This window comes from Thaumasiovibrio subtropicus (assembly GCF_019703835.1).
Classification (GTDB): domain Bacteria; phylum Pseudomonadota; class Gammaproteobacteria; order Enterobacterales; family Vibrionaceae; genus Thaumasiovibrio; species Thaumasiovibrio subtropicus.
Genome location: NZ_AP023055.1, coordinates 1,786,912 through 1,900,671, shown reverse-complemented (window position 1 = coordinate 1,900,671; position 113,760 = coordinate 1,786,912). Strand labels below are relative to the sequence as shown.

Below are 113,760 nucleotides of genomic sequence, written 5' to 3'. Positions count from 1 at the left end.
ATGAATAGGGAACAAACCATCGATCATTTGTTTGGTATTGCTGAGCAAACTAAACAGGTGCAAGCGGACCGCATTGAAATTGTGTTAGAAGAGAGAAATGACGTTCTCTTTCCACCTATGTCTAAGGCATTGATGGAAACACGCTCAGGTCTAACGCGTCGAAAACTGGATGAAGCCATTGGCCGAATGGAGGCCGAGGGGCATCAATTTACAAAAAACAACGCCAATCATTATTCGATTACGCTTGAAGAAGCCCATCAACTGATGTCTGCAGCTAAAATTCCTGCTTTCCATGAGAAAGCGGATCACAAGCGCAAACCTTGGGTTGTGAATGTACAAAACCAGAAAGGTGGTACGGGCAAGTCAATGACTGCCGTTCACATGGCGGCTTGTTTGGCGTTGAATTTGGAAAAGCGATACCGTATTTGTTTGATTGACCTTGACCCACAAGGCTCATTGCGTCTTTTCCTGAACCCTCAAATTTCATTTGCAGAGCAAGAAACGATTTATTCAGCTGTCGATGTGATGCTAGACAACGTGCCGGAAGGCACGGTGGTCGACAAAGACTTCTTGATGGATCAGGTAATCTTACCAACACAATATCCGAACCTAAAAACCATCGCCTCTTTCCCTGAAGACGCCATGTTTAATGCAGATGCGTGGCAGGACTTAGCGAATAACCAATCATTGGATATTGTGCAGTTGTTGAAAGAGAAGGTGATTGAACCCATCGAAGATGAGTTCGATATCATTATGATTGATACCGGTCCACATATCGATCCTCTCGTTTGGAATGCGATGTATGCTTCGAATGCGCTCATTATTCCTTGTGCAGCAAAGCGTTTGGACTGGGCATCGACCGTGAATTTCTTCCAACATCTACCGGCCGTCTATGAGATGTTTAATGACGATTGGCCTGGTTTGAAGTTCATTCGACTGATGCCAACCATGTTTGAAGACGACAACAAAAAGCAGATGTCGGTGTTAACTGAGATGAACTACCTACTTGGCGAACTGGTGATGATGGCGACGATTCCGCGTAGTCGGGCATTTGAAACCTGTGCCGATACCTACAGTACGGTGTTTGATCTCACGACTCAAGAATTTGAAGGTGGTAAGAAAACACTGATCAACGCACAGGAAGCGATTCAGCGCGCTGGATTAGAGCTGGAGCGAATACTTCATGGTCACTGGCAACTAATTAATGAGGGTGAATAATGGCAATCAAAACGTCTGATCTCAATGCCCGATTGTTTGGAAAGGCTAACAAGCGACGCGCGACTAGCCCTCAAGAAGCCCAAACAGCTGCGAAAGAAAAAGCCGCTGTCATTGAGCTAGCGGTTGCGGGTGAAGCCACTGTCTCATTCGAACTAGTCACGGTTGCGGCAGATGAGGTTGCGAGCAAAACGCGCGTCTTTGAAGAAAATGCCCGTGAACAAGCGTTTCTAACCGAGCACGCACTGGCGGATATTTTGATCACCTTGCAAGAGCGTGGTCAGCAGTTTCCTGCTGTCGGACGCTGGTGTGAAGATGGGACCATAGAAGTCTTGGATGGTAGCCGTCGTCGCATGGCATGTATTCATTCAAGTAAGCCATTCTTGGTTTATGTTGCGCATGGTATTACCACTAAGCATGCTAAGTTTCTTTCTGATGTCGCGAACGCGCATAAGCCGCTCTCACTTTATGAGCGCGGTAAAGAGATGCAAGCGATGTTGTCTCGTGGTGATGTGACCGATCAAAAAGAGCTCGCAAAAGTGTGTCAATGTAGTGAAGCGTTAGTGAGTGGCGCGCTAAAAGCGGCGGATCTGCCAATGGAACTCCTAATGGCATACCCAAGTGTCAGCGAGTTAGGTCGCCCCACCATTGTGAAGCTACATCGCTTGTTCTTCAACTTACCGCAGTCACAACAAACAGCGTTGATTTCGGCGTTGAATCAAGACGACAAACCGCTTTGGCAGACCAAGGCGATTCAAGGTCTGTCTCGTCTAACAAGAGAAGTGACCTTAGATATTGAAAATCGGGTTGCGAGTAGTGTCGAAACCAAACCGGCTAAGGCGTCAGCGCAAGAGTTGGTTAAAGGCAAAGTCTCTTATCAGCGCAACAAAGATAAGTTGACCATGAAGTTTAACCAGCTTGATGACGATAAAATGGCTGCGCTTTTAAAGCTGGTACAAGATTTTATCGAGAAGTAATGACCTTCAAAGCCGCTACTCAGTTAGCGGCTTTTTTATGCAGACTCCGCAGCTCATACCAAGCTTGCTTGAATTCATTTTCTATTCCTGACAAAGTGCCAGTCTATTGTTTCTGCACTCTGTCGGTAAATGCTATGCCATCAACCTTGTCGCTTCCGAATCAACTCGCTCAGTTACTTGAGCACTGCGATAAACACCATGTCCGTGGTGTCATAACCATTCAGCGTTCAACACTGCCCTCTTGGTTTGAGCCTCTTGCTTCTCTGTTTTCAACCGCCATGATGGTGTCGGATGATGACGCTTTACCGCTAAAAAAAGTCACGCATAAGCAGCTAAAGCACGCGCTCGGTAGTGACCTGGATTTTCTGTTGCTTGATTTTCGAGATGGTATCAATGCTAACGCGTTGGGGATCGCTAGCGGCTTGGTCAAGGGTGGAGGTATTCTGGTTCTTTGGTTATCAGAGCAGTTTCCTCATACTCCCTTTGAATTACACTTAGCCGCTTCGTTGCAGCGTGCGTTCTCCACGTTGTCTGTTGTCGGTGATGACATGGCATCTACCCCTTTGGCTAACCTGTCTGGTTACACACGTTATCAGGATGCATTAGGGTGTGGCAGTCACTGCCAATCAATAGCGGTTGAAGCAATTCAGCGTGTTGTCACCGGACACAGTAAGCGTCCATTAGTCATGACGGCTGATCGTGGCAGAGGAAAATCAACCGCACTCGGCATCGCGGCAGCGGAGCTGATGCAATCGGGAAAGCGACATATCTTGGTAACTGCACCGTCATTTTCGGCGGTTTCATCTTTGTTCGAGACAGTGGCACAACGGCTGTCGTTGCCCGACAGCAAGCAACTTGAATATCGGCAAAGTGTGCTCACCTTCATTGCGCCGGACCTAGTCGTGGAGACGTTGCCAGATGCGGATATGGTTGTGGTTGATGAAGCGGCAGCAATGCCCATCCCCATGTTGTTGACCATGGCCAAGCAATACCGACGCATGGTGTTTTCGACCACCACACATGGTTATGAAGGTTCAGGTCAAGGATTTGAACTCAAGTTCGTTCCCGCATTGAAAGCTATCTATCCCGAGTCTAAACGGATTACGTTGTCGTCTCCGATTCGTTGGTCAGCAGGCTGCCCTTTAGAGGCGTGGCTGTTTGATGCATTACTGCTTGATGCTGAGTCAAGCAAACCTGTCGATGACGGTACAGCGCTCAGTTATCACAAGCTTGACTCGCAGACGTTACTGGAATCCCCCCGCCTGCTGCGTGACTTGTTTGGTTTACTTATAGTGGCTCACTATCAAACATCACCAAGCGATTTGCAGCAACTTCTCGATGATGAAAGCACTGCGGTTTGGGTTGCCTCCAAAGATGATGTCATAGGCGGCGTTGCGCTTGTGAGTGAGGAAGGCCAGTTTGATCTTTCGCTTGCCCAAAAAGTGATTATAGGTGAGCGCCGCGTAAAAGGACATTTGCTGGCACAAAGTGTCGCAACGCACTGTGCTGACCCGCATGTGCTTACGCTGGGTGCAGTACGGATCATGCGAGTTGCTGTGGCTGGCTCCCTCAGAAGGCAGGGCGTTGGTCTTGGGTTGATTAATGCTGTGAGGTCCGCCTATCCGCAGCACTATCTTGGGACAAGCTTCGGTTGTAGTGGCGAGACGTTACCGTTTTGGTTAGCTGCGCAGTTCTTACCTCTTCGCCTCGGGGTTTCTCGAGATGCAGCCAGCGGTACATACTCCCTGCTTATGGTCTCTGCATCAGACTCACTTCCGCCATGGCTGCAGTTGGCTTCCGAGAGATTTCTGCCCACATTTGAACGTCAGTGCTTAGAGCAGTTTCAACGGCTTCCTCTTGATGTGGTTGTTCCATTGTTTACATCAGCCTTGAAGGAGCAAGCCCAGTCTAAATCTGATACGCAATTGCTGCTTGCTTACAGCCGGGGTGGCCTTGGTTATGATTTGATTGTTGATGTGTTATCTCGTTGGGTGAAGCAACAATTAGTGAATCGCGAAGCAATTTTTGACCCATCGTTTCAACGTCTGTTAAGAAAGTGCCTACTCAATCACAGTTGGGAAACCTTGCTGTCTGACAGAGATTTATTAAGTCGTAAAATGGTCGAAAAACAGTGGAGAGCCTTGATTGATACGCAGCTAAGTAGAGAGTGATTTACAGTGTAAATCTTCGTTTTTCTTTGTGCGACTCGCAGACATTGATCGCTTTCTCTTTGTGAGTTTCTGAATTCCGGTCATTCACAACTGCATTTTCTTTTCTTCACCTTAACTAATGAGAGATTGGTCAAAATTACAGCTGTAATGCATTGCATCTAGGCTCAACTTTGGGTTCTATAGACTAGAATTCTAGTCATAACTTGGGCTGGATATCACACTTTTCTTTTCACTCGGAGCAAACGTGGCACAACAATTGGTAATTCTCTCGCATGATGAGTCACAAGTCTTCTTACAGCCAGCAGCTTACAATCGTGAGCAGCATGGCCTCATTACGCTTGAAGATGTTTACTCATTGCTGAGTGCGTACCGCGTTCGAGATTATTACGTCAGTGAAACGCAGTTAGCTGATTTGCTCGCGACATTGCCAGACGACGTTGATAATTTGAACCGCTCTCCCGTCGTCATTGCTGAACGCCGTGATGCCAAAGTGTCTGTACGGGTTGATGAAGATGCCATGACCGCTTATGCGACGATAGTGGGCGGTTATGGTGGTGATGCAATCAATCTCGCCAAGTTAAGTAAAGCCCTCTCTGAAGCGAGTGTGACTGTCGGGATCAGTCAAAATCATATTGACGATTTAATTGAGCGTGGCAAGCGGTTGAAAGCGGGCGAAACGGTCTCTGATGCGATTGCCTTTGGCTCGCCTGCCGAGAATGGTAAGGATGCGAAGTTAGTTGCCTTGGTGCAAGATTGTGAGCAACGTGTATTACGACCAAGAGAGCGCGGTGATGGCACGGTAGATATGCGCGATCTTGGCGACGTCATCATGGTCCAGGAAGGGACGCCTGTCTTAAGAAAGCATCCAGCGACAAAAGGCAAGGACGGCATTACGATTAAGGGACGAGTGCTAAAGGCGAATGCAGGCAAAGATCGTAACTTTAAAGCAGGAAAAGGGACGGTTATTTCAGACAGCGATCCTATGGTGCTTCTGGCTGAACGTTCAGGCATTCCACATCTGAAAGATAATTCGGTTGAGATAGATGAAGCGCTATGTTTGAAGTCTGTGACGGTTGCTACGGGACACATTGTTTTTGATGGCAGTGTGGTGGTAAATGGTGACATCGCACAAGGGATGCGCGTCAAAGCGACAGGGACTGTAACTGTTGGTGGTTTTATCGAATCGGCGCGCGTTGAAGCTGGTGAAGATGTGGTTGTCGCCAACGGCATTATTGGTCGCAAAAGTGATGAGCTCAATTGCCATGTCATCGCGAAAGGGAAGATTTCGTCCAAGTTTGCACAGTATGCCAATCTGGATGCGGTTGGTGATATCAATCTTCAGCTTCACGCTCTGCACTGCGAGATACGCAGTGAGGCCAACTTGCATGTTGTTGACCCAACGAAGCGAAAAGGTACGTTGAATGGCGGTTTTGTTAAAGTCGGGGGCGCTGTTGAAGTCGTCAACCTTGGCGCTGCTGCCTCGACCCCAACCGAGGTTTGCGCCTTTGAAAACTTCGAGCGTTTACGTACACAGCGTACGCACCTAATCAAAGAACAAAAGTCCCAGTTGGATACACTTCAACGCGTGCTTGGCGCGGCGAAGAAAATGGCGGCTTTGCCCGTGAGCAAGCGACCTAAAGCAACCGTCGTTAAGTTAAAGCAAGCCAAGTCTGTATTATCGAAGCAGTTAAAACGGTTGCGTGATGCCATAGAAGAGTGTGATGCTCAGTTAACCTCCCAAGCGAGAAGTTCAACGGTGACGGCGATGAACCGTGTCTATTCAGGTGTGCAATGCACTGTGGCGGGAGAAGCGTTGAATATCATTGAGGAGCATGGTCCCTCCAAAGTGCGTTTCAATGGAAAGTCAGCTGAGATGCAACCAATCTAAGGGGCAAACACTTTCAAGTCGTTTATGATTGGACGCCTTGTCTAGGCTCGTCATCCATACTATGGCTTAGCGCCTTAATACTTCACCGCAGCGCTATGCGACCAAGAATGGAGATTCCGCTGAGTAAGCATCTGTGCTCGAGTACAACCTTGATTGGTTCAACCACCCTCTATTTTTATTCTGATACACTCTGAAATGACCTGCGATTTTGGTCATGCTAGCGTCTGTGCTACTATTTACACTGTAAATTTTCGATTGATGGTTCAAGATGTCTGATTCTTTGCTCTTCCACAAAACCTATTCACACGCTAACAGTAAAGAATGGGTTGTATTCGTTCATGGTGCAGGTGGTAGTTCCTCAATTTGGTTTAAGCAGATCCGCGCCTACAAAGAGCATTTCAATGTGCTGCTTCTCGATCTCCGTGGCCACGGTAAATCCAACAATATGTTGAAGGAGATGATCTCAAATCCGTACAGTTTTAAAGAAGTGACGACGGATATTGTCAAATTGCTAAATCACTTACGTATTCAAAAAGCGCATTTTGTGGGCATCTCGCTCGGCACTATTATTATTCGTAATTTAGCCGAACTCGCGCCCTCTCGGGTAAAGACAATGGTGTTAGGGGGAGCGATTACTCGCTTCAATACTCGCTCGCAAATATTGGTGCGCATTGGCGATCTGTGTAAGAGCTTTGTGCCTTACATGTGGCTCTACAGTTTGTTCGCCTACATCATTATGCCGCAGCGGAATCAGCGCGAGTCTCGACACCTTTTTGTACGTGAAGCAAAGAAACTGTGTCAGCAAGAATTTAAGCGTTGGTTTAAGCTAGCTGCAGAGGTCAATCCTTTGATGCGCTATTTCAAAGAGCGAGAGTTACCCATCCCAACCTTGTACTTGATGGGAGCAGAAGATTACATGTTCATTAAACCGGTGCGCGAAATGGTGGCGGTACATCAGAACAGTTATTTAACTGAGTTCGAAAACTGTGGCCACGTTTGCAATGTTGAGCGACCTGATGATTTCAACGAGCATTCGATTGCTTTCATCAAGAAATTCGCCGCATAACTTAATGTGGCTTATTTGAAAGTTAAACGCGACTCAAGGTCGCGTTTTTTATTGGCGAGGGTAAGTAGTGTGTCAAACTAGTCTGGAATGGCAGAACGAAAACTCGAACAATCCGCAATAAAATGTGCTTTAGGGTGTGTATCGAGAATGGCTTCGACTTTACTTGCTTGATCGCGACTTACATCGATAACAATGACGACTTCGCCACGATCGAGGTGTTGATTAAACAATCCCATAAAATAGCCATCAAACGAGTTTCCTGCGACTTTCACTAACCCTATTGTAACCAGCGCGATGGCAATGAGCAGCACAAGTGGCAGCATCATGAACGAACCAAATACATCGCTGAACAGGGTGAGCAAAATGACACCCAAACCCAACACACTTCCTCCCAATAGATAAGCTCGCTTACGTGCAGCGAGTATGTTGGTATCTTCTAATTGGTTGCTGCCATGTAAGTGATGGGTTTTCAGGCCTGATTCATCTCTGCTAATCACAAAAAAGTGGTGGTCATCGATACCATTTTGATGCACTTCATCTGAGATAACTTCGGCATCATCAAGATCTTGCGTTATGTAATAGAGTCGTTTCATAAGCTTGTCCCTTTTGGTGCCACACACTCAGTCTCACTTCGACTTACGTGTGTGAAGGCCATCTCGATCATGAGTGTGGCTATATACAAGGACAGTCGATAAACCTGAAAGCTTCAAGTTTATTGTTAAAAAAATGTAAACTCACTGGGTGTTTGATCGCCGCGAGGTATGATTTTGGCTGTAGGGCTCACCCTTTGTAGCTTTCTTTGTCGATATTATGCTTTTTCAATTTGTCATAGAGGGTTTTTCGCGCCAACCCTAACTCTTCTTGAACATCTTTCAATCGGCCCTGATGGCGCTGTAGCGCATCAGACAAAATGTTGTTTTCAAACTGCAACACCATATCGGCGAGATGAAGACGATGGCCTTGCTCTTCAGGGGAGTTGATTTTCAAGCCTTGTCCAAGCAAGACAAAACGCTCAGCTACGGCTCTCAACTCTTGCACGTTACCAGGCCACGTATAGTGGAACAGCGTATTCCGTTCGTCATCGGTGAGCTTAGGCTGGGTGATACCGAAACGGGATGCCGCATTACGGCAGAAATTATTGAACAGTAAATCGATATCCGCCTTACGCTGCACTAGCGTCGGCATGTGAAGTGTAATCATGCTTAGGCGAAGGTAGAGAGAGGATAGAAAATTGTCACTGTTTGCAAGCCATTGAGGCGACTGCACTGAGCTGGCAACAACACGGATATGCGTGGGTTTGTGGGCTAACCAATCCACTAGCGCTGTCTGCTGTTTAAAAGTTTCAACCTGCTCTAAATAGAACAGATTGGGTTCAAATGTTGGGATCGCATTGGCTTGGGCGATAAGTTGTTCTATGTCCGTGTATTGGCATGAGATGGAATGAAAACGGCCGGGATCGGTTTGTAAGAAACGTGCCGCAAGTTTTTTCCCGGCGCCGCTCTCTCCGCAGATCAAGAGATCATGTGGCTGGGCTTTTTGGTGAGCGAGCACGCGACGAATCTGTTGGATTTCATCGGTATTTCCTAATAGGCGAGGACCGGGTTGAGATTGCAGATCCAGCTCTTGACGCAGGTCGCGATTCTCGAGGATTAAGCGACGCTTATCGAGACCTCGACGGATGACATCAATTAAGTGGGACGTTGAAAAAGGCTTCTCTATGAAATCGTAAGCGCCTTCGCGCATCGCTTCGACTGCAGTTGAGATATCCCCGTGTCCTGTCAGCATCACGACTTGCAGCTCATTATCAATCTGTAGGGTGCGTTGCAGTACTTCAATGCCATTCATGAGTGGCATGTTGATATCCGTGATGATGATGCCGGGAAAGGTTGCGTCGAGCTGTTGTAACGCGTCTCGACCACTCGCAAAACACGCGACGCGCAAATCTTCTAGCTCAATGGTTTGCTGAACGGCATCGCGAATGCTTCGCTCATCATCAATGAAAATGACATCAACGCTCATCGTGTCTCCTCTTTAGAAAGTGGTATCCGAAGATGAAAACAGGCGCCACCAGACGTATGCTGAGAGACGCTAATGGCACCGCCAAAATCTTCGATGATACGTTTGGAAATCGTTAACCCCAGTCCTAGCCCGTCCGGTTTCGAGGTATAGAAAGGATCAAATATCTGACGCGGATTTTCAACGCCATCACCGTTGTCCCAGACTTGAATTTCCATCCAATCTTGATGGCGTATCGGGGTAATACCGATACGCGGAGATGGATGTGATGCAAGCGCCTGCGCGGCGTTAGTAAGTAAATTGATGATGATCTGTTCTAACTGTACTGCGTCGATGTTGACGATGTCGCGCGTATCCGTGGCATCAAGCTTAACGACAATGCCCGCTTTGAGTAAACGTGCATTGACGATGCTAATCGCGGAATGCAGTGCAGACTCGACATCACAAAGACCTTGGTGGCTGCCGTCTTGCTTACGGGCAAAGACTTTTAAGCGCGCGATGATCTCTGTGATCATTTCATTTAGCTCAACGATTTGCGCCAAGTTATTGCCGACATGGTTGAGGTTGCCTTTGTCTAAGAAGCGTTGTGCATTTTCTGCATAGGTGCGAATCGCAGCGAGCGGCTGGTTAATCTCGTGATTAATGCTGGCGGAGAGTTCACCTAACATGGCGAGTTTGGCGGCTTGTATGAGCTCCCGTTCTGTCTGCTTAAGGGCGTGTTGGCTATGTTCATATTGCCTGAGTGTCTCTCGTAACTGTTGGTTGCTGAGTTGAAGCTTGTCGGTGCGTTCACGCACAAGGTGTTCTAGGCGAGAGTTAAGGCGCGATAGCTTCTGCTTTGTTGAGTATGTTTCAAACCATGAGGCGGCCGCTAAGCAAATAAGAAGATAAAACACCATGAAAATGACAATGGCTTGACCGACAACTTGCCAAGCATTGGTAACGGGCGAAACGCCAAATATTTGCCAACCTATCTGAGGCATCGGGAAAGACTGACTGATATGTCTGGAGATACCCGATTCGTTATCTCTCAAGGCCAATAATGGGCTTTGCAGTGCATCTAGGTGCGTGGCTTGAGTTAACGGTAGCAAGCCCGGCCTGCCATATTGGCGCGAATCAATGATGGACTGTTTTGTTGTTTCGTCGAGCGTCAATAATGAATGGTAGAGATATTCAGGTTTGGAGCTGTAAAACACCACCCCGTTCTGGTCAACAATCAAGTAATCAGAAGTTTGATAACGCCAAAGCTCCTCAACGGCGCTCAGATCAACTTTGATCACTAATACGCCCAATGCGACACCTTGGCGTCGAATCGGGGCTGAGAAATAGTAGCCTCGACGGTTAGATTGAATACCTAATGCAAAGTACTGACCGCGTTCATCTGACATCGCTTGTTGAAAGTACGGACGAAACTGAAAGTTGTGACCAACAAAAGAGGTGTCTTCTCGGCTGTTACTGGCAGCGAGCGTTAATCCGTTATGATCGATAAGGTAAATCACGTCGGCTTCAAGCGTCTGTTGCCACTTATAGAGCAGCTCATTGGTACTTGAAGGGTTAAATGGGGCGGTAAGAAAACGTTGCAGGCGAGGATCGCTCGCCAACAATACTGGGAGCTGGCTGAACCGTTCTAACTCATTGCTTAACGTTTCGCTGAGTTGGGTAATGTCTTGATTGAGGCGATTGGCAATGTGGTTCGTCGCTTGCTGATAAGCGACGATGCCAATTAACGCTGTCATAAATACGCCAAGTAAAACCGCGAACCCGGTCAGCGATCGTTTTATTGTCACGAGAGTTAGTCCTACGCATCCTGCGAAATGTCCTTTGTTATGGGTAGGTTATCAAAATGTAGGCAATAAAACCTTGAAAAAGCCGACATTCCTGTGATGACAATGACTTGCAGTTGTTGCACGGAGAGCGCACAATCACTGCTTGGTCATAGCTCTACAAGATTGAGGAGAAGAAGAATGGATTTGGCTGATATGCGTCGTGATTACACCCGAGGTGGATTGCGTCGTGAAGACTTACCTGATGCGCCACTACCCTTGTTTGAAACGTGGTTGAAACAGGCGGTAGAGGCGAATTTGCCGGATCCCACCGCGATGACGGTTGCGACCGTATCCGAGTCAGGTATGCCATATCAACGCATTGTTCTACTCAAGAACGTCGATGAAGCGGGATTTGTGTTCTACACCAACCTCGGCAGTCGTAAGGCGCAGCACCTAGAGCAAAACAAACACATCAGTTTGCACTTCCCTTGGCATCCGCTTGAGCGTCAGGTTCATATCACAGGTGTTGTAGAACCGTTATCCAAGCTGGACGTTTTAAAGTACTTTTCATCACGCCCGAAAGAGAGCCAAGTTGCGGCATGGGCGAGCAAGCAGAGTTCTCGATTGTCTGCGCGTTCTGCATTGGAAGGAAAGTTTTTCGAGCTCAAGCAAAAGTTTGCGAAGGGTGAAGTGCCTGTACCGACCTTTTGGGGCGGCTATCGCGTGGTGCCGCAGAGTATTGAGTTCTGGCAAGGTGGCGCTCACCGGTTGCATGATCGGTTTTTATTCACTCGCGAAGAGCAAGATCAATGGTCGATTGAACGTTTGGCACCTTAAATGAAGGGCTGTTCTGTTCTAAAAAACGCGCTGAATAAAGGCGCGTTTTTTGTTTTATGGTCACTTAAAATGAATGATATCGGTGCGCAACTGCCCTTGGTTTCGCTATCAAAGTATGAAAATTTGACAATTTAAAAGTAGGTTGGATGTTTTTCAAGTGATTACACTGCTGAATTAATTGGCTGGTTTAGGTTTTAATTTCCCTGTAAGTACCCAATTGTTGGCGAAAATTCAAACTTATTATCTTTTTGCATTATTATGCGTTTTTGGTGTGACATTAATCAAGTATTTTCTAGTGGAAAATAAAATATCAATTACTTAGTAAGTCGGTATCGCTGTTTTTTGATCTGAATCAAACCTGAGGCAGTAGGTGTTTTTTAGGGTATTGGCAGTTTAATTGATAACAGGGAGTAATAATATGAATGGTTATTACCAAAGCGTACTCACTCACGTATTGGCAAAAGGACGCCAAACTCGCCGGAAAGTAACTTCGCGTTCCTTACCGCGCTCTTCCTCCTTTGGCTTTGCCAGAGCACGCTGACGACCATAAGCGATACCACGTAAACTTGTCATCAATTGAAGCCCGCGCAAGCGGGCTTTCTTTCCCCTCGAATACTCTTGACTGAACTACGCAAATCCCCAACTGCGTAGCCATGCCAAGCCAGCACTGATCGTGAATGCAAAGAAGAGGGTAGTGATAGCGATAATGTTGGCAGCGAGGCGATCATCGGCTTTCATTGCTTTGGCCATGATGTAACTCGCCGCCGCAGTGGGGCTTGCGCTCATAAAGAAGATAAGTCCCAATGCCGCGTCACGGAAACCAAGCACAATGGCGCTCGTGACGATGATGAACGGAACGATGATCAAGCGTGAAAGTGTGGCGATCAAAGCGGGCGTTGGTGTTGACCTCAGTTGTTTAAAGTCCAGACTCGCCCCAGTACACAGTAAAGCGAGTGGTAGGGTCATGTCAGCAAAATACTGACCACTGATCAATACGACCTCTGGCATCGGAAGATCAAGGATAGTTAAACAACTGGCCGCAAGTATGGTGAGGATCAATGGATTTTTGCCCAGTGTCTTGATCATTGTTCCGGTGTTTTGTTGGGATCCTCGTGGGGTTAGGCTGATCACGGCGAGTACATTGTAGAGTAAGGTGATTGCCGCGACATAAAACGCACTTGCGGCAATACCCGCTTCCCCGTAGGCATTGGCCATCAGCGCAATACCAATAATGCCCGTGTTTGCCCTAAACGCGCCTTGCACAACGACGCTGGTTGTGGCGAAGGGGTACGGTGAATATCGAGCGATAAACATCAATACTAGCCAGCAAGCAAAGTTGGCAGCGACGGCAAAGCCCAAAATAGTGGCATGGTCACTGATATTCAAATCAGCATTAATGATGCTGAGAAACAACATCGCAGGCAGTGTCAGGTTGAAAACCAGCTTGGAGCCAGTATCAACGAAGGCTGTGTTGATGATTTGCAGCCGCTTTAAGACGACCCCCAGCACGAGCATAAGAAAAATAGGGGAGGTGATGCGGAGTGCTTCGCTGAGATTGGAAAAGAATATGGCCACACGGGATCCTAAGGAACAATGATCAAGTGCTTATCGGAACAATGATCAAATAAATTGATGAATGCATGATCATGGCAATTTCTCATTGATGAGACCATGACTTTTGATAATAAAAGTGTTTCTAATGTTTTAATTATTGATTATTAAAAGATTTTTGGGGTTGTTTTTGCCGTCACTCTTCACGTGATGCACTCAAAATTGAAATGACATCGCACGTAATTTTGTCGGGCTTGATCATCGTTCCGATAGTGGCGTCTAGGCTTATATCGGACGGAAGTGGTACCTGAAAAACTGAAAAATGAGCTCATGCGCAAAAAATAGAGCAAATTCCACTACAAAATATATCCCGACCATTAACTTTGAAATAACATACGCCCAGTTTGCATGATAGGAATAAGGAAAATCATGATAAAGGCAGAAGATTATTTTGTGGATGGCTGGCTAGATCAGTCACGTCAAACACTGTGGGAGAAGATATCTCCATTATATGCCGTTGATGAATCTGCATGGATCGCACAGTTGATCCCTTTTGCCCGGAACGATGATCAAGAAGGTCAATTGATCGGAGAGCGGGCACTGGCGTTGATCAACCAAGTCCGTGCTGATAAAGATGCGGTGCATATGATTGATGCGCTGTTAATGGAGTACAGTCTCGACACCGATGAAGGTGTGTTATTGATGTGTCTTGCAGAGGCACTGATGCGTATTCCTGATCAGTTTACCGCCGATGCGTTTATCCGTGACAAACTGAGTGTGGCCGATTGGCAAGCGCATTTAAAAAACTCTAAGTCGGTTTTTGTTAACGCCTCAACGTGGGGCTTACTGCTTACGGGTAAAGTGACCAGCTTCGGCGTGCCGGACAATCCGAGCAATGTGCTGAAGAAGATGGTTAATAAGCTATCTGAGCCGGTTATTCGTAAAGCGATGCAGCAAGCGATGCAGATCATGGGGTTCCAGTTTGTTTTGGGACGCAGCATCGAAGAGGCGATGAAAAAGGGTGAGGATAACTTTAAACAAGGTAACAGTTATTCTTTCGATATGTTGGGCGAAGCAGCCTTGACGCGTGATGATGCGGCGAAGTATTTAGCCGACTATCGCAAAGCCATTGATGCGGTAGGCGCGACCCAGCAAGATCGCAACTATCCGCCGTCGGTCTCCATCAAGCTATCAGCGCTTTACCCTCGCTATGAAGCAAGTAACTACAACAATGTGATGACGGAAATGTATCAAACATTGTTGGCCTTGCTGATTTACGCCCGTGATCGTGGCGTGGCAATCACCGTGGATGCAGAAGAAGCGGATCGCTTAGAAATTTCACTGCAGCTGTTTGAAAAGCTATTACTCAGTGATGCGTTAAAAGGTTGGGGTGGTTTTGGTCTCGTTGTACAAGCCTACTCCAAACGCGCATTGTCTGTCTTAGCTTGGTTAACCAAACTGAGTGAAGATGCCGGTGTGATCATTCCTGTTCGTCTCGTAAAAGGGGCTTATTGGGACAGTGAAATTAAGCATTGCCAACAGCTTGGTTTGCAAGGGTATCCTGTTTATACCCGCAAGGAGTCAACCGATGTTGCTTACTTAGCGTGTGCGCGTTTCTTGTTCTCTGCATCTGTCATTGGTCGTATCTATCCGCAGTTTGCCAGCCACAATGCGCATACGGTGACTGCGATCGCGACCATGGCACCGGAAACGGCCGGCTTTGAGTTCCAGCGACTGCATGGTATGGGTGACGCGCTGTATAAACATGTCACTGCCACACACGGTAAACCGGTACGTATTTATGCGCCTGTGGGTAGTCACAAGGACTTGCTGCCTTACCTTGTCCGTCGCCTCTTGGAAAATGGCGCGAATAGCTCCTTTGTACATCGCTTAGTTGACGCGCGTTGTCCAGCAGAATCCTTGGTTGAGCATCCCGTTGATACGCTACAAGGGCGCGAAACCTTACACCACCCAGCCATTGTTCTACCACCAGCAATCTTTGGTGAGAATCGTAAGAACAGTCGAGGGTTCAACGTTCAAATTCACAGTGATTACACGCCGCTTGCTCATGCGATTCAGTCTTTCCGAGCGCATCAATGGCAGGGAGCCTCGATCGTTAATGGCCAAGCGGCCACTGGCGATGCAACCTCTGTGACTGCGCCTTATCTGCGTACTGAAAAAGTGGGTGACGTTGTCTTCGGATCCGCTGCGGTGATGGCCTCTGCGGTAGACGTTGCACAGGCTGGCTTTGCCGCTTGGTCTGAGCGGCCTGTTAGCGAGCGCGCGGCGTGTTTGCGTAAGATTGGCGATCTCCTTGAACAGCATCACGGTGAGTTGATCAGTCTTTGCCATCGTGAAGCGGGTAAAACAATGCAAGACAGCGTTGATGAGATCCGTGAAGCGGTTGATTTCTGCCATTACTATGCGACGCAAGCTGAAGCTTTGATGGCTAACCCAAAAGCCGTGAAAGGCTTAGAAGGCGCTGAACAGCTTTTGCGCTATCAAGCCAAAGGTATCGTGCTGTGTATTAGCCCGTGGAACTTTCCGTTAGCGATCTTCTTGGGGCAGATTGCGGCGGCATTAGTCACAGGTAACACGGTAGTTGCCAAACCTGCCCCGCAAACAAGCCTGATTGCTGTGCGTTGTATTGAGTTGATGCTTGACGCGGGTGTGCCTGCTGATGTCATTCAGTTGGTATTAGGGGGTGGCGATGTAGTAGGTGATTTAGTCGCTAACGATGATCGTATCAAAGGCGTCGTCTTCACAGGCTCAACAGCGACTGCGAAGTTGATTCAATCACAAATTGCCCGTCGTGATGCGCCGGCACTGTTTATCGCAGAGACCGGTGGTCTTAATGCCATGGTGGTAGACAGTACTGCATTGCCTGAGCAAGTGGTACGCGATGTGATTCGCTCTGCGTTTGCGTCGGCAGGACAACGTTGTTCGGCACTGCGAGTGTTATTTGTGCAGCAAGAAATAGCGCCGCGCATTGTGGGTTTAATTAAAGGCGCCATGGCAGAGCTACAAATCGGTGACCCAAATCACTTGGTGACGGATGTCGGTCCTGTGATAGATGATACTGCAAAGCAGCGCTTGCAAGCGCATATCACCGAACACAAAGACAAGGTGCTTTACCAATCTGTTTTGTCTCCTGAGTGTGATGGGGGGGACTTTGTTGCGCCAACCATGATTTCTCTTGATGCTATTCAGCAGTTATCTGAGGAAAAGTTCGGTCCTATTTTGCATGTGATCAGCTTCGATGCGCAGCAACTTGAAGAGGTGATTGGTGGCATCAATCAGACGGGGTACGGTTTGACGTTAGGTGTGCATAGCCGTAACGAGCGTACCTATCAAACCATTGAAGAGAAAACCCACGTCGGTAACTGCTATATCAACCGCGATCAGGTCGGTGCCGTGGTTGGCGTCCAGCCGTTTGGCGGACATGGTTTGTCCGGCACTGGCCCTAAAGCAGGTGGCCCACACTATTTGACGCAGTTTGTTGATGCCGTTCTAGGAGGCGAATAATGGAAAATGCACTTTGGTCTCAATGGCACCTTGAAGCACGCTTGAGTGCACTATCAAGCTGGGCTGAACAACATGGTTTGCTGGCGTTGTTGCAACAAGATTGCGAACAGGCATTGACGCGAATGATGGAGCCTGAATTATTGGTGGGGCCGACAGGGGAAGCCAATGAGCTTTATCTCGTCCCTCGTGGAGTGTTTATCGCTTCGCAAACCACAGGGGAAGCAGAAACGCAGGCATTGCGCGCATTGATTGGACGAGCGCTATTGGCGGGCAACCGTATTCAGTTGGACAGTTCTGTGAATGAGCATCTAGCAGGAGAGCTTTTGGCGCTGGGCTTTCAGTTGCCGGAAGGCACTTTGGTTTCTGTGCCGGATGCGCGTATCGGTGCCGAACATGCGGGGGTGATTGCTGTTGGAGACATGGCGCATCAACAAACATGGCAACGCAGTATTGCTGCGCTGTCGGGCGCCATCGTGCCTGTTATTGCGAGTCATGGTCAAGATACCGCCGTCATCGATCCTATGACCGCATTACAGTGGGTGCATGAGCGCACGCGTACCAACAACGTGACCGCCATCGGAGGGAATGCGAGTCTACTTGCGTTAAATGATTGATTGAAAATAGACTAAATAACAATCAATGAAGTAAAGAGGTGTCACCGAAAGAGCACCTCTTTGTTTTTAATTAAGACGGACAGAAACACAACATAAGGATAATTATGATTGAAACAAACTTTGCGATATCAGCAACGTTTCTTGCTTACTTAGTAATGATGTTGGTGATTGGTTATGTCGCGTATCGTCAAACGAGCAATAGTAGTGACTACTTTCTTGGCGGACGTTCTCTAGGACCTTGGCCTGCCGCTTTGTCTGCTGGGGCCTCTGATATGTCAGGATGGCTATTGCTTGGCTTGCCAGGCTATGCTTTTGCCTCTGGCTATGAAGCTATTTGGCTGGGCGGGGGGTTATTGGTGGGTACTTGGCTAAACTGGTTAGTCAGTGCGAAACGTCTACGCACTTACAGCATCGTTGCTGATGACGCGATCACCTTGCCTGAATACCTTTCTCGACGCTTCAATGATCAAGGTAAACTCCTACAGATCATTTCCGCTATCTTCATTCTTTTGTTCTTCCTTTTCTATACCAGCTCAGGCTTGGTCGCGGGTGGTAAGTTATTTGAGACGGTTTTTGGTCTAAATTATCAAACCGCCGTCATTATTGGCACCGTATGCGTGGTGTCTTACACCTTGTTTGGTGGATTCCTCGCAGTGGCATGGACCGATTTGGTGCAAGGTTTATTGATGGCTGCGGCACTGTTGATTGTGCCGATCGCAGCAATGAATGGCGGCTTCGGTCAGCTTGAGAGTGATCTCGCGGCGATAAACCCAGAGTTGTTGACGATATTCAACGACAACGAAGGTAAGCCATTAACGGCTATTGCCATCATCTCATTGGTCGCATGGGGTTTAGGTTACTTCGGACAGCCCCATATTCTCGCGCGTTTTAAGGCGTCACGTACGAATCGTGAGTTAACGACGGCACGTCGTATTGCCGTTGTTTGGTCTGGATTATCCATGGCGGGAGCAATGCTCGTTGGTCTCGTTGGCCTGCTTTACGTGACAAATCAACCGGGACTGGAGCTGGCTGACGGCGAGCGTATCTTCATGATCTTGGTCGATGCCATGTTCCACCCTGTGATTGCGGGTATTTTACTTGCCGCCATCCTTGCTGCGATTATGAGTACTGCGGATTCTCAATTGTTGGTGTCATCTTCGGCACTGGCGGAAGACTTGTTCAAGCCGTTACTTCGCCCTAATGCAACCAACAGTGAAGTTGTCATGGTGGGGCGTTTGGGTGTCGTTGGTGTGTCTATCATTGCATTGGTACTGGCATTTAATCCAGATAGCACGGTACTTGGTCTTGTCTCTTATGCGTGGGCAGGCTTCGGGGCGGCATTCGGTCCTGTGGTTATTCTCAGCCTTTATTGGCGTGGTATGAGTAAGTTTGGTGCCGCAGCGGGTATTGTTGTGGGTGGCCTTACCGTTGTGTGGTGGAAGCAGCAAACCGGCGGCTTGTTCGATGTGTATGAAATTGTGCCGGGCTTTATCTTTGCGACGATCGCGACGGTGGGTGTAAGTTTGCTAGCAAAACCTGATCAAGAGGTTGAATACCTTTACGATAAGTTTGAAACCAAACTTGAAACGCTCGACTAGTCGTAATAGCAGAGAGATAGAAAGCGGACTTTGTGTCCGCTTTTTTTATCTGTCTGCGATTCGTTTACAGTGTAAATTCGCTTAGCAGATAGACAAGCTATGTTGCGGAACGCAAGGGTTAGCTGGCAAGTTTACCGACACATAAGCGGACATCACTTGCAGTGCCACACTGGCGGGTTTCTTCTAGGCTTAGCGCGCCGGCAAATGTCCCTTCTGACACTTCACCATGTTGAAGGCGTTGTGCTTGTACTCGTTGGTGAAAGTCACCTGAGGTAGCGAACTCGCGCACTTCTTCGGCACTGTATAAGCTAACGGCTTCTGTTCCCGCTAAGTTTTCACCTTGTAGAGCACGGTGGTTTTGTACTTGCGCATGGAAGTTATCAGAACCCGCAAACATCTGGGTTTCTTCTAGCGTAAAGCTTGCTTGTGCGCTTGCTGCGAAAAGACCAAGAGCCATGATGGTCGTTGTGATGACTTTTTTCATATTCAATTCTCCGACTAAACCGTTGTGGGTAGTGCGAGCTTTCTCGCTTAAGGATGATTGGCATTTGCGTTCTGCTTTTGCCTCACCTCTCTTTGATGGGTTCATAATACCCATCTGAACTGAACATAAATTGAACGAATGTGATCTTAATCATACATACATGAATGTACTGAATTAGAGTTCATTTTAATGCAGCATATACTCAAGCCACCTCAAGGTGCTTGTTCAGCGAGAGTGTCTAGGTTTGCCATCGAGGCACTGCTTTGAGGATCGAGTGGGCTAAATCAAAAAATACGCGCAGACAAGCACAAAAAAGGCCACCCGAAGGTGGCCATGCTTAGCAAAGTATGTATTGTGCTTTCTAACTTTGTGCTGCGAGTGCTGCGGCAGCTTGCTTGCGTTTGCTTGCCGCTGCTGTGAAGACGACATCCGTCGAGCTGTTTAACGCGGTCTCTGCTGAGTCTTGTACAACACCAATAATAAAGCCAACAGCGACAACCTGCATCGCAACATCGTTAGAGATACCAAACAGGCTACAAGCCAGCGGGATGAGGAGTAGAGATCCACCCGCTACGCCAGAAGCACCACATGCTGACACCGCGGCAACGACGCTGAGCAATACCGCAGTCGGTAGATCGACATTAACCCCTAAAGTATGTACAGCCGCGAGTGTCAGTACCGTGATAGTAATCGCCGCACCCGCCATATTGATGGTCGCACCTAGCGGGATTGAAACCGAGTATGTGTCTTCATCAAGGTCGAGTTTTTTACACAGATTCATGTTGACCGGAATGTTTGCCGCTGAACTGCGTGTGAAGAAGGCGGTAACGCCACTTTCACGTAGGCAGCTTAGTACCAGTGGGTAAGGGTTTTCCTTCGTCATGAAGAACACAATGGCAGGGTTAACGACAAGGGCAATGATGAGCATAGCACCAAGCAGTACCGCAAGCAGTTGAGAGTATCCTGCAAGGGCGCTGAAGCCCGTTTCGGCGATAGTGTTTGCCACAAGGCCAAAGATACCCAGAGGTGCAAAGCGGATGACATATTTAACCACTGCTGAAACACCATTCGAGATGTCACTCAAAACGTTCTTCGTTGCATCGCTTGCTTTGTGGAGAGCAAGGCCCAATGCAATGGCCCAAACCAAAATACCAATAAAGTTGGCGCTCATTAAGGCATTGATTGGGTTATCAACCATCTTGAACAAGAGGGTGCTCAGGACTTCTGCGATACCCTCTGGTGGATTTGCACTGGCTTCGTTAGTGACCAAGGTTAAAGTGGTAGGGAAAAGGAAGCTCAAGGTCACAGCGGTGAGTGCAGCGGTCAGGGTACCGAATAGATATAGGCCGATAATCGGCTTCATGTTTGAGTGTTGGCCTTGCTTTTGGTTAGCTATTGAGGCTGACACCAAGACAAAAACAAGAATCGGTGCGACGGCCTTTAATGCCCCAACAAAGAGGCCGCCCAACATGCCAACAGACTGGCCTGTAGCAGGTGAAAGGGTCGCAAGTGCGATACCAGCCACGATACCGATAAGTATCTGGAGAACTAGACTTCCAGAAAGTATTTTACTCATCAATGAGTTATCTTTGCTCATAATATTTCCTGTTGTGTATTTGCTATATGTAAGGGGAAAAGCATATATTTAGTGTGTTTTTAACAATAAATGCCGTAATGATCCACAACTTTGTTTCATTGTTTTGAATTCAATGGTTATTTTTTGAGCGATAAAAAGTCATCATAAGTGTTGCTGGATGTAACTGAATCATGCGGAATTGTCTTAAAAATGATAAAATGTTTATTAACTGCGACACACTTTGGTCGCTGTAGAAGATTATCTGAACGCAAGTTATTGGTTTAAAGCCAATTAGGTTGAAGAATGACAAATGCACTGATTGGTATAGCGCTTATCGTTATACCGCTTGTCGTTTTCATCTGGTTCGTCAATCACCTGAGCCAGTCAAAACGAAAAAAAGTCAGGATTAAAAAGGAGCGGGAGGCTCAATACAGACTTGTTCTCGAGCAAGCGAAAATTTCTGAGCGCAAAGAGCGACAGCAACGCGCGATGGCTGGCCATGTGCCAACATTGCTCTCGTTAGCGAAAGAATGTGAACTCACTAATGCTCGTGATGCCATTAAGTACTACACCATGGCGGCATTGAAAAACAATGAGATAGCCCAGCGCGCGTTGATCCGTTTGTGCCGTGAAGATGTGGATGACCCCCTTGGCCGAGCCAAGTCCAGCTACTGGGAAGCGGTGGTGGGTGCGCGCAATGGCGAGATTGAGAAAATCCATGCTTTAGGACTTTGCTACCTGAATGGCACTGGCGTTGAGCCTAATATGGAAAAAGCCATTGAGCACATCACCCAAGCGGGCGAGAAAGGCTATATGGCATCACAGCGCTACTTAGGTGAGTGGTTTAATGAACGCGATCCTGCGCGGTCATTTATGTGGTGGTTGCGTGCGGCAATTAATCAAGATATGGCGGCGCAGAAGCGAGTCGCGTTTTGCTATCAAACCGGTAACGGGGTAGAAAAAGATAAGCGCAAAGCCATCTATTGGATTGAGCGTGCCGCCGAGCAGGGAGATGTCGAATCTCAGTTCTTAGCGGGTAAACTGCATTTAGGCGGGTGTGCGAATGATGCTGCCGTCGCTTACTCGTGGTTTTCCATTGCTTGTGCCAATGGGTACGCTACTGCACGACAAGAGCGTGACGATGTTGTGCCATTTGTCGGTATTGAAACCTTACTTCGTGTACAAGAAGTGGCTAAAACCGTATACAACAAGCTGAAAGAGCAGCCTTATCCTATGTTTGGCGCGATAGAAATGCTGAACCGGGTGTATAACCGAGACAGTTACTTTCCTAACGACGAGGAGCTGTCAAACCTCTACAGTGCTGATGTGGATCATTACGTACCAGAAACCGAGTTGCTTTCTGCCGTGGTACCGGATGAGGAACCAGTGAGAAGCAGCGATAATCTTGATCGCTTGTTGAGTGAGTTTTCCGGCCAAGATATGGTGAAGAGCAATTTTGCTGATGCGCAATGGCAGGGAAGTAGAGATAAAGTTCAGTAGCGTTGTGTTCGCCAGTTAAGTACTAAACCCTCTGTTCAGCAGAGGGTTTTTTTATGTTTACAGATTAAGATGGTGAAGTACCGCAGGCATGTTCTCTATGGTAGTGACAAGCGGATGGTCAATATTGGGTCTAGCGGGATCGGCACGGAAATAGAGCGCTTTCATCTCGGCGTTGATGCTGGCCTGAATACCGTTAATAGTGTCATCGACAAATAGGCATTCATTCACGCTATAGCCCATTTGCATCGCGGCATAATGGAGTAAGTCAGGCTCTGGCTTCCAGCACTGAATTTCGAAAGCGCTGAAGAGACACTCATTGAAATAGTGACGCAATCCAGTCAGACCCAGCGTATGTGCCATCTTCTCTACTGGCCCATTGGAGGCGACGCAGATATCGATGTCACGCCCCTGCAGCTCTGCCAGTAATTTGGCCACCCCTGCAATTGGTTGGAGTTCTGATTCAAACCGTTGTCGGCACTCCTCTCGATAGAGTGGCTCGAGTACATCAATGCTGACCTTGATACCACATCGTTCTCTGGTTTCCGCGAGAATGTCAGCCAATTTGCCACCTTGAAATCGCGCCATGCACTCCTGTAGTGAGAGTTGACCACCAAATCGAGCAAAGACATCGACCAACGCTTCTTGGCAGAGGCGTTCGCTGTCGACGAGCGTACCGTCGCAATCAAAAATGATGCATTTGATTGTTGATTCAGACATATGCCTCCCTAGTTGACGATTTAGATTCATTTCAGCATGCATGCGTGAACAGATGCCTCGCAAGGTAGGAACTTTTTTTTTGCAACGGTTCAGGCATTTTTTACCCACTTACAGGATGACAACGCGAAGTGGATCACGGCGGAGTTGAGCAAGCCAGAAGGCCTTAATGGCATTGGTTTCCTTGATACTTAAAAGGCGTTGAGCAGGCGTATTATGAAGCGATGAGCGTATATAAGCGTCAGAATAATTGCTTAGCGATACAAAAAAAGTTGAGTGCAAAAAAGAGACATCTACTGAGTACTGTCCGCTTAGTGACCGATTGGCGATAAAAAATTGATCTAAACCAGTAAAATATCAATTAGGTGTCACGAAATGTAAATGCTGGTTTAATATTTCAAAAAAATTGAGTAAACTAAACGAACATAGCAATTCAACGTTGTTCTGGTTTGCTCCACACACCGAAAACACCACTTGCTATTCCAATAATTTTTGAGGCAACACACCTCATTTAAACTCTACACAACGCTTGGGATTTTCATGAAAAACTCGCTGGTTCTCGTATTAAACTCAGGAAGCTCGTCACTAAAGTTTGCACTGATTGACTCCGTCAACGGTGACACACTGCTGTCTGGCCTTGGTGAATGCTTTGGTCTGCCTGAGGCTGTGATTGGCTGGAAATTTGATGGACAGAAATCAGAAGAAGCCATTACTGCAGAAGATAACCACCATCAACATGCGATTAATCGCATTGTGAAGCTGGTGGATGATTTAGGTTTTTCTGAGCAACTGGTTGCGGTCGGCCACCGTGCCGTGCACGGTGGTGAGAAATTTACCTCGACAGTGCGCATTGATGACGAAGTGCTGGCTGAAATCGACAAACTTGCCGATCTAGCCCCACTACACAATCCAGCGGGCGCGAAAGGTATTCGTGCAGCAATGGCGGCGTTCCCTGCTTTGCCTCAATTCGCTGTGTTTGATACTGCTTTCCACCAAACCATGCCGCCTAAAGCCTACACGGGTGCGATTTCACGTGAGCTTTATGAAGAGTACGGTATTCGTCGCTACGGTTTCCACGGCACGAGTCACTACTTTGTGAGCCGTGAAGCGGCAAAGATGCTAGATAAGCCCGTAGAAGAAGCGAGCTTCATCTCAGTACACCTTGGCAATGGTGCGTCAGTTTGTGCTATCTCAAACGGTGAATCTGTCGATACTTCAATGGGCTTTACTCCATTGGCTGGTTTGATGATGGGGACGCGCTCAGGTGATCTTGACCCGGGTATCATTGAGTTCTTAATGAAAAAAGGCTGGAGCCAAGAAAAAGTCTTTGACACCTTAAACAAGAAGTCAGGTTTCCTTGGTGTATCGGGTCTAACATCCGACGCGCGTGGCATCCTCGAAGCGATGGAAAATGGCCATGAAGGCGCTAAGTTGGCGTTTGAAGTCTTTACTTACCGTGTGGCTAAGTACATCGGCTCTTACATGATCCCACTGAGTCGCCTTGATGCGATTATCTTTACTGGTGGTATTGGCGAAAATTCATTGCCAATTCGTCGCGAAATCCTTAACAACTTAAAACTGCTTGGTTTTGTTGAAGATGTACAAGGTAACGAGGCGGCTCGCTTTGGTGCTGCGGGTGTGATTGCGAAGTCCGACGTTCTCGGTGCGGTTGCCATGGTGATCCCAACCAACGAAGAGTTTGTTATCGCTCAGCAGTCTGTCGCTCTGCTATAAAAAGCGCACGATGATTTGAACTGCGAAGAGGCGGGCCGCGAGGTCCGCCTTTTTGCGTTCTGGGAAAATGCACCCTTGGTGGAACGCCCAAGGGTGCGAGTGCCACGTTAAGGCCTTTAAAGTGGCATTATTGGGGGGGCTGTTAACAGGCGACTAGCGCTTCTTCTTCTTGGTGAATAACATCACTGATGTAATGCGCAAAGATTTCGGGACGTTCTAACATTGGGCTGTGACCGCTATTTTCAACAATGTTGAGTTCGACGTTGTCGTGAGATTCAAAAATCTTTAACCATGCCTCGATAGGCGTGATCAAATCATGATCACCCCATATGAATTTGACTGGCAATGACACTTGATCGAAAGCGCCATGCACGTCGTACTCGCGACTGAACGCCAACCATCGCGCAATGTTGACAAAAATACGACGATCACTAAATAGATTGGCGATCTGCTCAACGCCACGTACAGGAACCTTTGATTTATCGAAGAAGACTCGGTCAGCTAAAATCTGCGCGTATTTTAGTTCGCCTGTGCGTACTTCCGCCAATGATACTCCAGTTTCTAATTCTTCGAGGCCAGGCGCACCACTCATGATAATACTTTCAATCGCCTGTGGGTTGCGGCGAGCAAACTCGAGAGAGATCAGTGCTCCCATCGAGTTACCTGCGATTATGGGTTTCTGCTCACAGAGAGCCGCCGCTTCTTCTAGCATTTTGATCGCATAATCAATATCGCCTTTGAATGCGTCAGGAATAGGTTGATCAAATGTGATGGTGGAATACCCTATTTTGGCGAGATGGCAACTGACATCATCCCAGATCCAGCCGCCTGCAAATAAACCGGGGAGAAATATAATTGGCTTACCATTGCCTTTAATTGACATCGTCATAACTTAATCCTTTAAACATGATTGAAGAAGTTTGCGTAATATAAAGAGGAAATTTATTAAGAAAAGCGGTTATTTATTAAAGGTGTATTAAATGTTTCAAGACAAGATATTGCATCAAAAATTCTGTAATTGGTAAATTTGATCGTTACATTGCCCATTTGGACAGTATCTTTATATCTATATGATATATAAACACTTTATTCTTGGGTTGGATGGGGTTTAGTTGTTTGTTTTAGTGATGGATTAGTCTTTATAAATGTCCAGTTGGACATGTTTACTTTTACAAGAATGCAGTTAAGGGGCAGAAATTAACACGTCTTTTAAAAGGGTTATTTTTAAGACGGCTGTTAAAAAATAGATTTTTAGTTTGTAGTTATTTACAATTATATTATCAGAGGAAATTATTGGGGGTATGATGCCAAACTCGAACGATCTGCGACTTAAAACGGTGATGCAGTCAGTCGCCCCTATTTCTGACGATTCTTGGCAGCAAATACGTCCGTATCTTACGGAAAAACGGGTGGCTTCTGGTACGCAGCTTGGCAACCCCGGTGAGGTATGCGCGCAAGTAATGTTTCTCTGTGAAGGTGTCGCTCGTTCATTTGTCATTGATGCGAATGGCCGAGAGTATACGGTGTCATTCAATTTTTACGAACCGCAGGCGACGTTAAAGAACCTCTTTTTGACTGATTTTGTCAGCGTCCTGCAGCAATCGCCCTCGCAACTCTATTTTGAAGCCTTGACGGATTTGGTTGTCATCGCCATCCCGTATGAAAAGGTACTGTCGCTGTATGAGTCTCAGGTTGAGTGGGGAAGGTTTGGCCGCAAGGTGGCTGAAGAAGCTTATTGTATTACGCAACAGCGGGCGTTATCCCTTTTAACTCTCACGGCGGCGGAACGTTATGCGCAAATGCTGAAAGGGATGCCGAAGTCGCTGCAGCAGATTCCCGAGCATTATGTGGCGGCCTATCTTGGTATCACCCCTCAGTCACTAAGCCGGATTAAAAAGCAGGCCCTAGTTACCAAATGATAATGCGGTAACGTTAAGCGCTCGTTAGGATGCCAGCTGAGTGAATTGGCAATGTTGAGTGAGGGAGAATATGTCGATCCGAGCCTTAGTCACACATCAACGAGAAGGGTATGCTCGGTTTCATGCCCACAAGGGAAATTTCTGGATTCATCTTCTTACGGTCCCTTGCTTTAATGTCGGTTTTTATAGTGGTATCTATTTTATTATCGACCAAGATCATTCTTCGCTTGTACTGGCTGGCGCGGCGATGATATCAGCGATAGCCATGCAAGGTATTGGGCACAAACAAGAGGTGAACCCTCCTGAAGCATTTACCGGTTTAGGGAATGCGGTTGTGCGGGTTTTGCTCGAACAGCTTTATACCTTTCCTCGTTTTGTCGTTTCTGGCCATTGGCCAAAAAATAGGTCGTGAATGAAAAAAGGCTCACCATTGAGGTGAGCCTTTTGGCCTTTTCAGTACTAGCGATTGCGAAGGAATATCAGGTCAATCCGCGCCCAATAGTAGCGGCTGTAGCCTGCAAAGACCCATAACACCATGGCACTCGCAAACAAAACTTCAAATTGCCCCATCCAGCTTAACCAGTTCCAATGTGGATAGTCAGTGGCAAGCCAACGCATGGTGCGTTCTGTGGCGACTGAACCGATAACACTCGGAAACGTAATTGCTGCGATTGAAGGGTGAAAGGGCTGTTTCAGCAAGTAGGGGTAGCAGAGATAGATAAAGAACGTCATGGTGTAGCTTAACCCTGCAAGTGCACCCGTAAGAATGGGATCTGGGTCGGCAAAGTTCTGCATATATGCCGCTAACGTTAAGTTGATAGGTGCTGCCATGATGGCAAGCGTTGGACGAGCGGCTTTAGGTAAGCGTGGAGCGAAAATAAGTCGATATAACATCACGGGTAAAATGATGAAATAGAGAGCGATGCAGATATGCGCCATGGTTAATGCAAATTCGGTGTATCCCAGCTGGGGGCCTGCGAGGGTGCCACTGATTGCGCCGACGGGATATAGAAACCAACTGGGCACAATATTGGTGAGCTTGAAATGCCGAAATTGATGAAAGAAAAACACGGCCATAAAGCTAAAGTGCAGCGTCATTGCCGGATACCAGAGAAAGCGTGCCTGTGTACCGTAATAGCCAGAGAGGTAATCGGAAAGAACCAACAATGACATCGTAATGGGAGCCATCAAGCTACCGTATAGCGGGTGTTGTAAGTCCCGCCAGATAAGCGATGGGGTAATGATATACTTCAGGAGAACAGGAAATAGAAAGCATGCCCCAAGTGTGGTGAAGAAGGGACGTAGAAAGCTCGCGTATTGAGGCACAAACAGTGACCAAGCTAGGCCAACACCCATGGTGCCTAATGCGAGAGCGGCCTGCGCTGTGGGGACGCGCCGGATGAGTTGCAGTAAATGAGCAAGCAAAGTGTTATTCATCTGTAATGGACTGAATTCTAATGAATTATATTGATAAACCTGATAAAAGTAGCGAGATAATTTGTGAAGCTGACTGAAAAACAGCCATAAAAGTTTGCCAAATCGCCAATTTGGGCTCATGATTAAATTGTAACTTAAATGAGCCTTAAAGTTCATCTCGGCTTACGGAGGTTAAGCGTTTCATAGCGTTAATCGTGCGGCTCAGGGTGAGTTACCTTAACAATTTGGTGCTACACAGAAAAATGGAAATAGCTGATCCGATATAGAGTGCAGCCACGCAATATGCGGGCTAGACAACGGCAAACTCAACGTAATGAGTGGATCGGCAACTGAGACTTAGCGTTTAATCAAGCCGCACACTAGTGCGGCTTTTCTGTTTGTGAAGAAATGAAAAGTAGCGATGATCACGCTGAGGTGATCATATGCTAGACAAGCGTTGTTTGAATCGCGGCCATCTTGATGCCTTTGTCAGCAAACAGTATAAACCCTACAAAAAAAGGGTTTACAGCTTCGGCGCAGCTCTATATTATGCGCACCAACAACGGAGAGATGGCTGAGTGGTTGAAAGCACCGGTCTTGAAAACCGGCATACGTTAATAGCGTATCTAGGGTTCAAATCCCTATCTCTCCGCCACATATAGAAAACGCCCGCTGAGAAATCAGTGGGCGTTTTTGCTTTGTGTATTTGCTGTCCGGGATTTTTAAATCCCCCTATGCCTAGTCTGGCTCCGCCACATTTTTAGAAGCGCCCGCTGAGAAATCAGTGGGCGTTTTTGCTTTGTGTATTTGCTGTCCGGGATTTTTAAATCCCCCTATGCCTAGTCTGGCTCCGCCACATTTTTAGAAGCGCCCGCTGAGAAATCAGCGGGCGTTTTTGCTTTGTGTATTTGCTGTCCGGGATTTTAAATCCCCCTATGCCGAGTCTGGCTCCGCCACATTTTTAGAAGCGCTCGCTGAGAAATTAGTGGGCGTTTTTGCTTTGTGTATTTGCTGTCCGGGATTTTAAATCCCTCTATGCCGAGTCTTCTAGGCTTGCTACCGTCGTTACCGTTTTTTGATTTAGCCCTCTTTCAAAACAGAGCCTTGTTGACAAGCCTAGAAGTTCTCGCTGAACAAGTATCTAGAGGCGGCTTGAGTATATGTATCATTCAGCAAATGGCTCTTTTTATTCGTGGCTTGCTATTTGTAGGCAAAATCATCAACACTAGGAGGTTGCATCTGTAGTTATTCAAGGAATGATGATGAGCTTTCGTATCCGATTGAAGATCTTTTCAATAATTAGCGTCGTGTTTATTGGTATCGACCAGTTAACAAAACACCTCGCAGCCACCTACTTAACTCGAGACCATGCTTTTTCCTATTTCTCTGATCTGTTTCGCCTTGGATATGCCGAGAATACTGGCGCATTTTTGGGTTTAGGGAATGGGCTACCGCCTACGCAGCGCTATGGTTTATTTGTGGTAGCCATCGGCATGATGTTATTGGCAATGGCTGTGTACTCTCTCGCAAATCGGAAGATTCCTCAAAACACATTGATTGGCCTGTCTTTATTATTTGCAGGCGGGATAAGCAATTTTTATGACAGAGTGGTCAACAATGGGGCGGTGATAGATTTCTTGAACCTAGGGTTGGGTTCCGTCCGTACTGGGGTGTTTAATGTCGCGGACATGGTCATTCTTGTGGGGGCGGCTGTGCTGGTTTTCACCCGGCAGGAATCAATCCCTTCAACACAGACATCAACACACTGAGACACATAGCAGACAGGAGGCACGATGATATCAAGCAAGGTGAAATCCTTGTTTCGCTCACTGCGAAAGTGGCTGTTTTACACTGCTGCCTTTTTTCTCTTGGCCCCCATTGTGTTGGTGGTTCTCTTTAAATTTGTCGATCCACCAATTTGGGGGTGGAAGATACATCGTGCGCTCTTCCCACCTGAGGGTTTCCCCTCTCAAACTGTTCATGAGTGGGTCTCATTGAGCGCTATCTCTCCTCATATGCCTCAGGCGGTCATTGCTTCAGAAGATCAGCGTTTTGCGCAGCACCGTGGTGTCGATGTTGATGCGTTGCAGACGGTGATACGTGAAGCCTTAGACGGAAAAGGCGCCCGAGGTGCAAGTACGATTACGCAGCAAACGGCAAAAAATGTTTTTCTTTTTCCGAGCCAAACTTACCTCAGAAAGGCCTACGAGTTGTATCTTGCGTTGTTGCTTGAATGGATTTGGGGTAAATCACGGATCATGGAAGTGTATTTGAACGTGATTGAGTTCGGACCGGGCCTTTATGGTATCGAGGCGGCGAGTCAAAACTATTTTGCAATAAGCGCCGAGCAGCTGTCACGCCAACAAGCGGCACAACTTGCAGTTGTGTTGCCGAATCCCTATCGCATTAAACCTGTGCCGATGAGTCAGTATGTTCAGCAACGTTCCCGTTGGGTATTGCGACAAATGAACAATTTGGGTGAGGTGGTGTTCTAGTCGTTTGTGAGCCGCTCAGCAATGACGCTTGAACTAAAATTACGCTATGAACTCGCGGGGCGGTGAGGTTTAACAATTTCATACAGAGCGTGCAATTGATGATGCGTATACTCAAACCACCTCAAGATGCAGGATTCAGAAGCGGCCTAGCGCGTCGAGTTCAAGGCAAAGGTGTGAAGGAATGGCTTCCCCCTTTCAAACACCTTTAACGCAGAAATCGGCGCGCTAGTCGCTTCCCGAAGGGCGAGTTTTTTAGGCTCGCCACCGTCGTTACTGTTTTTTGATTTAGTCCACTAGATCTTCAAAACAGTGTCTTGTTGACAAGCCTAGAAACTCTCGCTGAACAAGCATCTTGAGGTGGTTTGAGTATATGCTGATTGTTTTTTGAGGGAGAAAATGGTGTTTGGCTTACTGAAACGATGGCGCTCGTTAGATTTATTGATTGAGTTAACAGAATCACAGGTTCGTGTTTTTTCATTGTCGGATGATAGCCAGTTTTCGATGATTCCCCATATTGCTATCGAAACGCGGAAAGGGCAGCCTTTTGTGAAAGCGTGTGGCGCGGAGGCTGTCGGTATGACAGGAGAAGGTGTGCGCAGTGAAAACCCTTTCGATCATCCACGATCTTTCGTACGTGACTTCTATCTTGCCGAAAAACTGCTTCAACATGCGGTATTCGAAATACATAACGGCAAACAGCGTGTCGCCCCCCGTATTATCATGCATCAGCGAGAAAAGTTAGAGGGGGGACTCACACATGTCGAGGTGCGTGTTCTTCGCGAGCTGGCGTTTGGAGCGGGAGCGAGGGACGTGCTTATCTACGTCGGCGAACCATTGAATCCTCATTCAACTCGTTATGAAGATGTTATTCCTTTGAGTATCAGTGAATAGGCTTGCTGATTCGACAATCGCGTTAGAAAACCGCCATGAAGGCTAACTCCTATCAATTAAGATGTTTGGAGCGAACCATATAGCGAGTTTTACTGATACGAACGGTCCTCGATTTGGGCCGTTTTTTTCGTTCTGGTAAAATATAGCGTTTAACTCTCTCTCGCATTGCCCTCAGCTTCTTGGGTATTGAGCCAGGCGATGCGATTGCACACCACATTAGTTCATCCTGAATGTCCCTTAGCGCCATCATAAAACTGATCCGTAAAGGCGATACGTTAGCTTCTTTTGCTATCCGACTTATTTCCAACCGAACTAGATTGTAGGCAATTAAGATACCCCAGATCTCCTGCTCAACACCTTCGACAGACTGACTTCGAAGCAGAAGTTCGTCCTCAAGCATATCGTGTTTTATCTCTCCGTAACTATTTTCAATTTCCCATCGTTCGAAGTAAACATTAAGTAAATCTTGCAGAGCATATTTTTTGTCTGTTAGGGACGACAAGACCCCTTTTATATGGTTGGGTTGTTCTTTTTCTGGATAAAGCGCAAGCCTTGCTTGCCATTTTTCAGGTAGGTGAGGAGCTTTTTTACGAGCTTGTTGCGAAACATTCATTTCAACGATCAAGTCACGGCCGTCTTCATCTAACTGCTCGATGACTGTGTACTTTGTATTGGATTTAATAGGGGTCATCCAGTGGCTAGAACCATGTTGGTTTTGCCAGTTAATCATTAGCTCCGCACCTAAATAACATCGGTCGAAAATAGTCAGAGAGTTGGCTGTTGCAGAGGAAATGAGTTGCTTAGCGTAGCTTTCTTCACCGTTGTAGCTAGGGCCAAAAGCGACGTTATGGATTAGGCGACTTCGAAGGGAGCAAAGCGCACATAACCTTACAACTGGGTATTCAGTATGGCGCGTTTTACCGTGTTTAACATATTGAAAATGCTCTGCAAGAGCAGGGGTATCATGGGTTCTAAATTGTGTTCCATCAACAGAGAAAAGCCTTAATCCAAACCATGTATCATCACTGTCCTCTGTTTGCGTCCAATGCTGTGCTGTTAATGAAAATAGGGCTTCGAGAGGTTTAGCTGTTAACCGTTTTCTTGCTTGGGGGATCGCACTTGGAGCAATGGATTCACCTAGAGAGTTAGAAAGCTTAAGGTCTAATTTATCAAGTACATCGGTAATCGGTCTATCACGGTATAAACCAATACCTACAACCAGCCAGACCACAAGCTCAGCAGGTAACTTCCGTCGCCGTAAGCTTGCTTTGTTGGTGTCATCGAGTGCTTGTTGAATCCACTCAAGCGGCAGCTCTTTCTGAAATAAAGAGAGTGAGTCAGGTGAAGCGAAATCATCAACATCAATAAGCCAATGTGCCAACATAAAAATACCCCCAAACTTAATGTCTGAGGGTATTTTCACTCAACCGTAGGATCATTCAACTGATCAGTGGCTTAACTGATTGGTGTTAGCCATGAAGGCGGTTTTTGTTTGATGGGATGAATTAGGTGTGATCCACGACCACCTTGCCAGTCGCTTTGCGGCTGGCGAGACGGGCATGGGCTTTGCCAACTTCGTCTAAGTGATAGTGTGTGTCATCGAGAATCGGTCTTAAGTGCCCTTGCTCTGCAATGTCCGTCAACGTAGATAATATGTCGTGATGGGCTTGGCGGCCATGATTGTGAATCATCGGAATAAGCATAAAGACAACATGCAGAGAAAGTCCTTTGAAGTGAGCTAACGAAAGATCTAGGTCGACCATTGCAACTGTTGAGGCGACTTGACCGTTCAATGCTGCTGCTTCAAAGGAGTTCGCCATGTTGGCGCCACCCACCGAATCAAAAACGACATCGAAGCCCGCACCTTGAGTATGTTTAGAGACGTATTCTTCGACGCTTTCATTATGATAATTAATGCCTGAAGCCCCCAAGGATTCCACGAGATGAAGATGGGCGTCATTGCTGGCAGTGGCGGAGGCGATCGCACCAAAGTGTTTCGCAAGCTGTAACGCGACATGGCCAACACCACCAGCGCCACCGTGAACTAGTACGGTTTGACCAGCTTTAACACCAGCCCGAGTTAAACCTTCGTATGCCGTAATCCCAACAAGCGGCAACGCAGCGGCTTCACGCATGGTGAGGTTTTTCGGTTTACGTGCGATTAAGCGAGCATCTGCGAGCATATATTCTGCTAGTGAGCCTTGAAGTTCACCGAGACCACCTGCACAACCATACACTTCATCACCCACCTGAAAATGCGTGACACCCTCACCGATTTCGGTGATCGTGCCAGCAAAGTCCATGCCGAGCACGGCAGGTAAATCCGGAGAAAGAGGGAGCGCTTTACCCATTTCGCGAATCATTGTGTCGACGGTGTTAACACTGCTAGCTGCCACTTTCACTACGACATGACCCGCTTTGACCGCTGGTGCTGGAATGTCTGCGGCTTCAAAGCGCTCTGGGCCACCAAATTCTCGGATGATCATTGCTTTCATTGTACTTGCCTCTTAAGTCAGTAAGGGGAGACGCTGTCTTTCTTGAATGTGGTGACATTGTATTTTTAAAGTTCAGCAATGATAATTGCCAAATATAGATAATCACTTTATAGATTTGGTTGATAATTGGAGGCGATTAACGGTATGAATATTGAACACTTGAGGTTGTTCGTACGCGTTGCGGTAACCCACAACATCAGTCAAGCGGGGGGAGAGATCGGGCTTTCCCCTGCGGTTGCAAGTGCGCATATTAATAAGTTAGAAGACGGGTTAGGGGTAAGGTTAGTCCATCGCACTACGCGAAAAGTCGCGTTGACGGAAGAGGGACAGGCATTTTTACCCCATGCGCAAGAGGTTCTGGCAAGCATTGAAGCTGCAAGGGCTTCCGTGGGAGCGGGCAGTGCGCTGCCGAGTGGTACACTGCGCATAACTGCACCTGCTTCTTTTGGTCAAATGCACATGTTGCCCGCGTTAACGTCGTTTTTAGCGATGTATCCTGACTTGAGCGTCGACTTTCGGTTTTCAGATACGATCGTGGATATGGTCGAAGGCGGTTTTGATATCGCCATTCGTGTTGCCGAGCTGAAAGACTCGACACTTATCGCCCGAAAGTTGGCGACGGACAGGCGCATCGTCTGTGCGTCTCCTGATTATCTAAAGAAGCACGGTGTTCCTAACGTGCCCGGTGACCTTTATCACCATCAATGTGTGAATTTGGTGGGTTTAGAGACTTGGTATTTTGAACAGGACGGGCGCGTGACAAGTGTAAAAACAGGTGGCGTTTTTCGGACAGATAGTGGCGAAGCGATGCGTAATGCAACGGTCGATGGGCTGGGGCTTTCAATTAACTCGATCTGGAGTGTGTATCAACAGATCGAGAAGGGGGAGTTGGTGCAAGTACTTGATGATTACCCGTTAAAGTCTGACTCGGCGATTTGGGCGGTGTATCCTAGTTCGCGACTTTTGGCACCGAAAGTGAGAGCGTTTATCGACTTTTATACAGCGCGCTTTGCTTCTCCGCCTTATTGGGAAACGCCCCACCCGTAAAGAGGAAAGGTGAGGCAATGTAGGTTTACAGGGCTGAGAGCCATTGCTCCGTTTTTGCCAGTAGCTGAGTTTGTGCTGCACTATCATACGCTTGAGCATGGGCACGTGCTTCGTTCATTTCGGAGTAATAACGGCCGGTGATATCTGCGGTATTTTTTCCTGTCGCAAGCTGGAGTTGTGCCAATGCACCGATTTCAGGACTGCGTGATGATCCGCCATATGTCTCTTTGACAATGTTTGTGTTGAGGTAAGATCCAGGGTCTAAGGCATTGATGTTAACCTGCTCGTCCTCGAGTTGCTTAGAGAGCGCAAAACTAAACATGATGACAGCAAGCTTGCTATGCGCATAGGCAGGAAAGCCGCCCTGCAGCATCAGGTTGTCGAAGTCGAGTGGCGCTTGTGCCGCGGAGGCGACATTCACAATGCGGCCATGAGCCCGCTTTATCGCCGGTAGCAGCGCAAGTGTTAACATGGCGATAGCGAGATAATTGACTTGAAAAATCATTTCATAACCGTGAATGCTTTTATTTGTCGTCAGCTGACTTTGCTCGTCTCCTGGCCCTAAACCTGCATTGTTGATTAACACATCGACACGGGAATAGTCGTTCTGCACGGCGGTGGCGAGCTGCTTCACTTGATTGAGGTCCGCAAAGTCGGCTTGATAACCTATGATGTGCTCATTACCTGTTGTTGCTTTGATCTCTTGGATTGCCGCATCAATTTTGGCGGGGTTTCTGCCATGTAGGAGCACGGTCGCACCGAGTTCAGCGAGTTTGGTCGCAGTGATGCGGCCAATACCATCTGTCGCGCCCGTAATCAAAACCGTTTTGCCTGTCATATCGCTAGGCTCGAAAGATTGAGTTTGAATCGATGACATATTTGTGTGCTCCGTTGTGATGGACTCAGTGATATTGGCATTCTGCGGCGCTAGAGGATAACCGCGCTATCAACCAAGATAGTGCGTTCAGGTTATCACTGCAGATTTGATTTGATAATGGGTGTATTTGGCTAATCACTTTTTACATTTTGTTGATAATGATGAATAAGAAATGGATGAGGGAGGCACTAGAGGTCTCTAAAAAGGCTTTGCCCAAGTGCCGTCCCAACCCACCTGTAGGGTGCGTTTTGGTTAAGGAAGGATATGTCATTGCAAGCGGTTATACGCAAGCCATTGGTGGTCATCATGCTGAAGTAGAAGCGATTAACAACGCAAAGAATACTTCAATGGTAGGTGTAACAGCGTATGTGACGTTAGAGCCATGTGCCTTCGTTGGTCGTACCCCTGCTTGTGCCAATACTCTCGTTGATGTGGGTATACGTCATGTTGTGGTTGCGATGTTAGATCCAGACCCTAGAAATAATGGTAAAGGCATAGCGATCCTCGAGGCTGCTGGCGTTACCGTGGATATGGGTGTGTATGAAAAAGAAGTGGCAGCGTTTTTGTCGCCTTATTTAGGCCAAAGCTGATAGGCATCGAGAATGATAAAAAAAGCGCTTGTCATGGTGTTGGCTTACCGCAATCTTAGTGGGATGACGACGACGATTTCCCATGTGTGAGAGAGTGTGTGACGGGCTGTTCTGCTTGTTTTTATCGCTAGCCTTGAAGTAAAGGAGGAATTACCGGTGACGAGAAGCAAACTTAAAAGTGTGGCATGGGTACTCAGACGTGACGGTAAAGTGCTTTGCGTGAAGTCGAAAAACAAAGATAAGTTTTTTGTTCCAGGCGGCAAATTTGAGTTGGGGGAATCCGCAAAGCAGGCACTATGCCGAGAAATAGCGGAAGAGCTCTCGGTGACGCTCAAAGAAGAGACGATGCGACACGTGACTACGATCCATGATATTGCTTATGGGTTACCCAATACGGATGTCGAGATGGCATGTTACAGTGCCGATTATGTCGGCGAGATTGTGCCTAATGCTGAGATCGAGACTGTTGCATGGGTTGATCTTGAGACTCTCCACTGTTGTGCGCCAGCGGCTCAACAGCTCGTGACCTTTATCCTCTCGCGCTAGCCTTCCCTTCCTCTATTGCTGTCATTGTTGACGTTGGCAGCAAATCCCTTTCTGTTTCAGATACCTTGTTGGGAAATTTGTTTCTATTCCTTTTAGTGCATGGTTTTTGTCTTGAAATTTGTTTTGTGAATTATTTTATCCGAGCTGTCTCGCAAACTGACGCATATGAACTAGATTTGTAAGAGCAGGTTAGTCGTCGCTTGGAGGTAGTTCTTGTCGGCAAAAGACAACGAGTTAGTTGAATTTATTAATGATGAGCCGACAGCAGACTTAGTAGAAGAGGCTAAGCGCTGGGTAGTGCTTATCGTTGATGACGATGAAGATGTTCATGCGTCAACAAAGTACGGACTCAAAGACGCTAAAATCCAAGGCATGGGGATTGAGTTTATTGACGCTTACTCCGCGAGTGAAGCGATCCCCTTGATTAAGGCGCACAAGCCCGCCGTCATGTTACTAGACGTTGTCATGGAAAGTGAAATTGCCGGCTTGGAGTTGGTCTCGGTAATCCGTGATGATATCTGCGACCATAATGTACAAATCATTTTGCGTACTGGCCAGCCAGGATATGCGCCCGAACTTGATACAATCGAAAAGTATCAAATCAACGATTACAAAACCAAAACAGAGCTCACTCGCGAGAAGCTTTACACGACCATCGCCTCTTCCATTCGTGCGTATCAACACATCTCTCGACTCAATCGCCAACAACTGCGGCTAAGCCAAATCCTTGAGCTGTCTAACTTGTTAATACATATTGATGATGTGCAGCAGTTCCCCATGAACTTGTTGTCGCAACTGGCCAATATGTTTGAGGTAGAAGATAACGGCTTTATTTACTATTGGGGCGTCGAAAGCGGCGATGATCCGACGTTTGTGTATGGGAGTGGCCGATATGCTGACGAGGCGAATATCACGCCTTATCGCTTGCAAGTTGAAACGCTTTTCCATGAACAGCAATCGGTGACTGATAATCAGTTTTTAATGTTGCTTGTCGAGCCTGAGCCGTTACATCGTTATGTGGTGGGGGTTGAAGTCGAGAACGCCTGCGACTTGATTGGTCACGATATGTTAGCGATGTTAACCCGCAACATCATGCTGTGTGCGAAAAACACCAACTCGGTATCACGGTTACGCTACGTTGCGTTCGTTGACCGTTTGACCAAACTCCCGAATCGCAATGCGTTACTGCGTTATTTGGAAGATCAGCGTTATTTTAATACCCAAAGCATGGCGCTTAGCTTGATTGATATCGATGACTTTTCTTTAGTCGTTGATACCTTTGGTTATGATTATGGCGATGAAGTATTGCGACAAGCGATGCAGCGTTTAAAAAAAGAGCTGCCCCCTAATGGTTACATAGCAAGAATTGGTGCCGATGTTTTTGCGCTTGTTTACCCCATCGGGAACTTGGTTGTTGAGGCACTAATGGAACGCTTCAACGCGCCATTTATGATTGATAGCCATATTCATCGCTTAACGGTGAGCGCAGGTACCGCAGGATGGGGCAGTGATCAAACCGGCCAAACGTTGTTGAACGAAGCTTATATTGCGCTCAAGCGGGCGAAGCGTAGTGGTAACAACTGCCACGTGTTGTTTGAGAACGCCATTCTGGCGGAAATGCACTCGCACTCAATGATGCTCAAGGCAATGAAGCAGGGCTTGGTGCAATCACAGTTCTCTTTGCATTTTCAACCACAGGTCAGTTTGACCTCGGAAAAAGTTTTTGGTGTCGAGGCCCTGTTGCGATGGACTGATCATCACGGTGCTATCATTCCACCTGCACAATTTATTCCTATTGCCGAACAGTCGGGTTTCATTGTCGAGCTAGGGCGTTGGGTGCTAAAAGAGGCTCAGTTGGCCAGTCAAATCCTGCTAGACGCAGGGTATGACATCAAGGTGGCCGTGAACATTTCTGCGGTTCAATTCCAGCAAGCTGACTTTATTGACACTTTACAAGAGACGTTACTGAGTGCGCCTTCGAAAGCGACGGAGTTTGAGTTGGAAATTACCGAATCGGTAGGGATGCTCAATATCCAAGATACGCACCATAAGCTGCAAAAGCTGTCTGAGCAGGGATTTACGATTGCCATCGATGATTTTGGTACCGGGTTCTCTTCTCTCTCTTATCTTGATGGCTTGCGTGCGGACACGCTCAAAATAGATCGTTCGTTTATCAATAAGCTGACCGACTCCAATGATGGTCAGCGTATTGCTGAAATGATCATTGCGCTAGGTCAACAGCTTCATATGACTGTGCTGGCAGAAGGTGTTGAAACGGTTTCTCAACTCGCGCGCTTAAAGCTGTTGGGCTGCGGGCAAGCGCAAGGCTACTTCTTTGCCAAGCCGATGCCGATGGAGGCGTTGCTTAGTTGGCTCGAAAAACGCGATGTGGGGAGGGATAACGAATGAGGACATCGCGATTATTCGCGCTGCTGTTGTTGAGTCTAGGGATGTTGAGTGGTTGTTTCTCTTCGCCTCACTACAAGTTGGGTTTCATTGCGTGTCTGTCAGGGAGTTCGGTCGAACTGAGCGAAGCCACACGCAATGGTGCTATTATCGCAGTTGAAGACGCTAACCAAGCCTATGATGGCAAGGCAAGTTTTGAGCTGGTGATTCGTAACTGTCCGCCAGATGTCGAAGGTGCAGATCGTGTTTTCGCCGAGATGACAAGCCTAGGGATTAAGTGGGTGATTGGTCCTATGTTAAGTAGCCAAGTCAAAGACTGGAAAGCGAGTGCTGACCAATACGGTCTTACCTTGATTAGTCCGACGGCGACCTCAACGATTTTCACTGGGATTGATGATAATTTCTGGCGTACTACTGCAGATAATAAGGCGTACGCCCGCGCTGTGGTTAACTACTTACTACAAGATGAGGCATTGAAAACCGTGGTGGTCTTCTATACGACAGCGAATGCTGCCTATGGTCAAGACTGGACGAGTGTGTTTGAAGAAGAGTTGAAAGGGACGGGAGTCTCGCTGGTGCAAGGGCCATTTAGCGAAAGTGATACCGAACACTATCGCGCGTTTTTTCATGAAGTGACCGAAGGCCTCAGCGCTGGGGCATTTGTCGTTGTTGCGGAATCGGTGCAAACGGCTAAGTTCGCACAATTAGTGTATGAGAATTTTCCATCAGCGATGCTTGTGGGGACGGATGCTTCTGCGACAACGGCACTCCTTGAGCTTGGTGGGCTCGCCATTGAAGGCATGATTCATCCTCAGCCCTATAACTTCCAGAGTGAACACCCTTCCTACCAAGACTTCGCTAAGCGCTACACTGCGCGCTTTGAATGGCAGGTCGATTTCCCTTCTTTATCGGCCTATGAGGCAACCCGCTTCGTCACAGACAGTTTAGCGGAGTTTGAGACGATCACCTTGCCGCGCAGGGTTGACGGATTGCAAGGCGAGATGGAAGTGGATGACTTCGGCGATGTCAAACGGGCGATTGTGTTAACCGTGATTGAGAAAGGTGAGTTCAAACCCTTAATGCTGTCACCTTAGGAGATGTTGTGAAAGTTACCATTAAGCGATTACTGGTATTGAGCTTCATCGGACTAGTGACCGTTGTTTTTTTACTTGTCGCGCTAGTGCTGATCAGTCAGCGTTTACCCGTTCGCATAAAAGAAGCTAAAGCAGATGCGACGTATCAAGCCAGTACAGTGGCCAGTTTATTAGGCGCGATGCTGGATACGGCTGAGCAATCGGTGATCAGTGTTGCGGGGATCAGTGCCATGGGTGACACAGCATTACGTGATCGCCTTTTGCAAGAAGCCTTGACGCATAATCCCACTTTATCCCGTCTTTATCTCATTGATAGCAGTAGAAAAATTTACGCTATTTATGATCATAGTGCGCTTCAAGATAGCCAGTTACTGGGTTTTGACATGTCGAGTAACAAGCTCGTTAAGCAGGTATTTGATGACGAGCAGACACTATGGAGTGATAACTTTTTCTCACCATTCAATGGCAGCTCAACGGTCGCACTCGGTGTTAAAGCTGATTACGGGGTGTTGATTGCAGAGATGCGTTTCGACCAATTACAGGGGATGGCGAATGAATGGATTAACCATATCAATACGCCAGTACTAGTGATTGATGCGATTGGTGACTGGGTCTCTGATAACGTTCAGCATACGAGTCAATTTCATAACTGGTCACAAAGTGCCATCGGGCAAGGCTTAGAATCAGATGATACGGCAGTGTATGACCTACTTGGCCAGCAGGTTTATGCAGCAACTGCAGACGTGCCTTACTTAGGGTGGCGAGTGATCGTCGGAGTGCCCGCAAAAATGGAAAACCCCGCGATTCGTGAACTTGTGATTGGCATTGTGTTTAGCTTGTTGCTTGCGATGGTGATGGCTATTTTACTGGCGCCGTGGTGTGCGATGCTGATTCAACGGCCAGTACTCGCCTTAGTAGAGCAGGCTAAGCGGATTGCTGCTGGTGGTTCTCCAGTCGCATTAGAAGGGGTCATCAAAGAGTTCAATACACTGGGTGAAGATATCTGCGCGATGGCACAGCGCATCATAGAAAAAGAGCAGCAGGCATTAGAGAGTGAGCAACATGTCAAAGCGTTGCTGGATAACTCGCCAATGGTGGCCATTTTGCAACTGTCCAAAGCGGGCAAAATTCAAGACTGCAATCCCGTCGCGAGCGAAACCTTAAACATTTCTGCTGAATCTATTAAGGAGAGCTACTTATCTGATCTACTGGTGGTAGACAGTGAGCGTATCGATTTTAACCTGTTGTTTGAACAAGTTTTGAGCCAAGGTCAGGCAGTTAACGACATATCGATCGATTCGCGAGAAGGGCCTCCGAAGCATTTCTTAGGGTCGCTGTTTGCTATTCGAGGCGAGAAAGAGCAGTTAGTGTGTATGCTTGTTGATGTGACTCGTCAGGTGAGTATGGCTGAGGCCTTGGTCAAAGCGCAACGGCGATCCAATGAGATCTTGGAGATCGCGCCAGCGGCCATGATGGTCGCGACTTACGCTGGAGAGCTTGGCTTTCTCATTATCGATGCCAATCAGATGTTGTGTGAGCAGTTTGGCATTGAACGTGATGATTTCGTCGGCAGTGTCGATCGCGGTGGTGATCGATGGTTGTCGCAAGATGATCGCTCTCGCATGGTTACGCAGTTTATAGAAGATAAAGCGGTTTCTCAGTTCTTTGTCTGGATGCGTGATAAGGCGCGGAACCCTTTTTTGTGCGAGATTTCAGCAACGATGATGGAGGTAGACAACGAAGCCTTCAGTATCTTTGTCTACCGCAATGTCACGACTGAATATGAAATGCGCTATCAACTCGCGATGCTTAACGATGAGCTAGAGATGACAGTACAGTTGCGGACTGAAGCGCTGCAAGATGCCAATGCAGAGTTAAGCACGACGTTAAACGAACTGAAATCGACACAGAATGAGTTGATACAGTCAGAGAAGCTGTCGGCACTTGGCGGCATGGTGGCGGGGATCTCTCATGAGCTGAATACACCATTGGGTAATGGTTTAATGGCCGCGTCAACCTTGCAAAACATGCAGGAAGAGTTCCAAACAGCGCTGAAAGAAGGCTTGCGAAAATCGGTATTAGACCGATTTTTGGTGGATTTAGAGACAAGTTCAGAGATCATTCTGCGCAACTTAGAGCGAGCGTCTTATCTCGTTGCTAGCTTTAAGCAAGTCGCCGTCGACCGCACCAGTAGTCAGCGTCGCTACTTCTCGTTGTTGGATGTAGTTGAAGAAGTGTTAGTTACTCTAAAGCCGAGTTACAAATATCGCCCCATTACGTTTAAAGTAGAAATCGCTGATGATGTTTTTTTAGACAGCTATCCTGGCGAGTTTGGACAAGTGCTCACAAATTTGGTGCAAAATGCGTTGGTGCATGCCTTTGAGGAAGAGCAAGAAGGTGTCATCACGGTGCATGCCGACATCATTGACCGCTTCCATGTCCAACTTCTGGTTAGCGACAATGGTTTGGGCATGTCAGAAGAAATCCAAGCAAAAATCTTTGATCCTTTCTTCACCACCAAAATGGGGAGTGGTGGGTCAGGGTTGGGTATGCACATTATTCATAACTTAGTGACGGGCGTGATTGGCGGGTCAATCGAAGTCACTAGTGAGTCAGGTCAAGGCACCACTTTTGCCTTAATGTTGCCGACAAATGCGCCGTGATGTTCAATTATTGCGCGCTTGAGCGCGGATTGATGAAATTTACTTTACAGCACTCGGCATCCCCGATATCATGCGCCCCACTTACGGAGAGATGGCTGAGTGGTTGAAAGCACCGGTCTTGAAAACCGGCATACGTTAATAGCGTATCTAGGGTTCAAATCCCTATCTCTCCGCCACATATAGAAAACGCCCGCTGAGAAATCAGTGGGCGTTTTTGCTTTATGCGTTTGCTGCCCGGGATGTCAAATCCCCCAATGCCGAGTCTGGCTCCACCACATTTAAAAAGCGCGCTGAGAAATCAGTGGCATTTTTGCTTTATACGTTTGCTGTCCGGGATGTCAAATCCCTCTATGCCTAGTCTGGCTCCATTATATCCACAAAAATAAAGTTGTTGACGTGACGACGCGGTATGTCAACATCCCCCTCGTCGATGATTGCCAAGTCTATGATTCAACAGTAAGAGTAGAACAAGGCAGTGAAAATCAGGGGTAAGGATTGTCGTCTATGGCCAAGGTACTAAAGCGAAGTCAACGGCGTTTGCTGTCAGCGTTCAGGGAGCTACTGACGCAGAAAGAGTATTATGAAATCACGGTTGCTGAAATTATTAGTCTGGCTGATGTTGGAAAAACAACGTTCTATCGTCATTACGAACGTAAGCTCGATTTGTTTATCGAAATGCACCGCGGTGTTTTTGACACTATGCTACAAGATTTGCAGTGCCGCGAAGACTGGCTGAGCGAAGCACCGCGTCCCATGCTGGTGGCGTTGGCAATGAAAGCGGTAGGAAATACAGCGGGACGCCTCTCTATTGCTTACAAGCTTGGCAGTGATTGGCCGCATGCAGAACGCCGAATGGGGGAGAGCTTAACGGCCACAATTAATGCGCGTTTGTGTATGGCCTTTACGGATGCTAAATGGGCAATAAGTGTGGCGGAGGTATCAAGTGCGCTTGCAGCGCTCTATATGGATTTCTTGATCCAACTTAATAGTGCTCCCAATCAGAAAGTGGCTGAACGTCGGGCTCGTAACCTACAGTGTTTCTCAAGAGCGTTGGTGTTAGCAGCATTGGAAGACACGCCAAATGAGGTTGTGTAGCGCTTTGTATCTTACGATGCCATCGCGTTAAGAGTGAAAAGACGCATTTTGACGAATGGTACTATTTGACATGAAAGTGCCATTTGGAACGCCAAGGTGACTTTGTTCCTGTTGAGAGGAAATACGACAGATTACACTCTGGCCATCTTACGATAGAAGCCGGAGTTACTATGAATATTGCTCAGCAGTATTGCCAGAAAAAGAAGCAGTCAAAATGTGTAGTGGGTGCCGCTGATGCGGCGGATTCTCGTATTAATCGCACTGATCAACGTAAGTTAAATATTGGCATTTTCCTTTATCCAAATATGACGATGTTGGACGCGTATGGGCCGCTGCAGGTCCTCGCGGTAAGTGATCAGTTTAATGTTTTTACTTTTGCTAAGCAGGTGAAACCACTGCGATCAGATGCAAACGTCGATTTGTTGCCTAATTACGGTTTTGAAGATTGTCCTAGTATCGATGTCCTGATCGTCCCCGGTGGGGCTAACCCCATCACACAGGTTGAAGATATTGAAGTGATCTCCCGATTACGCGATATCGGAGAAAAAGCCAAGTATGTGACATCGGTATGCACTGGCGCGTTGATATTGGCTGAGGCAGGGCTTCTCGATGGCTATCAAACCGCCATTCACTGGGCTTATGCTGATGCATTGAAACGCTATCCTAACGTTACCCATGTCAATCAACGCATTGTTAAAGATCGCAATCGTATCAGTGGTGGTGGAATTACCTCGGGGCTGGATTTTGCGTTTACTTTGATCGCGGAGTTTGCAGGCGAAGCACAAGCTCAGGCGATGGAGCTATTGTTAGAGTATGATCCGCAGCCGCCATTTAATTGTGGGGATCACAACACCGCGCCTCAAGCGCTAAAGTCAGCGATACAGTCAAAAGTGTACACAATCGGTGAAGGATTGTTTTAGCGAGATAAAGTCCCGTCAGTAAGCGCTTACCGTTTCTTGATTTAGCCCACTAGACCTTCAAAACAGTGCCTTGTTGACGAGCCTAGAAATTCTCGCTGAACAAGTATCTTGAGGTGGTTTGATGATAGAAGAGCCTGCGCGAGTGACGCGGGCTCTAGGCTAAATTAAAATCGGTGTGCAGGTTGCTGAGTGAATAGCGATGCCGATTTTCGGCATCAGCGTCTTAGGTAAAGGCTAAAATCGATAGTTCATGCCGACGGTGACGAGCCACTCTTCCGAGTCGTAAAAGTCGATGTTTGAGCGTGTCTCATCCCAGCCAGCTCTGGCAACAAAAGCGCTACTTTGCCAGTTAAAGGGTGCCGCATAGATATAGGTGGCGGAGAGGCCAATATGGGTGTCTTTGCGTGTCTGATTAAATAGTGGATTAATACCATCATAGTCTTGGCGCGCGGCACTTACACCAAACTTGGTTATCTGCCGTCCAAATTGCGCTGTCATTTCTATTTCACCACCAATGCGGTCGTTCGCCATGGCGTCGCTCTTCATATCGGCGGTTAAATAGTGGACTTCCCACTCTAAGCCATAGATCTCTGATAGAGCGTGCTCACGACTGACAGCGGCGTAGAGGAGATCCCCTTCTCGGCTGAGTGCATCGGTGTTGAATCCCGCTTGTTGCCCTGACTGCTCATCATCGATTTCTCGTTGGCCTAAAGCAATTTCTAAATTGTAGGGCGTGCCAAACGCGCCGTGATAGTTGAAGACCCAGCCATTGACACTTAAGTCTGTTTCTTGTCTCTCGACACCAACTGCATAAGGGTCAGCCCATGCCTCCTTGGTCAGAAGCCCTGGTACGTAACCGACAGCAAGGTAAGAGGATTCAGTCAGGTAATAGCGATACCCTAACTGGGTATAAAAGTCGCTTGCCATGCCGACGATATCGGTTTTGTAGTAGACCTCATGTTGTGTCCAACGGTAGTTGAGGTCCCACATTGGGATAAACACAGCCTCGCTGTCACTGTCTGGGGTGATGCCTAAACTGGGTAGCAGACTATTACTTTCTGTACTCAGGGCGTTGCGCTCGCCGCTCATGCCTACGTAAAGACCAATGTTGCCATAGAACTGACCGTCATCGGTGTTGGTGGCTTGGGCATAACTAGGTTGAGCGAATAGGGCGATAGCCGTTGCAACGGGAACAGATAGCATAAGGGTTTGGCGCAATGGGCGAAAAGTCATGTTGGACTCCTTGTCTTTGAAAGTGGAGTCATCTTATCGACCTGAATGTCACAACCGAGTCACAGTCTGTTGTAGAGCAACGCTTGGCCAGTTAAGCGAGTCTGCCTCTGCATTTTGGCCAAGTCAGAGGGTGGGTTAGAAATAGACCAAGCTATAAAAAGTTTGTTTTCGAATACGGGTATGGCACTGCCAGTTGGCGCTTTGGCAAATACTGTCAATGATGGTGAGGCCATGCCCGAAGCCACTATTTTGTTGTGGGTGGATATCGTTCACGATGAATAAGCGATTGCCTGATAGCTGGATTTCCACTCTGCTCAAGGCATAACTGAGTGCATTGCGAAGAAGATTGTGGAGTAATACTTGGGTGAAGTGTTCGGGGAGTTGAATATTGCTCCTAAGCTCAGCGGTTACCGTTATGGAACGCTGAGTGAGCAGGTGATGGAGATCGTCGAGTTGCTGCTCAATCGCGCGCTTCAAAAAAAGGTTGTTTTGCGGTTGTTGCTCGCGACCGAGTAGCAAAAAGGTCGTGATTAGCTGTGTCATGTCGGTGTGTGCGCGTTCAAAACGCGCTACCAGTTTTTGGCTTTTTGGATCGGTATGTTGAATCTTAAGTAGATCGGTTGCGCCGCGTATGACATTGACGGGGGTACGTAGTTCGTGGCTTGCATAGCGAGTAAATTGTTTCTCGCGTTCAATGAATTGGGCTAAGCGTTGAAAATTGTCGATATAAGTACGGTTTAAGTCACCGAGCTCGTCTTGGCGTTGGAGATCTTGTGGCGGTGTATCGATACTGGCATTGGCGATCATCGCTTGCAGCGCCAATACTGGCCGAGTGATGTGACGTGAAAGAACATAGGCGGTGATAAGACCCAGTACACCGACTAGCAGAGCCATGCTGAGGACGGGGATCCGGACGCTTTCACCATAGGGGACAATCGCGGGGTCTCGATCTGGCTGATAGACCCAATATTGTTGAGGGTAACTTGCGTTGCTCTCGGTGATGAATACATGGCGATCGAGCGTTTCAAGTTCGGTCAGGCCAACATGCAATCCGCGCAGATACTCGGGCACTTGGGTGTCGGAGAGGTCATAGCGCTGAAGATGAGAGGGTAAGTCTGGCCAGGCTTCGTTGATGAGCGCCTGCTTTGTGAGCTGCTCTACCTGAGTCATAAAGCGTTGGTTGATGAAGGCATCGGCGGCGAGTTCCGTGGCGGCCCAAGCAATGGTGATAATGGCAATACTGGTGGCAGTTGTTAGGCAGGCAATCACGGTAAATACCTGATGACGAATGCTAGTTCGGTACCAATTGCGCAGGTGTTTTCTAATCATTGGTGTTGCTCACTTAATCGATATCCTTTTCCCCTGACAGTAACCAACATGCCATCGGGTAGCGATTTTCGTAGCCGATAGATTTGGGTGCGTAATGCACTGCTATCAATGTCTTCCTCTTGCCAGATGGCGTAAGCCATATCTCGGCTATTGACGATGGCAGGCGCATGGTTAAGGAGGAGCTTGAGGAGCTGTTTTTGGGTTGGGTCCAGTGCGATAGGTGCATTGTGATGGCGGACTTCATCCTTACTCAGGTCATAGGCCAATGCGCCAAAGCTGAGCATTTGTTTGTGTTGACCGGATGCTCTTGCATGAATGACTTCGACGCGGGCGAGCATTTCAGGCAGAGCAAATGGCTTTACTAAATAGTCATCGGCACCGACACGAAAGCCTTCTAACTTATCTTCCAAAGTATCTCTGGCAGTCACAAAAATGATGGGCGTTTCCGTAAGCTGTCGGATCTGCTGGCAGGCAGTCAACCCATCCATTACGGGCATCATGATGTCTAATACAATCACATCGAAACTGAAGCTTTTAATGCACTGCAGAGCGGCCTCACCATGGTAAGCAATATCGACCTGGTGATCGTGCAGTTCTAAGAAATCGCTCATATTGGCGATAGCATCATGGTTATCGTCAACCAATAAAATTCGCATTTGATCGTCCTAAGGTCTTATTCGTGACCTACTTGCGACATTCGACTTGCTACTTTGCCTGACATCAAACAAAGGAGGAAGTTATGAAGTTTAAGAAATTGTTCGTCTCTGGGTTAAGTATTGCTCTCGCTACTCACGCCGCGTTGGCGTCTGAACTTGCCCCACTTGATAAGGCGGTAACCTTGGCTCAAATTCTCAACCAGCAAGGCCAAAAAGAGACGCTGTTGGTGCTGGGCGATACGGGTCATCAAATCGAAGCGATCAACTTAAGCCAAATGTTGAATGTATTTCCGGAAGACCCGTTGGCGATTGTTGAAAAAATTGGTTACGAACGTATTGCTTTGAAGTCATCAGTGGCAGAAACACAAGCCTATCAATATCAAACTCTGTTACCAGCTGGAGGGGGTGCGAGGGAGCAAGTCGCCGCTGGGACAAATTATGAAGAACATGGGGAAGAAGCCTCGATTGATGAGGTCTTTCTGTTTCCAAAGTATGCCCAAGCGACGCCTGCAATCACGACCTTGAGTTACAACGGAGAACAGTTGCTGGATTATGAGGTGGAGCTTTGCTTACGTTGGTCTCAAGACATTGCGTCGGTAGCGGAAGCGAAAGCGGCGGTGGCGGGGGTGTTTGTGTGTGGTGATATGACAGACCGCGCCGCCTTGCTGCGAAACCTGAATCTGGATGATATTGCGTCGGGACATGGATTTTCAGATGCCAAAAGTGGCGATGACCGTTTCCCTACTGGCCCCTATATTGTGGTGCCTCGTGACTGGGAAAGCTTCGTTAATGAAATCACCTTGTCAACATGGGTGAATGGAGAGCTAAGACAAAATGCACAAGCCAGTGAGATGATCATGCCACCTACAGCGCTCATTGAGTGGATTTTGAAAGATGGCACTAATCCTTTGTGGCGTTATGAAGGGCAGCCAGTTCCTTTGCTTGAACACACTTACATCCAAGCTGGGCAAAGTGTCATTACCGGCACGCCGGAAGGCGTGGTCTTCAATGCGCCTGGTATGGGTTATCAAGTGCGTAAAGGGCTGAAGTGGTTATTTACGTTTTCATTCTTAGACTCTGGGCCTTTGAATTATGTGATTGAAGAGTACATTGAAGAGAATGTCGGTGGTGACCGCTATCTTAAGCCCGGAGACAAGGTGCAGTTGGCCGCGACGTATCTAGGGAAAATCAACATTGATGTGATTAAGAAGTAGAAGAGGATAAAAAAAGAGCCAGCGTTCGCTGGCTCGAAACGGAGTAGAACAAGAAATCGTTAATTAGAAGCGGGCATTGATGATCGGGAAGACTGGCAGATCTTCGCTCACAAATGTGCCTGACTTGTCATAGTTGATGAAGCCGATTTGGATGCCCTGTTCAATGCGATCTGTCGCGTTAAACAAGCCAAGCTGAAGTCCATTGAGCCGACCCGCGTAGTTCACTGCACCCCATTGCAAACCGGTAAACTCGCCTCCTGTGTAGTTGGCAAAGCCTAATTCGACACCTTTTGCAGTACCGTCATTCCAGTTTGCTAGTCCAACCTTCAAACCTAGAGAAGATTCTGTGGTTCGGTTAGCACCAAAAAAGTCGAGGCTTAGACCCGTAAAGTGCTGAGACTCCGCGAGACCAAATAGCGCCAAGTTTAAACCAGTCACATTGGTTGTTTGACCATAAAGCACAGTGGCACGGAAACCTTTTACATCACCTTCTGGAAGGTTATGGCCTGGTACTGATAATTGAAATGGTTGAGTCGCATCAGCGGCCATTGCTGGAGTGGAGAATGCGGCAGCGAGTAAAAGAGAGACAACTGTCCTTTTCATGTTTAACCTGTTGAATATGTCGTGGTTATCTTAGATGACCGATGGTACGCGGTTTTTAATCGGAAATGACAAGATTGTGTCAAATTGCTGTATCGAGGTTGAGAAATGCGGACGAGGTGTTGTGAAATTAGCCTGCGTTGTGACCTAGCGCGCTATTGCGAAAGGAAACTAAGTGTAAAACAGTATGAAATGGCCGCATGACGTCATTGAGGTCAATGGTATTTGGGTCATATCTGTCTCTATTTGCTGAGTGCCTGTCAGCCTTGGCGTGGCAAACCTCTCAACTTTTGTGGGATTATCTGCTGTACGTTGCTGCGCCGCTGCACCGTAGTGAGAGTGGTGTAAACTTGCACATATTGATGCTTTTTTGTACTAACAAATTAGACAATTAAGACAGAGTTATTTTGCATTCAATTGCACATTCGTGCACAATGTTGCGCGGAATGGTAGCGGCTAGGCATTAATGCGTATATTCAGCGAATGGTGTTAGGAGAATCTTCTTTTCACTGTGAATATATTCGCAGAACAAGGATCGAAAGTATCTGTTTTGCTACCTTCTGGCGAGTCTCAAAGTGCTTTTTCGAAAAATGCAGTGCTGGTCGTTGTGTTAATCGAAAATTATACGTTAGACTGGCCTATCATTAATTAGAGCTATCCCTTCATGGGGTGCCGAACCAACTCAGTTTGGAGATACAGTTTGATCAATGTATTCCTCGTAGATGATCACGAACTGGTTCGCACAGGGATTCGACGTCTTTTAGAAGATGTCCGTGGTATCAAAGTGGTAGGGGAAGCCGACAGTGGTGAAGAAGCCGTAAAATGGTGCCGTAGTCAACATGCGGATATCATTCTTATGGACATGAACATGCCCGGTATTGGTGGTTTAGAAGCAACAAGAAAAATTCTGCGTTTTAATCCAGACGTAAAAATTATCGTCTTGACGATTCATACCGAGAACCCGTTTCCAACTAAGGTGATGCAGGCTGGCGCGTCTGGTTATTTGACCAAAGGTGCAGGCCCTGATGAGATGGTGAACGCCATCCGCGCCGTTCATTCAGGACAGCGTTACATATCGCCGGAAATTGCCCAACAAATGGCACTGAGCCAATTTGCAACTGATGCTGAAAATCCGTTTAAAGACCTTTCAGAGCGCGAACTGCAAATTATGATGATGATTACTAAAGGTCAAAAGGTAACGGATATTTCGGAGCAATTAAGTTTGAGTCCGAAAACGGTTAACAGTTACCGCTACCGTCTGTTTAGTAAACTAGATATCAGTGGTGATGTTGAGTTAACACACCTAGCTATTCGTTACGGTATGTTGGATACTGAAGCTCTGTAGTCCTAGACACGAGATGTATCCCAGGTGTCGACAGCATTTGATGCAAAAAGCTTCTTAAAAACCGTTACTCACCAACCTGGTGTGTACAGAATGTACGATCAGGATGGTGAGGTTATTTATGTGGGCAAAGCGAAAGATCTCAAAAAGCGCTTGTCCAGTTACTTTCGTGCGAAAGTTGATAGTCAGAAAACCCGCGCACTTGTCAGTAATATCTGTCGTATCGAAGTGGTGGTTACCCACACCGAGACAGAAGCACTGATCCTCGAACATAACCTCATTAAACAGTACCTTCCTCGTTACAACGTGTTGTTGCGGGATGATAAATCTTACCCCTATGTTTTTCTCAGCGCGCATCGGCACCCAAGGTTGTCCATGCACCGTGGAGCAAAGAAGCGCAAAGGTGAGTATTTTGGCCCTTACCCAGACGCTGGCGCAGTGCGTGAAAGCTTGCATCTTATCCAGAAGATTTTCCCTATCCGCCAATGTGAAGACTCGGTTTATGCTAATCGCAGTCGGCCTTGTTTGATGTATCAAATTGGGCGTTGTAATGGCCCCTGTGTTGAAGGGTTGATTTCCGAATCAGGCTACGAAGAACAAGTTAATTTCGTGCGTATGTTCCTGAATGGTAAAGATCGACAAGTGATCGCCACTATGGTGGAGAAGATGGAACAGGCGAGCCGCGATTTGGCGTTTGAAGACGCGGCGCGTTATCGCGATCAAATTCAAGCGTTGCGGCGTGTCCAAGAGCAGCAGTTTGTGTCGAGCAGCACGGAAGATGATATCGATGTGATTGGTGTTGCCCACGAGCACGGGGTCGCTTGTATTCATGTGTTGCTGGTGCGCCAAGGTAAAGTGCTGGGTAGTCGAAGTCATTTTCCCAAGATCCCTGCGGATACGGACATCGCGGAAGTGCAGCACAGCTTCGTCAGTCAGTATTATCTCAGCCAAGCAGAAGGCCGTACGATTCCGAGCATTATTTTAATGGATGGCTTGGAAGCAACAGAAGTGAGTGAGTTTAACGCGTTGCTCTCTGAAGTGGCGGGCCGACAAGTGAAGATCCAGACACGACCGCGAGCTGATAGAGCACGTTTTCTTAAGCTCGCGAAGACGAATGCGCTGACTGCCCTGACCAGTAAAATCAACCATAAGATGACGATTCAGCAACGTGTCGGTGAACTCGAGACGGTGCTGGGTGTAGAGAATATCCAGCGCATGGAGTGCTTTGATATCTCTCATACCATGGGCGAGAAAACCGTCGCATCTTGCGTGGTATTCAATCGTGAAGGGCCTGCAAAAGCAGAGTATCGCCGATTTAACATCACGGGTATTACCGGGGGAGATGATTATGCGGCCATGGGACAAGCCCTTGAACGCCGTTATGGAAAGCAGCTTGAGATTGAGAAAATCCCCGATGTGATTGTGATTGATGGCGGCAAAGGGCAGCTCAATCGGGCCAATGAGGTGATTTCACCGTGGATGAAAGTGTGGCCAAAGCGCCCTGTTTTATTAGGTGTTGCGAAAGGCACGACCCGTAAGCCTGGGCTGGAAACATTGATTTTGACGTCGGGAGAAGAGTTCACCCTCCAAGATGATGCCCCCGCTCTTCACCTTATCCAACATATTCGAGATGAAAGCCATAACCACGCGATTGCGGGGCACCGTGCGCAGCGTGGAAAAGCGCGTCGTCGCAGTGTACTCGAAGATATTGAAGGTGTAGGACCTAAACGACGGCAGGCTGTCCTTAAACATTTGGGTGGTTTGCAAGAGCTTAAGCGCGCCAGTGTCGATGAAATCTCAAAAGTACCCGGGATTAGCCGTTTAATGGCGGAGAAAATCTTTCATGCGTTGCAACAACATTGAGATTGCGGCAAGATACCAACTCATACCAAAAAGAACTAAAACCTCATGCGTTTAACTATTCCTAATATCTTGAGCTTCATTCGTTTACTGCTGATCCCAGTATTCGTTGTGGTGTTCTATCTTCCTGTCTCTTGGTCTGCGTTTGGCTCAGCTCTCATTTTTGTTATTGCTGCCTTAACCGACTGGTTGGATGGATTTTTAGCAAGAAAGCTTAACCAAACCACACGTTTTGGTGCATTTATTGACCCCGTAGCAGATAAAGTCATGGTTGCGACCGCATTGGTTTTAGTCGTCGAGAGTTACCAAACGATTTGGGTGACTATCCCGGCCATTACCATGATAGGTAGAGAGATTATTATTTCTGCCCTGCGAGAATGGATGGCAGAAATCGGTAAACGCAACAGCGTTGCCGTTTCTTGGGTTGGTAAAGTCAAGACCACTGCGCAAATGGCAGCGTTAGTGCTGTTAATCTGGAGTCCTGCACCAGCGATGGGCTGGGAGGGGATGTCATTGATTGTCACGCTCGGATTTGTTGCTTTGTATATTGCCACGGCACTTACTTATTATTCTATGTATCAGTACATTCATGCTGCTCGGCATGACCTGCTAGATGCGGAGAATCACTAGCTAAAATAGTAGACATCGAAAAAAGACGAAAAGCCAGTTGATTAGACAACTGGCTTTTTTTGTCTCTGCCCTAAATGAAGTGTTTCTCATTGGCTATGATTAATTTGGGAAGGGAAGAGGTTAGGCATGTCTGCACCTAAATTTGCAATCATCGATGATGACATCAAACGCGCTTCAGACTTGATGGAAAACTTGCAGTTGGAGATGGCAACTTTCAGTGCCGTCGAGGCGAGTATTCAGCAGTTTAACCCAACTGATACGTTTTACTTTGATGATGTGTGTCGTTGCGAAAGTGCGTGTTTTATTGCAATGCGCGTGGGTGGAACCGACGCGATGGCGATTATGCGTAAGTTGGGCGAGCGTGGCTATTTAGGTGCCGTTATCTTGCTGTCAGAGTTTGATATTCGTGTCACCGAACTGGCCAGCGATCTGGCTCGCTCTTACAACGTTCATCATCTTGGCACCCTAAGTGATTGCGCTGACAGACAAGAGATTCACCATCTACTCGAAGAGTTAAAAAAGTACCATACACACCTGCATATTACCGACTCACAAGTGTCTGAACAGGCATTACTCGATGCCATCAGCTTTCATCAAATTGAGCCGTATTATCAGCCTAAGTTAAATGCTCAAACACACCGTGTGACCAGTATTGAAGTACTTGCCCGTATCGTTACTCCTGATAGTAAATTCCCGATCATGCCCGGTCAGTTCATTATGGCTGCGGAGCAGCACGGTTTGATCAACTTGGTGACATTTCAGTTGGTTGAAAAAGCGGTGAAGGCTTTCCCGCAAATTTTGAGGGAGTTTGGTGAGCAGTGCCAATTGGCGATTAACATTAGCCCGATTCAACTTGAAGATCTCAACTTTCCCAATCAGCTCTTAGCCATCTTGGAGATAAATCACCTCAAGCCGCAGCAATTTATACTCGAGATCACCGAAGAGTATCAAATTCGCACTTCTAATCAGTTAGAAACGCTTAATCGTCTTCGCATGTTACAGTTTGGCACCTCGTTGGATGACTTTGGGGCTGGGTACACGAATATTCGCCAACTACGACGTTTACCTTTTACGGAAGTAAAGATAGATCGCAGTTTAATTAGCTATATCGACAATGATCGCTTTTCACAGTTGATCGTTTCTACATTGAATGATCTTGCGAAAGAGTTAAACATGGGATTAGTCGCCGAAGGGATAGAGCGGCCACAAGAATTCCAGTATTTGCGACAAACGCATCCGGAAATTGCCTTGCAAGGCTTTCTCATTTGTAAACCACAGACGATTGAAGGAGTGATTGCGTGGTATCAGCACTGGGCGTTCAATCATAAACGGATACAACTGTATAACGAGTAAGCGAAATGAGGTTGGAAAGGGTTCGGGTATACTGTTTTCGGCCTACATTGCTCGAAAAACCTGCAAACAAACACGTTGATTGAATTTTATTGTTGACTCACTTTCATGATTCCGTAAAATGCCACCCCGTAGCCAAGAGGATTACCTCTTAGTTAACGGCGCGTTGGCAGAGTGGCTATGCAGCGGATTGCAAATCCGTGGACCTCGGTTCGACTCCGGGACGCGCCTCCATTTGCGACACTAGCTCAGCTGGTAGAGCGCAACCTTGCCAAGGTTGAGGTCACGAGTTCGAACCTCGTGTGTCGCTCCAAATTTTAGTTACTTGACGCTTTTCGAGTAACAGATACCATTTTTTGGTATCCATGGATGGTGTGTTTCCCATCGCAAAGTATTTTGCGTGCCCTGGTGGTGGAATTGGTAGACACAAGGGATTTAAAATCCCTCGGCGTTCGCGCTGTGCCGGTTCAAGTCCGGCCCGGGGCACCATTCACAATTAAATGCGACACTAGCTCAGCTGGTAGAGCGCAACCTTGCCAAGGTTGAGGTCACGAGTTCGAACCTCGTGTGTCGCTCCAAATTGTAAAACCCCGATCAGAAATGGTCAGGGTTTTTTTATACCTCATGCATTCTCTCTTCCATTTTCAAGCACTGCGAGATTGCCTATTAGCAGAGCGGAAACCTTGCCAAGGTTGAGGTCACGCCTAAGCCTTTAATTGGGAACCTCGTGTGTCGCTCCAAATTGTAAACCCCGATCAGAAATGGTCGGGGTTTTTTTATGCCTAATGCTTTCCTTATTCCTTTTGCAAGCACTGCGAGTTTACCCATTAGCAGAGCGCAATCTTGCCAAGGTTGAGGTCACGCCTAAGCCTTGAATTGGGAACCTCGTGTGTCGCTCCAAATTGTAAAACCCCGATCAGAAATGGTCGGGTTTTTTTATACCTCATGCATTCTCTCTTCCATTTTCAAGCACTGCGAGTTTACCCATTAGCAGAGCGCAATCTTGCCAAGGTTGAGGTCACGCCTGAGCCTTGAATTGGGAACCTCGTGTGTCGCTCCAAATTGTAAAACCCTGATCAGAAATGGTCGGGGTTTTTTTATGCCTAGTGCTTTCCTTATTCCTTTTGCAAGCACTGCGAGATTACCCATTAGCAGAGCGCAATCTTGCCAAGGTTGAGGTCACGCCTAAGCCTTGAATTGGGAACCGCGTGTGTCGCTCCAAATTGTAAAACCCCGATCAGAAATGGTCAGGGTTTTTTTATGCCTAGTGTTTTGTCATTGGTTGGCGACCTTGGCAATAGACTCTCTTATCGCAGCCTCGGCATCAGTTCCGTTAACGTTTGGTTGTTAGAAAGGTTATACATATCCATTAAAGCCTCCATTTCTGTTTGTGTCAGATCTCGGTATTGAATGGCTGCGGTAATTTCATAGCCAGTTACCTTTTGAGTACTTGGGATAGCTCCTAGGTTATAGGCTGTATCCAAGTAAGTGATCGGGTCGACTTTTTTACCCATTAAGTCGTCCTCTAGAATCACGGGCGTGATTCCCGCGTTGCGGAGCTTGATCACTGCATTCAATAGTTCAGGTTGGCTAACGACGCCTGAAATAACGGCTTGGCTTTTTCCACGCGTTATCATGCTTAGTATGGCGTTATCTATGTAGTTGACAGTCTGGAGTTGCTCCGCCGCCTTTAGGTGGGGCGCAAAGCGCTTGTGTTGCGCATTGATGTGGATGGCAGGGACATCACTTGCTGGGGTGAGTGCATAACTAACAAAGTTGGTCCATTGGCGAGTACGATATTGAACCGCATCACGATTATCGTGTTCAGCAAATTGAATGCTCTCAGCGTCCTGATTAAAAAAGAGTGCTGCCATTTCACGTCGATCACCTTGATAAAGATTGTAGCGAGGTTTTATCGCATAACGTGGGCTCAGTACTACTTTACTTTCGCCGTCTAGCGCAGCGAGCAGCTGCGTAGTCTCGGCGAGTTTAACTTGTGCTTGTTGTAAACGCTTAAAGGTGGGTTTCGCATAGACTTCCGTCGAGAATACGGCGTCGCTTGCGACATACACGTCAAACCCCATGGCTTTTAGGCCCAGCACAGTTTGAAGGACGCATACGTCGGTCTCAGCACCAGCAACGATGATTTGATAGATCCCTTGATGCTGCAGTGATCGAAGGTGGGCGTAAATATCCGCTTCACTTGTCGCGTTGAAATAGCTTTTGAAAAAGTGCTCAGTCTCGGCTGGGAGTGCGTTTGCAACGCTATCGATAAATGGCGAGTGATTGTCAATATCACCTTCAAGCGTGATGAGGGTTGGAAAGTGTCGCTCATTGGCTTTGTTGGCAATCTGAGCGATGCGAGCAATTTTGCCTCCGAGATCGTAATCCGTATTTTGTGGTGGGATGGGGTATTCGGGGTAATAGATCGAAGGCCAAAAATCAGGGGTGCCAGGCACGTACGCTTTTTGTGCATCGATGAGCATCACGGCAGTGTTATGTGGGCGAAAGTCTGTATAGGCTTCGACATTAACGTAATGGTGGTATGCGGGGACAAACTCACCATTGTCTGCGTGTGTGTTCATTGTGGTAAACGCTAACCAAGTTGCCGTTAACGCGATACAGAGGCGCTTCGTTGTGGGGTTGGACTGTTTCATCTTATCTCCTGAAAAGGTGTAGTTGCATAGAGTCTTGTAGAACAGGTGCGTGGTTGTTCAGGGAAATAATTTGAAATTTCATGGTGTTAGTCGTACGAACTTATAAGTCCGTACTGATTAGTCTGCATTTGATGAAGCTAGATCACACCTTCTCTTCCCTCTGTTTCTTCCGATATTGGGATGGCGTGATCCCTGTGACCTTCTTAAAGGCATTGTTGAAGGTCGATTTACTGCTAAATCCATGATGAATCGCGATATCGAGAATAGAGGTTTGCTGAAGTTTTGGTTCAATCAGATCCAATTTAATGGCTTCAATGCGATAGTGATTAACATAGTCAGTAAAGTGACAACCGAAATGTTCATTAATGACTTGGCTAACGTGGTGACTTGGTAAGGCGACTGAATCGGCAAGGGTGTTTAGGTTAAGCCTTGGTTGCGCGTATAAGCCTGCCTTCATGGTGGTGTCTAATTGGGTCGCAATGGCTGTGACTTCTTGCTTTGGGAGTCGCGTATTTCGATACTTACTCGGTTGTATCTCATTGCGGGTGAACTGAGTCGGCATTGGCTGTTCACTTTGTCCCTCTTTATCCGTGTTGTGAACAGGATGAGGTGGGTGTGAAAGGGTGATTTGCAGTCGGGATAAGTTCAGATAGGCGATGGCATTGATCCAAACGACTGTAGGCAAGTAGCTGGCCATAAATGAGAGCGCGACAGGTAGCGGGCTCCAAGTTAACCAACCAATGACGCCGACCCACATGATAATTTGTAACGTGACCATCACGACGAGCCAATATTGGTTAGTGGCGGCGAGTTGAACGCGATGCTTTAAAACTAAAGCGAGTGATAACAAAGTGTAGGCGGTGGGGTGCCATAGCGTTATGGATTGCAAGGTTCTAATGAGCGGGGAGAACTCTAGCCATTGATCATGGGTGAGATAGTTAGTGAGTACTGCGTTGAAATCAAGTCGGCTAAATACAAAGACGTCTGGAATGTAGATGGCATAAAACAGAAAAAAAGGGGCAAGGTGAGCAGCGACGATACCGCGAGAGATAGGTTTTCCTACTACGTTTCTAATCCACAAATACAATAGTGGTCCGTATAGGAGATCAAAGTTAAACCAGAACCCAAACCATTGCGAAATGGGTATCGCAATATTTGCATAAAGTAAGATTTTACTGCCGACTTCGATACTGAACAGCGTTAGCCACAGGCCTAATAGTGACTGGCTGCGGCGATACATAAATATTGCGAACAGGCTGGACTGGCAGACACCAATGGCAAGTAACGTCGAAATAATGGCTGCAGGGGCTGTGTAATGTGTCATCTTGATTTAAATCCAAAGTATTTGTAGTTTGCAAGGAAGTAAGCAAACCGCTTGCGCCAAGATTGGTGTTTTCCTACTGTTTTTACAGTCTGCTCGACATTTTCCAGCGCGGGGAAATGCTGCGTTACATGAAACTGAGACACCTCGAGCGGTCGCTTTTGTCACTTGTGAGGACAATGAGAGATAGATATATTGACGCACTGAATGCTTAATGGGCGTGAGGCGAAAAATGAATACCGCGTGGAAATCATGCCTAGAGGTAGGGCAGGAAGTTGAGCAGCGCTATATCGGACACGATGAGGCTGATGCGCTTAAAGACCAAGGTATTTATCTTGCAGGCATCATTGACGCGAAGGGGCATTACCTTCGTCGCCAACAGACAACCGATTTTACTCTGCTCGTCTATACCCTAGAGGGAGATGGTGAACTGCTTTCCCCTAATGGCACACAGCCTATCTATGAGCATAGTTTAAGTATTTTGCCTGCTGGCGAGGCGTCAGGATTGGCGTTAGCCGGTGAACGTTGGCAATTTGCTTGGTTGAGCCTTCGCCATCAAGCGCCTTGGCATTTCTTACGCGACTTACCACTCAGTGTACATGGCTCAGCCCATGTACCCACTATCTACCATTTGATTAGCGCCTTGTATGCTGAATGTCGTCGCGATGCCTCTCAGCACTTGGCTCACCAGCAATGTGCGAAACTCTTGCTGGCATCAGTGGAAGCTTCCCTTCAGAATCAAGCCCAGCATGACATGGTGCATGTGCGCTTGATAAAACTGTTTGCCGACGTCGAGAGACAAATTCAATATCCGTGGACTGTTGAAGAGATGGCGAGTCGTCTTCACTACTCTGTGCCGCATTTTCATCGGTTATGCGTGAAGTATTTGGGATCAAGCCCAAAGCAGTATGTACTCAAGCTGAAGATGGATCGGGCGCGAACCATGCTATTGAGTCGCCACTACAGCGTATCTCAAGTTGCAAGTTTCTTGAATTACAGTGAGACAAGCGCGTTTTCACATAGTTTTAAACGCTACTTCGGTTGCTCGCCAGCGCAAATATAGAAGCGATTTTCCGTATTTCCCCTTGAATCTAGCCGCGCTCAAAAGCTTGCTTATCAAAATAGTCAGGATTGCAGGCCAAAATCGCACATCGTTAGAATAATGATAGTTTACAACAAGTGAACGCCAGATTAGGTCATCTCGATTTTTCCGTCACTCTTTTACACTGGCTCGGTAATTGATTGTTAGCCCAAGCTGCTTGGGTTACTGGATGGGGAGAGATCTAATGCAGACTTACACGAGAGATGCAGGTTATCAATTCAAGCTGGAAGAGCCGTTATGGTTGCCAGGCCAAATCAGTATTTGGACTTTTCATCATGTGCTTGATAAGGACGCGCTTACCAAACAAATCATGCCTATTCCCGAGGTGGAAATCGATGTTGATAAGCTAGAACAACTCATTGTTGCGTTTTTAAACGATGGTGGACAGTTCCTCTCTCTTGATGCTATTGAGTCAATGGAGCGAGATCCAAACGTGTCCTACGCGGTAATGACACTTGACGATGGTTATCTGAATAACTTTGATGTCGCCTTACCCCTGTTTGAAAAGTACCAAGTGCCTGCTTGCATCTATATCACCACAGGATATCCAGATGGTGAGATCACTGATGTCTGGAACACGCTTAATCGTTTTATTTTTGCTAATGAGACGATTTCGTATGTGTTTGAAGGTGAAGTACATCAAGAGACGTGTCGCTCGCTTGCCAAAAAGCGCCAGCTCTTGTGTCGAGTCTATACCTTGATTGAAACGCATATTGCCGGGGACGACAAACTCGACTTTTTTGCGGCGATGCAAGGTAATCGCACGCCAATCACGCTATCCCGAGGTATGAGCTGGCAGCAACTTGAGGTGTTAGCGGCGCATCCTTTGATCACGCTCGGCGCTCACACCATTATGCACCCGAGTTTGCCCAAGCTCTCTGATGAAGCACTTGCGCGAGAACTCGTATTGCCTAAACGGCGCTTGGAGCAAAAATTGGGCATTCGTGTCGACCACTTTGCTTACCCCTATGGTCACTACAGCGAGCGCGAAGCAACGGCCGTGCGTGCTGCGGGATACCAAACAGCGACGACCATTGATAGTGCATTTATCAGTGATTTCGACACCCTGAACCCTTACCAAATACCAAGGCAATACATCAATGCCAACTTGGCGATTATTCGCCCCGGCGCCTTGGTGCTTTCGTCTATTTCTGAACAGCTTAACGCTGAACCCGTTGTTGAATAGGAGCACTGATATGTCTTCGCCAAAATATGGTTTATCTGTCACGGTACTTGAAAATAAAAAAGGTGATCTTCGTGTGGGTTGTACCTTAGCGAACACGAGCGGCATCGCATTGAATGACTTTCAATTAGTGTTTAATTTATCTCGTGAGCTTGTCCCTGAAAAACTCGTTAACTGTGAGTTGGTGTCGCAGGTGGGATCGTATTGCGTGCTATCACCGTTAACCGATACCAATCTTGCCGTAGGTGAATCCTGGTATTTTGAACTCTGCAGCCCAACCGAGAAGATCGATAGCCTGATGGAGATGCCGATAGGCATCAATGTATTGTCTCAAGGCGAGTATTTCCCGGTCGCGCTTAGCGCGCACAACTTAAATGAACCTCAGTCGTTAGATCTTGGCTCGGTCAGCTTGCCAAATGCGCAAGTGGGTGTGGTGCCGCAACCTGCCTCGATGACATTAACCGAAGGGGTGTTTCAGGTACCGATGAACTTGTTCGCCTCGATTGATGAAGCGGTTGCTGATTGTCAGATTGAGACCTCATTAGCTTGGTTTAATCAGCAGCTACCTATTGCGATCAGTGTCGATCGCACTAATACCCTCCCGCTTGCAAAAGTGTTTTTTGAAAAACAACCGTTGGCTGACGAAGGGTATGGCATTCAAATTCAGCCAGCGAAGATTACACTTTCTGCGCAAAGCCAAGCCGGTTTCTTCTATGCGTTGGTGACGTTGGCCCAACTGCTTCAGCAAACACCGTATGCGTTGCCTTGCCAATGCATTGAGGACGAGCCTCGATTTGGTTATCGCGGTCACATGCTAGATTGTGCGCGTCATTTTCACACTGTTGATACGGTTAAAGAGCAGATTGACCAGATGGCATGGCTAAAAATGAACCGTTTTCACTGGCACTTAACGGATGATGAAGGCTGGCGAGTAGAGATTGATGCTTACCCCGAGCTTACTCAAGTCGGCGCTTGGCGAGGCGTTGATGAAGTGTTGGCTCCCCAATTTGGCTCTGGCCCGAACCGCTATGGTGGCTACTACTCAAAAGCTGAGATCCGTGAGGTCGTGGCCTATGCGGCGGCACGCAATATTATGGTGATCCCTGAAATTGATGTGCCGGGGCATGCGCGGGCACTGGTGCAAGCTTTATCTGCACATCTGGTAGAGCCTGACGACCATTCGCAATACATCTCAATTCAGCAGTATCGAGACAATGTTGTTAACCCAGCACTTCCCGAGACCTATACGGTGTTGAGGACGATCCTTGATGAAGTGTGCGAGCTATTTCCATCACCCTACATTCATTTGGGGTGTGATGAAGTACCGGAAGGCGTATGGACGGACTCGCCAGCGGCCCTCGCCCAATGCGAAGCGCTGGGCTTAGAAAGTGTTCGCGATTTACAAGGCATTTTGCTCGCGGAGTTACAAGCCTACCTAGCCAATAAAGGCCGTAAAGTTGTTGGCTGGGAAGAGCTAATCCAAGGCGATAAGGTGACCAAAGAAGCGGTCATTTGTTCGTGGCGAGGCGTTGAGGCCGGCATTGATGCGGCAAATCGTGGCTATGGGGTGGTGATGTCTCCAGCGCAGTTCACTTACTTCGATTTAGCGTGGCATCGAGGGATTGCTGAACCGGGTGTTTTATGGGCCGGGCACCTGAATTTGGAAACCGTCTACGGGTATGAACCATTAGAAGGTGAACTGATTAGCGGCGCACTGAGTAACATTCTCGGCGTACAGTCGCAAATGTGGACAGAGTACGTCACGACACCTCAGCAGTTACATTATTTGACTTACCCTCGACTCTTCGCCCTTGCTGAAGTGGCGTGGAGTCATGCTGAGAGCAAGGATTGGTTGCATTTTCTATCCCGACTTCCTTATCAACTGCAACGGCTTGAGAGTGCGCGTATTGCTTACCGTTCACTGGACAACGCCTACACCTTGGAGACGTCATCGTGCTAGCACAGAAAACCATCGATAGAATCGGCTGGATTGCATCGATTATGGCAATGCTACTGTTTGTCTCCTATATCGATCAGATCCGCCTCAACTTAAGTGGTCAGCCTGGGTCGATGTTGATTCCAGCTGCAACCATCCTTAACTGCCTAGCGTGGCTCGCTTATGGTGGACTGCGTGAACAAAAAGATTGGCCCATTATGGCGTGTAATGGTTTAGGGGTTTTAGTGGGGGGAGTGACCTTAGCGACCGCCGTGATGGCAATGACTTAAAGGGGTTAATACCTATACTCAAGCCACCTCAAGATACGTGTTCAGCGAGAGTTTCTAGGTTTGCCATCGAGGCACTGCTTTGAAGATCTAGTGGGCTAAATCAAAAAGCAGTAACAAAGGTGGTGAGCCTAGAAAACTCGCCCTTCGGGAAGCGACTAGCGCCCCGATTTCTGCGTTAAATGTGTTTGAAAGGGGAAAGCCATTCCTTCACACCTTTGCCTTGAACTCGACGCGCTAGTCTGCTTCTGAACCTCGCATCTTGAGGTGGCTTGAGTATATCCTGAACTAAGCCCTACGCAAGCTCGCTGTGAGCCGTGGATATTTGGCCATATCCACGGCTCAAAACCACAAATGTGACTTTCCTTTCAGTATCTTATTGGTCAAAAGCCTAAACTACGTGCTTCATTAGCGAGCAGTGACGCCGTATGAGAAATACCGACGACTACATCATTTTCTATCACTTGGTAGAACAAGGCTCTTTTAATGCTGCCGCGAGGCAGATGGCGTTGACCAATTCGGTGATCAGTAAGCGAATTGCTAAGCTAGAAAAAGAGGTTGGTGTGCAGTTACTTTATCGCACGACACGAACACTCTCTTTGACTGAAGCGGGCCAAGCGTTTTATACGCAGGCGTGCCGAGTCTACGAAGCGGTGGCTGCAGCGGAAGAATCCATTGTTGGATTAGGTCAAAATCTTTCCGGCAATATCCGCATCACGGTGCCCGTTGTCTCGGGCGAGTTGATACTGCCCAGCGTGATTGCGGAATTTAATCAAGCCTACCCAGATATTCACATAGACATGGATTTGGATAACCGTTTTGTCGACATCGTCAATGAACGCTTCGATCTCGCTATTCGAACGGGGGTACTGCCCGATTCCAGTTTTATTGCGCGAAAGCTAGTCGATGCCCATTGGGTGGTTTGCGCGTCACCCAAGTATCTGGCGAAACGCGGTATTCCTAAGTTGCCTTCAGAGCTCGAAAAACACAACTGTTTGGTTTATGCCTATCAAGAAACAGGCGCACATGATTGGGCGTTTAAATCGGGTGATGATTTTTATCAGGTAAAGGTCTCCGGTAACCTTTGTACCAACAACTCTTCGGCATTACGTCATGTCGCTTTACTCGGGCAAGGGGTCATTTATGTACCGCGTGTGTTGGTCTGCGAGGATCTTGAGCAAGGTCGGCTGATCCAGCTGTTTAAACAGGAAACGGCAAAGTGTCTCGGCATTTACGCTGTGTATCCTTATACCCGCCAACAACCGGAAAAAATCAAAATTTTCATCGATCACCTTTACCGCAGTTTTCAAAGTCGACGTCACCTATTCTGACGATGTCGAACTGAATCCTGCATCTAGAGGTGGTTTGAGTGTATGTTAACAAAAGGTTTTGGTATTGTTTCTTGAAAGAAATGGTCTTTTTCTTTGCGTGTTGAGGCGAGGTGTTGTTTTTAACCCTATGAAGTTAATGACTATTTTTAGTGATGGTTTTACGCCGACAAGTCGTTGTCGCTGACAAAGATAGACCTGGGTGAGTTGGCTCTTTATGTTTGTCGAAAATAATAAATAGAGAAACCACGATGAAACAAGAACGTCTGATTGCAGCATTTAGATCCATAGTCGGGAATGACAATGTTCTCGTCGATGACATTAAAACAAAATATTATCGCTCCGGATTTCGCTCGGGCAGCGGCGCAGCGCTAGCCATTGTTTTCCCAACAAATTTGGTAGAACAGTGGCAAGTTATCAAACAGTGTGTTGAAGAAAACTGCATTATCATCATGCAAGCAGCCAAGACAGGATTAACCGAAGGCTCCGCTCCAAGTGGCAATGATTATGATCGTGATGTCGTAGTCATTAATATTACTAAGATCAAGCAGATTCATTTATTGGATGGGGGTAAACAAGCGATTTGCTTGCCCGGAGCAAGTCTCCATTCTCTAGAAAAAACCTTGAAAGCGGTCAACCGTGCGCCACATTCCGTGATTGGGTCGTCTTCTCTCGGTGCGACCGTGGTGGGTGGTATCGCCAATAATTCTGGCGGCGCTTTGGTTAAACGAGGCCCTGCGTACACCGAGTTGGCGATTTTTGCTCAGGTGGATAAAGACGGTAAATTGCATCTGGTAAATCATTTGGGTATTGACGGTTTAGGCGAAACGCCGGAAGAGATTCTGCAAAATATCCAAGAAGGGAATGTTGACCCGAGTTTGGTTGTTCATGATGATCGTATGGCCTCTGACCAAGAATATGACGAACGTGTTCGCGATGTTACCTCTGATATCCCATCACGATTTAATGCCGATGAGCGACGCCTGTTTGAAGCGAGCGGTTGTGCAGGTAAGTTGGGCGTGTTTGCCGTTCGTGTCGATAGCTACCCTATTCCAGAAAAAGAGCAGATCTTTTACCTTGGCACCAATGACCCCAATAAGTTAAATCAATTACGTAAAGACTTTTTGACTCAGTTTGAGAATTTGCCAGAAATGGGCGAGTACCTGCATCGCGATATCTTTAACATGGCAGAGCAGTATGGTAAGGACGTGTTTCTCTCCATCGATATACTTGGGACAGAGCGGCTCCCCAAGATGTTTGCACTGAAAGCAAAGGTCGAGAATTTCTTGGATCGTGTGCCTTTTGTCAATAAATACTTGCCGGATACGATACTGTATTACGCCAGTAAGTTGTTTCCGCAGCATCTGCCCAAACGGATGTTGGAATACCGAGATAAGTATGAACACCATCTCATCTTGAAAATGAGCGATGGTGGCATCGCAGAAGCAGAGCGGTATCTCAAAGAAGTGTGGGCGGCGGAAGAAGATTGTGATTTCTTTGTTTGTAGCGCTGAAGAAGGTAAGAAGGCTTACCTGCACCGCTTTGCTGCGGCAGGGGCTGCAATCCGCTATGAGACGATTCATCGTAAAGACGTGGAAGATATTGTGGCATTAGATATTGCCTTGCGTCGTAATGATGAAGAGTGGTTGGAAACGTTGCCCGAAGCGGTGAGCAAAAATTTAGTCAAGTCGCTCTATTACGGTCATTTTATGTGTTTCGTGTTCCACCAAGATTATGTGTTCAAAAAAGGCACCGATACCAAGCTGATGAAAAAGTTGATGTTGGAGCATTTGAACACACGAGGAGCAAAATATCCTGCGGAGCATAATGTAGGCCATCTCTATGAAGCGGAGAATAGCTTGCAAACGTTTTATCACGCGTTAGATCCCACCAATACGTTTAACCCGGGTATAGGTAAAATGGACAAATACAAGCGCAACTGTAGTTGCTGCCATTAGGACCTAGTTGAAACGATGGCATGATTGAATGTTCAAAACAGTGCTTGTGGTGGTAGGCGATTTTAAGAGGGCGTTTTACATCGCGTATTCTATCGTGCACAAGTCTTGTGCGGTTTGCATGCCATTTATACCGCGTGGCATGCTTTTTAATCGTTTGATTCATCAAACTTAAAAATAGTGTTGACCTAGAATCTCAATCCGTTAAAGTACGCCTCGTTCTCACGGGGAAGCCCGCAAGAACAGGTGTGAAAACATCGTCAATCAAGTGTTGCCCTGGTGGTGGAATTGGTAGACACAAGGGATTTAAAATCCCTCGGCGTTCGCGCTGTGCCGGTTCAAGTCCGGCCCGGGGCACCATATTCAACACTTGATTTGAGGCGCGTTGGCAGAGTGGCTATGCAGCGGATTGCAAATCCGTGGACCTCGGTTCGACTCCGGGACGCGCCTCCATTTGCGACACTAGCTCAGCTGGTAGAGCGCAACCTTGCCAAGGTTGAGGTCACGAGTTCGAACCTCGTGTGTCGCTCCAAATTAGCACGAAGCCCTGACAGCAATGTCGGGGCTTTGTTGTATTTACAGTGTAAAAAGTAGATTGAGCGCAGGCCGAGCTTTTAGCTGAGTGAAGCGTCTATACGACTGCCTTGGAGTGATAGCATGTCCAACGGTTTATCGGGCTTAGCATAGCTCAGGCGCATCATACGCTCAGTGAGGTGATAGCTGTCTAGCCCCGAAATCGTCACCAACCCTAAATCTTCTATGTCGACAAAGCCATCCGGCTGAATCGCAGCTGTTGGTAAATGGACCTCTTTGATTTCCCCGATGATTAACACAGTGTTGTTGATGCTAAGGTGGTGGTGCTCCCTCACTTCAAGACCTATCTTTATCGGGCTTTCTTCAACAAAAGGCGCGGGGAAGCGGTTGAGAAACGCTGCGGTTAGTCCAGTAACATCAAACTCTGAGGTTGTTTGTGGATAACGTGCGGATGTTTGATGCGCAGCTTTTGTCATGGGTATGCTCACGCTATTTAAAGTGAAAAAGCCAGATTCTATTAAATTGGAGAGCGTGTGACGCTCGACATGACTCGCATTGCCCGCAGTGGGTGGTCGGCTAATGAAACCCATTAATGGCGGGTTAGCACCGAGGTGGAAGACTGAGCTGACAATGGCGAGATTGGTTTGTCCTTTGTCATCACAAGTGCCAATCAGGTTTGCACTCTTGAAACCGGAAAGCGAGTTAATGAAGCGCGCTCGATAACGTTGTTCAAACTGTTCGAGTGTTGCTGCGGTTATATGTGATGTTGCCGATCGCTGTGAGTGCAAATGGTGTCTCCTTCAATGTCACCCGATGGGAAGCGCTTTGCTGTGATTCGCATTCCAATGTATACGCGAGTAGCGGAGAGGCGATCATGAACTGCGCACATGGCGTTTTATTATGCGCTTCGCGTCCTGATTGACATCGTCACGCTTCTTAAAATCCCACATACGTGTTCTTGCTGCTTTGGCAGCCATCGTCACATCAATAACAGGCTGTAAATAAATGCTATTGGCTTCAATACCGTAGAGGCGTTGCTCCATGTCAGTGAGCTGCCAGGGTGTAAACAGGATGGGTGCTGGCAGTGAAGTCAGTTCAGGCAGCCAACGGTGAATAAAGTGCCCCTCGGGATCATGTTCGAGCGCTTGCTTGACGGGATTGTAGATCCGCAGTGTATTGATGCCTGTTACCCCCGCTTGCATTTGAAACTGAGGGTAGTGAATGCCCGGTTCAAAATCCAAAAATAGCCTAGCCAAATGCGCCACCCCGCTGCGCCAATCTTGGTTAAGGTGATGCGTGAGAAAACTGACTAACATCGCGCGCATACGAAAATTGAGGTACCCGGTGTGAATAAGGCATCGCATACAGGCATCGACCAGCGGAATGCCTGTTTCCCCGCGCTGCCAAGCTAATACCAATTGATTGTCTGGTTGGTAAGGGAAATGTTGATAAGCACGGTTAAGTGGCCGTGTCTCCATCTCGCATTCAGATTCAAACTTTTGAATGAAATGGCAATGCCAGTGCAGTCGTGATGTTAAGGCGATAAGGCTTTTTCTAAACCCCGGTTGTTGCCAATGTGCAAGCACCGTTTGATAGACTTCCCGTAATGATAAGTTGCCCCAAGCGAGATAGGGTGAAAGTCGCGAACACGCGGTACGGCTTTCTTCAGGTTTGGAAAGGCTATAGTAGTAACGTTTACCCCGCTCAATGAAAAAATCATCCAGCGTTTTCCATCCAACCGTTGCGCCTCCCGTCTGCATGCCTTTTTGGCGTTCGCGCCACGGTAGAGGTGGCTGATAGTCCAAAAGTGCCTCGACAGCGTTATGCGGGACAAATTGAACCTTTGCAAGGTCTGGTGTTGCAAGATCAGCGCGCATGACTTGGTGCCAACGTTTGTCCCATTGGTCACGGTTGGGTGCGCCGCGAAGAACCGCACCCATTTGCGTTTCATGCCAAGTGATATTGTGGCTTTTCGCCCAAGCTTTAATGGCGATGTCGCGTTGAAATGTGTTGCGAAGCCCCACTTCTTGATGGGAGTAAAGGTGGCGAACTTCAAATTGAAAGCGTTTTAAGTGCGCGCATAATTGTGTCAGGCAAGTCTGCGCATCGCCATGTAAGACAACAACTTGTGAACCGTATTGTTCAAGGCGCATGTTTATATCCATGAGTGATTGCCAAACAAAGCGCCAATGGCGTTCATCATAATGCGGGTCATTGAGTAACATAGGTTCAAAGATATAGACGATCAAACAAGGGCGCCCTGACCGAGCGGCATTGAACAGCGGCGCGTGGTCAGTCAGCCGTAAATCGCGTTTTAGCCAAATGAGATTAATGGGAGTCAAAGTAAGCTCTTCTGTTTTAGAGGGTTAGCGCGCCACGCGCGTTGGAGCCAGTGCCGGGTGGTGTGCGCTGGCGAGACAGACTCGTTTACGAATCGCCGTTTGTTTTGGATTAGTAGTAAACCCTTCGGCGTGCTGACTCGTAACCGAAAGAAGTCCCTAACGAGGAAGCCAAGATGAAAATCTCAGTTGATGCACTAAAACAGCGCGCAGATGCCGAAAAATTGATTATTTACTCCCTAGAGTCGTCCTTGTACCAAGCGTCTGTGATGCGCCAAGGCGAAGAGTATTTTTTGTGTGATGACCATGGTGAATTACTAAAAAGCCGTTCCATTATTGCTATGCAAGAAGCGATTCACCCGTTGTTTATTAAAGATCAGGTGTTGCGACACTACAGTGCCTACGATGAAATGGTCGGCTGCAGCGCCAAAGGGGAAAGCAATTTGCTCGAAGTACCGCTAGGGCATTCCCACTAACCACCTTTTGACCGGCGCGAGTGAATGGTTTCAGTTTCGTGACGGTCAGCGCACTTTTACCTCTTGTTACAGCCTAATGGTCGAGAAGACGGCGTGTCGCGGTTAGATTGATGGGCACCCACTTGGAATGTAAAAGGCATGCAGGCAAACACTGGATGCCTTTTTATTGACCTATCAATAGAAACGTTTCTACTGGCGTGGCAGTGCCTTTGAAGTAACGTGATAACGATCAACAGATTAGGAAGTAGATATGATCTTTGGTAACAAGCTATTGGCTGCTATGGTAGCCGCCGTTATGCTCGGTGGATGTTCATCAAACGAATCGGAGCAAATTGTCGAGATGATGCCCATTGACCATGTCGTTGTACAAACACAGCACTATCCAGAAAATTTTGTCTCTCAGCTTGAAACCAATTTACAGTACTTCCGTGATGGTATCGGTGTTGATGCGATAGCAGGCATCCCCTACGACTTTATTCGTCTTCACAGTGACGGAGAGATTGATCATCAACGGGTGGCAAACAGCACCACGATTGGCCTCTACTTGAATGTGCTTACGGAGATGGAGCGCAGTGGCTCGCCCGAAGCGCGTGATCGTTTGTTGCATGTCCTTACCCAGTTAGAGCAAGCGCCCACTTGGCACGGACTGTTTTTTTGGATGTATCAAATCACCGAGCAAGGTGAGTTAAAAGTTGGGCGTCGTGGTGTTGCTTCTGCGGTCGATGCGGCGAACTTAACCTCGGCATTGGCAGCGGTGGCGGGTGCATATTGGCAAGATGAAGATCCTGAGCTGGCGAAAATTGGTCAACGTGCCCATCAGCTTGTTCAAGCAACCACAGCGGGTTGGCAAGGTTTGTATGATGAGGGGAACAATCCGAGCACTTTGCTTCGTGCCGCTTGGATCGAAGATGAGAAACAAGGATCGGATTTCGCCCCTTATTTTGTTGACCGTAAATCGAATGAGAGCCGACTCGCACCCCTATGGGCAACGGTGCTGACGATGAATGAAGGAACACCGATTCCCGCTACCGTGTTCACTGATATGACAACTTATACGGGGCACTATACCTCGCCGACGGGGGAAGAGTTTGCGCCTTTGTTGACGTGGAACGGCACTTTTTTCCAAGCCATGTTGCCAACAATTTGGTTTGATGAACTCAACCTCGTGCCGGACCGTAAGATGTTTGATGATATGGCTCGGGTCCAACTCGATTATGTCACTGAGTTGGGGATTCCTTTTCTCTCGTCATCTTCGACTATTGACAGCCGTTATGATGAATACGGTGTGGATGGCATGGCAGAGAACTACTATCGAAATGCACGCTCCGCACAAGCGCCAGTGGGGACACCCCATGCGACAGCCTTGTACGCCATGCTGAATCGCGATCACGCGGTTGAGCTGCTACTTGATATTGAATCTCGCCACCCGGCCATTGTCAGTCAAGCGGGATGGTTTGATGCGGTGAACAGTGAGGGTGAAATCACCAATAAGATTATTGGCCTCGATCAAGGCATGTTTGCCGCTTCTTTCTTCGCTGAGACAGTACGCGCAGATGTCGAACGTTATATTCGCGAGGTTTTAGGTCAAGAGGCTTGGCGGTATGTTGAATCGCTGTATCAAGATTTCGTCGCCGATGAGCACCTGGTTGCCGGAGAAGCAGAGCGGACAATCCCCGCCGACACTGAGTAGGTTTACCTGAGGTAGGTATGCTATGCTGCCGATAGATTTTACGCGTTTAAGATAGTCGGATGTAAGACAACGATGAGTTATAAAGCGGCAATATTTGATATGGATGGCCTGTTGTTGGACACGGAGCGTGTCTGTATGGACATTTTTAAAACGGCATGTGAGGTACAAGATCTGCCCTTCATTGAGCCGCTTTATCGTTCGATCATTGGCTGTAACGCCGCAGGGGTCGAAGCAGGGTTTCGCAAAGGTTACGGTGATGATTACCCGCGTGTTCACGCGGAATGGCGCAAGCGCTATAACGCGGTCGTCCTTCATGAGGCAATCCCTGTGAAAGACGGCGTTGTTGCCTTGCTTGAATGGCTACAAGCCAAAGGGGTCGCGTTAGCTGTGGCAACATCTACGCAACGTGATGTCGCAGAAGTCAAACTACGCTTAGCGGGTTTGGATCAGTATTTCGACAATATCACCACAGGCTGTGAAGTCGCCCAAGGTAAACCACATCCGGAAATATACTGGCTAGCCGCAGAGCGCTTGGGTATCGACCCAGCGCAGTGTCTTGCTTTTGAAGATTCAAATAATGGTATCAGAGCCGCGGTAGCGGCCGGTATGATTGCTTATCAGATCCCTGATCTCGTCGAGCCGTGTGAAGAGGTGCTAGCATTAGGGCACCGTATTGAGCCTTCTTTGGCAACGGTGCTTGAACAGCTGCGACAAGCGTAGAGCAACAACCAAAAAGCAGGGCTACCTATACTTAAACACCTTTGCCTAGAACTCGACGCGCTAGGTCGCGTCAAAATCCTACGGTTTGAGGTGGTTTGAGTATAATGGGGAGCCCTGCTTCGAGTTTTTCTTTAAAGATAGCGTGTGTTTAGATACGCTGGTAAGTAATGGTCATGTGACCTTGAGATAATTCCAGCGTGTCTTTATCGACGATTTTCATCGACTCTTTTTCACCCTCTGCTTCAAGCACGAGTTGGTTGCCTTCCACATAAATTTTGTCAAAGGTGTACTTCTCATCGGCAATAATGATGTGTTTTTTACCGATTGTCATACGGCTATCTTCATCATCAGACATCGCACCTAGTAGATTATCAAGTCCGCCTAAGCCTGTAGAAATAGAACCTTGGTAAGTCCCTTGGAAGTCATGCCCGCCACAGCCGATTAATACAAGAGAGAGTGTCATTGCAGCTGCTAATTTAAATGATTTCATTTTTTACTTTTTAGTTTAATTCGTTTAATACTGATTAAGAGAAAGGTAATTTAATCAGCTGGGATGTGGATAATTATCCTTCGATAACAACTTTGTAGTTGTTTGCTTCATTATCTCTGCTAGCAATGATGTTAATCGTATGCATACGGCCTTGTTCTGTATTGATATGAAGCTGACCATTTTGATTACTTGAGCTAGAGTCATGCGAGAAGATAAGCGCTGTCTTATCTTCAGAGATTGTTACGACATGAGAGATACTTCTTGATACTTGTGTATCAATAATCTTGTCGCCGCCAATAAGTACAATGCTTGCAGCACCAGAACGGTTAATAGGTAATTCAATAAATCCACGTTGGCTTGCTTCTGCAGTGATGACACCTGGATTTACGTAAGAGTTAACACATTTAGATTCGGTTGCATTTGCGGTAAATGCTGCGAGAAGTAGTGTTGTCGCGATAACGCTCTTTGTTTTCAATTTCATCATTCTTTACCTGTTGGCTAGATATTCGCCATTGTGATTCTGGTTAGATCCGTTAATTTATGAAACAAAATGTTGATTAATCGGATGAATGTGATCTTAGTGCATTGAAACTTTACGCTAAAAGCATGTTTTGTTAGACCTTGTTTCTTGATGAAACGAAATGTGTCTTAGAGGTGAAATATTGATCACTGGTTATTTTGTTTCATATTGTGAAAATATGTTTTATTTAAGCTGAATAGAAATAGCCATGAACTTAATTGTAAGTGGATAGACTTTTATTTTCTTTTCATAAAAAGAAATCTTAATAAGATTGCAATAAAGTTTTATTTTAATATAGAATTCTTTCGAAACTGAGTCGTTATATTTCAGTTCTTCTTATCGTAATCGCTGCTAAGTGTCTTGGTAGCGTTATCCTGTAATTGCTGTTTTATTAATTATTTAAGGAATATTTTGGATATGGATAACAACGTTGTGGTTGAATCTCAATCTAAAGACGCATCAAATCTTCGTAAACACGCTATTGTTTGTTATGCATTAATGCTGCTAGGTATTCTGACATGGGGTATTGCTGGTATTGGCGGGTTGATTTACGCATACATCAAGCGAGGTGATGCTTCTCAAACTATCTATGAGGGTCACTTTGGCAATATCATTAAAACGTTTTGGATCTGCTTTGTGTTAGGTGTTGTTGGCTTTATCACTTCGTTCATCGGTATTGGTTTTATCATCCTTTTTGCGGCCGCAATTTATAACCTATACAAGATGATCAAAGGATTGTTACGTGCTGTGGATAACAAGGCGTTAGCGTAAGTCAATACGCGCAATGAGGTGGCTTTAAATCACCGTGTATTCGTCTTTTTACTGAAAAAGCCATCTGATGATGGCTTTTTTTGATGGAGTGTATTTGTCGTGATTACGTTATTTATAAGCAAAGCTGGCTTTCAGCATCCACGCCGCGTGCACATATCTGTTCTGAATCAAATGCTACCGCGACCCAGCCACTTTCGGCTTTCTCGAACTCAACGGTGAGAATTTCACCCTGGATCGAATCATCTAAATAGCCATCAAACTCAATGCTAACAGTACTTTGTGATGGCGATTCTGCACTGTTGAAGGTCATGTCGTAGCGAAATTGGCGCACTTCTTCGAAATCAAAGACGTAAAGCGGGTACTTAGCGATAGAGTTTGTCCAAGGCTCACCAGCCTCTTTTGCTGTTTTAATCACGTTATTGACTTGCTCTAACGAATAGGTGGCATTGACAGAAAATGCCCATAAACTAGCGCACGCTGAGGCGAGTAAGCAAAAAGCCTTAATTGATTTTCCCGTGCTGTCTATCATGCTTTGATCTTCTCCAATAGATTATTTTTAACCGATGCCTTTATCTTAGGTAGTTCACTGATGAGATTTTTCCCTGGGCACAAGGTCGCTGTCTTAGCACCCGGTGTACTGCGGTGAGGATAGATCTTGTCGACGGTTAGATCGTGTTCTTTACACCAGCGGGTTAACAGTTCAACCAGACTCGCTTTTTGAGCTTGAGAGGGGGATTCGGACTCAAAATTGCCCGTCAAACAAACGCCGAGTGAGTTAGTGTTGGCACCTTTGGCATGCGCCCCTTGTACCTTCTCTGATCGACCCTCTTTGATTTTGCCATTCCATGTTATCACTTTGTGGTAGCCGATATCGCTCTTTCCACCCTTTAGATGACCACTTTTGATGCTGGATACTGTTGTAGTGACAGCACTGGTCGCAGAATGATGCACGATAATTTTATTGACTTTCATAGATTCATCCTCGAATTAAATTATTCGAACATTACGCCTGCCTTTGTATGAAGGCACATAAAAGAGAGGTGTAATGGGAGTAAAAGAAGAATCATTAAGCAAGGTATTCATTTGATTCAAAACAAATGAATACCTGATCGCATTTGTCGATGTTAGTCACGCACTCGCAGGTAGGTATTTTGCACGATGGCATCAATGTGTTTGGTAGTGTGTTGATGTTCAAATGCAAGCGGCTTTGCGAGTTCGCCAAATAAGGGGATACCTTTTCCCAGTAACACTGGAATCGTGGCGATCACCAGTTCATCAATGAGATCTTCTGCAAGGCATTGTTGAATGACATTGCCGCCATCAACATAAATACGTTTTAGACCTTGCTCATGGAGTGAAGTTAAGACGGATTGAATATTCCCTTTCACGAGAATGACTTTGTCCTCATAGCCTTCGGGCACTTTGGTGAGGCTGTTGCTCAGCACATAAATAGGTTTTCCTTCGGGTGAGTTTTCTAGGCAAGCTACCCCGTACTCAAGGGGATGAACCGATTTTCTTACTGCTGGTGTTCTCCATACACTTGGATTAGGCGTTAATATTGTCATTTCTTTGTTAGAGAATGCAGGAAGAATAGGCCACTATTGATGGAATGAGCAGTAAAAACTGAGATCTTACTCCACCCACCCAAAATCGTCTTTTCATTCTCTCTGTAGGCTTTGATAGCAAGGTAACATAGTGAATGAATATGATACCGTCAGAGAACTGCTTATTGGCAACAGATTGTTCTTTTTTCATGCCGAGAGGAAGGATTACTTTGTCATGGGAGTGTGCATTTTAGATATTCAGTCTAATTTATGTAAGAGTTTTTACCTTTCCCTGAATAAAGGGGGATAATAATAGATTGAACTTTTTACACGGTAAAGTTAAAATTGTTAATTACTGTTGGTTGACCTTGGAGATTTTATCTCTACGATAATAAGAGGTACTGATTATATACGGATGTATCTCATGCTAAATTTATTAGATTGTACTTTACGTGATGGCGGTAATTATAATAACTGGATGTTCACAAATAAGCAGATTGAAGAAATAATTACTTTAAGTGATCGTACCGGCGTTGATTATATTGAAGTAGGCTATATCGGTGGCTCGGGAAGTATTTCGGTTGAAAATGCGAGCCCAGTATTTGATGCCGACACAGATTTTATTAAAAACTTACCAAGACTCTCTTTTTCTAAATATGTGGTCATGGTGGTGCCGGATCTTGACTTGGACTTTCATTCCTTAGATTTTTTGGCTGATACGTCTATATCTATGGTACGCGTCGCTTGCTATGAAAAAGATGTCGCCATTGGCTTAGATCTTGTGCGTTATTTAAGTGCACGCGGTATCATGGTTTCATTAAATCTGATGGCGGTTAGCCAAGTTGATCTGTTGCAGGTTGTCGCCATTGCCGCACAAGCAAAATCCTGTGGTGCAAACGTTTTTTACATAGCTGACTCGTATGGTGCGCTGGGGCCGGATGAGGTTGCGGAGTTGATCACTTCGTTGCAGCAAATAAGCGAGATAGCCATCGGCTTTCATGGTCACAACAATCTCGGTTGTGCGTTGGTGAATGCCTTTGAAGCGATAAAGTGTGGCGCAAGCTTTATTGACTGCTCTATTTCTGGGTTAGCGCGAGGGGCGGGTAATTTAAGTACTGAACAGATAGTCATTGCCCTTAACCGCTGGCAGAGGTTAGAAAGTTGCAATAAAGGTGTCTATTCTAATAAAGAGGCGCTTTTTGCCATCGATTACCTTTATAAAAATATAATCGATGAGCCTATTGTCATTGCGCAGAAGGAGTTGCGTTGTGGCCTAGAGAATCGCCATTATTTTGATGCTAAGGAATAGTCATGAATATCGAAAAAACAGTATGCTATCAATATTTAGATACTAACTTGGTCATTAACAGTGAGTCTGTTAGCGCTGTTGATAAAATAGGTCAGTTTCTCAGTCCCTATTTTGAATCAATTCAGGAAAGTAATGGTAGCGCAGATTTTGTCATTAATCTCTATGATGGCGGCTATCCGGGAGCTATTCCCTGGATCGAAAAAGGGACACCCTGTTTTATCAGAAAAAGTGCCAAGCCATTTTTTACCCGTCCTGCATTTCAATTTACCCATAATGGTTGCCACGCAGTAAAGAGTAAAAAAAGTGGTGCGATTTTCCTTTTTTATGACAATAAGGTTGATATTTTCCGTGGCACGTCCGATGACGCATTTATGGATGTTGTAGAGCTGATTAGAGACACAGTGTTTAAGCAGCAAAAAAATGATCAGGTGCTCATTTTACACTCTACGGTAGTCAGTAAAGCAGGGCAGGCGACCTTGATCATCGGTAAAAAGGGCGCCGGGAAAAGTACGCTAGCCCTCGACTTGGTGTTAAACCATGGCTTTCAGTTCGTTAGCGGTGATAAAGCATTTGTGACCAAGGATAAGGGGCACCTGGTGGTCTCTGGGTGGCCCGATTATCCCCATTTGGGTGTCGGCACCTTCCAAGGGCAGCCTGAATTAGCCAATTTACTTGAGTTTGATGTTAACCAGTATGCAGATAGTCAGGAAAAAGTGGCGATCAACCCAATGCGGTTTAAAAAAGTGATCCCTCATGGGGCGCAAGTTCATCGCTTGCCCATCTGCCAGCTGGTGTTTCCCCAAGTCGCTTGCGCTGCTGAGGGCGGCGAAGTGCGAACACAATCTTGTCTCGATCTGTTGCGCGAAAACATTGAAGAGCCGTTTGGCGCAAAGGCGCAGTGGAACCCCAGCGTGATCGCATCCGCAGCAGATGTTTCTGATCTGCTTGAAGGGTTAGACCAAATCAATGCGGTCGATGTGCGAGGGAGATCGACCTCGGCCTATATTGGCTTGCTCAACGGAGGGGAGTGCCATCATGAAAATGCATGACTTTGATCTTGCTTAGCTCGTTGATGAGGTTTTCCCCCGGGGCATAACGTGGTGGTTTTGGCACCATTGGCCTGTGCCCCTTGAACTTTTTCAGAACGACCCTCATTGATTTTGCCATTTCAAATAATGACTTTGTGATAGCCAATGTCGCTTTTCCCGCTTTTTAGATGACCACTTTTGATGCTTTATACCGTTGTAGTGACAGCACTGCTCGCCTTTGTTGTTGTTAGCCACGCACTCGCAGGTAGGTATTTTGCACGATGGCATCAATGTGTTTGGTAGTGTGTTGATGTTCAAATGCAAGCGGCTTTGCGAGTTCGCCAAATAAGGGGATACCTTTTCCCAGTAACACAGGAATCGTGGCGATCACCAGTTCATCAATGAGATCTTCTGCAAGGCATTGTTGAATGACATTGCCGCCATCAACATAAATACGTTTTAGACCTTGCTCATGGAGTGAAGTTAAGACGGAGCTAATATTGCCTTTCACGAGAATGACTTTGTCCTCATAGTCTTCGGGCACTTTGGTGAGGCTGTTGCTCAGCACAAAGACAGGTTTGCTGTATGGCCACTCACCTCCAAAGCTTAAAACGATATCTAAGGTATTTCTGCCCATCAATAGCGCGTCGATACGCCCCATAAAGTCATTGAAGCCCATATCGGATTGTTCTGGGTTAGGGTAAGCGTGGAGCCAGTCGACGCCACCGTTTTCGTCGGCGATATAACCATCTAAACTGGCGGCAATGTAGACGCTATTTCGTGTTGTTTTTGACATAGTGAGACCTTTCAGGAGCGGAAGATCCGAGTATATAACAGAAGCGTTGTAGCAGAAGAGGACGTTGGCATTTCGTGCTGACAGGTGGTGTCAGGAGAGATAAAAGCCGCCTCAGGTGAGGCGACTTTGCTTGTTGGAGACTGACTCTAGTACCAAGCGTAGTCTTTTAAATCCCAGTTAAAGCGGTGAGTTTCAATGTGCTTTTCATTGTAGTCAGAGTGGCAGACTGGTGAAAAGGGCTCACTTTTACGCATGCCCACACGCTCTGATACATGATTAAAGCGGTATAAGCGACTAAAGAAGCTTTCAGGGTTGTACTCCATCGTGAAGTAAGACTGCATGTGCTCTTCAACAGGCATGAACTCGTTGTCTAAATAGAGCGCATGACTGAGTGAGGAACCTGAATGTGTTGCATACGAAGGATACTCAGGCGCATTGGTGATCAGTTGGGAGTCGACCACAGTCACATTATCGACGAAAGTCCACTGGGCAATCTCACTCAGTGCCGAGCTATATTTGTTGCCCAGATAGAGGTTCCCGTACTCTGGGATATTTTGCGGGTACTCAATCTCAATGTCACCGACAAACTGCGGGGCATGTTTGTTTTGCGCATGACATAGAAACTTCAGCGATTCATCAACAGGTAAGCGGGAGGGAAGTTCGTAAAACGTCACGGGAAAGAAAGGACGTTTATACTCAAAGCCAAATTTTGCCCAAGTTCCGCCAGAGATATGGGTATTTTTTTGGCTGTTGAGTTTGAGCTCAGTCAGCAATGCCCCCGTGACCTTGCCGCCAACCGCGGTATCAATGCTTCCCAGTACTTCTCGATCTTTGATTCTTAACCCGACAGATTTGCGGTGAACATCGGTATTGTAGCCAGCGGTGCCTTCTCCTTTTAAGCCAAACAGGTTAATTTCCGGGAATACGCCCGCAGTAAAACCCGTATGAATCTCAATTGGGAAAGAAGGCAATATAAGCCCCGTTGGACTCACTCCTGTAACCTCAATTTTGAGCGGCTCTTCAATGAAGAAGTTGACAGAGCTGGAAGGGTAAGCAATAGGCGTCAGAAACTTGGAACGTACCACCTTCACTTCAGTGGATACCTGCGCGACGGCCTGTTGTGTAGCGGTGAGGCTGATCTCCATCCTTGGATCAAAATAGAGTTTGAAGCCGGGTCTTGCTTTGAATTCCAATGCAGCACTGTCTTTGAAAAAGCGCTTAATGGTGCGACCGACCACACCCGGCGCGTTACCGAGATTATAGCCCCAATGACCAATGCGCTCGAAATAGAGAGGCAGTTCAGCTTTGGCGGCGAATTTTGCTGAAAGTTCTGCAGAGAAATTGTGGCTACAGGTGTTTTTCATCATCGAGCCGCCACCCAAATTATTGCTCATGTCACATCGCAATGTAGATAGTTGGTTTTTGATACACAAGCTGATTTCAAATGCGCCCGATTTTTCATCAACACACATGTTGAGATTGGGATACTCGTCAGGAAATGCCAACGACAGCAAACCTTCACCATTCTGATAGAAGTTAGGTGACGCTGAATAGGCTCTCAAAGCAGCCTCAGCGTCTTCTGGTAACCATTCAGTCGTGGTTGAAATCACCAGTGGGTTTTCTTCTGAGAAGATCTCACTGAGCATGGCGGGGGCGTAGTATAGCGTGTCTGGGTGATCCTCATTTTCACGGACGACATAGAGCTCGTCACCAAACGCGACCAGCTCACCTAAGGCTTCTTGCGGCTCAGGGAGATCGTCTAAGCGACCGACAGCACTTTTTTCCGTGATAGCTAAGAGTGTTGGCGCGGTGTGAGAAGTTTGGTATTCCAGTTCCGCAGAAGCGACTTCAGTTCCATCCTCCATTTGAGCGGTGAGAAAAAGGACATAGTCGGTATCGGCATCTGCAGGAAACGCATAAGAGAGGTCGTGCGTTTGATAGACCCCTTCGAGTACCCAAGGTGATGATTGCTTGGCAACATGGAGTGAATAGGTGACAGTATCCAGTACTTGGCCATCAAAGGTAGCAGGCAGCCATTCCACATACACTAACCCTTCTTCCAGTTGGGTGGCAATATTTGGGCCGCTTAAATAGGGTAACTCTCCCGACGAGGTGATACTGACTGGAATGGGTAGCGCTTGAACCAGCGTCTCGTTATCCATTACGGAGACAACAGCATCTATCTTAAGGCTATCTGACGAAATAGCCGGACTGACAAATGAGGCGTGAGTGCCTGAATATTGGATAATCGGCAATCGCACATCTTCAACATCACTGTTGAGGTGCCAATGTAGACTTAATCCCTCGTCCAAAAACGATTCGACCTCGATACCGACACGTGAGCCAGAGGCGGCAGTTATTCCTGTTGGCAGACAGAGAGAGCCTTTCTCTTCGATGTCAATGCAGTTATCTGCCTCAGGTGGCGGGATAACCACAGGCGGTAATTCAGGCGGTGGTTCTGGTGGCTGCTCAGGTGCCGAACCGCCACCGCTATTACAACCAGATAAAAGCATAGCCAGCGTGAATAATTTAATGTTTTTCATTTTTACTACTCAAATTAAATGAGTAGGGAAATTACCATGTCGAGGTGTGATAGCAATTATAAATAGTGAATTGTTTGGACTGTTTTTATAGTGATTTAGATGTGGGCACAATGTGAATATAAAATGATCTACGGGTAAAGGGGCCTATTTGCAGTGGAAATGATATTAGTGGTTTCATGCCTGTTAAATATGAATCATTAAAGTATGAAGCTGTGTTTTCTTTAACGTTGGATTTTTGTCTTTAGCTTCATGCCTATCAAAATCGAGGAAAAAAAGAGTAGTGAGATGATAGCAGTTTGTATCAATAATGTATTAATAATATACTCAAACCACCTCAAGATGCAGGATTCAGAAGCGGCCTAGCGCGTCGAGTTCAAGGCAAAGGTGTGAAGGAATGGCTTTCCCTTTCAAGCACCTTTAACGCAGAAATCGGGGCGCTAGTTGCTTCCCGAAGGGCGAGTTTTCTAGGCTCGCCACCGTCGTTACTGTTTTTTGATTTAGTCCACTAGATCTTCAAAACAGTGTCTTGTTGACAAGCCTAGAAACTCTCGCTGAACAAGCATCTTGAGGTGGTTTGAGTATATCAGTCAGCCTCTTCAAGGTATCTTGATGAGTTTGTTGTGCGGCGGTTTCTTCTATGCTGGGAGAGTAGTCGCGAACATGGCCGAGTTTATCTGTATAGCTAACGCGCCTGCCGGAGTAAAGATAGATAGAAGACGCGCAGCTATAGGTGACTTTATGTTTGGCCTCTGGGGGTATGGATGTTGATTGCTGTGCGCTTTCTATGATGGCTTCACACCGGGCCGTTGACGACATTGCTGTTAATGTTTGGATGAGATAAACACCGTAAAGGCTACTGAAAATTGGGTATAAGAAAATAGATGACAAAAGTGTGATTAATATAAGAAAGCGCTTTGACTTTGTTGTTCGGTAATAAAGGATGTTAATTGTCGTGCTAACACTTAAAGCGATAAAAAATAATAGGTTTAATGACTGGATCGATTTTTCATTGGGACTATAAATTGATATTAAGGCCAATAGCATCGTAATTAATACTGAAATTATACTTACCTTTTTTAGCGTCAGTCTTGCTACCTGCATCTATATTCATCAACCTTAAGGTGTTTGTTTATCGAGAACTTTTAGGCTCGTCATTTTTGCGGCTATTTATATACTCAAGCATCTTGAGGTGACTTGAGTCTATTCCTAGAGGGGTATTATATAAGACGAGCTAGCGATAATCAGACTTAGTCTTGCTTTAGGGATCGCAGAATGCTGTGAAAAGTCTGTGATACGTCAGTGAGCCACGGCTTGATTTCGTTTATCATACTCTGAGTTCGTAGTAGAGAAGTGAACAAGGAAGCCCATGGAAAATCAAACACTCACTGTCGCATTGGCGCAGTTCGAGCCGAGCAAAGGCGATGTCAATGCTAACCTTAAACATCATGCGCACTGGTGTGATGTCGCCGCTGATAAAAATGCCGATATTATTGTTTTCCCTGAACTCTCGGTCACGGGTTATGAACCCTCCCTTGCCGGCTCACTGGCTATCGACAGTGCGTCTTCTGAAATAGAAGCACTGTCTGCGTTGTCAAAACAACACCAACTTGTTGTTATTGCTGGCGCGCCGATTCGTCCTTTGCAATCGAAACCCTTTATAGGCGCAGTGATTTGTTACCCCTGTGGTAAAGTCGATATCTACAAAAAACAATACTTGCATCCAGGCGAAGAAGTTTATTTCTCGCAGGGTGATGAAAACTATTTTCTGACGCTGAAAGGGCTAAAGATCGCTCTGGCGGTGTGTGCTGATTTTACTTCTGCGCAGCATCACCTCGATGCCAAAGCGCAGCAAGTTGATCTCTATCTGATTAGCGCGCTGATTACTCACAGCGGATATGCTGCTGATAGTGAGATTTTTTCGAGCATCGCACGCCAACTTGATGCCCCGGTTTTGTTGTCAAACTTTGTCGGCGTGTCTGGTGGTATGGACTGCGCGGGCCAGTCAGCTGTCTGGGATGCTAAGGGTCAGAGGGGCCGTTGCGGGTCGAGTGATAAAGCAGAATTAATGTTGTTTTCAACGTTGTTGTAAAAAGGACGTCTTCGTGAAGCGATGTGTATTAATGGTATTCGCGTTGTGTTTAACCGCGTGTGCGTCAAAATCGGCTTATCAAGATGAAATTGGGATCTTTAGTCAAGCGATTGAGCGAGAGCAAGCTTACGTCGTCATGGCGGTGTTCCCCGGAGACAAGGCTGAGCCCACAAATATTATCAACTATTTCGAGCAAGAAGCGACACAGTTGTGTCAGCGAGGTTTTGATTTTAGTGACAATGGTTTAGGGCACTATATCACTGACCACAGAGCACTACAGGCTTGGATGGCAGATAAACACGCAGTGTTTGCCCGACAAAGCACTGCGTTGAAAAGTACGAGTAGCGCGCAACGTATCGTGTTGTGCAAGTCATAACGTGAGAGGTGTTTTAGTTCGCTGAATAAAAAAGAGATCCTGTTGGATCTCTTTTTCATTTCAGTGCGGCTAACACTACTCAGGTGTAATGGAAGCGAGTGCCGAAGGCGCTGGGTTATTTGGTGTCGGTACACTGTTATTGGTTGCCAAAAGGGCGCTAAGCGCTTGTTGGCGATTGCCCTTGTTACCATAGACACTTGCAAGGTAGCTATCGAGGGCCGATTTTGTATGAGCTTGAATGTGTGCCGGACTGTTGCGCCATGCTTTTTGCACTTTAATCGGGTCATCGCTGGCGATGGCTGTGGCTAAGGAGTTATCTGGGCGAGGGGCAGTGTGGTTTGTGTTGTTACCAACAACAGCACGCTGTAACCTGACCGATTTCCACCACATGCCGAGTGTTAAAACCCAAAGCAACGCGAACAGTGAGGTGAGGAGTGGCCAATAACCCGCATCCTTCACTTCTACCACTTCTGTTTGCATGGGGAGTGCTGGCAGCGGCTCTGTGCCGTTGCTTTGTGCAGAGTTGGCATTCGCGGCGGCGTGGATCGTCTTTGCTGGGAGTGTCGCGGTGCGCTGAGTATGGTTTTCGCTATCCCACCAATTCACCTTCATTCCCGGAAGCGTAATATCACCTGCTTGACGCGGAATAAGCACCTGTTTGAGCGTCATCACTGTCTTTCCGTCTTGCTCATCAAAAACAGGACGTTCGTCATAGACACTGACAGACGCGGGATAGGCGATATCAATGGTCGGGAATTGGCTGGCATCCCTATCAGTAATGGCCAGCGTGATCTCGCGTGTGATGGCATCACCTACAGTCACTTCCTGCTCTGTTGTACTCCATTGCTCGCTCAAGGTTAGCGAGGGCGTCGGCAGCCACAACCCTTGATAATCACTAGGTATGGCTCGAACGTCTATCGGATAGTTGTCGCCCGTGCGTGCTACCGGAATGCCAAGGCCGGTTGGAAAACCACGGCGGTCATTACTGGCAACGGCACCTTTAAATCGACCGCTATACAAGGTGGTTTGGCTACCTTGCTGCTCACTTTCTGCGGTGATGGTGTATTTTCTTTCTAGCACGACAAATTGACGCCCTCCTATAACCGCTCGGTATTGGCGGTCCTCACCCAGTTGTTCAACGATTAACCCTTCACCGTATGGTGCTTCAATGGTGATATCGCTGACTTGAGTCGCGACCATGACTTGCATGGTATAGGTGGCGCTTTGTTGCGGATAGAGGCTATTGGTGCTCAAGCTTGAGTCAAACAACACGTCTTGGGCAAGGCGATCGACTGATTCATTGTCAGCAATTACGTCGAGCGGAATAGCTTGAGTTTGTAAGCCATCCACCTTGAGCGCAGGGATTTCCGTAACGGACTTGTTTTGTACCATTAACGGAATCGTGAATCGCGTTTCGTTGTTACTTACCCCATTGATGTTGCTGTAGCTAGATTGTGCGTTGACACTGCCGACAACAAAGCCATTAGCGAGGGGAGTTATATCGAGATCATTTTTCCGGACTCGGTCGTTGACTACGACCGTGACAAAGAAGGTTTCGTTGACCTTTATGCTCGTGGAACTGGCATAGGCAACCGCCTCTCGTGCTTCCTCCTCGGCGAGGGCGTGTAGGCTGATAACAAGTGTGATGATGAGTAGAAGCGTTTGTTTAAATATATGTTTTACCATTCTGTACTCTCCGATGAGGGACGAGGACGTTCGCGCGCTTGTAGCAAGAGTTGGTTGCGTAGCAAGGTCGCTCGGTCATCAGGGATTTGATCAAGTTTGTTGAGGACAGGATTCCCCTCGGTGAGCTGACCGGATTCTGTTTGCGAGGCGGCGGGTGCCTCAGCCTCGTCATCCGATTGCTCTGAGGGATCCGTCTGTTGCGCGCTGGCCTGCTGAGAGGTGTCTTCTTCCGCAGAGTCCGTTTGCTCTGAAGCATCAGCGGCTTGTTGTTCGGGTTGGGTGGATTCCGCGTTCTCCGCATTAGCCTCTTGGGACTGGCCTGTTTGACTATTGTCACCCTGGGGAGGCTCGCTCGGTTGCTCGCCCTGTGCGCCATCTTGAGGCTGTTCTGTGTTGCTATCTGAGCCCGCAGGCGCTTGGCTATCACTCCCTTGCTGCTGATCTTGCTGGGCATTGTCCGAAGGGGTGTCCTGACTCTTTGAACTCTGCTCGCCCTGTTGATCGCCGTTTTGAGGATTGTCCTGTTGCTGATCACCTTGTTGTTGGTCATTACCCTGTTGTTGCTCATCTTGCGCTTGCTGATTGAGCAAGTCTTCAACAATGTCGAGGTTATGACGGGCATCTTGGTGATCCGGCTGCTGGTCAAGAACCTTACGATATAAAGTCGCGGCTTTCTCTAACTCGCCGGTTTGTGCATAAGCGTTGGCGAGGTTGTAGTCTGCACGGCCATCGCCAACGGTTTCAAATGCAGTAACAGCGGCCTCAAAATCGCCTTGCTTGTAGAGCGCGCTTCCTCGCAACATCGGGTCGTCTGATAAGTTAGCGGCCTGTTCGAACTCATCATTGAGCAAGTGCTCATAAGCTTGAGTTTCTCTGTTTTTCCATAGTGCAGCTTGCGCCGTTTGGGGTTGAACCAGAACAAGAGGCAAGAGGGCCATCCATATCGCCCCTTTTCTAAACGCAAACATCGCGATACCGGCCACTAGCCAGACTAGCCAATAGCCATCATTGATGACTTGAGTGGCTAACGTACTGGCATTGTTGTCTTCTTGCGTGTGTTGCTGTTGTGACATCAAAAAGGCACTCAGACGTTCCACATCCTGGTTATCATTACGGAAAGGCATGTAAAGCCCACCAGTATCGCGGCTTAGGCTCCGTAGACGTGAAGGAACGAGCCGAGACACTACGGTGTTGCCTTGGTTATCCGTTAGCATCTGCCCATCGAGATTGAAGATGGGCGTCCCCTGTGTTGTCGATACTGGGTAAGCGGAGAACCGATAGCGCGTGTCGGCGAGTAAGTCTGAGATGGCGTTTTGTTCGCGCTCGCTGATCCCAGACGTAATCAGCACAATATCACCATGCAAATAACCGGCTTGCGTTAGCAAGTTGATCGCTTGCTCCACGCCTGCTGCGGCATTCTTTCCCTGTAACGGCATGATAGCGGGAGACAGGTTAGGCAGTTGGCTGCGAATCGTCGCGGTGTCATGCGTTAAAGGGCTGACAACATAGCCATCTGCGGCATAACTCACCACGCCTGTATAACCATCGCTGAGCGTGGGCAACAGATCCATGATTTTGAAAATGGCCTGAGATGCACGGTTGGGCTTAATGTCATCACCCAACATGGAGAGCGACATATCCATGACCAAGACACGTGCGCTATCTGATTGCATCACAGGTGCATCAGCTTGCCGCCAGTGCGGGCCAGAGAGCGCAAAGATCGCGATCACCCATCCCGCGGTCAGCCAGCCTGCGCTTAGTCCGGGTAGCTTGGTGTTACGCAATCCTGTTTTTTTGGCTTGTTGATGCGCTTGCTGAAGGTGCGTTGCGATCAAGGGGCTCTGCTGCTGATGACGCTGTCGAAGCCAATAGATAACGGGCGCTACTATGAGCCCAATCAGCCAAAGTGGATAGAGAAAATTAACCATAGCGCCTCCTTAACAGCATGATGACGACAAACATGGTGAGGAACATTGCGAATGGGTACATAAAGAGGTCATGGCGGGGACGCCAGACTTGGTTGGCTTCTGAGATTGGCTCTAACGCATCAATGATGTTGTAGATGTTCGCGAGTTCCTCTTGATTGCGCGCTCGAAAGTACTGGCCGCCAGTCATTTCGGCCACATTGGTCAAGGTCTCTTCGTCGAGATCCCATGATGGATTGACCGTTTCATAACTGAAGAAACGACGGACACGCATTTCGTCGGCGCCCACACCGACACTGTAAAGCGTGACGTCACTTTCGGCGGCTAACTCGGCCGCTTCAACGGGTTCAATCACGCCAGCGGTGTTGCCACCATCACTGAGTAAAATCATGACCCGTTGTGGCGCATCACTCTCGATAAAGGTTTTGGTGGCAATCGCAATGCCTTCGCCAATTGCGGTCATTTGGCCGACGAGGCCGAGCACGAGCTGGTCTATTTGTTGTTGAAGACTTGCGATATCTAAGGTCAATGGCGTATGCAAGTAACCATGGTCAGCAAACACAACCAATCCCAATCTATCGCCTTGTCGGTTCGCAACAAACTCACTAAGTACTTCTTTGACTGCGGTGAGACGATCGATGGCATTGCCGCGCTTGTCGGTCATGTCTTCGATATCCATCGAGCCAGAAAGATCGACAACTAGCATGACGTCGCGGTGCTCTGATGGCACGCTGATCGGTTCACCTAACCAGACGGGGCGAGCAAGTGCGACGACTAAACAGAGCCAAGCGGCAATGAGCAAACCGGGTATTAACTTGGGTTGCTGTTTAACTTCGGCTAACCCTTTTGGAAGGCGAGCAAGGCGCACAGACAGTACCTGTTGGACTGCCGGCATTAACCAGCGCAACAGAAAGGGCACAGGGATCAGAGCGAATGCCCAGAGGTGAGTAAAACTAAACATGATGCCCCCCCTTTATCGCATTCACATCTAAGCTGTTTAGCCACTGTTTAGCGGCATCGAAGCATTGCTGCCATTCACGATCAGAAAGCTGATGCGTTCCATAAAGCGTGGCAATCCAGAGTGATTCAATGTCGGCAAACTGTGCGTTGTTGCCTTGGCGCTGTAGCCAGTGTAGCCACGCCTTTCCTTGTAATGAGGCGACCTCTTGACGAGGAAAATAGCTTAATGCTGTTTGACGTAGCAGTGTGTTTAGTGCAGTAAGTGATTGCTCACTTTTAATCTTGCCCAGAATGCGTAAGGCCTCTCTCTTTGCAGCGTGTTTTTCTGTTGACGATCTTTGCCATCTTATCGCGAAAAAAAGTACCGTCGCGATGGTCATAAAACTCACGATGATCACCAGCCAAAAGCTTGCAGGTAGTGGCCAAAATGAGGGTGCTTGCGGGAAATGGATATCAGCAAGTGGTAAATCAGTTGGCATCTTTTCCCCCTAACTGACTCAGCAGTGTGTCTCCGGCAGAAACAGAAAAGAGTGGCGCGCGCAGAGAACGAGCGAGTTGTGCCAGATGTTCGCAATGCTGCTCAAAGCTGAACTTGAGTGCGTCGCGCGTCGACTTCATCCCAAAGCTCACTTGCAAGGTTTGGGTTAAGTCACTTAACCAGCTTTGGCCACGATAAGCCGTATCGCCTTGCTCGAGTGGGTCGAAGATGTTGACCAGTGTCAGGCGATTATGTTGGCTGAGCTGCTTAAATTGGCGCTCATTGTGGCTGTTCAGTTGGCTGAAATCACTAAGAACGATAATGTCACTGCCCTTTGGGCACAATTGATGAAGCTGTGACAGTGTCTGAGTGAAAAGGGGCGCTGGTGTTTTATCTTCTGATGCGGAACGCAACGTCGCCCTTTCTACCGAGAAAGCTTGCTGTTGGCGCATGGCGTTAATGATACTCAGCGGCCCTTGTTGTCGTGCTGTCGGCTTACATTCAGTAAGTGAGTGCTCGCCAATCACAATCGAACCAATTCGGTCTTTGTTTGCGACGGTGAGCCAGCAAATCAAACTTGCCATATGGGCTGCCTGTACTGACTTGTACAGCAATGTCGATCCAAACTGCATGCTGGTTGAAAGATCCACGACAAGCATTACCGGGCACTCTCGCTCTTCTGTAAAGAGTTTCGTGTGTGGCTTACCGGTGCGGGCGGTGACACGCCAATCAATTGCGCGAATATCATCCCCTTGTTGATAAGGGCGTACTTCGGCGAAGTCCATTCCCCGACCTTTTCGGTGAGAGAGATGTTGGCCACTGAGTTGCGACCAAATACTTAACGCAGGAGGTAACCAGCGAACTGATTGCCGTTGATAGTACATGAGCTCCGCCAGCGACAAATTGATGCCGTCACTATGGGGAGGAAGAATCATGCGCTGGTCACCCACTTCAGAAGTTCATCGATGATACGGTCTGGAGACACGCCTTCCGCTTGGGCTTCATAGCTGCGCAGCAAGCGATGGCGAAGTACAGGGTAAGCCATCTGCATCACGTCATCCGGGGTGACGAAATCACGACCCTCTAACCAAGCATGGGCACGTGCGCAGCGGTCTAACGCGAGTGTGGCGCGCGGGCTGACGCCCATCTGCAACCAGCTTGCGAGTTGGTCGTTGTAACGCTTGGGCTCACGCGTTGCCATCACAAGACGAATGATATATTGCTCGACGTCTTCTGCCATGTGCAGGTTAAGCACAGCGTGACGCGCGGCAAAGATGATTTCTTGGGTGAGGTGAGCGGGCTCTTCCGCGGTGATTCCCAAGGCTTCGCCTCGGTTGAGGCGCAAGATGTTCAGTTCGCTTTCGCTATCTGGATAATCGACTTGAAGTTGCAACAAGAAGCGGTCGAGTTGGGCTTCGGGTAATGGGTAGGTACCTTCTTGCTCGATTGGGTTTTGTGTCGCCATGACTAAAAACAGTTCAGGCAAGGTGTAGGTTTTCTTACCAACCGTGATCTGCTTTTCTGCCATCGCTTCTAACATCGCCGCTTGCACTTTTGCCGGGGCGCGGTTGATTTCATCGGCAAGCAATAAAGAATGAAAAACAGGTCCAGCCTGAAACTCAAAGTTGCCTGTTTCTGGGCGATAAATGTCTGTACCTGTTAAATCTGCGGGCAGAAGGTCTGGGGTGAACTGGAGGCGATGAAAGCTGCCTTCAATACAGTCTGATAGCACTTTGACTGCGCGAGTCTTCGCAAGACCCGGTGGCCCCTCTACCAAGATATGGCCATCCGCTAGCAGTGCGATGAGGAGTTGCTTGACCAGCTCAGGTTGGCCGATGACTTGTGACTCTAAATAACGGTTTAATGACTGAAAGGCGGCTGTTGAAGATACTTCGGTCATGTAAATCTATTCCTTGTTACGTATATTCTGATTGTGTGCCTAAGGCTTAGCTATTTTAGTGCTTAAAGCATCATGAAGTCGCTTGAGTATATATGGTTCCGGTTTGTGACGGCTTCAAGTGAGAAGGTTCAGCGAATTTCTGAATGACGGCACGCACTTGGCAGTAGGACAACATGGTGTCGTATGCTGTCCATTGTGACCTTAGATAGCGCGATTGGTTTCGTTTCAAATCGTAATCATTTGTGTTCGGCTCGCAATGTCTTTGCTGAAATGAGCGGTGTTTATTCCAACCTATCACATGGCCTGTTTTTCTCTTTCATACCCGCGCTCGAGCAGTGTCGCATTTATAACGATAGAGCGAACAGTAAAAGCAAAGGGAGCGAAAGAATGCTGAAAAAGTTACCGAATAACACCATGGACGCTACTTTATTGGGCTCGATATTGAAACGCTCAGCAAACAGGTAGTTCATCACTGCGGGAGGCAGCATGGTGAACAAGACCATCATCTGCAAATGCAATGTGGGAAGAGGGATGAGAAAATAGATGACGGCGAACGCAACCGCACCAGTGAGAAGAGATTGGAGGCTGGCAAAAATCCCGATACCCAAACCGCTTAATCGCATTCGGGTCATTTGTGAACCCAGTGAGAGTAGCATGACAGGCACAGCGGCTTGTCCGAGTAAGCTGGTGGCTTCATAGAGTGGGGTCCATAATGGGATGTTACCAAGGTTAAAGATCATGGCTGCAACCGCAGCAAGGAACACCGGCATGGTCATCATTTGCTTTAACGGGTTACCGTTACTGAGTAGTGCGAGCCCGATACTAATATGGGCGCAGGCAGATACGACAAAGAGTAAGACGGCTGGTGCTAGCGCAGTGTCACCAAAGGTGTAAGTAAATAGAGGAATAGCAAGATTACCACTGTTGCGAAACATATGAGGTGGTGCCCAGGCTTTAAAGTTGAGCTTGAATACGCGACAGATGGGTAACATCAATAGCCCGGGTAGCAATGATGCAATAAGAGCGGCATAAATCAGCGGTAATTGCTGGGTATCCAGTGGCATCGTTGCGAGAGAGGAAAACACCAGTGCGGGTACAAAGGCATCCATATTAATGCGATTGATTGGCTTAAAGTCAGGTTTGAGCCAGCGCCCGACGGAATAGCCGACCAAGACTAAAGCAAATACAGGAAATAGAATGGCGACGACTTGTTGCATCATAGGTTGAACGTCCTTGTACCGCTTTCAATTCTGCGTGTTTCATTTGCGCACCCGATAAGACAGGAGTGCTGAAAAATTCAACATAGCATCTCTTTACGCAGCTGTAACGCAAAATAAGGTTGGCGAAGACGCCGTCGATAGAGAAAGACAAAAAGCGCCAAGAGAGGCGCTTTGGTGTGGATGTAGTGAGAGATCAGAAGTGTAGTTGAATCACTGAAACAACGATACAACCTGGACGACGAACACCTTCGATTTCTACTTTAATCTCCCGTTCGATTTCAAGTCCTTTTCGTACGGGGGTCACTTTAGATAAGGTGCTGACCGCCCGAACACGGTTACCCGCTTTAACAGGGTAAGGAAATCGTACTTGGTTTAAGCCGATGTTCACGACCATTTTGGCAGTGGGGAACAGGGTATTATCAGGATCCACACTGTCAGTTAAACGTGGCAGTAGAGCGAGCGTGAGAAAACCGTGTGCTATCGTCGTTTTAAACGGAGATTGGGTTTCGGCACGCTCGGGATCGGTATGGATCCACTGCATATCTTCAGTCACTTCGCCGAACTGATTGATACGCTCTTGGTCAACCGTTATCCAGTCACCAGTATGGATGACAGTGTCGAGTTTTTCTTGCAGTTCCTCAAACAGGGCTTGAGCTTCAGGCTTGAGTGCAATCTCTGGTTTTTTGGGCGCGTCGACTTTTAATGTGGGCGCTGCGTTCGCTTCGTTTGCTGACTCGTCTTTATTGCCATCAAGGAGGGCATCGAACAGGTGGCTTTGGTTCGCTTTGAGTTTGAGCTCTCCCCAGTAATCACGAATGGGCGTAACTTTTTGCATTAAGACCGCATGGCGCTTGGAAAGCGACTCGCTGCGATGTTTCAAAATATCGGTTACTTTCATGTTGGATACCTAAAAGAGTACTTATCTACCCAATATTGTGGATGACTTCACAAATTCAAGCAATGACTTTCGGGCGTACAGGTGTAGCATGGAATATGTTAAATGTTTTAATATCAATTGCTTATGTTTTTGTACTCTGTTTTTTAAATTTGAGATTCGAGGTGAAAATCACACTTGTCATACCACATTATAGTTTAAAATATGTTTACAAAATCTAACATCTAGTTTTTGAGACATAAAAGCGTTTGCGTCACTGCGTATAACTATCGACCACTTTGAGTGAAACTTGAGCAAACGGCTTTTTGAAGCTGATTTAGGGGTTTACAGTGTGATGTGTCATCGCTATTATACGCCGCACTTACGGAGAGATGGCTGAGTGGTTGAAAGCACCGGTCTTGAAAACCGGCATACGTTAATAGCGTATCTAGGGTTCAAATCCCTATCTCTCCGCCAAATTACAGAAAACGCCTGCTGAGTAATCAGTGGGCGTTTTTGTTTGTGCGCTTGCTGCCCGGGATTTCAATCCCCCTATGCCTAGTCTGGCTCCACCACATTTAGAAAAGCACGCTGAGAAATCAGCGGGCGTTTTTGCTTTAACACACTCTCTATGCGAAGCGCCTAGCGGCCCGATCTCGGCGTCATGAAGTCGCTTGAGTATAATGTTTTGTTACGATAAGTTATGTGAATAGCGCAGTGCTTTCCTTACTTGAGTGTTTAGATAGAACTCTATTTAGGGTATGATTCAAGACGAAAAGCTAGACATTTCGCATGCAGCCCGCCCAGTTTACCCTATAAGCAAAAAGAAATGTGATATAGATAGTCGAATAGAAAAAACATGACGCTAAATACGCAATTTTTTGCATTGACCGAATAATGTCATAGTGTAAATTGACCCATAGAATTACGGTTTATCTTATTGGGTACTGCACCATAAATTTATTCTCATAGTTAATTGTATTCTAACGCGCTTTTAGGTCTCACTACAGATCAATATTTCTTTCCGGAGTAACCTTTATCCGTACGTTTTATTGTTCTAAAACGCTTTCAAATTGTCGATGATGCTGAGCCTAGTGAGTAATGAAGAATCATAGTGTCTATTCACTATGAAGGTCTAATTTCAAAAAATAGGTAGTACTAGCTTATGGATATGAGTCCTTCGATTAAAGATATTTCATCTAAAATTAAAGCAGCTAGGGTACTGTGCTCTAAGACGCAACAGCAAATGGCTGATGAATTAAAAATAGCAAGACAAACCTATCTTGATATAGAGTCTGGACGCACTGTACCGCGTGTAGACGCATTGGAGAAAATAGCACGAGTGACAGACTTTCCGCTTATTTGGTTTCTTGACTCAAGAGAGAAAGATACTGGGTATATGAACATTAAGGAAAGCAAAGAAGTCATTGATTTCCTTGTAACTATGTCTAAGTTGCCATCAGACTCTCGTCGTGAGCTGCTACGTTCTAGTCGTCAAATGGCCAACTTGCTACTGTCGTATACGTCAGATAGCCAAATCCGTCAGGCGGGATAAGTCGCGCCACTGTCATTGTATTCTATCGCTCGGGCTTCCCTTTTTTGTTGCACCTATCAAGGTGCTTTTTATGCTCGAGCAGTCCACTTATCTATTCTTAGTATCAAATCAATCAATATCCAAGGGCATTATGGACTTTGATGCTTTATTTCTTGTTTTTTCCTAACGATATTTAAGTTAATCAACTAACATTTCCGTTAATGTACGTTTTTATTTTGTGTGGTGTATTTAAGTGTGCTTTAGTGTCTTGATTTTTAGTCAAGCATTGCATGCTTAAACTAATTATGCAGATGAAGAAGTATGAATATAGTGATATTTATATTCACTTGGTCACTACCATCGTACTGGGTGTGAATTATATTTTCCGTCGAGATTAAATTGTTTTCGATTGTATTTTGTTGAATAGATTGAGAATGCTAAGCCCACAGAGTAGTATGGTGGCTTGAGTATATTCTTTAAACAGAAGAAACAATGACTGAGAAAGCAGTACTTAATCGGCCTAGCGACGCCTACTTAAATGAGCTGGAATTTGTCTTTTCTGAACTCGAAGACAATGTCGCATTGTCAATGAGCTATGTCCGTCGAGTTTTAAGGCTAACACCGAATATATTGGGTGATAAGTTTGATGGAATTAGCCAATCGACGCTGCTGAAGTATATGCAGGTCTCCTACAGCGGTCGTTGCCCCCAGCACGTTTTAGCCGCATTTAGTTGGGTGACTATGATGCCGATGGCCATGTTTTATCATGGCCCTCAGTTACACCGATATTATTCGGGAATGAATGAGACGAGTATCAAGGCCATTATTGAGGCGGCAAGACTACCTCTTGATCAGTTTCTTAGCGTTTTGGATATTATTATCCGAGTACTTACGGATAAAAATCGAGAAGAGCATCTGGCATATCGGAAGACTCAGCAGGCAGTGCAAGCGCTAAGCTATGAAAACATGTATCCACCGCAGACATTAGACATCGATGCCTTTGCAGAAGATTATTACTACTCCCTAGCCGTCGTATTCAAGAGGTTGCGAGTGAACAGTGGCTTTGATGCTGAGTTAATGGCACGCGTGTTAGGGATCTCTGTGGGTCAATATGAACAGCTTGAGAATGAGCGAAAAGTCGTTTCTATTGGTGCTTCTTTAGGCGCGCGAACGATTTTGGGTTTTCAGCTTAGCGGTCACACACAATTTACGTCAGAGATGCGCGTTTTTCCTCAATTTCACCTATTGCGCAATGCGCAACAAGCGCGAGACAATTTAATCGTTGACGTCTACCGAAGACTTACCTCGGAACAACAGCTGCTGGTCTCTGAATTGATCAGCAGCGTTTCATCCTTATATCGATAGGCCAACCCATAAAGGGTTGGCCGTGTTAGCCCACTAACTTAATGTGGGGAGTGTCTTTTCAATATGTACTGACGTTGATGCTAACAGTATTAATGCGTTACTGACTTTTTCTGGGTGTTGTAAATGTGCGAGATGGTCCGCTGCCTTTATTTCATGGTAGCGAGAGTTGGATACTTGCTTTGCGAATTGTTTGACTAATGTTGTTGTGCAATAAGGATCATGCTCTCCTGCACAAATTATCGATGGAATAGTTAAGTTGAGGTTTGTTGGTGTGTGCATAAGTAAGCGTACACTATTGTCGTAAAACATTTCCAGTCGCTCGTCTGGCAGATTAGAAATAGATTTAAGCATCGCTTTTTTAATCACTTTACCCCTAGGGATTGTTTCGTTGTCAGATAATAAATTCTCCACAAACGATCGAGCAAACGTTTGTTTGTCTATCATGGTCGCCGCCATCACTTTTTTCGTTGCCTTTCGACCAGTGCATGGAATTCCAGGCACGCCAACGCTCACAGAAAGTGATTGCGCGCCTGACCAAAGGTCACAAATTTCAACCGCAATGGCTGTCGCGTAAGAAAAGCCAATAACATGGGCTTTTTCAATCTTCATGTGAGTAATGAAATCCAAGAGTAACTGAGCTTGCTCCCGTATTGTAACCGTAGGTTCTATCGGGTCTGCACAGCCGGTGCCGGGTATCTCTACGGTTATGCAAGTCAATGTTTTTGAAAAGCTATTGGAAAAATTCTCGACAGATTCTATGTCCTGCAGCGCACCCAATAAAAAGATAGCGACTTGATCTGTCGCTTCATTTTTATGAATAGTATAGCGATATTTTTTTCTGTTTAAAATGATATTTTCCATTTCGACGTCCTTATTAATAACGTGTCTAACCACATGGATATTTTCTTCAGGCAAATAAGCTGAATAGGTTTGGTGTTAATAACAGGTGCTTTGCTGGGCTAAATATCAATAAGTTATTATCGAGGATCTAAAAGGTGACGGCTTGTCGTGTCTTTATTTCTAGTCATCAAATAACCATTGAAACCAACCATGAATTGACAAAACACCAAGCTATTAAACATGAGTCATCTTTTTTTTTCATGTGGCAGCAGATAAAGGCGACTTAATATTGGGAATTAATGAATGGAAATATAACTGTGTGTATAGTAAGTGCTCTAACGTTTTAAATTGTTTCAATCCCGACGAATTTATTTTTATACTCAAACCACCTCAAGATACTTGTTCAGCGAGAATTTCTAGGTTTGTCAACAAGGCACTGTTTTGAAGATCTAGTGGACTAAATCAAAAAACAGTAACGACGGTGACGAGCCTAGAAAACTCGCCCTTCGGGAAGCGACTAGCGCCCCGATTTCTGCGTTAAAGGTGTTTGAAAGGGAAAGCCATTCCTTCACACCTTTGCCTTGGTATCTTTACCTTGACTTCGACGCGCTAGGCCGCTTCTGAATCCTGCATCTTGAGGTGGTTTGAGTATAATATTGTTTTGTTTCCTTTCGAAGAAAAGGAAACGACATAGGATCAGAATTAGTATTTACTCAATGAGTATAGACACGTCAGCAAGGCACGGCTTTGTGGTATTAGTGGGATGAAGTAAGTCATGCCAAGGCGCGAGTGTAGTAGCGCCTATCAGCATGATTTGGTTATCGTTGAGCCAAATAGTTGTGGCATGATTGTGCATGCACCATATTTTCTAGTCGTTTATCTAAATCGTTATACATGGCTTCAAAATAGCGATTCCCCATACTGATCCGCTTTACACCTACCTGGCTGAGTGTGGTGAAATCGGGTAAGTCTGGCATCGCCATAACATTTAACGGGAGTAAGCACTGTTTTGCTACCGCCTCAATGTCACTGAGTGATTCGATGAAAGGTACAAACAACCCATTTGCGCCTGCTTGTGCGTATCGTTGTGCTCGTTGAATCGTCGCTTCAACCGCGTTAGGTTGTTGGGTGACATAGACATCTGTTCTTACGTTGATGAACATTTGTTTGGCACTGGCTGAAAGGTATCCTTGCGTTGCTTCAAGGAGGCTAGCAAATTGGTCAGCATCGAGAAGTTGTCGGCGTCGTGACGGGGTCATAATACTGTCTTCAATGTTGATTCCGACGACGTTGAGCTCTGCGAGCTGATTGATATGGCGGGCGATGTTTTTAGGATCTCGGCTGTAACCTGCTTCAATATCCACGGTAAGTGGCAAACACGTGACGTGTTCAATTCGCTCAACCATGAATCGATATTGAGCAAACGGCATTACTTCCCCGTCTGGATAGCCTAACATGGCCGCGATAGCGGCACTGGATGTGCCAATCGCTTGAAAACCTTGTTTTTCCGCTAGCCTAGCGCTAACGGCATCCCAGACATTCGCCAGTATGAGTGGGGTCTCTTGGCGATGCATTGCCGTGAAATTCATCGTGTTTCCTAATCTGTTATCAGCGAGATCGACTCAAGTATCTAGAGGTCGTTTGAGTATTTGTTATGCCTGATTACGCCGAGTGTTGGGTAGCGATTAAATAATTTTTGCGACGAGCATTGGGTAATTGAGGGGGTTGCGTATAATCATCCAACACTCTGATAAATATGACGCACTAGGTATGATTCGCAATAGTTATAAGAAGTGGTTTCAACACTTAAGATTGGTAAGTGTTTTCACGCTTGCTGTGATGGCAGTCATTTTACTGCAATGGCCTTTTGCGTTTTTGTGCCCCATGTTTTGCTTACATTTAGTCGCGTTACGTTTACCAGAGGCACCGATAAAAGTCTATTTGGGGCATTGGTTGACAGCTATTATGGGCACTTTAGTGGCCATAGGTATCGCGAGTCTGCAAGTCGTATCACCATGGTTGCTCTTGGTAGGAATGGCATGCGCTATCTTTTTATATCAGCGCAGTGATCGTCTGCAACCCGATCCTATGAAAATGACATTGAGAATGATCAGTTTGGTACTGGTTTGCGCAATAGCAGTAGTGAACCCAACTATCCTTCTCCCTTTTGGCTATGGGCTGCTGTTTAACATTGCGATAGCCATGTTAATGAGTTACTTGGTGGTGAAGTGCTTGCCGGCGCCAAAAACTGCATTAGCTGATCAACCGATGGGGACGCCTGCCAATACGCCTATTTGGCACAAAGAGTGGCTTATCCTGCTGCTGTTTATGCCAATGATGATGGTGTTCATCGCTATGGAACTCAATCAATATTATGTCGCCCTAGTGACGATCTGCGTGATGGCGCTTTACCCTGAGTTAGAGAAGATCAAACAGACAAGCCGTGATTTTGTTTTGGGTAACTTGTTGGGAGGCGCTATTGCGATTGTCAGTTACTTTATTTATACCGCTTTCAAGACAGAAACAAGTAATCTGGTGCTATCCATTGTTATTGTTGCCTGTTCATCTCTATTAATTGCAATAACGCTTTTTAATATGAAAACAAAGGCGATAGCGCACTATGCATTGTCTCCTTTTGCCCTCTTGCTAGTGCAGTCTGAACGCCTCGGTTTCAATATTTTTACTAGCTTCGAGATTCGCCTATTGAGTGTGATGAGTGCCGCGCTTTATATGGTAATCGCGATGTGGGTGGTAACTTCTGCTTATCAATGTTGGCAAGCGAAGTATCACCAAAATAACTAGCTCTCTATACTCAAGTGACTGTGAGATGCAGGATTCAGAAGCGATCTAGTGCTTCGATGGTAGACATAGATATTCTCGCTGAACGAGCATCATGAGTTCACGCGAGTAAAGGATCCTTATCTGTCAACTTGCTGATAAATGAACTCCCTCAACCATTGATGAGATGCACTGTGTTGATGCTTCTCATGCCACAACATACCCACTTGAAACTCGCTGTGTGCAACAGGACAGGGTACGCTGGCAAAGTCGTTTAGACGATGCTGCACCATTCTCGAAGGGACGAGGGCGACCAAGTCTGTCGTTAAGACAATGTCCGGCATTAATAAGAAAGAAGACACCGTCATTGACACGTTTCTGCGCAACCCCATCTTGAGCAAACGTTGGTCGATAGGAGTGTGAAAGTGTCCACCTTTTAAGGAGACGATAAGGTGGTCGAGGGCGGCGTATTCTTCAACAGTAAGATCGTCATGGATGCGTGGGTGATTGGGACGCGCAATCAGCAAATAACGCTCCTCAAACAGATGGCGAGACTTCAGGTCGGCTGGCGCTTCAGTCGGGCACATAAAAATCAAATCGAGCGATTGGCGATACATTTGTGAGGCGAGATCGTTGAAGTCGAGTGACATCATCGACACATTGATCGATGGCGCTGCGTCTCTTAGTGCATTGATCAAGGGTGTGAGGATTGCCGATTGAAGATAATCCGTGGCCGCAAGGGAGACATTGAGCTGCGCTGATGTAGGGTCAAACACTTGGTGTTGATCAAGCGTTTGCTGTAGCTGTGAAAGAGTCTGTTTTAGTTCTGGTAGCAATGCCTCTGCCTTCACTGTTGGCGTAACACCACGATGGGCAGGCACGATCAGCGGGTCATTAAAGTGCTCCCTTAATTTATTGAGTTGCGCGCTTACCGCAGGTTGGCTGAGGTGTAAACGTTCGGCAGCCTTGGTGACATTTTTCTCTTCTAAAACCGCAACCAAGGTGTTCAATAAATTCAGATCGAATCGACTATTCATCATGCTTATAGCAACCATTTCCTTTGGTGATTTCACAATGCGTGAGCGCATCGGCAAGCTAAATGCCGGAGTATACATCAGCTTGCGTTGTAAAAACCTGTTATCAAGGAGAGAAGTATGACCGCGAAAACGATTCTTGTTGTTTCAGCACACCCAGAGCCGACGTCACTGACGCACTTTTTGGCCCAAACCAGTATTGAGCTACTAAAAGCACAGGGGCATACCGTGCTGGAGTCTGACCTCTATGCCATGAACTGGAAATCAGAAGTCGATGGGGCGGATTTCCCATCTAGGGTAAACCCAGAGAGACTCACCATCGTCGCGGAATCACAGCATGCGTTTGCTAATGGGCATCAAGCAGAGGAAGTGGCCCTTGAGCAAGAGAAGTTGTTGGCTGCCGATGCGGTAATCTTCCATTTTCCACTGTGGTGGTATGGCATGCCCGCCATCATGAAAGGGTGGTTTGACCGCGTTTATGCCTATGGATTTGCCTATGGGTACAAAGGATTGGGTAATGCCCTGCGCTATGGCGATGGTGTGTTTAAAGGCAAACGAGCGATACTGTGTGTGCCGACGGGCGGCCCAGAGATAGACTATTCACCACGCAGTATTAATGGCCCCTTGGATCAGCTGTTGTTTCCGATCACCCATGGCTGCCTATTCTATCCCGGTTTTTCTGTATTGAAGACGCATGCTGTCTATGGCGCAGCAATGTTAGAGACATCGCAAGTCGATGACATCAAACACGCTTGGCAGCAACGCTTAGATGGCCTCTTCGATGAAGCGCCTATCCCGTTCAGAGCCCAAAACAGTGGCGATTTCCCCGATCAACATGCGTTGGCAGCACACATTTTACCGGGTGAAGAGGGCATTGATATTCACTTAGACGCCACCCGTGCAGTGCCTACAGCATAGAGATATTGCGTGCTGATCTAACAAGCGGACTGCGTGCGAGTTCATGTCTCGTTTCTGACGATTTCTTACAAAGCCCGACGAAGCCTCACGACTCTTTTATCCTCAATGGGTATAATCGAAGGGTGTAATCGCTTTCACGGGTGAGACCATGAAATCTTGGAACATAATTCGTTGTTGTCTAACAGGTGGCCTTGGGTTGTTACTGTCTTATGCGACGTTTGCAAAGAGTGAACAAACGCATTTTGATGCGATGCATGATAAACCCTGTCAGAGTGTGGTGTGTAGCGCCCCAATAGCACGAGAGCCTGTAGCTCCTGCGTTAGCTGAAGTGCCAAAACCACCCAGTAATGCGGATGCTATCAGCCAAGCGATCTACTTTTTAGGTAGCATTGGTATGGCTGAAAACTGTGGTCTGCGGCTTCATCGTAAAACAGAAAATGATGAAGATTGCGTACCAGAGAGGATTCAAGAAGGCAGTCAAGATCTTCGCGATTTTTAGCGTTTACCGTCCAACACAGATTGGAACATAAAAAATAAAGAAAAAGCGTGGCAGCGGGCAACCCAATGGGTTGCCCGCTTTTTTGCTTTTGTTGCGAAGTGGAACTGGGAAAATAGGCAAGTCGCCATGACCTATGAAGAGGTTGTGGAGGCTTTTGAAGCGCAAAGCAAGTGCGTCGAAACCTAGAGACATCAAAACCTCGAAAAATATTGCAGTTTCAACCAATTGAGACCAGTGATTTACTCTTCAGAGCGATTGTACCAGTAAGATATGCTTTCGATACGGAGTCCCGTTAATACAAATTAGATCACGACCGCAAAAAGTAATAACGTTTAACTAAAATCACATTGTAAAGCCTCTGCTCTCTCGAATATTACCCTACTAGATCTCGAACAAGACAATAATTCTATCTAATGTTTTCTTCATTTTAAAAGGAGAAAACGATGGGCGGGAAAGCAGTCAAGCTAGGCGACATAGGGACTGGGCATGATGGTTTCCCTCCAACTCCAGTTTGTGGCGGTTCATCTAACGTATTTATTGATGGTAAACCGGCTGGACGTGAAGGAGACCCGCTTGTTCCTCATTCGAAACCAAAGCATCCCCCTCATGGGCGCAGTATTTCCAGTGGCGCCTCTTCCGTCTTTATTAATGGTAAACCTGCTGCCTTACAAGGCGGGAGTGTTAGCTGTGGTGGTGTCACCATTGGCTCTGGCACAGTAACGATTGGGGACCAGCCTGCAGTGCCAACATTAGAGGTTGAAGAGATCGCACCAGTCAATCTTCCTCGATACAAAGAAGAGTCTTCAAATCAGGCTCAATCCATATTAACAAGATCAAGCCAATCACTGCTCTCCCACCCATTAGAAAGTGCAGCGCATTCTAATAAAATTGATCCTCTTGAAATCATCAATAGAACCAGCCAACCACTGTTCAACAATGAGGATGAAGAAAAAGAGAAAGTTTTCTGCAAGTCTTGTCTTCGCCCTGCCGGTGACATAGAGGCCAATGAAGCACCTGAGCCAATTAGTAACTTCGGTGTCTTTGAGTTTTTCAGCAATATGATTTTTCCCAAAGCGCATGCAGCAGTCCCGCTGCCTCCTCCAACAGTTTTACAAGGCTCGATGGCGACCTATGGCACAGGAACAGCGATTTCAAAAGCCAATGATGAGCTAGCAATTGAGTTAACGAAAGCCGGTGGCAACCTTAAAGATGCCGTTCTCGATGACTTTACGCTAGCGATGAGACTACCCCCTGGTCCAGCTATTGCGGCAAGCCTTAGTTTGCTGTTGTTTCGACCTGATGATCATGGTGATGATACGCAGTTTGATGATGAAGAGCTTCGAACAATGGGACTCGTTCCCTCCCGCATTCGAATTGAAATTGAGCCACCGGCACAACCAGGTTGGTATCCCGTTGTCAGGGCATTTCACGCAGATAGTACTTATATTCCAACCAAAAGGGTGGGCTATGACAATAACGGTAACTTGAGTGTTCAACTTGAAGACGATGGCCCGACAATATTTTGGACGCCTGACTCACCTGATTTCGAGATACCTAGCAATACAGGCCACCATGGAACTGAAGACTTACACCAACCAATCTATACAACCCCCATCCCAGACCAAGCCGTCGGTCATATCGAAGTCTACCCCATGCCAGAAGAGCGTACTTGGCGTGACTATATTTTGATCTTCCCCGAAGATTCTGGGATTAAGCCGATATACGTTGTCTATCAACGTACTCGGGATCAAAAAGGACAGTATGCCCCTGAGCCTAATAAACCATACACGAGTTTAACTCGACCGAGTTTAAGAGCAGGCACACGACGAGCAATAGAGGCCGCAGCTGACAAAAATGCGGCAGGGCAGTTTGTCGATGAAAATGGCATACCAATAAAAGAGTGGCACTATGGACATAAAACAGGGCATGAGAATAGGCGTATTCTGGTAGCCGCTGAGCAGTTAGGTATGACGAAAGAGGAACTGAATGATTTTGTGAACAGCCACCCAGAATATTTTCAAATTGAAGAAAAATATAGAAATTTGAGTCATAAAGATGAACTTCTAGGTTACGACCAGCTTGATGATATCCTATTAGATATGGAAGATTTTTTGAATTCAAGGAGATAACACCATGGCAGTCGAAATGCTAAGAGCAATCACTCAAGATAACTTTGATGAAGTAGCAAAGTTGATTAAGCAAGGGTTCGATATTCAAGAAATCTCTGCAAAAGAGCATTGGACTTACCTACACACATCGTTACGTAGCCTGAGACGTAAACCATCACCCAAGATGCTGCAATTTTTAATTGACTCAGGGCTAGACGTTAACTTGCAAGATTGCTACGGCGCAACACCGTTGCAATATGCCGTTCAAAATAGGCACGGAGAGTGTGTGCGAGTATTACTCGAAAACAACGCTAATCCCAATACCCTTTGTGAAGATGGAAGAACCCCCTTAAAATCGTCGTATCGTGGAAGCAACGTAGACCATGATGTCATTGAGTTGCTTATTAAGTATGGGGCCGATGTCTTTGCTGTAGGAACAGGTAGTATTCCGACAAAAGACCTGGCGTTGGAACAAGCAGAAGTAAGACAAGACGAAAAGCTCAAAACTATTTTCGCTAAGTATTAACTACCAACACCTTATACACCGTGGTTCGACTGCACCCCAACTGTTTACTGATGGCATGCTTATTCATGCCTTCAGCGGCTAAGCGACGGATCTCATTGTGCAACGTTTGATTGGGGAAACGGCCTAAATGCCGACCTTCTGCTTTGGCTCTTTCGCGTCCTTCGTTGCAGCGCTGCAAAATGCGTTTGCGCTCCATCTCGGCGAATGCTGAAATCATGGTATAGATAATCCGCCCCACATCGCTGTTAATATCGAGATCGCCTAGGCTATGGAAAACTAACCCCGTGGCGTTCTCAGCTAGCTGATCTGCGCTAATAGTTTTAACAACTGCAAAATGTAACCTCATTACATTCACTCTCGCTATCTTTCTGTCGCTTAGAGCAATCCCCTCTTTGCCTGTTGCACTTCTGTTTGGTTGTGTGATCATGCCGCGCTGACTATTGATGAGTTCAATAATTATGAGCGTTCTATCACGGTTTTGTCAGATGAAGTCTTGTAACAAAATCCATTTGATCAATATTAAATGTATCAATGTTACATTCATAAAGAGTCTGGAGTTTTATGACAAGCAATCTATTGGACTGTATCCACCGAGAGCAAAACAGCGACACGGTGCAACTTTCGGCGCTGCCGCTGGCAGAGACGCTGCGTTTACTAAATCAACACGATGCCATGGTTGCCGAGTGTATCGCGCAGGAGTTAGCGTCGGTTGAAGCGGCAGTCAACTTGATCGTTCGCCAAATCAAAGCGGGCGGTCGACTGATATACCTTGGTGCAGGGACGAGTGGTCGACTAGGTGTATTAGATTCTGCGGAATGCCCGCCGACGTTTGGTACGTCTCCTGAACTGGTGCAATCCATTATTGCGGGTGGGTTAGAAGCCATGTTGGCGGCGGTTGAAGATGTGGAAGATGACCGTGACGCTGCGATCTATGAACTAACCCAGCGACACTTGACCGAAAAAGATGTGGTGATGGGGATAGCGGCAAGTGGACGCACGCCATTTGTGGTTGCCGGTATGCAGTATGCCAACAGTATCGGTGCGAAGACCATTGCACTGTGTACACGGGGTGGCGGCGAAATTTGTGATCTTGCCGATGTCGCGATAGCGCCAGATGTGGGCGCAGAAGTGCTGTCGGGGTCGACGCGCATGAAATCAGGTTCGGCACAAAAAATGTTGCTCGGGATGATCAGTACCGCGGTGATGATCCAGCTAGGTAAGGTGCATGGCAATCTGATGATTGATGTTGTCGCGAGCAATGAAAAGCTGCGAAAACGTGCGGAAGGCATCGTAGCGCAGGTGTGCGAGGTAGATATCGACACTGCTGCTGCTTTGCTCTCGGTCGTGAAGTACAACGTACGCGCTGCCATTTTGAAGTATCAGTTAGATATCAGTGCTGCAGAAGCGTTAGTGATGGCAGCGAAACCGTTCAAGACATTGACGTCGCAACTCGAGCAAGCATAAGGAGTTCAGCATGGGTAAGAAAATAGAGCATCTTGAAAATATCGCCTCTGCGATTGAGAAACACATCGGCGGACTGGATAACGTTGCGACACTGACGCACTGCATGACACGGGTTCGCATCGTCTTAAAAGATCGCAGTTTGATGGACATGGATGGCTTGAAAAAGTGTGATGGTATCAGTGGGGTCGTCGATGCTGGTGAACAGTATCAGGTGATCGTGGGTATGGGCACGGCGGGCAAAGTACACGGGGTATTAAACAAACGCTATCAGGGTGACAGTGCTGTTGATGATCAAACCTTTGCACCACAAAAACTCACTTTGCGCGGTGCACTCAACACCTTAGCGGCGATTTTCGTTCCGACGATACCAGCATTGATAGGCTGTGGTTTGGTCTTGGGACTCGTGAATATCTTTAAACTGCTTGCGCCCGGTGTGGTCGAGGCCTACCCAGATATCTTCACCCTCTTTACTGTAGTGGGTCGCGTGGTGTTTGCGGTGCTCTCTATCATGATTGGTATGAACACAGCTAAAGAGTTAAAAGCGTCTCCAGCGATTGGTGCGGTGATGGCGGGGTTGTTGATGTCGCCAAGCCTTGCCAATGTCACGCTGTTTGGCGAAAAGCTCACTCCAAACGGTGGCGGTCTATTTGCCGTATTGATGGTGTGTCTGTTCTCGTCGAAGTTTGAGGTGTGGTTCCGTTCACGGTGTCGCGAAAGCCTCGACCTTATCTTAACGCCTTTGGTCACCATCATGGTTTCAGCGTTTGTCGCGCTGTTTATCATGCAGCCCATCGCGCATACGGTGAATGTTTGGTTAGGCAGTGTGGTGTCAACGGCGCTGTTAGGTGATTCTGCGGGCTCTGTCGCGGTCGGCGGTGTGCTGGGTGGTGGTTTCTTATTCCTGCTTTTAACCGGTTTACACCAAGGATTGATTCCTATTCATGCGCAAATTTTGGAAACCTTTGGTTTAAATTATCTCTTCCCTATCTTAGCGATGGGAGGCATGGGACAAGTGGGTGCCGCTGCATATGTGTACCTTAAAACCAAGAATGCACGACTAAAGAAAACCATTGCGGGTGCGTTGCCTGTTGGTATCGTGGGTGTAGGCGAACCCTTGCTGTTCGGTGTATCATTGCCGCTAGGTAAAACCTTTATCGCGGGCTGTTTGGGCGGATTTGCGGGTGGTGCGTCAATTGCCGCATTTAAGATTGGTATCATTATTCCATTTGGTACTGCGGGCTTATCACTCTTGCCGCTGGTGGGTGAAGGGCAGATTGGCACCTTTGTGATTTCAGTTGCGATAGCTTGGGCAGTTGGCTTTGTGGCCAGCATGCTGCTCGGTTTTACTGACCCAGAAAACTAATCTTTCGAGGACGAAATGAGCGAGATAGCAAACAAAGTGACGGCACTGATGGAAACAGGTAGCCCAACCGAGAGAAAACTATCTCGCTTAATTGTCGAGCGCCATTTTGATATTACCGATTTAAGTGCCAAGGCATTGGGCGACATGTGCGATGCGAGCAATGCCTCTGTTGTTCGTTATGCACGCAGCCTGGGTTGCAGTGGTTATTCGGAATTGAAAATGGCGCTATATGGCAAGAAAGACCAGCCTGTAGACTCCTCAGAACTCTACCAAACCCTTGATAAAGCCGACTCTACGCCAGAGTTGATTGCGAAATCCAAGTCACTCTTTACCTCTGGGATTGAACGTTCACTGGATTTGATTGATCCTGACGTACTCGATCTCTGTGCTGAGAAAATTATCCGTAGCGGCAAGGTCGTGTTGATTGGCATTGGCGCTTCCGCGTTGGTCGCGGCAGAGATCAACCATAAGTTGATCCGTATTGGCATCAATGTGCAGTTTAACGTTGATTATCACTCTCAACTGGTGCATGCGTCGCTCATGAAGGCCGACGATGTGGCCATTATCATTTCTGCACGCGGGAATACGAAAGAAGCGATCATGGCTTTGGAAAGTGCCAAAGAGGCAGGCGCATCAGTGATCGCGCTCACCCGTTACGGCAAAGATAAAATCTCGCAAATGGCCGATTGGGTTATCCCCTATTTCTACAATGAGCAGCATTCGCAACTTGGCATCGTGACCCCGCAATTAATGCAGAGTGTCGTGTTTGATGTGTTGTTCTTTAAAATCACCGCCATGATGGGGGATGACGTCGCTCACCCGCTTTCAAAAGCGATCTCTACTGTGAGTCGCACTCAGAGTTAATTGTGCTTTTTTCATCGATTTCTTGATGATGTCGAAAATCTTCAATCCTTGTTGGTTGGTCAGCGATAGTCTGTGCTTGAACTCAACAAGGAGAAAGCACCATGACAGCACGAATCGATTATATGGCGGTAGCGCCAGAAGCACTCAAGATTTTACTTTCACAAGAAGCCTACTTGGCCCAGCACTTTGCTGACAGTCAAACCCTCTCAGTGACCCTATGGGAGTTAGTAAAACTGCGTATATCGCAAATCAACCAGTGCGCATTTTGTATTGATATGCACACCAAAGATGCACTTAAGTATGGTGAGACACCAGAACGCATTATTGGCTTGAGCGCATGGCGAGAGATGCCGCTTTACACTGTAAATGAGCGTGCAGCGCTAGCATGGGCAGAGCAGTTAACAGCGGCAAAAGCGGCATCAGATGAGATGTATCAGCATACGTTGGCGAAGTTGGGTGAGCGTGGTATCGTCGACCTAACGATAGCCGTCAATGCGATCAACAGTTGGAACCGTATTGTGAAAGCGTTTCAACCCGTGGTCGGTGAGTATCAACCTAGCTAATTACAAAAGGCGTGATAGCGATGGCAGACGCGAATCCTTTACAGCTCTCTTTGTACCATCCGCGTGGTTGTTTATCTGCGTCGGTGCAAGCGTTGTGGGTCGCATCTGCGAGCGAGTCTCACGCAGTTGAAGCTTGGCTGCCGGGGGATATTGGCAGTGGGATAGTGTTTAATTTGACGAACACAATCGCGATAAACCAACAACCGTTTGAGACGGGGGTGATTCTGCAACCGGTCAGTAAAGACAGCGCCTTGCTGGCCATGCCCGCAGGCAGTGTAATGGCCGGCATGCGGTTTCACCCCGCGGTGGGATATGGGGTGATGAATAGGCTTTGCGATACGCCTACGCCTTTAGTGGCGAACACGGTCTTTGAGCACGCATTGCTCTCGTTATTTAAGCAACTTTCTGCCTCTACGGGGCCTTATGCGAAAATGAACAGTCTTTACCGTTGGCTGAAAATCCACCTCCGTTTTAGTGAACAGATCCCTCCCTCACTTGCCAGTGCCTTGAATGCGTTAAGCCTTGCTGAAGGGCTCAATCCAGACACCTTAACCATTAGCCAACGGCAGCTAGAGCGGCAATTTCAGCGCTGGTTAGGGGTAACCCCAAAACAAGCGGCACGTATTCTCCGCGTTAAGCGCACCCGAGAAGCACTAAAACAATCACATGCTCCTCTGGTGGATATCGCCCTATCGCAAGGCTTTTCCGACCAAGCCCATATGACGCGAGAGTTCAAACAAATCGCGAAAGTCACGCCTTATGGGTATGTGAAGCGGGTGAGGGGGCGTTACTCGGAATAGCGATGCCTTCAGACTTACTATTTTTTGGGCAACCCATCACATTCGCTTAATTTGAAATCAGATCGATGGCCTTTTCAGAGAAGTGCGTGGGGTCTATGTTGAACGTTTCATTATTATAAATGAAATGACTTGGAAGGTAAGGAGAATCATGACTCATCCTTTTACCGTAGTGATTGTAAATTGCTTTCAGTACGCCTGTAATACCAACGCAAGTAGCCACTTCACCATGATTGAGGTATAGATCTTGGTCGGTGTCACAGTTATCTACAGGAAGTACCTCAGAGTAATATTCATAGTGGGCTTGTAATGCCATCGATGTCAGTTCATCGAGGCTTTTACGTTCAAACCCCCAGCCGAACAACACGTAGCTATATAATGGGAAAACAAGAAAGCGATATATATTCTCAGTATACTGATTTGAGTGTTGGCTAATTGCGCCGGGAACAAGATAAGGCTGAACGCTATCGAGTAATCTAACCTTATCCTGATCGTTGACATCATTGAGTGCAAATGAAACAAGCAGTTCAATAAACAGACGATCTATGTCCACCATGTTACTGTTTATATAGTTAAGATGAAGGCTAAAATCAGTACTTCTCAACTGTTTCAGTGCTTCGTTATCTCCAGTGAAGAGATTTAGGTATAGGCAATTGAAGAGATCTCTTTGATGAAGCGTACTTCGGTCAACATTTACCTTGCGATCTTCACAGTGACGAAGGGTGCTAAGGTTCACTTTTTCTTCGGCAGTACGGATATCAAATGCCAAGTTAAAAAGCGACTTGGCAAATGATATGTATGATTTGCTGACACTATTATTGTCTTCAATGAACATTGTTAATGTCATCAAATCGAATATTGACTTTAGGTGCAATGAGTTGAAACGTAGTGAATTGTCATCACGATTCAGGATTGACTTACTATCAAACGACATGCTTTTCTGAATTGAATTAGCAAGGCGCTTTTTCTTGTCCTTGTTGATATCTTTGCGGTGGTGTTCCCTTAAGAAGTCCATATCTAATTCCCAATGTTGAGTTCTTTAATGGTGATATCATCGATAGTGCCTTTGTCATATTTGTGTGTAGACACTTGCCTGCAGTCTAACACACCTTTTGGGAATGCATTCTACTGCGCGGCTTTTGAACATCTTGGGTTATTGTCTATGAATAGAAAGCAGCATTTTTTGAATGAAAAAATAGACAGTTTCAGCGTGGACTAGCATTTAACTTGCCTTGTGATGTTATGTAAAAAGTATCTGGTTAATATGAGCTTCACATCTAACACTCAGACTCAAGGACGTTCAAGTGAAAAGTACCCCTCAACGTGCGATTGCAGCGTTGCTAGCAGCTTCTGCTGTTTTGCCTTTTTCGGCTTTCTCTAACAGCACCGAGACTCTCTTTCCTATTTTCAAACCCTCTGGTTGGCAACACAAAGCGATAGTGGCGAGTGAAGCTTTTCTAGGGTTGGACAAAGCACCGTTTCCAGTGATTGCGTATGCATATGATAAACCGGACAATTATGAGTTTGTGATCCGCGAAGTGTTGTCTCAACCATTTGAAGAGATGGCAGCGGAAGCAAAGCGTAACTTATGTAGCCAGCCCTTTGAGTTAAGCGCTTTTTCCGATTATGGATTAACCGCATCGGGTGCTCCCTATTCCTCAGAGTTGGTGCTGTGCGAAGGCTTCCTAACCGAGGCGCAGAAGCAGCTCGGTACAGACAAGATCAGTGTCTCTTTCCCTCGTCGTTCCGTTATTTACATTGCCAAAACGGAGTTGACGCAGGCGCAAGCGCTAGAGTTTCACTACTTGGTCGCAGCGACGTACATTGATGATAGTTTCGGTAATGCACCTATTTCAGATGTGATTGTTGATTACGAAGGGCTTCAACCTGTCGCGGTTTCACAACCTCAGTTTTAATGAGGGGTGCGTATCGATAAATAGCCGCGCTTTTGGCGCGGCATTTAATGCTTAAGGGAATGTACGATCAAAGATTTCTGAGGCACTTTCTCCCGTTTCGAACTTATCTCTGATATACGAGAGGTCTTCGTATATCATCCAGTCAATCAAATAAACGGAATCGAAGTCTATTTTCTTGCCAGTCAATGCGATGTGCTTTTTAACCATCGCATTCAGGTAGAGGTGAAAAACAGCATGCTTGTCATAAAGGTATCTGGAGTTTTCTCCGGTCTCGTCACCGTTTTCAGGTGCCACCATAGAATAGTATTCGTAGTTGGCTTGTATAGCGACCTCAACCGCTCTTTCAAACGGACTATTATCATAGCCCCAAGAACAGGCAATTAAGCTAATTAATGGAAAGATCAACCATTGGTAATAGTATTGAAGGTATTGGTTGCCTGTAATCTCTGTGATTTTCCCTCTTTCAAGGTAAGGTTCTATCGCTCTAAGGTGTTCTATTTGAACACTTTCTGTTTTTTCACCTTGGAAGAAGGCATTGAACAATGAAAAACAGTGCTTGTGAAACTGATTAAACGCGTCGCTATCACTCTGCACAGATATATCTGAGGGTGTGATTTTTCTAGATAACACGCTGCTTTCACTGTTAAAACCAATAATCTCAGCAACCGAAATGTATTCAAGCCAGTCAATGAAGCTTAAGGGCCTTTTCTGATTTGGTTTTGTTATTACATTCTGCTTTCCAAAGATCGAAATGCTACTCTTCTCGTCTTTGAGAGTGTTAATTTTCCAAGTGACTTCATTTGTTTTGTTAATACAATATAATAAAAACTCTGACTTGTTTCGATAGTCTTTATATAAAGTTGAAGACGCTAAAGAAGCTAGAATGTCATTTGATATAAAAAGATATTTATCATAAATATGTTCGACATTAGTGTCATTTATTAAACTTCGCAATGCTATTTTTACAGAATCAAACTTGAAGTCTAATATTGGCTTATAATTCTCGGGCTCTCTGTATTTGAAAATATGATGTTTCATTCTGTTTCCTAATGACTAGTTCACGTTGTGATTAAATATTGAAGTTACTCTGAACCGTTGACTGCGCTAACAGCACGCGACGAGATCCCAACGTGATAGAGGTGCTCACATTTTGGGTAGTCATTCTAATCATGGCGTTTGTGGTCCTGTTGTCAAAATTTCGAACAATCATGTGTGGTCCTTGAGGTCTATCTGATATAGCAAACTTCATACGCT

General features: G+C 46.9%; 98 protein-coding genes and 10 tRNA genes. 66 read left to right on the top strand and 42 right to left on the bottom strand.

Annotated features, from left to right (window positions below):
• The 5 genes from TSUB_RS24805 (at position 1) to TSUB_RS24785 (ending at position 7,317) form a co-directional block, all read left to right on the top strand.
• Positions 1-1,218 carry an AAA family ATPase gene (locus TSUB_RS24805; RefSeq protein WP_087025421.1) on the top strand — a complete coding sequence of 406 codons (1,218 nt, stop codon included), beginning with the start codon at positions 1-3 and terminating at the stop codon, positions 1,216-1,218.
• The gene (locus tag TSUB_RS24800) at positions 1,218-2,192 is read left to right on the top strand and encodes a ParB/RepB/Spo0J family partition protein (protein WP_087025424.1); all 975 of its coding nucleotides are present in this window, start codon (positions 1,218-1,220) and stop codon (positions 2,190-2,192) included. Before TSUB_RS24805 ends, TSUB_RS24800 begins: the two co-directional genes overlap by 1 nt.
• A gap of 134 nt (positions 2,193-2,326) precedes the next feature.
• Positions 2,327-4,363, top strand: a complete 2,037-nt coding sequence (locus TSUB_RS24795; protein WP_159065025.1) for a tRNA(Met) cytidine acetyltransferase TmcA domain-containing protein — start codon at positions 2,327-2,329, stop codon at positions 4,361-4,363.
• A gap of 244 nt (positions 4,364-4,607) precedes the next feature.
• Entirely contained in the window at positions 4,608-6,251 is a 1,644-nt protein-coding gene (locus TSUB_RS24790) for a DUF342 domain-containing protein (protein WP_087025430.1), read from the top strand.
• A gap of 268 nt (positions 6,252-6,519) precedes the next feature.
• Positions 6,520-7,317, top strand: coding sequence for an alpha/beta fold hydrolase (locus TSUB_RS24785; RefSeq protein ID WP_087025433.1), 798 nt, complete (start codon positions 6,520-6,522; stop codon positions 7,315-7,317).
• Positions 7,318-7,394: 77 nt separating this feature from the next.
• On the opposite strand, the gene TSUB_RS24780 is transcribed toward TSUB_RS24785, so the two are convergent.
• The 3 genes from TSUB_RS24780 to TSUB_RS24770 form a co-directional block, all read right to left on the bottom strand.
• Entirely contained in the window at positions 7,395-7,910 is a 516-nt protein-coding gene (locus TSUB_RS24780; protein ID WP_087025436.1) for a hypothetical protein, read from the bottom strand.
• A gap of 187 nt (positions 7,911-8,097) precedes the next feature.
• Positions 8,098-9,336 (bottom strand): sigma-54-dependent transcriptional regulator, encoded by a 1,239-nt coding sequence (locus tag TSUB_RS24775; protein ID WP_087025439.1) that lies wholly within the window; start codon positions 9,334-9,336, stop codon positions 8,098-8,100.
• Positions 9,333-11,120: a sensor histidine kinase gene (locus TSUB_RS24770; RefSeq protein ID WP_246616500.1), complete on the bottom strand. Its 1,788-nt coding sequence runs from the start codon at positions 11,118-11,120 to the stop codon at positions 9,333-9,335. The genes TSUB_RS24775 and TSUB_RS24770 overlap by 4 nt, the downstream gene beginning before the upstream one ends.
• Positions 11,121-11,297: 177 nt before the next feature.
• Between TSUB_RS24770 and pdxH the strand changes: the two genes are divergently transcribed.
• Positions 11,298-11,936, top strand: coding sequence for a pyridoxamine 5'-phosphate oxidase (gene pdxH, locus TSUB_RS24765; protein WP_087025444.1), 639 nt, complete (start codon positions 11,298-11,300; stop codon positions 11,934-11,936).
• 447 nt (positions 11,937-12,383) lie between these two features.
• On the opposite strand, the gene TSUB_RS25235 is transcribed toward pdxH, so the two are convergent.
• Entirely contained in the window at positions 12,384-12,509 is a 126-nt protein-coding gene (locus TSUB_RS25235; protein WP_281422939.1) for a hypothetical protein, read from the bottom strand.
• A gap of 54 nt (positions 12,510-12,563) precedes the next feature.
• A complete protein-coding gene (locus TSUB_RS24760; RefSeq protein ID WP_087025462.1) occupies positions 12,564-13,451 on the bottom strand; it encodes an AEC family transporter in 888 nt (295 codons plus the stop codon).
• A 465-nt stretch (positions 13,452-13,916) separates the two neighbouring features.
• Here TSUB_RS24760 and putA point away from each other — a divergent pair, with 465 nt between their 5' ends.
• The 3 genes from putA (at position 13,917) to putP (ending at position 19,224) form a co-directional block, all read left to right on the top strand.
• Positions 13,917-17,012 (top strand): bifunctional proline dehydrogenase/L-glutamate gamma-semialdehyde dehydrogenase PutA, encoded by a 3,096-nt coding sequence (putA, locus tag TSUB_RS24755; protein ID WP_087025447.1) that lies wholly within the window; start codon positions 13,917-13,919, stop codon positions 17,010-17,012.
• Entirely contained in the window at positions 17,012-17,626 is a 615-nt protein-coding gene (locus tag TSUB_RS24750) for a hypothetical protein (protein WP_087025450.1), read from the top strand. Before putA ends, TSUB_RS24750 begins: the two co-directional genes overlap by 1 nt.
• A gap of 104 nt (positions 17,627-17,730) precedes the next feature.
• Positions 17,731-19,224 (top strand): sodium/proline symporter PutP, encoded by a 1,494-nt coding sequence (gene putP, locus TSUB_RS24745; protein WP_087025453.1) that lies wholly within the window; start codon positions 17,731-17,733, stop codon positions 19,222-19,224.
• Positions 19,225-19,342: 118 nt separating this feature from the next.
• On the opposite strand, the gene TSUB_RS24740 is transcribed toward putP, so the two are convergent.
• The gene (locus TSUB_RS24740) at positions 19,343-19,708 is read right to left on the bottom strand and encodes a hypothetical protein (protein WP_087025456.1); all 366 of its coding nucleotides are present in this window, start codon (positions 19,706-19,708) and stop codon (positions 19,343-19,345) included.
• Between the two features lie 361 nt (positions 19,709-20,069).
• Positions 20,070-21,305 (bottom strand): serine/threonine transporter SstT, encoded by a 1,236-nt coding sequence (gene sstT / locus TSUB_RS24735; protein WP_087025459.1) that lies wholly within the window; start codon positions 21,303-21,305, stop codon positions 20,070-20,072.
• A gap of 282 nt (positions 21,306-21,587) precedes the next feature.
• Here sstT and TSUB_RS24730 point away from each other — a divergent pair, with 282 nt between their 5' ends.
• Entirely contained in the window at positions 21,588-22,784 is a 1,197-nt protein-coding gene (locus tag TSUB_RS24730; protein WP_087025231.1) for a tetratricopeptide repeat protein, read from the top strand.
• A 57-nt stretch (positions 22,785-22,841) separates the two neighbouring features.
• Here TSUB_RS24730 and yieH read toward each other — a convergent pair whose 3' ends face one another.
• Positions 22,842-23,501, bottom strand: coding sequence for a 6-phosphogluconate phosphatase (yieH, locus tag TSUB_RS24725; protein WP_087025229.1), 660 nt, complete (start codon positions 23,499-23,501; stop codon positions 22,842-22,844).
• A gap of 537 nt (positions 23,502-24,038) precedes the next feature.
• Between yieH and TSUB_RS24720 the strand changes: the two genes are divergently transcribed.
• Entirely contained in the window at positions 24,039-25,232 is a 1,194-nt protein-coding gene (locus tag TSUB_RS24720) for an acetate/propionate family kinase (protein WP_087025227.1), read from the top strand.
• Positions 25,233-25,374: 142 nt separating this feature from the next.
• Here the strand turns inward: TSUB_RS24720 and TSUB_RS24715 are convergent, their stop codons facing one another.
• Positions 25,375-26,121: an alpha/beta fold hydrolase gene (locus TSUB_RS24715; protein WP_087025225.1), complete on the bottom strand. Its 747-nt coding sequence runs from the start codon at positions 26,119-26,121 to the stop codon at positions 25,375-25,377.
• Between the two features lie 412 nt (positions 26,122-26,533).
• On the opposite strand from TSUB_RS24715, the gene TSUB_RS24710 reads away from it, so the two are divergent.
• Complete coding sequence (locus TSUB_RS24710) at positions 26,534-27,151, top strand: Crp/Fnr family transcriptional regulator (RefSeq protein WP_087019074.1); 618 nt, start codon at positions 26,534-26,536, stop codon at positions 27,149-27,151.
• A 70-nt stretch (positions 27,152-27,221) separates the two neighbouring features.
• The gene (locus TSUB_RS24705; RefSeq protein WP_087019073.1) at positions 27,222-27,563 is read left to right on the top strand and encodes a hypothetical protein; all 342 of its coding nucleotides are present in this window, start codon (positions 27,222-27,224) and stop codon (positions 27,561-27,563) included.
• A gap of 47 nt (positions 27,564-27,610) precedes the next feature.
• On the opposite strand, the gene TSUB_RS24700 is transcribed toward TSUB_RS24705, so the two are convergent.
• Complete coding sequence (locus tag TSUB_RS24700) at positions 27,611-28,588, bottom strand: TDT family transporter (RefSeq protein WP_087019076.1); 978 nt, start codon at positions 28,586-28,588, stop codon at positions 27,611-27,613.
• Positions 28,589-29,131: 543 nt separating this feature from the next.
• Here TSUB_RS24700 and TSUB_RS24695 point away from each other — a divergent pair.
• The 4 genes from TSUB_RS24695 (at position 29,132) to TSUB_RS24680 (ending at position 31,953) form a co-directional block, all read left to right on the top strand.
• Positions 29,132-29,222: transfer RNA gene (locus TSUB_RS24695), tRNA-Ser, on the top strand.
• A 607-nt stretch (positions 29,223-29,829) separates the two neighbouring features.
• Complete coding sequence (gene lspA, locus TSUB_RS24690) at positions 29,830-30,336, top strand: signal peptidase II (RefSeq protein WP_087019071.1); 507 nt, start codon at positions 29,830-29,832, stop codon at positions 30,334-30,336.
• Positions 30,337-30,360: 24 nt separating this feature from the next.
• A complete protein-coding gene (gene mtgA, locus TSUB_RS24685; RefSeq protein ID WP_087019069.1) occupies positions 30,361-31,062 on the top strand; it encodes a monofunctional biosynthetic peptidoglycan transglycosylase in 702 nt (233 codons plus the stop codon).
• A 399-nt stretch (positions 31,063-31,461) separates the two neighbouring features.
• On the top strand, positions 31,462-31,953 hold the full coding sequence (locus tag TSUB_RS24680; RefSeq protein ID WP_246616499.1) for a rod shape-determining protein: 492 nt from the start codon (positions 31,462-31,464) through the stop codon (positions 31,951-31,953).
• 52 nt (positions 31,954-32,005) lie between these two features.
• Here the strand turns inward: TSUB_RS24680 and TSUB_RS24675 are convergent, their stop codons facing one another.
• A complete protein-coding gene (locus TSUB_RS24675) occupies positions 32,006-33,337 on the bottom strand; it encodes an IS4 family transposase (RefSeq protein WP_221274619.1) in 1,332 nt (443 codons plus the stop codon).
• Between the two features lie 121 nt (positions 33,338-33,458).
• Positions 33,459-34,448 (bottom strand): zinc-dependent alcohol dehydrogenase family protein, encoded by a 990-nt coding sequence (locus TSUB_RS24670; protein WP_087020213.1) that lies wholly within the window; start codon positions 34,446-34,448, stop codon positions 33,459-33,461.
• 144 nt (positions 34,449-34,592) lie between these two features.
• On the opposite strand from TSUB_RS24670, the gene TSUB_RS24665 reads away from it, so the two are divergent.
• Positions 34,593-35,495 carry a LysR family transcriptional regulator gene (locus tag TSUB_RS24665; RefSeq protein ID WP_087020210.1) on the top strand — a complete coding sequence of 301 codons (903 nt, stop codon included), beginning with the start codon at positions 34,593-34,595 and terminating at the stop codon, positions 35,493-35,495.
• A gap of 25 nt (positions 35,496-35,520) precedes the next feature.
• On the opposite strand, the gene TSUB_RS24660 is transcribed toward TSUB_RS24665, so the two are convergent.
• Positions 35,521-36,372, bottom strand: coding sequence for an SDR family NAD(P)-dependent oxidoreductase (locus TSUB_RS24660; RefSeq protein WP_087020207.1), 852 nt, complete (start codon positions 36,370-36,372; stop codon positions 35,521-35,523).
• A 161-nt stretch (positions 36,373-36,533) separates the two neighbouring features.
• Between TSUB_RS24660 and TSUB_RS24655 the strand changes: the two genes are divergently transcribed.
• The 8 genes from TSUB_RS24655 to TSUB_RS24620 all read left to right on the top strand — a co-directional run bounded on the left by TSUB_RS24655 (position 36,534) and on the right by TSUB_RS24620 (position 45,686).
• A complete protein-coding gene (locus TSUB_RS24655; RefSeq protein WP_087020271.1) occupies positions 36,534-36,962 on the top strand; it encodes a bifunctional diaminohydroxyphosphoribosylaminopyrimidine deaminase/5-amino-6-(5-phosphoribosylamino)uracil reductase RibD in 429 nt (142 codons plus the stop codon).
• Positions 36,963-37,118: 156 nt separating this feature from the next.
• Positions 37,119-37,508 (top strand): NUDIX hydrolase, encoded by a 390-nt coding sequence (locus TSUB_RS24650; protein ID WP_087020204.1) that lies wholly within the window; start codon positions 37,119-37,121, stop codon positions 37,506-37,508.
• A 213-nt stretch (positions 37,509-37,721) separates the two neighbouring features.
• Positions 37,722-39,917, top strand: a complete 2,196-nt coding sequence (locus TSUB_RS24645) for a two-component system response regulator (protein WP_087020201.1) — start codon at positions 37,722-37,724, stop codon at positions 39,915-39,917.
• The gene (locus tag TSUB_RS24640) at positions 39,914-41,008 is read left to right on the top strand and encodes an ABC transporter substrate-binding protein (RefSeq protein ID WP_087020198.1); all 1,095 of its coding nucleotides are present in this window, start codon (positions 39,914-39,916) and stop codon (positions 41,006-41,008) included. Before TSUB_RS24645 ends, TSUB_RS24640 begins: the two co-directional genes overlap by 4 nt.
• Before the next feature lie 8 nt (positions 41,009-41,016).
• Complete coding sequence (locus TSUB_RS24635; RefSeq protein ID WP_087020195.1) at positions 41,017-43,671, top strand: ATP-binding protein; 2,655 nt, start codon at positions 41,017-41,019, stop codon at positions 43,669-43,671.
• An 85-nt stretch (positions 43,672-43,756) separates the two neighbouring features.
• Positions 43,757-43,847, top strand: a tRNA-Ser gene (locus TSUB_RS24630).
• A 328-nt stretch (positions 43,848-44,175) separates the two neighbouring features.
• Complete coding sequence (locus TSUB_RS24625) at positions 44,176-44,766, top strand: TetR/AcrR family transcriptional regulator (protein ID WP_087020192.1); 591 nt, start codon at positions 44,176-44,178, stop codon at positions 44,764-44,766.
• Positions 44,767-44,936: 170 nt separating this feature from the next.
• Positions 44,937-45,686: a DJ-1/PfpI family protein gene (locus TSUB_RS24620; protein ID WP_087020189.1), complete on the top strand. Its 750-nt coding sequence runs from the start codon at positions 44,937-44,939 to the stop codon at positions 45,684-45,686.
• A gap of 234 nt (positions 45,687-45,920) precedes the next feature.
• Here the strand turns inward: TSUB_RS24620 and TSUB_RS24615 are convergent, their stop codons facing one another.
• The 3 genes from TSUB_RS24615 to TSUB_RS24605 form a co-directional block, all read right to left on the bottom strand.
• Complete coding sequence (locus TSUB_RS24615) at positions 45,921-46,919, bottom strand: DUF2860 family protein (protein WP_087020186.1); 999 nt, start codon at positions 46,917-46,919, stop codon at positions 45,921-45,923.
• Positions 46,920-47,054: 135 nt separating this feature from the next.
• Positions 47,055-48,248 carry a sensor histidine kinase gene (locus TSUB_RS24610; protein WP_087020183.1) on the bottom strand — a complete coding sequence of 398 codons (1,194 nt, stop codon included), beginning with the start codon at positions 48,246-48,248 and terminating at the stop codon, positions 47,055-47,057.
• Complete coding sequence (locus tag TSUB_RS24605; protein ID WP_087020180.1) at positions 48,245-48,904, bottom strand: response regulator transcription factor; 660 nt, start codon at positions 48,902-48,904, stop codon at positions 48,245-48,247. The genes TSUB_RS24610 and TSUB_RS24605 overlap by 4 nt, the downstream gene beginning before the upstream one ends.
• Before the next feature lie 83 nt (positions 48,905-48,987).
• Here TSUB_RS24605 and TSUB_RS24600 point away from each other — a divergent pair, with 83 nt between their 5' ends.
• The gene (locus TSUB_RS24600) at positions 48,988-50,118 is read left to right on the top strand and encodes a fumarylacetoacetate hydrolase family protein (protein ID WP_087020177.1); all 1,131 of its coding nucleotides are present in this window, start codon (positions 48,988-48,990) and stop codon (positions 50,116-50,118) included.
• Between the two features lie 63 nt (positions 50,119-50,181).
• On the opposite strand, the gene TSUB_RS24595 is transcribed toward TSUB_RS24600, so the two are convergent.
• On the bottom strand, positions 50,182-50,721 hold the full coding sequence (locus TSUB_RS24595) for an LA_2272 family surface repeat-containing protein (protein ID WP_087020174.1): 540 nt from the start codon (positions 50,719-50,721) through the stop codon (positions 50,182-50,184).
• 697 nt (positions 50,722-51,418) lie between these two features.
• On the opposite strand from TSUB_RS24595, the gene uvrY reads away from it, so the two are divergent.
• The 8 genes from uvrY to TSUB_RS24555 all read left to right on the top strand — a co-directional run bounded on the left by uvrY (position 51,419) and on the right by TSUB_RS24555 (position 56,478).
• A complete protein-coding gene (uvrY, locus tag TSUB_RS24590) occupies positions 51,419-52,063 on the top strand; it encodes a UvrY/SirA/GacA family response regulator transcription factor (protein WP_087020171.1) in 645 nt (214 codons plus the stop codon).
• Positions 52,064-52,087: 24 nt separating this feature from the next.
• Positions 52,088-53,923: an excinuclease ABC subunit UvrC gene (gene uvrC / locus TSUB_RS24585; RefSeq protein WP_087020168.1), complete on the top strand. Its 1,836-nt coding sequence runs from the start codon at positions 52,088-52,090 to the stop codon at positions 53,921-53,923.
• 45 nt (positions 53,924-53,968) lie between these two features.
• The gene (pgsA, locus tag TSUB_RS24580; RefSeq protein ID WP_087020165.1) at positions 53,969-54,550 is read left to right on the top strand and encodes a CDP-diacylglycerol--glycerol-3-phosphate 3-phosphatidyltransferase; all 582 of its coding nucleotides are present in this window, start codon (positions 53,969-53,971) and stop codon (positions 54,548-54,550) included.
• Between the two features lie 126 nt (positions 54,551-54,676).
• Complete coding sequence (locus TSUB_RS24575; RefSeq protein ID WP_087020162.1) at positions 54,677-55,903, top strand: EAL domain-containing response regulator; 1,227 nt, start codon at positions 54,677-54,679, stop codon at positions 55,901-55,903.
• Positions 55,904-56,060: 157 nt separating this feature from the next.
• Positions 56,061-56,134 (top strand) — tRNA-Cys (locus TSUB_RS24570).
• 3 nt (positions 56,135-56,137) lie between these two features.
• Positions 56,138-56,213: transfer RNA gene (locus TSUB_RS24565), tRNA-Gly, on the top strand.
• Positions 56,214-56,302: 89 nt separating this feature from the next.
• Positions 56,303-56,389 (top strand) — tRNA-Leu (locus tag TSUB_RS24560).
• 13 nt (positions 56,390-56,402) lie between these two features.
• A tRNA-Gly gene (locus TSUB_RS24555) sits at positions 56,403-56,478 on the top strand.
• Between the two features lie 729 nt (positions 56,479-57,207).
• On the opposite strand, the gene TSUB_RS24550 is transcribed toward TSUB_RS24555, so the two are convergent.
• Both TSUB_RS24550 and TSUB_RS24545 read right to left on the bottom strand, forming a co-directional pair.
• Positions 57,208-58,557: a cysteine hydrolase family protein gene (locus TSUB_RS24550; protein WP_202819747.1), complete on the bottom strand. Its 1,350-nt coding sequence runs from the start codon at positions 58,555-58,557 to the stop codon at positions 57,208-57,210.
• Positions 58,558-58,699: 142 nt separating this feature from the next.
• Complete coding sequence (locus tag TSUB_RS24545; protein ID WP_087020159.1) at positions 58,700-59,881, bottom strand: helix-turn-helix domain-containing protein; 1,182 nt, start codon at positions 59,879-59,881, stop codon at positions 58,700-58,702.
• A 229-nt stretch (positions 59,882-60,110) separates the two neighbouring features.
• Between TSUB_RS24545 and TSUB_RS24540 the strand changes: the two genes are divergently transcribed.
• The 9 genes from TSUB_RS24540 (at position 60,111) to TSUB_RS24500 (ending at position 68,201) form a co-directional block, all read left to right on the top strand.
• Positions 60,111-60,941 (top strand): helix-turn-helix transcriptional regulator, encoded by an 831-nt coding sequence (locus TSUB_RS24540; protein ID WP_159064895.1) that lies wholly within the window; start codon positions 60,111-60,113, stop codon positions 60,939-60,941.
• A 223-nt stretch (positions 60,942-61,164) separates the two neighbouring features.
• On the top strand, positions 61,165-62,166 hold the full coding sequence (locus TSUB_RS24535; RefSeq protein WP_159064894.1) for a polysaccharide deacetylase family protein: 1,002 nt from the start codon (positions 61,165-61,167) through the stop codon (positions 62,164-62,166).
• Between the two features lie 10 nt (positions 62,167-62,176).
• Entirely contained in the window at positions 62,177-64,123 is a 1,947-nt protein-coding gene (locus TSUB_RS24530; RefSeq protein ID WP_159064893.1) for a beta-N-acetylhexosaminidase, read from the top strand.
• Positions 64,117-64,389: a SemiSWEET family transporter gene (locus tag TSUB_RS24525; RefSeq protein WP_202819746.1), complete on the top strand. Its 273-nt coding sequence runs from the start codon at positions 64,117-64,119 to the stop codon at positions 64,387-64,389. The genes TSUB_RS24530 and TSUB_RS24525 overlap by 7 nt, the downstream gene beginning before the upstream one ends.
• A 425-nt stretch (positions 64,390-64,814) precedes the next feature.
• A complete protein-coding gene (locus TSUB_RS24520; protein WP_087020146.1) occupies positions 64,815-65,717 on the top strand; it encodes a LysR family transcriptional regulator in 903 nt (300 codons plus the stop codon).
• A 248-nt stretch (positions 65,718-65,965) separates the two neighbouring features.
• Positions 65,966-67,672 (top strand): D-lactate dehydrogenase, encoded by a 1,707-nt coding sequence (dld, locus tag TSUB_RS24515; RefSeq protein WP_087020143.1) that lies wholly within the window; start codon positions 65,966-65,968, stop codon positions 67,670-67,672.
• A gap of 270 nt (positions 67,673-67,942) precedes the next feature.
• Positions 67,943-68,029, top strand: a tRNA-Leu gene (locus tag TSUB_RS24510).
• A 19-nt stretch (positions 68,030-68,048) separates the two neighbouring features.
• A tRNA-Cys gene (locus TSUB_RS24505) sits at positions 68,049-68,122 on the top strand.
• Positions 68,123-68,125: 3 nt separating this feature from the next.
• Positions 68,126-68,201, top strand: a tRNA-Gly gene (locus TSUB_RS24500).
• A gap of 82 nt (positions 68,202-68,283) precedes the next feature.
• Here TSUB_RS24500 and TSUB_RS24495 read toward each other — a convergent pair.
• Positions 68,284-68,991 carry a flavin reductase family protein gene (locus TSUB_RS24495; protein ID WP_246616498.1) on the bottom strand — a complete coding sequence of 236 codons (708 nt, stop codon included), beginning with the start codon at positions 68,989-68,991 and terminating at the stop codon, positions 68,284-68,286.
• An 84-nt stretch (positions 68,992-69,075) separates the two neighbouring features.
• Positions 69,076-70,545 carry a cryptochrome/deoxyribodipyrimidine photo-lyase family protein gene (locus TSUB_RS24490; RefSeq protein ID WP_087020140.1) on the bottom strand — a complete coding sequence of 490 codons (1,470 nt, stop codon included), beginning with the start codon at positions 70,543-70,545 and terminating at the stop codon, positions 69,076-69,078.
• A gap of 173 nt (positions 70,546-70,718) precedes the next feature.
• Here TSUB_RS24490 and TSUB_RS24485 point away from each other — a divergent pair, with 173 nt between their 5' ends.
• The 3 genes from TSUB_RS24485 to TSUB_RS24475 all read left to right on the top strand — a co-directional run bounded on the left by TSUB_RS24485 (position 70,719) and on the right by TSUB_RS24475 (position 73,428).
• Complete coding sequence (locus TSUB_RS24485) at positions 70,719-71,018, top strand: DUF6482 family protein (protein ID WP_087020137.1); 300 nt, start codon at positions 70,719-70,721, stop codon at positions 71,016-71,018.
• Positions 71,019-71,268: 250 nt separating this feature from the next.
• Complete coding sequence (locus TSUB_RS24480) at positions 71,269-72,708, top strand: hypothetical protein (protein WP_087020134.1); 1,440 nt, start codon at positions 71,269-71,271, stop codon at positions 72,706-72,708.
• Positions 72,709-72,780: 72 nt separating this feature from the next.
• Positions 72,781-73,428 carry an HAD family hydrolase gene (locus TSUB_RS24475; protein ID WP_087020131.1) on the top strand — a complete coding sequence of 216 codons (648 nt, stop codon included), beginning with the start codon at positions 72,781-72,783 and terminating at the stop codon, positions 73,426-73,428.
• Between the two features lie 148 nt (positions 73,429-73,576).
• Here TSUB_RS24475 and TSUB_RS24470 read toward each other — a convergent pair whose 3' ends face one another.
• Together TSUB_RS24470 and TSUB_RS24465 are read right to left on the bottom strand one after the other, a co-directional pair.
• Positions 73,577-73,918, bottom strand: coding sequence for a hypothetical protein (locus TSUB_RS24470; protein WP_087020128.1), 342 nt, complete (start codon positions 73,916-73,918; stop codon positions 73,577-73,579).
• Positions 73,919-73,991: 73 nt separating this feature from the next.
• Positions 73,992-74,402, bottom strand: a complete 411-nt coding sequence (locus tag TSUB_RS24465; protein WP_159064892.1) for a hypothetical protein — start codon at positions 74,400-74,402, stop codon at positions 73,992-73,994.
• A 453-nt stretch (positions 74,403-74,855) separates the two neighbouring features.
• Here TSUB_RS24465 and TSUB_RS24460 point away from each other — a divergent pair, with 453 nt between their 5' ends.
• The gene (locus TSUB_RS24460; RefSeq protein ID WP_087020123.1) at positions 74,856-75,209 is read left to right on the top strand and encodes a DUF4870 family protein; all 354 of its coding nucleotides are present in this window, start codon (positions 74,856-74,858) and stop codon (positions 75,207-75,209) included.
• A 112-nt stretch (positions 75,210-75,321) separates the two neighbouring features.
• On the opposite strand, the gene TSUB_RS24455 is transcribed toward TSUB_RS24460, so the two are convergent.
• From TSUB_RS24455 to TSUB_RS24445, 3 genes are all read right to left on the bottom strand, one after another.
• Positions 75,322-75,738, bottom strand: coding sequence for a hypothetical protein (locus TSUB_RS24455; protein ID WP_087020120.1), 417 nt, complete (start codon positions 75,736-75,738; stop codon positions 75,322-75,324).
• The gene (locus TSUB_RS24450) at positions 75,735-76,181 is read right to left on the bottom strand and encodes a peptidoglycan recognition protein family protein (protein WP_087020117.1); all 447 of its coding nucleotides are present in this window, start codon (positions 76,179-76,181) and stop codon (positions 75,735-75,737) included. The genes TSUB_RS24455 and TSUB_RS24450 overlap by 4 nt, the downstream gene beginning before the upstream one ends.
• 152 nt (positions 76,182-76,333) lie before the next feature.
• The gene (locus TSUB_RS24445; RefSeq protein ID WP_159064891.1) at positions 76,334-76,654 is read right to left on the bottom strand and encodes a dihydrofolate reductase family protein; all 321 of its coding nucleotides are present in this window, start codon (positions 76,652-76,654) and stop codon (positions 76,334-76,336) included.
• Positions 76,655-77,177: 523 nt separating this feature from the next.
• Between TSUB_RS24445 and TSUB_RS24440 the strand changes: the two genes are divergently transcribed.
• Together TSUB_RS24440 and TSUB_RS24435 are read left to right on the top strand one after the other, a co-directional pair.
• Positions 77,178-78,062, top strand: a complete 885-nt coding sequence (locus tag TSUB_RS24440) for a beta/alpha barrel domain-containing protein (RefSeq protein ID WP_159065002.1) — start codon at positions 77,178-77,180, stop codon at positions 78,060-78,062.
• 2 nt (positions 78,063-78,064) lie between these two features.
• Positions 78,065-79,111, top strand: coding sequence for a phosphoenolpyruvate carboxykinase (ATP) (locus TSUB_RS24435; protein ID WP_087024620.1), 1,047 nt, complete (start codon positions 78,065-78,067; stop codon positions 79,109-79,111).
• A 226-nt stretch (positions 79,112-79,337) separates the two neighbouring features.
• Here TSUB_RS24435 and TSUB_RS24430 read toward each other — a convergent pair whose 3' ends face one another.
• On the bottom strand, positions 79,338-79,886 hold the full coding sequence (locus TSUB_RS24430) for a dihydrofolate reductase family protein (RefSeq protein ID WP_087024622.1): 549 nt from the start codon (positions 79,884-79,886) through the stop codon (positions 79,338-79,340).
• A 146-nt stretch (positions 79,887-80,032) separates the two neighbouring features.
• Positions 80,033-82,429: a hypothetical protein gene (locus TSUB_RS24425; protein WP_087024624.1), complete on the bottom strand. Its 2,397-nt coding sequence runs from the start codon at positions 82,427-82,429 to the stop codon at positions 80,033-80,035.
• A 1,366-nt stretch (positions 82,430-83,795) separates the two neighbouring features.
• On the opposite strand from TSUB_RS24425, the gene TSUB_RS24420 reads away from it, so the two are divergent.
• Both TSUB_RS24420 and TSUB_RS24415 read left to right on the top strand, forming a co-directional pair.
• The gene (locus TSUB_RS24420; RefSeq protein ID WP_087024041.1) at positions 83,796-84,518 is read left to right on the top strand and encodes a carbon-nitrogen hydrolase family protein; all 723 of its coding nucleotides are present in this window, start codon (positions 83,796-83,798) and stop codon (positions 84,516-84,518) included.
• Positions 84,519-84,531: 13 nt separating this feature from the next.
• Positions 84,532-84,894, top strand: a complete 363-nt coding sequence (locus tag TSUB_RS24415) for a hypothetical protein (RefSeq protein ID WP_159064981.1) — start codon at positions 84,532-84,534, stop codon at positions 84,892-84,894.
• Between the two features lie 75 nt (positions 84,895-84,969).
• On the opposite strand, the gene TSUB_RS24410 is transcribed toward TSUB_RS24415, so the two are convergent.
• The 8 genes from TSUB_RS24410 to TSUB_RS24375 form a co-directional block, all read right to left on the bottom strand.
• Complete coding sequence (locus TSUB_RS24410; protein ID WP_087024045.1) at positions 84,970-86,580, bottom strand: BatD family protein; 1,611 nt, start codon at positions 86,578-86,580, stop codon at positions 84,970-84,972.
• Positions 86,574-88,508 carry a VWA domain-containing protein gene (locus tag TSUB_RS24405; RefSeq protein WP_087024047.1) on the bottom strand — a complete coding sequence of 645 codons (1,935 nt, stop codon included), beginning with the start codon at positions 88,506-88,508 and terminating at the stop codon, positions 86,574-86,576. The genes TSUB_RS24410 and TSUB_RS24405 overlap by 7 nt, the downstream gene beginning before the upstream one ends.
• Positions 88,501-89,466, bottom strand: a complete 966-nt coding sequence (locus tag TSUB_RS24400) for a vWA domain-containing protein (RefSeq protein ID WP_087024049.1) — start codon at positions 89,464-89,466, stop codon at positions 88,501-88,503. Before TSUB_RS24400 ends, TSUB_RS24405 begins: the two co-directional genes overlap by 8 nt.
• Positions 89,459-89,944, bottom strand: coding sequence for a DUF4381 domain-containing protein (locus TSUB_RS24395; protein ID WP_087024051.1), 486 nt, complete (start codon positions 89,942-89,944; stop codon positions 89,459-89,461). The genes TSUB_RS24400 and TSUB_RS24395 overlap by 8 nt, the downstream gene beginning before the upstream one ends.
• Positions 89,934-90,878 (bottom strand): DUF58 domain-containing protein, encoded by a 945-nt coding sequence (locus TSUB_RS24390; protein WP_087024052.1) that lies wholly within the window; start codon positions 90,876-90,878, stop codon positions 89,934-89,936. Before TSUB_RS24390 ends, TSUB_RS24395 begins: the two co-directional genes overlap by 11 nt.
• Positions 90,875-91,843 (bottom strand): AAA family ATPase, encoded by a 969-nt coding sequence (locus TSUB_RS24385; protein WP_087024054.1) that lies wholly within the window; start codon positions 91,841-91,843, stop codon positions 90,875-90,877. The genes TSUB_RS24390 and TSUB_RS24385 overlap by 4 nt, the downstream gene beginning before the upstream one ends.
• Positions 91,844-92,187: 344 nt before the next feature.
• Positions 92,188-93,063, bottom strand: coding sequence for an AEC family transporter (locus TSUB_RS24380; RefSeq protein WP_087024056.1), 876 nt, complete (start codon positions 93,061-93,063; stop codon positions 92,188-92,190).
• Between the two features lie 193 nt (positions 93,064-93,256).
• Positions 93,257-93,961, bottom strand: a complete 705-nt coding sequence (locus TSUB_RS24375) for a MaoC family dehydratase (protein WP_087024058.1) — start codon at positions 93,959-93,961, stop codon at positions 93,257-93,259.
• 362 nt (positions 93,962-94,323) lie between these two features.
• Between TSUB_RS24375 and TSUB_RS24370 the strand changes: the two genes are divergently transcribed.
• The 3 genes from TSUB_RS24370 (at position 94,324) to TSUB_RS24360 (ending at position 96,836) form a co-directional block, all read left to right on the top strand.
• A tRNA-Ser gene (locus tag TSUB_RS24370) sits at positions 94,324-94,414 on the top strand.
• A gap of 688 nt (positions 94,415-95,102) precedes the next feature.
• A complete protein-coding gene (locus tag TSUB_RS24365) occupies positions 95,103-95,492 on the top strand; it encodes a helix-turn-helix transcriptional regulator (RefSeq protein WP_087024060.1) in 390 nt (129 codons plus the stop codon).
• A gap of 471 nt (positions 95,493-95,963) precedes the next feature.
• Entirely contained in the window at positions 95,964-96,836 is an 873-nt protein-coding gene (locus TSUB_RS24360) for a helix-turn-helix domain-containing protein (protein WP_087024062.1), read from the top strand.
• Between the two features lie 33 nt (positions 96,837-96,869).
• Here the strand turns inward: TSUB_RS24360 and TSUB_RS24355 are convergent, their stop codons facing one another.
• The gene (locus TSUB_RS24355) at positions 96,870-97,697 is read right to left on the bottom strand and encodes an alpha/beta fold hydrolase (protein WP_087024064.1); all 828 of its coding nucleotides are present in this window, start codon (positions 97,695-97,697) and stop codon (positions 96,870-96,872) included.
• 797 nt (positions 97,698-98,494) lie between these two features.
• Positions 98,495-99,265: an isocitrate lyase/PEP mutase family protein gene (locus TSUB_RS24350; RefSeq protein ID WP_087024066.1), complete on the bottom strand. Its 771-nt coding sequence runs from the start codon at positions 99,263-99,265 to the stop codon at positions 98,495-98,497.
• Between the two features lie 295 nt (positions 99,266-99,560).
• On the opposite strand from TSUB_RS24350, the gene TSUB_RS24345 reads away from it, so the two are divergent.
• Positions 99,561-100,478 (top strand): hypothetical protein, encoded by a 918-nt coding sequence (locus TSUB_RS24345; protein ID WP_159064982.1) that lies wholly within the window; start codon positions 99,561-99,563, stop codon positions 100,476-100,478.
• A 116-nt stretch (positions 100,479-100,594) separates the two neighbouring features.
• Here the strand turns inward: TSUB_RS24345 and TSUB_RS24340 are convergent, their stop codons facing one another.
• Positions 100,595-101,494, bottom strand: a complete 900-nt coding sequence (locus TSUB_RS24340) for a LysR family transcriptional regulator (protein WP_202819770.1) — start codon at positions 101,492-101,494, stop codon at positions 100,595-100,597.
• A 114-nt stretch (positions 101,495-101,608) separates the two neighbouring features.
• On the opposite strand from TSUB_RS24340, the gene TSUB_RS24335 reads away from it, so the two are divergent.
• The 4 genes from TSUB_RS24335 to TSUB_RS24320 all read left to right on the top strand — a co-directional run bounded on the left by TSUB_RS24335 (position 101,609) and on the right by TSUB_RS24320 (position 105,539).
• Positions 101,609-102,406, top strand: coding sequence for an NAD(P)H-dependent oxidoreductase (locus TSUB_RS24335; RefSeq protein WP_087024069.1), 798 nt, complete (start codon positions 101,609-101,611; stop codon positions 102,404-102,406).
• A 148-nt stretch (positions 102,407-102,554) separates the two neighbouring features.
• Positions 102,555-102,905, top strand: coding sequence for a hypothetical protein (locus TSUB_RS24330; protein WP_087024070.1), 351 nt, complete (start codon positions 102,555-102,557; stop codon positions 102,903-102,905).
• A gap of 443 nt (positions 102,906-103,348) precedes the next feature.
• Positions 103,349-105,034 (top strand): type VI secretion system PAAR protein, encoded by a 1,686-nt coding sequence (locus tag TSUB_RS24325; protein ID WP_087024072.1) that lies wholly within the window; start codon positions 103,349-103,351, stop codon positions 105,032-105,034.
• A 4-nt stretch (positions 105,035-105,038) separates the two neighbouring features.
• Entirely contained in the window at positions 105,039-105,539 is a 501-nt protein-coding gene (locus TSUB_RS24320) for an ankyrin repeat domain-containing protein (protein ID WP_087024074.1), read from the top strand.
• Here TSUB_RS24320 and TSUB_RS24315 read toward each other — a convergent pair.
• Positions 105,529-105,999, bottom strand: a complete 471-nt coding sequence (locus tag TSUB_RS24315; protein ID WP_414718407.1) for a recombinase family protein — start codon at positions 105,997-105,999, stop codon at positions 105,529-105,531. The two genes, TSUB_RS24320 and TSUB_RS24315, sit on opposite strands and share 11 nt — an antisense overlap.
• Positions 106,000-106,100: 101 nt before the next feature.
• On the opposite strand from TSUB_RS24315, the gene murQ reads away from it, so the two are divergent.
• From murQ to TSUB_RS24290, 5 genes are all read left to right on the top strand, one after another.
• On the top strand, positions 106,101-107,003 hold the full coding sequence (murQ, locus tag TSUB_RS24310) for an N-acetylmuramic acid 6-phosphate etherase (protein WP_087024078.1): 903 nt from the start codon (positions 106,101-106,103) through the stop codon (positions 107,001-107,003).
• A gap of 10 nt (positions 107,004-107,013) precedes the next feature.
• The gene (locus tag TSUB_RS24305; protein WP_087024080.1) at positions 107,014-108,366 is read left to right on the top strand and encodes a PTS transporter subunit EIIC; all 1,353 of its coding nucleotides are present in this window, start codon (positions 107,014-107,016) and stop codon (positions 108,364-108,366) included.
• Positions 108,367-108,381: 15 nt separating this feature from the next.
• Positions 108,382-109,230 (top strand): MurR/RpiR family transcriptional regulator, encoded by an 849-nt coding sequence (locus TSUB_RS24300; protein WP_087024082.1) that lies wholly within the window; start codon positions 108,382-108,384, stop codon positions 109,228-109,230.
• Between the two features lie 101 nt (positions 109,231-109,331).
• Positions 109,332-109,793 carry a carboxymuconolactone decarboxylase family protein gene (locus TSUB_RS24295; RefSeq protein ID WP_087024084.1) on the top strand — a complete coding sequence of 154 codons (462 nt, stop codon included), beginning with the start codon at positions 109,332-109,334 and terminating at the stop codon, positions 109,791-109,793.
• A gap of 20 nt (positions 109,794-109,813) precedes the next feature.
• Positions 109,814-110,593 carry a helix-turn-helix domain-containing protein gene (locus TSUB_RS24290; RefSeq protein WP_087024086.1) on the top strand — a complete coding sequence of 260 codons (780 nt, stop codon included), beginning with the start codon at positions 109,814-109,816 and terminating at the stop codon, positions 110,591-110,593.
• A 46-nt stretch (positions 110,594-110,639) separates the two neighbouring features.
• Here the strand turns inward: TSUB_RS24290 and TSUB_RS24285 are convergent, their stop codons facing one another.
• Entirely contained in the window at positions 110,640-111,605 is a 966-nt protein-coding gene (locus TSUB_RS24285) for a hypothetical protein (protein ID WP_087024088.1), read from the bottom strand.
• A gap of 289 nt (positions 111,606-111,894) precedes the next feature.
• On the opposite strand from TSUB_RS24285, the gene TSUB_RS24280 reads away from it, so the two are divergent.
• Complete coding sequence (locus tag TSUB_RS24280; protein WP_087024091.1) at positions 111,895-112,506, top strand: hypothetical protein; 612 nt, start codon at positions 111,895-111,897, stop codon at positions 112,504-112,506.
• A gap of 51 nt (positions 112,507-112,557) precedes the next feature.
• Here the strand turns inward: TSUB_RS24280 and TSUB_RS24275 are convergent, their stop codons facing one another.
• Positions 112,558-113,544 (bottom strand): immunity 49 family protein, encoded by a 987-nt coding sequence (locus TSUB_RS24275; RefSeq protein WP_221274618.1) that lies wholly within the window; start codon positions 113,542-113,544, stop codon positions 112,558-112,560.
• Positions 113,545-113,760 lie beyond the last annotated feature (216 nt).

Excerpts from the sequence above, each read along its gene's own strand:
- yieH (WP_087025229.1), bottom strand. The coding sequence starts at position 23,501 with ATGTCTGAATCAACAATCAAATGCATCATTTTTGATTGCGACGGTACG.
- TSUB_RS24760 (WP_087025462.1), bottom strand. The coding sequence starts at position 13,451 with ATGCTCGTGCTGGGGGTCGTCTTAAAGCGGCTGCAAATCATCAACACA.
- TSUB_RS24360 (WP_087024062.1), top strand. The coding sequence starts at position 95,964 with ATGACTGAGAAAGCAGTACTTAATCGGCCTAGCGACGCCTACTTAAAT.
- mtgA (WP_087019069.1), top strand. The coding sequence starts at position 30,361 with ATGATATCAAGCAAGGTGAAATCCTTGTTTCGCTCACTGCGAAAGTGG.
- TSUB_RS24705 (WP_087019073.1), top strand. The coding sequence starts at position 27,222 with ATGTCGATCCGAGCCTTAGTCACACATCAACGAGAAGGGTATGCTCGG.
- TSUB_RS24420 (WP_087024041.1), top strand. The coding sequence starts at position 83,796 with ATGGAAAATCAAACACTCACTGTCGCATTGGCGCAGTTCGAGCCGAGC.
- TSUB_RS24400 (WP_087024049.1), bottom strand. The coding sequence starts at position 89,466 with ATGTTTAGTTTTACTCACCTCTGGGCATTCGCTCTGATCCCTGTGCCC.
- TSUB_RS24325 (WP_087024072.1), top strand. The coding sequence starts at position 103,349 with ATGGGCGGGAAAGCAGTCAAGCTAGGCGACATAGGGACTGGGCATGAT.
- TSUB_RS24485 (WP_087020137.1), top strand. The coding sequence starts at position 70,719 with ATGAAAATCTCAGTTGATGCACTAAAACAGCGCGCAGATGCCGAAAAA.
- TSUB_RS24720 (WP_087025227.1), top strand. The coding sequence starts at position 24,039 with ATGAAAAACTCGCTGGTTCTCGTATTAAACTCAGGAAGCTCGTCACTA.
- TSUB_RS24785 (WP_087025433.1), top strand. The coding sequence starts at position 6,520 with ATGTCTGATTCTTTGCTCTTCCACAAAACCTATTCACACGCTAACAGT.
- TSUB_RS24675 (WP_221274619.1), bottom strand. The coding sequence starts at position 33,337 with ATGTTGGCACATTGGCTTATTGATGTTGATGATTTCGCTTCACCTGAC.
- TSUB_RS24465 (WP_159064892.1), bottom strand. The coding sequence starts at position 74,402 with ATGATGAAATTGAAAACAAAGAGCGTTATCGCGACAACACTACTTCTC.
- TSUB_RS24300 (WP_087024082.1), top strand. The coding sequence starts at position 108,382 with ATGAGCGAGATAGCAAACAAAGTGACGGCACTGATGGAAACAGGTAGC.
- TSUB_RS24290 (WP_087024086.1), top strand. The coding sequence starts at position 109,814 with ATGGCAGACGCGAATCCTTTACAGCTCTCTTTGTACCATCCGCGTGGT.
- TSUB_RS24385 (WP_087024054.1), bottom strand. The coding sequence starts at position 91,843 with ATGACCGAAGTATCTTCAACAGCCGCCTTTCAGTCATTAAACCGTTAT.
- TSUB_RS24620 (WP_087020189.1), top strand. The coding sequence starts at position 44,937 with ATGAATATTGCTCAGCAGTATTGCCAGAAAAAGAAGCAGTCAAAATGT.
- murQ (WP_087024078.1), top strand. The coding sequence starts at position 106,101 with ATGACAAGCAATCTATTGGACTGTATCCACCGAGAGCAAAACAGCGAC.
- TSUB_RS24605 (WP_087020180.1), bottom strand. The coding sequence starts at position 48,904 with ATGCGAATTTTATTGGTTGACGATAACCATGATGCTATCGCCAATATG.
- TSUB_RS24390 (WP_087024052.1), bottom strand. The coding sequence starts at position 90,878 with ATGATTCTTCCTCCCCATAGTGACGGCATCAATTTGTCGCTGGCGGAG.
- putA (WP_087025447.1), top strand. The coding sequence starts at position 13,917 with ATGATAAAGGCAGAAGATTATTTTGTGGATGGCTGGCTAGATCAGTCA.
- TSUB_RS24710 (WP_087019074.1), top strand. The coding sequence starts at position 26,534 with ATGATGCCAAACTCGAACGATCTGCGACTTAAAACGGTGATGCAGTCA.
- pdxH (WP_087025444.1), top strand. The coding sequence starts at position 11,298 with ATGGATTTGGCTGATATGCGTCGTGATTACACCCGAGGTGGATTGCGT.
- TSUB_RS24275 (WP_221274618.1), bottom strand. The coding sequence starts at position 113,544 with ATGAAACATCATATTTTCAAATACAGAGAGCCCGAGAATTATAAGCCA.
- pgsA (WP_087020165.1), top strand. The coding sequence starts at position 53,969 with ATGCGTTTAACTATTCCTAATATCTTGAGCTTCATTCGTTTACTGCTG.
- TSUB_RS24375 (WP_087024058.1), bottom strand. The coding sequence starts at position 93,961 with ATGAAAGTAACCGATATTTTGAAACATCGCAGCGAGTCGCTTTCCAAG.
- TSUB_RS24285 (WP_087024088.1), bottom strand. The coding sequence starts at position 111,605 with ATGGACTTCTTAAGGGAACACCACCGCAAAGATATCAACAAGGACAAG.
- TSUB_RS24450 (WP_087020117.1), bottom strand. The coding sequence starts at position 76,181 with ATGAAAGTCAATAAAATTATCGTGCATCATTCTGCGACCAGTGCTGTC.
- TSUB_RS24805 (WP_087025421.1), top strand. The coding sequence starts at position 1 with ATGAATAGGGAACAAACCATCGATCATTTGTTTGGTATTGCTGAGCAA.
- TSUB_RS24655 (WP_087020271.1), top strand. The coding sequence starts at position 36,534 with ATGAATAAGAAATGGATGAGGGAGGCACTAGAGGTCTCTAAAAAGGCT.
- TSUB_RS24455 (WP_087020120.1), bottom strand. The coding sequence starts at position 75,738 with ATGATAGACAGCACGGGAAAATCAATTAAGGCTTTTTGCTTACTCGCC.
- TSUB_RS24530 (WP_159064893.1), top strand. The coding sequence starts at position 62,177 with ATGTCTTCGCCAAAATATGGTTTATCTGTCACGGTACTTGAAAATAAA.
- TSUB_RS24670 (WP_087020213.1), bottom strand. The coding sequence starts at position 34,448 with ATGAAAGCAATGATCATCCGAGAATTTGGTGGCCCAGAGCGCTTTGAA.
- TSUB_RS24460 (WP_087020123.1), top strand. The coding sequence starts at position 74,856 with ATGGATAACAACGTTGTGGTTGAATCTCAATCTAAAGACGCATCAAAT.
- sstT (WP_087025459.1), bottom strand. The coding sequence starts at position 21,305 with ATGAGCAAAGATAACTCATTGATGAGTAAAATACTTTCTGGAAGTCTA.
- TSUB_RS24330 (WP_087024070.1), top strand. The coding sequence starts at position 102,555 with ATGAAATCTTGGAACATAATTCGTTGTTGTCTAACAGGTGGCCTTGGG.
- TSUB_RS24305 (WP_087024080.1), top strand. The coding sequence starts at position 107,014 with ATGGGTAAGAAAATAGAGCATCTTGAAAATATCGCCTCTGCGATTGAG.
- putP (WP_087025453.1), top strand. The coding sequence starts at position 17,731 with ATGATTGAAACAAACTTTGCGATATCAGCAACGTTTCTTGCTTACTTA.
- TSUB_RS24575 (WP_087020162.1), top strand. The coding sequence starts at position 54,677 with ATGTCTGCACCTAAATTTGCAATCATCGATGATGACATCAAACGCGCT.
- TSUB_RS24615 (WP_087020186.1), bottom strand. The coding sequence starts at position 46,919 with ATGACTTTTCGCCCATTGCGCCAAACCCTTATGCTATCTGTTCCCGTT.
- TSUB_RS24470 (WP_087020128.1), bottom strand. The coding sequence starts at position 73,918 with ATGAAATCATTTAAATTAGCAGCTGCAATGACACTCTCTCTTGTATTA.
- TSUB_RS24750 (WP_087025450.1), top strand. The coding sequence starts at position 17,012 with ATGGAAAATGCACTTTGGTCTCAATGGCACCTTGAAGCACGCTTGAGT.
- TSUB_RS24535 (WP_159064894.1), top strand. The coding sequence starts at position 61,165 with ATGCAGACTTACACGAGAGATGCAGGTTATCAATTCAAGCTGGAAGAG.
- TSUB_RS24355 (WP_087024064.1), bottom strand. The coding sequence starts at position 97,697 with ATGGAAAATATCATTTTAAACAGAAAAAAATATCGCTATACTATTCAT.
- TSUB_RS24660 (WP_087020207.1), bottom strand. The coding sequence starts at position 36,372 with ATGTCATCGATTCAAACTCAATCTTTCGAGCCTAGCGATATGACAGGC.
- TSUB_RS24550 (WP_202819747.1), bottom strand. The coding sequence starts at position 58,557 with ATGAAACAGTCCAACCCCACAACGAAGCGCCTCTGTATCGCGTTAACG.
- TSUB_RS24700 (WP_087019076.1), bottom strand. The coding sequence starts at position 28,588 with ATGAATAACACTTTGCTTGCTCATTTACTGCAACTCATCCGGCGCGTC.
- TSUB_RS24800 (WP_087025424.1), top strand. The coding sequence starts at position 1,218 with ATGGCAATCAAAACGTCTGATCTCAATGCCCGATTGTTTGGAAAGGCT.
- TSUB_RS24595 (WP_087020174.1), bottom strand. The coding sequence starts at position 50,721 with ATGAAAAGGACAGTTGTCTCTCTTTTACTCGCTGCCGCATTCTCCACT.
- TSUB_RS24380 (WP_087024056.1), bottom strand. The coding sequence starts at position 93,063 with ATGATGCAACAAGTCGTCGCCATTCTATTTCCTGTATTTGCTTTAGTC.
- TSUB_RS24340 (WP_202819770.1), bottom strand. The coding sequence starts at position 101,494 with ATGATGAATAGTCGATTCGATCTGAATTTATTGAACACCTTGGTTGCG.
- TSUB_RS24405 (WP_087024047.1), bottom strand. The coding sequence starts at position 88,508 with ATGGTTAATTTTCTCTATCCACTTTGGCTGATTGGGCTCATAGTAGCG.
- TSUB_RS24715 (WP_087025225.1), bottom strand. The coding sequence starts at position 26,121 with ATGACGATGTCAATTAAAGGCAATGGTAAGCCAATTATATTTCTCCCC.
- TSUB_RS24520 (WP_087020146.1), top strand. The coding sequence starts at position 64,815 with ATGAGAAATACCGACGACTACATCATTTTCTATCACTTGGTAGAACAA.
- TSUB_RS24345 (WP_159064982.1), top strand. The coding sequence starts at position 99,561 with ATGTTTTGCTTACATTTAGTCGCGTTACGTTTACCAGAGGCACCGATA.
- TSUB_RS25235 (WP_281422939.1), bottom strand. The coding sequence starts at position 12,509 with ATGACAAGTTTACGTGGTATCGCTTATGGTCGTCAGCGTGCTCTGGCA.
- TSUB_RS24350 (WP_087024066.1), bottom strand. The coding sequence starts at position 99,265 with ATGAATTTCACGGCAATGCATCGCCAAGAGACCCCACTCATACTGGCG.
- TSUB_RS24410 (WP_087024045.1), bottom strand. The coding sequence starts at position 86,580 with ATGGTAAAACATATATTTAAACAAACGCTTCTACTCATCATCACACTT.
- TSUB_RS24320 (WP_087024074.1), top strand. The coding sequence starts at position 105,039 with ATGGCAGTCGAAATGCTAAGAGCAATCACTCAAGATAACTTTGATGAA.
- TSUB_RS24395 (WP_087024051.1), bottom strand. The coding sequence starts at position 89,944 with ATGCCAACTGATTTACCACTTGCTGATATCCATTTCCCGCAAGCACCC.
- TSUB_RS24665 (WP_087020210.1), top strand. The coding sequence starts at position 34,593 with ATGAATATTGAACACTTGAGGTTGTTCGTACGCGTTGCGGTAACCCAC.
- TSUB_RS24780 (WP_087025436.1), bottom strand. The coding sequence starts at position 7,910 with ATGAAACGACTCTATTACATAACGCAAGATCTTGATGATGCCGAAGTT.
- TSUB_RS24795 (WP_159065025.1), top strand. The coding sequence starts at position 2,327 with ATGCCATCAACCTTGTCGCTTCCGAATCAACTCGCTCAGTTACTTGAG.
- TSUB_RS24730 (WP_087025231.1), top strand. The coding sequence starts at position 21,588 with ATGACAAATGCACTGATTGGTATAGCGCTTATCGTTATACCGCTTGTC.
- TSUB_RS24435 (WP_087024620.1), top strand. The coding sequence starts at position 78,065 with ATGAATATCGAAAAAACAGTATGCTATCAATATTTAGATACTAACTTG.
- TSUB_RS24440 (WP_159065002.1), top strand. The coding sequence starts at position 77,178 with ATGCTAAATTTATTAGATTGTACTTTACGTGATGGCGGTAATTATAAT.
- TSUB_RS24335 (WP_087024069.1), top strand. The coding sequence starts at position 101,609 with ATGACCGCGAAAACGATTCTTGTTGTTTCAGCACACCCAGAGCCGACG.
- TSUB_RS24295 (WP_087024084.1), top strand. The coding sequence starts at position 109,332 with ATGACAGCACGAATCGATTATATGGCGGTAGCGCCAGAAGCACTCAAG.
- TSUB_RS24480 (WP_087020134.1), top strand. The coding sequence starts at position 71,269 with ATGATCTTTGGTAACAAGCTATTGGCTGCTATGGTAGCCGCCGTTATG.
- TSUB_RS24430 (WP_087024622.1), bottom strand. The coding sequence starts at position 79,886 with ATGTCAAAAACAACACGAAATAGCGTCTACATTGCCGCCAGTTTAGAT.
- TSUB_RS24425 (WP_087024624.1), bottom strand. The coding sequence starts at position 82,429 with ATGAAAAACATTAAATTATTCACGCTGGCTATGCTTTTATCTGGTTGT.
- TSUB_RS24775 (WP_087025439.1), bottom strand. The coding sequence starts at position 9,336 with ATGAGCGTTGATGTCATTTTCATTGATGATGAGCGAAGCATTCGCGAT.
- TSUB_RS24625 (WP_087020192.1), top strand. The coding sequence starts at position 44,176 with ATGGCCAAGGTACTAAAGCGAAGTCAACGGCGTTTGCTGTCAGCGTTC.
- TSUB_RS24600 (WP_087020177.1), top strand. The coding sequence starts at position 48,988 with ATGAAGTTTAAGAAATTGTTCGTCTCTGGGTTAAGTATTGCTCTCGCT.
- TSUB_RS24640 (WP_087020198.1), top strand. The coding sequence starts at position 39,914 with ATGAGGACATCGCGATTATTCGCGCTGCTGTTGTTGAGTCTAGGGATG.
- TSUB_RS24365 (WP_087024060.1), top strand. The coding sequence starts at position 95,103 with ATGGATATGAGTCCTTCGATTAAAGATATTTCATCTAAAATTAAAGCA.
- lspA (WP_087019071.1), top strand. The coding sequence starts at position 29,830 with ATGAGCTTTCGTATCCGATTGAAGATCTTTTCAATAATTAGCGTCGTG.
- dld (WP_087020143.1), top strand. The coding sequence starts at position 65,966 with ATGAAACAAGAACGTCTGATTGCAGCATTTAGATCCATAGTCGGGAAT.
- TSUB_RS24610 (WP_087020183.1), bottom strand. The coding sequence starts at position 48,248 with ATGATTAGAAAACACCTGCGCAATTGGTACCGAACTAGCATTCGTCAT.
- TSUB_RS24545 (WP_087020159.1), bottom strand. The coding sequence starts at position 59,881 with ATGACACATTACACAGCCCCTGCAGCCATTATTTCGACGTTACTTGCC.
- TSUB_RS24475 (WP_087020131.1), top strand. The coding sequence starts at position 72,781 with ATGAGTTATAAAGCGGCAATATTTGATATGGATGGCCTGTTGTTGGAC.
- TSUB_RS24540 (WP_159064895.1), top strand. The coding sequence starts at position 60,111 with ATGAATACCGCGTGGAAATCATGCCTAGAGGTAGGGCAGGAAGTTGAG.
- TSUB_RS24740 (WP_087025456.1), bottom strand. The coding sequence starts at position 19,708 with ATGAAAAAAGTCATCACAACGACCATCATGGCTCTTGGTCTTTTCGCA.